At 67.4% G+C, this 114430-nt stretch carries 103 protein-coding genes and 1 riboswitch (2 of these 104 cut by a window edge); of the genes, 58 read left to right on the forward strand and 45 right to left on the reverse strand.

Going from position 1 to position 114430, the window contains the following annotated elements:
- Window positions 1-267: the 3' portion of a 4-hydroxythreonine-4-phosphate dehydrogenase PdxA gene (pdxA, locus tag JHL17_RS29280; RefSeq protein ID WP_200198151.1), read on the forward strand. 759 nt of this gene lie to the left of the window's left edge; only the last 267 of its 1026 coding nucleotides appear in the window; its start codon lies beyond the left edge, outside the window; it ends in the stop codon at window positions 265-267.
- A 69-nt stretch (window positions 268-336) separates the two neighbouring features.
- Here pdxA and JHL17_RS29285 read toward each other — a convergent pair whose 3' ends face one another.
- Window positions 337-939: a LabA-like NYN domain-containing protein gene (locus JHL17_RS29285; RefSeq protein WP_200198152.1), complete on the reverse strand. Its 603-nt coding sequence runs from the start codon at window positions 937-939 to the stop codon at window positions 337-339.
- A 304-nt stretch (window positions 940-1243) separates the two neighbouring features.
- Here JHL17_RS29285 and rpoZ point away from each other — a divergent pair, with 304 nt between their 5' ends.
- The 8 genes from rpoZ to era all read left to right on the forward strand — a co-directional run bounded on the left by rpoZ (window position 1244) and on the right by era (window position 8747).
- Window positions 1244-1678, forward strand: coding sequence for a DNA-directed RNA polymerase subunit omega (gene rpoZ, locus JHL17_RS29290; RefSeq protein ID WP_085089611.1), 435 nt, complete (start codon window positions 1244-1246; stop codon window positions 1676-1678).
- A gap of 142 nt (window positions 1679-1820) precedes the next feature.
- Window positions 1821-3980: a RelA/SpoT family protein gene (locus JHL17_RS29295; protein WP_200198153.1), complete on the forward strand. Its 2160-nt coding sequence runs from the start codon at window positions 1821-1823 to the stop codon at window positions 3978-3980.
- A 142-nt stretch (window positions 3981-4122) separates the two neighbouring features.
- Complete coding sequence (locus JHL17_RS29300; RefSeq protein ID WP_200198154.1) at window positions 4123-4503, forward strand: c-type cytochrome; 381 nt, start codon at window positions 4123-4125, stop codon at window positions 4501-4503.
- 243 nt (window positions 4504-4746) lie between these two features.
- Window positions 4747-5535 (forward strand): pyridoxine 5'-phosphate synthase, encoded by a 789-nt coding sequence (locus tag JHL17_RS29305; protein ID WP_200198155.1) that lies wholly within the window; start codon window positions 4747-4749, stop codon window positions 5533-5535.
- Window positions 5532-6032, forward strand: a complete 501-nt coding sequence (gene acpS / locus JHL17_RS29310) for a holo-ACP synthase (protein WP_200198156.1) — start codon at window positions 5532-5534, stop codon at window positions 6030-6032. The genes JHL17_RS29305 and acpS overlap by 4 nt, the downstream gene beginning before the upstream one ends.
- Window positions 6029-6796: a signal peptidase I gene (lepB, locus tag JHL17_RS29315; protein ID WP_200198157.1), complete on the forward strand. Its 768-nt coding sequence runs from the start codon at window positions 6029-6031 to the stop codon at window positions 6794-6796. Before acpS ends, lepB begins: the two co-directional genes overlap by 4 nt.
- Window positions 6797-7582, forward strand: coding sequence for a ribonuclease III (gene rnc / locus JHL17_RS29320; protein ID WP_200198158.1), 786 nt, complete (start codon window positions 6797-6799; stop codon window positions 7580-7582). It begins immediately after the preceding gene.
- A 259-nt stretch (window positions 7583-7841) separates the two neighbouring features.
- Complete coding sequence (era, locus tag JHL17_RS29325) at window positions 7842-8747, forward strand: GTPase Era (RefSeq protein ID WP_200198504.1); 906 nt, start codon at window positions 7842-7844, stop codon at window positions 8745-8747.
- A gap of 202 nt (window positions 8748-8949) precedes the next feature.
- Here the strand turns inward: era and JHL17_RS29330 are convergent, their stop codons facing one another.
- Together JHL17_RS29330 and JHL17_RS29335 are read right to left on the reverse strand one after the other, a co-directional pair.
- Window positions 8950-9255 carry a hypothetical protein gene (locus JHL17_RS29330; protein ID WP_200198159.1) on the reverse strand — a complete coding sequence of 102 codons (306 nt, stop codon included), beginning with the start codon at window positions 9253-9255 and terminating at the stop codon, window positions 8950-8952.
- Between the two features lie 472 nt (window positions 9256-9727).
- Window positions 9728-10030, reverse strand: coding sequence for a (2Fe-2S)-binding protein (locus tag JHL17_RS29335; RefSeq protein WP_200198160.1), 303 nt, complete (start codon window positions 10028-10030; stop codon window positions 9728-9730).
- Between the two features lie 208 nt (window positions 10031-10238).
- Here JHL17_RS29335 and JHL17_RS29340 point away from each other — a divergent pair, with 208 nt between their 5' ends.
- On the forward strand, window positions 10239-11222 hold the full coding sequence (locus JHL17_RS29340; protein WP_247893881.1) for an SAM-dependent methyltransferase: 984 nt from the start codon (window positions 10239-10241) through the stop codon (window positions 11220-11222).
- 22 nt (window positions 11223-11244) lie between these two features.
- On the opposite strand, the gene JHL17_RS29345 is transcribed toward JHL17_RS29340, so the two are convergent.
- Window positions 11245-12825: a matrixin family metalloprotease gene (locus tag JHL17_RS29345; protein ID WP_200198161.1), complete on the reverse strand. Its 1581-nt coding sequence runs from the start codon at window positions 12823-12825 to the stop codon at window positions 11245-11247.
- Window positions 12826-12916: 91 nt separating this feature from the next.
- Window positions 12917-13918 (reverse strand): patatin-like phospholipase family protein, encoded by a 1002-nt coding sequence (locus JHL17_RS37765; protein ID WP_200198162.1) that lies wholly within the window; start codon window positions 13916-13918, stop codon window positions 12917-12919.
- A gap of 315 nt (window positions 13919-14233) precedes the next feature.
- Here JHL17_RS37765 and JHL17_RS37770 point away from each other — a divergent pair, with 315 nt between their 5' ends.
- The 5 genes from JHL17_RS37770 (at window position 14234) to JHL17_RS29370 (ending at window position 20609) form a co-directional block, all read left to right on the forward strand.
- Window positions 14234-14362, forward strand: coding sequence for a hypothetical protein (locus JHL17_RS37770; protein ID WP_282189375.1), 129 nt, complete (start codon window positions 14234-14236; stop codon window positions 14360-14362).
- 291 nt (window positions 14363-14653) lie between these two features.
- Window positions 14654-15361: a protein phosphatase CheZ gene (locus JHL17_RS29355; RefSeq protein WP_200198163.1), complete on the forward strand. Its 708-nt coding sequence runs from the start codon at window positions 14654-14656 to the stop codon at window positions 15359-15361.
- A gap of 4 nt (window positions 15362-15365) precedes the next feature.
- Window positions 15366-16196 (forward strand): hypothetical protein, encoded by an 831-nt coding sequence (locus JHL17_RS29360; RefSeq protein WP_200198164.1) that lies wholly within the window; start codon window positions 15366-15368, stop codon window positions 16194-16196.
- Window positions 16193-16930 (forward strand): OmpA/MotB family protein, encoded by a 738-nt coding sequence (locus JHL17_RS29365; protein WP_200198165.1) that lies wholly within the window; start codon window positions 16193-16195, stop codon window positions 16928-16930. Before JHL17_RS29360 ends, JHL17_RS29365 begins: the two co-directional genes overlap by 4 nt.
- A gap of 1 nt (window position 16931) precedes the next feature.
- A complete protein-coding gene (locus JHL17_RS29370) occupies window positions 16932-20609 on the forward strand; it encodes a tetratricopeptide repeat protein (protein WP_200198166.1) in 3678 nt (1225 codons plus the stop codon).
- Between the two features lie 72 nt (window positions 20610-20681).
- Here JHL17_RS29370 and JHL17_RS29375 read toward each other — a convergent pair whose 3' ends face one another.
- From JHL17_RS29375 to JHL17_RS29400, 6 genes are all read right to left on the reverse strand, one after another.
- Window positions 20682-21227: a fasciclin domain-containing protein gene (locus JHL17_RS29375; RefSeq protein ID WP_200198167.1), complete on the reverse strand. Its 546-nt coding sequence runs from the start codon at window positions 21225-21227 to the stop codon at window positions 20682-20684.
- Window positions 21228-21385: 158 nt separating this feature from the next.
- Window positions 21386-23284 carry a potassium transporter Kup gene (locus tag JHL17_RS29380; protein ID WP_200198168.1) on the reverse strand — a complete coding sequence of 633 codons (1899 nt, stop codon included), beginning with the start codon at window positions 23282-23284 and terminating at the stop codon, window positions 21386-21388.
- Between the two features lie 258 nt (window positions 23285-23542).
- A complete protein-coding gene (fliP, locus tag JHL17_RS29385; RefSeq protein WP_247893882.1) occupies window positions 23543-24343 on the reverse strand; it encodes a flagellar type III secretion system pore protein FliP in 801 nt (266 codons plus the stop codon).
- On the reverse strand, window positions 24343-24690 hold the full coding sequence (locus JHL17_RS29390; RefSeq protein WP_200198169.1) for a FliO/MopB family protein: 348 nt from the start codon (window positions 24688-24690) through the stop codon (window positions 24343-24345). The genes fliP and JHL17_RS29390 overlap by 1 nt, the downstream gene beginning before the upstream one ends.
- 21 nt (window positions 24691-24711) lie before the next feature.
- Entirely contained in the window at window positions 24712-25137 is a 426-nt protein-coding gene (locus JHL17_RS29395; RefSeq protein ID WP_200198170.1) for a hypothetical protein, read from the reverse strand.
- Window positions 25134-25505: an EscU/YscU/HrcU family type III secretion system export apparatus switch protein gene (locus JHL17_RS29400; RefSeq protein ID WP_200198171.1), complete on the reverse strand. Its 372-nt coding sequence runs from the start codon at window positions 25503-25505 to the stop codon at window positions 25134-25136. Before JHL17_RS29400 ends, JHL17_RS29395 begins: the two co-directional genes overlap by 4 nt.
- Before the next feature lie 221 nt (window positions 25506-25726).
- Between JHL17_RS29400 and flgB the strand changes: the two genes are divergently transcribed.
- The 8 genes from flgB (at window position 25727) to recA (ending at window position 33135) form a co-directional block, all read left to right on the forward strand.
- Window positions 25727-26131 carry a flagellar basal body rod protein FlgB gene (gene flgB, locus JHL17_RS29405; RefSeq protein WP_200198172.1) on the forward strand — a complete coding sequence of 135 codons (405 nt, stop codon included), beginning with the start codon at window positions 25727-25729 and terminating at the stop codon, window positions 26129-26131.
- Between the two features lie 54 nt (window positions 26132-26185).
- The gene (gene flgC / locus JHL17_RS29410) at window positions 26186-26596 is read left to right on the forward strand and encodes a flagellar basal body rod protein FlgC (RefSeq protein WP_200198173.1); all 411 of its coding nucleotides are present in this window, start codon (window positions 26186-26188) and stop codon (window positions 26594-26596) included.
- 59 nt (window positions 26597-26655) lie between these two features.
- Window positions 26656-26955 (forward strand): flagellar hook-basal body complex protein FliE, encoded by a 300-nt coding sequence (gene fliE, locus JHL17_RS29415; RefSeq protein ID WP_200198174.1) that lies wholly within the window; start codon window positions 26656-26658, stop codon window positions 26953-26955.
- Between the two features lie 42 nt (window positions 26956-26997).
- A complete protein-coding gene (locus JHL17_RS29420; protein ID WP_200198175.1) occupies window positions 26998-27357 on the forward strand; it encodes a flagellar biosynthetic protein FliQ in 360 nt (119 codons plus the stop codon).
- Window positions 27354-28124, forward strand: a complete 771-nt coding sequence (gene fliR, locus JHL17_RS29425) for a flagellar biosynthetic protein FliR (protein WP_200198176.1) — start codon at window positions 27354-27356, stop codon at window positions 28122-28124. The genes JHL17_RS29420 and fliR overlap by 4 nt, the downstream gene beginning before the upstream one ends.
- Window positions 28125-28137: 13 nt before the next feature.
- Window positions 28138-29214: a flagellar biosynthesis protein FlhB gene (gene flhB, locus JHL17_RS29430; protein ID WP_200198177.1), complete on the forward strand. Its 1077-nt coding sequence runs from the start codon at window positions 28138-28140 to the stop codon at window positions 29212-29214.
- A 131-nt stretch (window positions 29215-29345) separates the two neighbouring features.
- Complete coding sequence (locus JHL17_RS29435) at window positions 29346-31892, forward strand: ATP-binding protein (RefSeq protein WP_200198178.1); 2547 nt, start codon at window positions 29346-29348, stop codon at window positions 31890-31892.
- A 163-nt stretch (window positions 31893-32055) separates the two neighbouring features.
- Window positions 32056-33135 (forward strand): recombinase RecA, encoded by a 1080-nt coding sequence (recA, locus tag JHL17_RS29440; RefSeq protein ID WP_194914146.1) that lies wholly within the window; start codon window positions 32056-32058, stop codon window positions 33133-33135.
- Window positions 33136-33359: 224 nt separating this feature from the next.
- Here recA and JHL17_RS29445 read toward each other — a convergent pair whose 3' ends face one another.
- Entirely contained in the window at window positions 33360-33926 is a 567-nt protein-coding gene (locus JHL17_RS29445; protein ID WP_200198179.1) for a hypothetical protein, read from the reverse strand.
- 103 nt (window positions 33927-34029) lie between these two features.
- Complete coding sequence (locus JHL17_RS29450) at window positions 34030-36639, reverse strand: glycosyltransferase family 2 protein (RefSeq protein ID WP_200198180.1); 2610 nt, start codon at window positions 36637-36639, stop codon at window positions 34030-34032.
- Between the two features lie 256 nt (window positions 36640-36895).
- Between JHL17_RS29450 and JHL17_RS29455 the strand changes: the two genes are divergently transcribed.
- Both JHL17_RS29455 and JHL17_RS29460 read left to right on the forward strand, forming a co-directional pair.
- Complete coding sequence (locus JHL17_RS29455; RefSeq protein WP_200198181.1) at window positions 36896-37306, forward strand: HIT domain-containing protein; 411 nt, start codon at window positions 36896-36898, stop codon at window positions 37304-37306.
- 57 nt (window positions 37307-37363) lie between these two features.
- Entirely contained in the window at window positions 37364-37561 is a 198-nt protein-coding gene (locus JHL17_RS29460; protein ID WP_200198182.1) for a hypothetical protein, read from the forward strand.
- Between the two features lie 91 nt (window positions 37562-37652).
- Here the strand turns inward: JHL17_RS29460 and JHL17_RS29465 are convergent, their stop codons facing one another.
- The 3 genes from JHL17_RS29465 to JHL17_RS29475 all read right to left on the reverse strand — a co-directional run bounded on the left by JHL17_RS29465 (window position 37653) and on the right by JHL17_RS29475 (window position 42670).
- Window positions 37653-38606 (reverse strand): ACT domain-containing protein, encoded by a 954-nt coding sequence (locus JHL17_RS29465; RefSeq protein WP_200198183.1) that lies wholly within the window; start codon window positions 38604-38606, stop codon window positions 37653-37655.
- Window position 38607: 1 nt separating this feature from the next.
- Entirely contained in the window at window positions 38608-42249 is a 3642-nt protein-coding gene (gene mfd, locus JHL17_RS29470; protein WP_200198184.1) for a transcription-repair coupling factor, read from the reverse strand.
- Between the two features lie 97 nt (window positions 42250-42346).
- Entirely contained in the window at window positions 42347-42670 is a 324-nt protein-coding gene (locus JHL17_RS29475; RefSeq protein WP_200198185.1) for an FAD assembly factor SdhE, read from the reverse strand.
- A 224-nt stretch (window positions 42671-42894) separates the two neighbouring features.
- Between JHL17_RS29475 and sugE the strand changes: the two genes are divergently transcribed.
- Entirely contained in the window at window positions 42895-43212 is a 318-nt protein-coding gene (gene sugE, locus JHL17_RS29480) for a quaternary ammonium compound efflux SMR transporter SugE (protein WP_200198186.1), read from the forward strand.
- A gap of 19 nt (window positions 43213-43231) precedes the next feature.
- On the opposite strand, the gene JHL17_RS29485 is transcribed toward sugE, so the two are convergent.
- Window positions 43232-43786 carry a glycine cleavage system transcriptional repressor gene (locus JHL17_RS29485; protein ID WP_200198187.1) on the reverse strand — a complete coding sequence of 185 codons (555 nt, stop codon included), beginning with the start codon at window positions 43784-43786 and terminating at the stop codon, window positions 43232-43234.
- A 205-nt stretch (window positions 43787-43991) separates the two neighbouring features.
- The gene (gene tldD, locus JHL17_RS29490) at window positions 43992-45425 is read right to left on the reverse strand and encodes a metalloprotease TldD (protein WP_200198188.1); all 1434 of its coding nucleotides are present in this window, start codon (window positions 45423-45425) and stop codon (window positions 43992-43994) included.
- Between the two features lie 261 nt (window positions 45426-45686).
- Between tldD and JHL17_RS29495 the strand changes: the two genes are divergently transcribed.
- From JHL17_RS29495 to JHL17_RS29540, 10 genes are all read left to right on the forward strand, one after another.
- Window positions 45687-47045: a DUF3422 family protein gene (locus JHL17_RS29495; RefSeq protein ID WP_247893884.1), complete on the forward strand. Its 1359-nt coding sequence runs from the start codon at window positions 45687-45689 to the stop codon at window positions 47043-47045.
- Window positions 47046-47568: 523 nt separating this feature from the next.
- Window positions 47569-48432, forward strand: coding sequence for a cytochrome c oxidase subunit II (coxB, locus tag JHL17_RS29500; protein WP_200198189.1), 864 nt, complete (start codon window positions 47569-47571; stop codon window positions 48430-48432).
- A 120-nt stretch (window positions 48433-48552) separates the two neighbouring features.
- On the forward strand, window positions 48553-50172 hold the full coding sequence (gene ctaD, locus JHL17_RS29505; protein WP_200198190.1) for a cytochrome c oxidase subunit I: 1620 nt from the start codon (window positions 48553-48555) through the stop codon (window positions 50170-50172).
- 143 nt (window positions 50173-50315) lie between these two features.
- On the forward strand, window positions 50316-51227 hold the full coding sequence (cyoE, locus tag JHL17_RS29510; protein ID WP_200198191.1) for a heme o synthase: 912 nt from the start codon (window positions 50316-50318) through the stop codon (window positions 51225-51227).
- On the forward strand, window positions 51224-51409 hold the full coding sequence (locus JHL17_RS29515; protein ID WP_200198537.1) for a hypothetical protein: 186 nt from the start codon (window positions 51224-51226) through the stop codon (window positions 51407-51409). The genes cyoE and JHL17_RS29515 overlap by 4 nt, the downstream gene beginning before the upstream one ends.
- Entirely contained in the window at window positions 51409-52053 is a 645-nt protein-coding gene (locus JHL17_RS29520) for a cytochrome c oxidase assembly protein (protein ID WP_200198192.1), read from the forward strand. Before JHL17_RS29515 ends, JHL17_RS29520 begins: the two co-directional genes overlap by 1 nt.
- 21 nt (window positions 52054-52074) lie before the next feature.
- Window positions 52075-52950, forward strand: coding sequence for a cytochrome c oxidase subunit 3 (locus tag JHL17_RS29525; RefSeq protein ID WP_200198193.1), 876 nt, complete (start codon window positions 52075-52077; stop codon window positions 52948-52950).
- 71 nt (window positions 52951-53021) lie between these two features.
- The gene (locus tag JHL17_RS29530) at window positions 53022-53393 is read left to right on the forward strand and encodes a DUF983 domain-containing protein (RefSeq protein ID WP_200198194.1); all 372 of its coding nucleotides are present in this window, start codon (window positions 53022-53024) and stop codon (window positions 53391-53393) included.
- Window positions 53390-54187, forward strand: a complete 798-nt coding sequence (locus JHL17_RS29535; protein WP_345773902.1) for an SURF1 family protein — start codon at window positions 53390-53392, stop codon at window positions 54185-54187. Before JHL17_RS29530 ends, JHL17_RS29535 begins: the two co-directional genes overlap by 4 nt.
- Entirely contained in the window at window positions 54165-55652 is a 1488-nt protein-coding gene (locus tag JHL17_RS29540) for a carboxypeptidase M32 (RefSeq protein WP_200198195.1), read from the forward strand. Before JHL17_RS29535 ends, JHL17_RS29540 begins: the two co-directional genes overlap by 23 nt.
- Before the next feature lie 411 nt (window positions 55653-56063).
- On the opposite strand, the gene trpE is transcribed toward JHL17_RS29540, so the two are convergent.
- The 4 genes from trpE to JHL17_RS29560 all read right to left on the reverse strand — a co-directional run bounded on the left by trpE (window position 56064) and on the right by JHL17_RS29560 (window position 60343).
- Window positions 56064-57575 carry an anthranilate synthase component I gene (trpE, locus tag JHL17_RS29545; RefSeq protein WP_200198196.1) on the reverse strand — a complete coding sequence of 504 codons (1512 nt, stop codon included), beginning with the start codon at window positions 57573-57575 and terminating at the stop codon, window positions 56064-56066.
- 41 nt (window positions 57576-57616) lie between these two features.
- A complete protein-coding gene (locus JHL17_RS29550; RefSeq protein WP_200198197.1) occupies window positions 57617-59497 on the reverse strand; it encodes a SurA N-terminal domain-containing protein in 1881 nt (626 codons plus the stop codon).
- A 258-nt stretch (window positions 59498-59755) separates the two neighbouring features.
- Window positions 59756-59935: a CsbD family protein gene (locus tag JHL17_RS29555; protein ID WP_200198198.1), complete on the reverse strand. Its 180-nt coding sequence runs from the start codon at window positions 59933-59935 to the stop codon at window positions 59756-59758.
- Between the two features lie 192 nt (window positions 59936-60127).
- Entirely contained in the window at window positions 60128-60343 is a 216-nt protein-coding gene (locus tag JHL17_RS29560; protein WP_200198199.1) for a hypothetical protein, read from the reverse strand.
- 186 nt (window positions 60344-60529) lie between these two features.
- On the opposite strand from JHL17_RS29560, the gene JHL17_RS29565 reads away from it, so the two are divergent.
- Complete coding sequence (locus JHL17_RS29565) at window positions 60530-60871, forward strand: YnfA family protein (RefSeq protein WP_200198200.1); 342 nt, start codon at window positions 60530-60532, stop codon at window positions 60869-60871.
- Here the strand turns inward: JHL17_RS29565 and JHL17_RS29570 are convergent.
- Entirely contained in the window at window positions 60843-61091 is a 249-nt protein-coding gene (locus tag JHL17_RS29570; protein ID WP_200198201.1) for a hypothetical protein, read from the reverse strand. The two genes, JHL17_RS29565 and JHL17_RS29570, sit on opposite strands and share 29 nt — an antisense overlap.
- A gap of 552 nt (window positions 61092-61643) precedes the next feature.
- On the opposite strand from JHL17_RS29570, the gene JHL17_RS29575 reads away from it, so the two are divergent.
- The 3 genes from JHL17_RS29575 to JHL17_RS29585 all read left to right on the forward strand — a co-directional run bounded on the left by JHL17_RS29575 (window position 61644) and on the right by JHL17_RS29585 (window position 66040).
- Complete coding sequence (locus JHL17_RS29575) at window positions 61644-63833, forward strand: putative bifunctional diguanylate cyclase/phosphodiesterase (RefSeq protein WP_247893885.1); 2190 nt, start codon at window positions 61644-61646, stop codon at window positions 63831-63833.
- 106 nt (window positions 63834-63939) lie between these two features.
- Complete coding sequence (locus JHL17_RS29580) at window positions 63940-64962, forward strand: Fe(3+) ABC transporter substrate-binding protein (protein WP_200198202.1); 1023 nt, start codon at window positions 63940-63942, stop codon at window positions 64960-64962.
- Window position 64963: 1 nt separating this feature from the next.
- Window positions 64964-66040 (forward strand): ABC transporter ATP-binding protein, encoded by a 1077-nt coding sequence (locus tag JHL17_RS29585; protein WP_200198203.1) that lies wholly within the window; start codon window positions 64964-64966, stop codon window positions 66038-66040.
- Between the two features lie 208 nt (window positions 66041-66248).
- On the opposite strand, the gene JHL17_RS29590 is transcribed toward JHL17_RS29585, so the two are convergent.
- Window positions 66249-68036 (reverse strand): ABC transporter transmembrane domain-containing protein, encoded by a 1788-nt coding sequence (locus JHL17_RS29590; RefSeq protein WP_200198204.1) that lies wholly within the window; start codon window positions 68034-68036, stop codon window positions 66249-66251.
- A gap of 175 nt (window positions 68037-68211) precedes the next feature.
- Here JHL17_RS29590 and JHL17_RS29595 point away from each other — a divergent pair, with 175 nt between their 5' ends.
- Window positions 68212-69246 carry a patatin-like phospholipase family protein gene (locus JHL17_RS29595; protein ID WP_200198205.1) on the forward strand — a complete coding sequence of 345 codons (1035 nt, stop codon included), beginning with the start codon at window positions 68212-68214 and terminating at the stop codon, window positions 69244-69246.
- Window positions 69247-69374: 128 nt separating this feature from the next.
- On the opposite strand, the gene JHL17_RS29600 is transcribed toward JHL17_RS29595, so the two are convergent.
- Window positions 69375-69557 carry a hypothetical protein gene (locus tag JHL17_RS29600; RefSeq protein ID WP_200198206.1) on the reverse strand — a complete coding sequence of 61 codons (183 nt, stop codon included), beginning with the start codon at window positions 69555-69557 and terminating at the stop codon, window positions 69375-69377.
- A 160-nt stretch (window positions 69558-69717) separates the two neighbouring features.
- On the opposite strand from JHL17_RS29600, the gene JHL17_RS29605 reads away from it, so the two are divergent.
- Entirely contained in the window at window positions 69718-70218 is a 501-nt protein-coding gene (locus JHL17_RS29605) for an RT0821/Lpp0805 family surface protein (RefSeq protein WP_200198207.1), read from the forward strand.
- Window positions 70219-70337: 119 nt separating this feature from the next.
- Window positions 70338-72236: a potassium/proton antiporter gene (locus tag JHL17_RS29610; protein WP_200198208.1), complete on the forward strand. Its 1899-nt coding sequence runs from the start codon at window positions 70338-70340 to the stop codon at window positions 72234-72236.
- Window positions 72237-72243: 7 nt separating this feature from the next.
- Here JHL17_RS29610 and JHL17_RS29615 read toward each other — a convergent pair whose 3' ends face one another.
- Window positions 72244-73917, reverse strand: a complete 1674-nt coding sequence (locus JHL17_RS29615) for an ABC transporter permease (RefSeq protein ID WP_200198209.1) — start codon at window positions 73915-73917, stop codon at window positions 72244-72246.
- A gap of 115 nt (window positions 73918-74032) precedes the next feature.
- On the reverse strand, window positions 74033-75859 hold the full coding sequence (gene typA / locus JHL17_RS29620; protein ID WP_200198210.1) for a translational GTPase TypA: 1827 nt from the start codon (window positions 75857-75859) through the stop codon (window positions 74033-74035).
- Between the two features lie 193 nt (window positions 75860-76052).
- Between typA and JHL17_RS29625 the strand changes: the two genes are divergently transcribed.
- Window positions 76053-78089 (forward strand): autotransporter assembly complex protein TamA, encoded by a 2037-nt coding sequence (locus JHL17_RS29625; RefSeq protein ID WP_247893886.1) that lies wholly within the window; start codon window positions 76053-76055, stop codon window positions 78087-78089.
- Between the two features lie 166 nt (window positions 78090-78255).
- Window positions 78256-82500: a translocation/assembly module TamB domain-containing protein gene (locus tag JHL17_RS29630; protein WP_247893887.1), complete on the forward strand. Its 4245-nt coding sequence runs from the start codon at window positions 78256-78258 to the stop codon at window positions 82498-82500.
- Between the two features lie 67 nt (window positions 82501-82567).
- Here the strand turns inward: JHL17_RS29630 and JHL17_RS29635 are convergent, their stop codons facing one another.
- From JHL17_RS29635 to JHL17_RS29650, 4 genes are all read right to left on the reverse strand, one after another.
- Complete coding sequence (locus JHL17_RS29635) at window positions 82568-83413, reverse strand: class I SAM-dependent methyltransferase (RefSeq protein ID WP_247893888.1); 846 nt, start codon at window positions 83411-83413, stop codon at window positions 82568-82570.
- The gene (locus tag JHL17_RS29640; RefSeq protein WP_200198211.1) at window positions 83410-83721 is read right to left on the reverse strand and encodes a hypothetical protein; all 312 of its coding nucleotides are present in this window, start codon (window positions 83719-83721) and stop codon (window positions 83410-83412) included. The genes JHL17_RS29635 and JHL17_RS29640 overlap by 4 nt, the downstream gene beginning before the upstream one ends.
- A 136-nt stretch (window positions 83722-83857) precedes the next feature.
- The gene (locus tag JHL17_RS29645) at window positions 83858-84193 is read right to left on the reverse strand and encodes a hypothetical protein (RefSeq protein ID WP_200198212.1); all 336 of its coding nucleotides are present in this window, start codon (window positions 84191-84193) and stop codon (window positions 83858-83860) included.
- Between the two features lie 201 nt (window positions 84194-84394).
- Entirely contained in the window at window positions 84395-85321 is a 927-nt protein-coding gene (locus JHL17_RS29650) for a lytic transglycosylase domain-containing protein (RefSeq protein WP_211113583.1), read from the reverse strand.
- Window positions 85322-85990: 669 nt separating this feature from the next.
- Between JHL17_RS29650 and JHL17_RS36825 the strand changes: the two genes are divergently transcribed.
- Window positions 85991-86779, forward strand: a complete 789-nt coding sequence (locus tag JHL17_RS36825) for an RNA polymerase sigma factor (protein WP_211113584.1) — start codon at window positions 85991-85993, stop codon at window positions 86777-86779.
- A 314-nt stretch (window positions 86780-87093) separates the two neighbouring features.
- Here JHL17_RS36825 and JHL17_RS29660 read toward each other — a convergent pair whose 3' ends face one another.
- Window positions 87094-87258, reverse strand: coding sequence for a DUF1328 domain-containing protein (locus JHL17_RS29660; protein ID WP_042689062.1), 165 nt, complete (start codon window positions 87256-87258; stop codon window positions 87094-87096).
- Window positions 87259-87599: 341 nt separating this feature from the next.
- Here JHL17_RS29660 and JHL17_RS29665 point away from each other — a divergent pair, with 341 nt between their 5' ends.
- Window positions 87600-88016, forward strand: a complete 417-nt coding sequence (locus JHL17_RS29665) for a hypothetical protein (RefSeq protein ID WP_200198213.1) — start codon at window positions 87600-87602, stop codon at window positions 88014-88016.
- 2 nt (window positions 88017-88018) lie between these two features.
- Here the strand turns inward: JHL17_RS29665 and JHL17_RS29670 are convergent, their stop codons facing one another.
- Both JHL17_RS29670 and JHL17_RS29675 read right to left on the reverse strand, forming a co-directional pair.
- Window positions 88019-90091, reverse strand: a complete 2073-nt coding sequence (locus JHL17_RS29670) for a YjbH domain-containing protein (protein ID WP_200198214.1) — start codon at window positions 90089-90091, stop codon at window positions 88019-88021.
- An 89-nt stretch (window positions 90092-90180) separates the two neighbouring features.
- On the reverse strand, window positions 90181-90600 hold the full coding sequence (locus tag JHL17_RS29675; protein WP_200198215.1) for an OsmC family protein: 420 nt from the start codon (window positions 90598-90600) through the stop codon (window positions 90181-90183).
- A 151-nt stretch (window positions 90601-90751) separates the two neighbouring features.
- Between JHL17_RS29675 and JHL17_RS29680 the strand changes: the two genes are divergently transcribed.
- Window positions 90752-91720: a cation diffusion facilitator family transporter gene (locus JHL17_RS29680; RefSeq protein ID WP_200198216.1), complete on the forward strand. Its 969-nt coding sequence runs from the start codon at window positions 90752-90754 to the stop codon at window positions 91718-91720.
- Between the two features lie 21 nt (window positions 91721-91741).
- Here JHL17_RS29680 and JHL17_RS29685 read toward each other — a convergent pair whose 3' ends face one another.
- A complete protein-coding gene (locus tag JHL17_RS29685; RefSeq protein WP_200198217.1) occupies window positions 91742-92257 on the reverse strand; it encodes a phasin family protein in 516 nt (171 codons plus the stop codon).
- Between the two features lie 85 nt (window positions 92258-92342).
- Window positions 92343-93551: an O-succinylhomoserine sulfhydrylase gene (gene metZ, locus JHL17_RS29690; RefSeq protein ID WP_200198218.1), complete on the reverse strand. Its 1209-nt coding sequence runs from the start codon at window positions 93549-93551 to the stop codon at window positions 92343-92345.
- Between the two features lie 79 nt (window positions 93552-93630).
- Window positions 93631-93710: riboswitch (SAM riboswitch) on the reverse strand.
- Window positions 93711-93724: 14 nt separating this feature from the next.
- Between metZ and JHL17_RS29695 the strand changes: the two genes are divergently transcribed.
- Window positions 93725-94741 (forward strand): AraC family transcriptional regulator, encoded by a 1017-nt coding sequence (locus JHL17_RS29695; RefSeq protein WP_247893889.1) that lies wholly within the window; start codon window positions 93725-93727, stop codon window positions 94739-94741.
- 63 nt (window positions 94742-94804) lie between these two features.
- On the opposite strand, the gene murJ is transcribed toward JHL17_RS29695, so the two are convergent.
- Window positions 94805-96379 carry a murein biosynthesis integral membrane protein MurJ gene (gene murJ / locus JHL17_RS29700; protein ID WP_200198219.1) on the reverse strand — a complete coding sequence of 525 codons (1575 nt, stop codon included), beginning with the start codon at window positions 96377-96379 and terminating at the stop codon, window positions 94805-94807.
- 261 nt (window positions 96380-96640) lie between these two features.
- On the opposite strand from murJ, the gene JHL17_RS29705 reads away from it, so the two are divergent.
- Complete coding sequence (locus tag JHL17_RS29705) at window positions 96641-99148, forward strand: hybrid sensor histidine kinase/response regulator (RefSeq protein ID WP_345773903.1); 2508 nt, start codon at window positions 96641-96643, stop codon at window positions 99146-99148.
- Window positions 99149-99169: 21 nt separating this feature from the next.
- Here JHL17_RS29705 and JHL17_RS29710 read toward each other — a convergent pair whose 3' ends face one another.
- From JHL17_RS29710 to JHL17_RS29740, 7 genes are all read right to left on the reverse strand, one after another.
- The gene (locus tag JHL17_RS29710; RefSeq protein ID WP_282189376.1) at window positions 99170-101113 is read right to left on the reverse strand and encodes a PAS domain-containing sensor histidine kinase; all 1944 of its coding nucleotides are present in this window, start codon (window positions 101111-101113) and stop codon (window positions 99170-99172) included.
- 152 nt (window positions 101114-101265) lie between these two features.
- Window positions 101266-102153 carry a VOC family protein gene (locus JHL17_RS29715; RefSeq protein ID WP_200198220.1) on the reverse strand — a complete coding sequence of 296 codons (888 nt, stop codon included), beginning with the start codon at window positions 102151-102153 and terminating at the stop codon, window positions 101266-101268.
- Between the two features lie 107 nt (window positions 102154-102260).
- Entirely contained in the window at window positions 102261-103211 is a 951-nt protein-coding gene (locus tag JHL17_RS29720) for an electron transfer flavoprotein subunit alpha/FixB family protein (RefSeq protein ID WP_200198221.1), read from the reverse strand.
- Between the two features lie 15 nt (window positions 103212-103226).
- On the reverse strand, window positions 103227-103976 hold the full coding sequence (locus JHL17_RS29725; protein WP_200198222.1) for an electron transfer flavoprotein subunit beta/FixA family protein: 750 nt from the start codon (window positions 103974-103976) through the stop codon (window positions 103227-103229).
- A gap of 37 nt (window positions 103977-104013) precedes the next feature.
- Window positions 104014-104544 carry a thioesterase family protein gene (locus JHL17_RS29730; protein ID WP_200198223.1) on the reverse strand — a complete coding sequence of 177 codons (531 nt, stop codon included), beginning with the start codon at window positions 104542-104544 and terminating at the stop codon, window positions 104014-104016.
- 118 nt (window positions 104545-104662) lie between these two features.
- On the reverse strand, window positions 104663-105055 hold the full coding sequence (locus JHL17_RS29735) for a MerR family transcriptional regulator (protein ID WP_200198224.1): 393 nt from the start codon (window positions 105053-105055) through the stop codon (window positions 104663-104665).
- Between the two features lie 114 nt (window positions 105056-105169).
- Entirely contained in the window at window positions 105170-106912 is a 1743-nt protein-coding gene (locus JHL17_RS29740; RefSeq protein WP_200198225.1) for a long-chain-fatty-acid--CoA ligase, read from the reverse strand.
- Window positions 106913-107068: 156 nt separating this feature from the next.
- On the opposite strand from JHL17_RS29740, the gene JHL17_RS29745 reads away from it, so the two are divergent.
- From JHL17_RS29745 to JHL17_RS29755, 3 genes are read left to right on the forward strand one after another with little or no spacing between them, the layout of a single operon-like run.
- A complete protein-coding gene (locus JHL17_RS29745) occupies window positions 107069-107371 on the forward strand; it encodes an SCP2 sterol-binding domain-containing protein (protein WP_200198226.1) in 303 nt (100 codons plus the stop codon).
- A 46-nt stretch (window positions 107372-107417) separates the two neighbouring features.
- Window positions 107418-108101 carry a DUF6134 family protein gene (locus tag JHL17_RS29750; protein ID WP_200198227.1) on the forward strand — a complete coding sequence of 228 codons (684 nt, stop codon included), beginning with the start codon at window positions 107418-107420 and terminating at the stop codon, window positions 108099-108101.
- A 19-nt stretch (window positions 108102-108120) separates the two neighbouring features.
- The gene (locus JHL17_RS29755) at window positions 108121-108405 is read left to right on the forward strand and encodes a DUF1488 family protein (RefSeq protein WP_042702619.1); all 285 of its coding nucleotides are present in this window, start codon (window positions 108121-108123) and stop codon (window positions 108403-108405) included.
- Between the two features lie 31 nt (window positions 108406-108436).
- Here JHL17_RS29755 and JHL17_RS29760 read toward each other — a convergent pair whose 3' ends face one another.
- Window positions 108437-108928 carry a flavin reductase family protein gene (locus tag JHL17_RS29760; RefSeq protein WP_200198228.1) on the reverse strand — a complete coding sequence of 164 codons (492 nt, stop codon included), beginning with the start codon at window positions 108926-108928 and terminating at the stop codon, window positions 108437-108439.
- 298 nt (window positions 108929-109226) lie between these two features.
- Here JHL17_RS29760 and JHL17_RS29765 point away from each other — a divergent pair, with 298 nt between their 5' ends.
- The 5 genes from JHL17_RS29765 to JHL17_RS29785 all read left to right on the forward strand — a co-directional run.
- On the forward strand, window positions 109227-110390 hold the full coding sequence (locus JHL17_RS29765; protein WP_200198229.1) for a flagellar motor protein MotB: 1164 nt from the start codon (window positions 109227-109229) through the stop codon (window positions 110388-110390).
- A 288-nt stretch (window positions 110391-110678) separates the two neighbouring features.
- Window positions 110679-112067 carry a circularly permuted type 2 ATP-grasp protein gene (locus JHL17_RS29770; protein WP_247893890.1) on the forward strand — a complete coding sequence of 463 codons (1389 nt, stop codon included), beginning with the start codon at window positions 110679-110681 and terminating at the stop codon, window positions 112065-112067.
- Complete coding sequence (locus tag JHL17_RS29775) at window positions 112064-113041, forward strand: alpha-E domain-containing protein (protein WP_200198231.1); 978 nt, start codon at window positions 112064-112066, stop codon at window positions 113039-113041. Before JHL17_RS29770 ends, JHL17_RS29775 begins: the two co-directional genes overlap by 4 nt.
- Before the next feature lie 71 nt (window positions 113042-113112).
- Window positions 113113-113862 (forward strand): arginyltransferase, encoded by a 750-nt coding sequence (locus tag JHL17_RS29780; RefSeq protein ID WP_200198232.1) that lies wholly within the window; start codon window positions 113113-113115, stop codon window positions 113860-113862.
- Window positions 113863-114264: 402 nt separating this feature from the next.
- Window positions 114265-114430 carry the 5' portion of a TRAP transporter small permease subunit gene (locus tag JHL17_RS29785; protein ID WP_200198233.1) on the forward strand. The gene runs 374 nt beyond the window's last position, so only the first 166 of its 540 coding nucleotides appear in the window; its start codon is at window positions 114265-114267; its stop codon lies beyond the right edge, outside the window.

Consider the following 114430-nt stretch of genomic DNA (forward strand, 5'->3'; position numbering starts at 1 on the left):
GACACCATGTTCCATGCCGCCGCCCGCCGCGGCTACGACGTTGCGCTGTGCATGTACCACGATCAGGCGTTGATCCCGGTGAAGACGGTGGATTTTGACGGCGGCGTGAACATCACCCTGGGGCTGCCCTTTGTCCGCACGTCTCCCGATCACGGGACCGCGCTGGACATCGCCGGCACGGGCAAGGCCAATGCGACGAGCCTGATCGCGGCGCTGAAGACGGCCGACCTGATGGCGCGGAACCGGCTGCGATCGCCCGCACCCTGAGGGGTTCGTCTCCCGAAACGAAAAAGGAGCGCCGATGCGCTCCTTTTTTCATGCCGGTTTCCGCTGCGGTCAGCCGCGGTCGTCGGGGTCGTACATGGTCGGGCCGCTTTGGTGGTCGTGGTGGGTGGAGCCCTGTTCGCGGTGGTGATGGGCGCGGGCGATGAAGGGCGCCAGTTCCTGGAGTTCGATGAAGTTGTCGGCCTGCCGGCGCAATTCGTCGGCGACCATCGGCGGCTGCGAGCGGACGGTGCTGACGACGCTGCAGCGCACGCCCTTGCGCTGGACCGCTTCCACCAGCCGGCGGAAGTCGCCGTCGCCGGAGAAGAGCAGGATGTGGTCGACATGGTCGGCCATCTCCATCACGTCGATGGCCAGCTCGATGTCCATGTTGCCCTTGATCTTGCGCCGGCCCGAAGCGTCGGTGAACTCCTTGGTCGGCTTGGTCACCATCGTGTAGCCGTTGTAGTCGAGCCAGTCGACCAGAGGACGAATTGGCGAGTATTCCTGATCCTCGACAAGCGCGGTATAGTAGAAAGCGCGCATCAGTCGACCTTCTCCGGCAAAGCCGTCACGCAACCTCTTATAATCGATATCGAAGCCCAATGAACGCGCCGCGGCGTAGAGGTTGGCGCCGTCGATGAAAAGGGCGAGGCGTTCCTCTTTGTAAAACAACTTGCTGACATCGCGCGGCAAAGTAGAATTGCGGTCCAATGCAGGATCCTTTCGTCGTTGCTTGTGAAAATTGACGGAACATGCGCAATAAGCCCGCGTTCCAAATTTGAAATCTAGTGTATCATGCATAAACATTCAAGGGGGATACGGGCGTCGACTATTTCCGAACTCCGCTCGCGCCGGAGGAGGACATCCTTTAGGACGCTCATCTGACGCAATGCAGCAACGCTGTCGTTCGCGCTTGCACCTATCGGGCCACATCCATATAGTCTAGAGCCTCCTTTGAATCCGGAGTTCGTCTGGCATGGCCCGCGTTACCGTTGAAGATTGCGTCCTGAAGGTTCCCAACCGTTTCGAGCTGGTCATGATGGCCGCCCAGCGCGCCCGTGAGGTGGCGAGCGGCGCTCCGCTGTCGATCGACCGCGACAACGACAAGAACCCGGTCGTGGCGCTCCGCGAGATCGCGGACGAGACGGTGTCGCTGGACTATCTGAAGAACGCCCTGATCAAGGGCCACCAGAAGCATGTCGAGCCGGACGAGCCGGAAGAAGAGATCGTCGAGCTGATGGCCGGCGAGAATGATTGGGCCGCCCGTGGCAACACCTCGCTCGGTGACGAAGACGGCATGAGCGAGAGCGACGGCGAGGAGTTGGGCGAGGAAGACGACATCGCCGCCGACATGGATGCGGAGCCGGGTGCCGGTTTCGCCATGACCGAGGATCCCGACGGAGACCTCTGATTCTGGACAACGACCGCAGGACCCGGAGGGGGCGCAGCGCCCCCTCGCCGCATACAAGGGTGGGGGGCATCCGGCTCCCCTTCGGTCCGCTCGGGACCGCCACGCAGATTTTTGAGGCGCCGCGCGCGCCGGGTCGGGCCACATGATCCGGCAGTATGAGCTTGTCGAGCGCGTCAAGGCGTATGATCCCACCGCCGACGAGGATCTGCTCAACCGCGCCTATGTCTTCTCGATGAAGGCGCACGGATCGCAGACGCGCGCGTCCGGCGATCCCTATTTCCTGCATCCGCTGGAAGTCGCCGGCATCCTGACGCAGATGAAGCTGGACGCCGGCACCATCGCCACGGCGCTGCTTCACGACACGGTCGAAGACACCGTCGCCACGCTCGAGGACATCGAGCGGGTGTTCGGCAAGGAGATCGCCCGGCTGGTCGACGGCGTCACCAAGCTGTCGCGGCTGGAGCTGAACAGCGAACAGGCCAAGCAGGCGGAGAATTTCCGCAAGCTGGTGATCGCGATGTCGGAGGACATCCGCGTGTTGCTGGTGAAGCTGGCCGACCGGCTTCACAACATGCGCACGCTGTTCCACCTGAAGAAGCCGGAAAAGCGCCGCCGCATCGCTCGCGAAACCATCGAGATCTATTCGCCCTTGGCCGAACGCATCGGCATGCACAAGATCAAGGACGAGCTGGACGATCTCGCCTTCGCCGAGCTGAACCCCGACGCGCGCGACAGCATCCTGGCCCAGCTGGCCCGCCTGCGCAGCGAGGGTGAGAACCGCGTCCAGACCATCATCACCGAACTGCGCGAACTGCTGGCCGTCGAAGGGCTGCCGGAAGCGACGGTGTCGGGGCGCGAGAAGTCGGCCTATTCGATCTGGCGCAAGCTGCAGCGCAAGAACGTCAGCTTCGAGCAGCTGTCCGACATCATGGCTTTCCGCATCACGGTCGGCTCGGTCGGCGAGTGCTATCAGGCGCTGGGCGTCGTCCACGCCCATTATCCGGTCGTGCCGGGGCGCTTCAAGGACTATATCTCCACGCCCAAGCCCAACGGCTACCGCAGCCTGCATACCGGGGTGATCGGTCCCGGCCGCAACCGGATCGAAATCCAGATCCGCACGGCGGACATGCACGAGATCGCCGAGCTGGGCGTCGCTGCCCACTGGGCCTACAAGTCGGACCATCAGCCGCGGCCCAACGGTGGCGAGTACCGCTGGCTGCGCGAACTGCTCGACATCCTGGAGCATGCCCAGAAGCCGGAAGAGTTCCTGGAGCACACCAAGCTGGAGCTGTTCCAGGATCAGGTGTTCTGCTTCACGCCCAAGGGCGACCTGATCGCCCTGCCGCGCGGCGCCACCCCGGTCGACTTCGCCTATGCCGTCCATTCCCAGGTCGGCGACCATTGCGTCGGCGCCAAGATCAACGGCCGCATGCTGCCGCTGCGCACCCAGCTGCAGAACGGCGACCAGGTCGACATCGTCACCTCCAAGGCGCAGACGCCGGTTCCGGGCTGGGAACGCTTCGTCGTCACCGGCAAGGCGCGCGCCCGTATCCGCAAGTTCCTGCGCACCCAGCAGCGCGCCCAGTACATGGAACTGGGCCGCGGCATGCTGATGCGGCAGTTCAAGTCCGAAGGATACGAGTTCACCGAAAAGGCGCTGGAAAACGCCGCCAAGATTTTCCAGCAGCCGTCGGTGGACGACCTGATGGCCGGTGTCGGCTCCGGTCTGCATTCTGTGCGCGAGGTCTTCCACGCGGTCTTCCCCGGCCACAAGGCCCAGGCCGCTCCCGCCGTCCGCGAGACGGAGGAAAGCGCGCCCAAGCCGAAGGCCAAGGCGCGCAAGGAATCGGCCCTGCCGATCCGCGGCCTGATCCCGGGCATGGCCGTGCATTATGCCCGCTGCTGCCACCCGCTGCCCGGCGACCGCATCGTCGGCATCGTCACCACCGGCAAGGGCGTGACGATCCACACCATCGACTGCGAAACGCTGGAAAGCTTCCATGAATCGCCGGAGCGCTGGATCGACGTCTCGTGGGAGACCGGGCCGGATTCGCCGGAGGAGCATGTCGGCCGCGTCAGCGTCGTCATCGCCAACGAGCAGGGCTCGCTCGGCACGCTGTTCACGGTGATCGGCAAGAACCAGGGCAACGTCATCCACCAGAAGATCACGAACCGCAGCACCGATTATTTCGAACTGCTGATCGACATCGACGTGAAGGATGCCAAGCACCTGACCAACATCATGGCCGCGTTGCGGGCGACCCCGGCCATCCATTCGGTGGAGCGGGCGCGGGGACGGTGATGCGCCCGCTGTCACCCGGTACAGCGGGCGATGCTCGCTGCACCGCCGCTCCGTTGCTGCGACGGTTCTCTGGTAAATGCACACGGAATGGGTTCGCAGCGCGAAGACGCACCAGTGACGCCGTGCGACAAGAGTAGGGAACATGCGGCTCGATAAGCTTATTCTGCCGTTTTCGGTTGCTGCAGTGTGCTTAACGCCAATTTATGGCGCCTATGCCGGCAACGGGAAGACGTTGTTCGTGGAGAGATGCGCGATGTGTCATGGGCCGGATGCGAAAGGCTCCGGTCCGTTGGCGGGCAAAAGCGACCCTCCGACCCCTGATTTGACGACCCCGGCCTTCAAGAAGCGTCTGGCGGACTATCCCGGCGTCATCGTGTCGTCGATCATACTCCGCCCAAACGGGGATTTGATCCCTAGAACATTGAAGGACAATGGCTATCGGCTTCCTCCGCATGCATGGACCGTCAAGGATTTTCGCGATCTGAACGAGTATCTGGGCGGCGTGATCCACAGGTCGAAATAAGGAAAATCCGCTGGGATCGGCGATGCGGCGAACAGGTTGCGGAAGACACCGTAGAGGCTTTTCAGCCGCCGCCTTGGCCATTCTCCCTGTCCGGCCATCGGCCGGATGGTCGTGGAGACGGTAAATTCCCTGTCATCCGTGATCGCATCGGTCGGTTCGGCGTGACGGAAGGCCGAAGCACCGCTATATAGACGGAATCGTCCCCGCCCGTTCTGGCGGGTGGCGACGCATTGGAGTCCGTGCATGTCCCGTTTCCTGCGCCTCGGCGTGAACATCGACCATGTGGCGACCGTCCGCAACGCGCGCGGCGGGACGCATCCCGATCCCGTGCGCGCCGCGAAGCTTGCCATCGAGGCCGGGGCCGACGGGATCACCGCCCATCTGCGCGAGGACCGCCGCCACATCGTCGATCGCGACATCGAACGGCTGATGGCCGAAATCGACCGTCCGCTGAATTTCGAGATGGCGGCGACCGACGAGATGCTGGACATCGCCCTGCGCCACAAGCCGCATGCCGCCTGCCTCGTCCCCGAAAAGCGCACCGAGGTGACGACCGAGGGTGGGCTGGACGTGATCGGCCAGTACGACCATCTGATCCGTCCGGTCGGCGACCTGGGCGCCGCCGGCATCCGTGTCTCGCTGTTCATCGATCCGGAGCCGGCGCAGCTCGACGCCGCCAAGCGCCTCGGCGCTCCCGTGGTGGAACTGCACACCGGCGCCTATTGCGATGCCCACAGCCCGGCGGAGCGTGAGGCGGAACTGGCCCGCATCGTCCGCGCCGCCGCCCATGCCGAGGCGATCGGGCTGGAATGCCATGCCGGCCACGGCCTGAGCTATGACACCGTCGGTCCCGTAGCGGCCATTCCGACCATCGTCGAACTGAACATCGGCCATTTTCTGATCGGCGAGGCGATCTTCGTCGGTCTGACCAACTCCATCGCCCGCATGCGCAAGGCGATGGACACGGCGCGGGCCGCCGCATCCCAGGCCGGAACGGGCTCCGTATCCCAGGCCGGAACGGCCTCCGCATGATGATGTCCGGCACCATCCTCGGCATCGGCAACGACCTGATCGATATCCGGCGGGTCGAGAAATCGCTGGAGCGCTTCGGGCAGCGTTTCATCGACCGCATCTTCACCGATGTCGAACAGGCCAAGTCCGAACGCCGCGCCAGCTCGGCCGCGAAGAACGATGCGCGCGCCTCGACCTATGCCAAGCGTTTCGCCGCCAAGGAGGCCTGCTCCAAGGCGCTCGGCACCGGTTTTCGCGACGGAGTGTTCTGGCGCGACATGGGTGTGGTGAACCTGCCGTCCGGTCAGCCCACCATGCGCCTGACCGGCGGGGCGCTGGCCCGGCTGGAGGCGATCACGCCGGCCGGCATGCGTGCCCGCATCCATGTGACGCTGACCGACGAATACCCGATGGCCGAGGCCTTCGTCGTCATCAGCGCCGAACCGATCGAGTCCGCCCCCGCCCAGCCCGGCTTTACCGAGCCCGCAATGCCCACCAAGACGGCGAACCCAGAATGACCTTTCAGAAAGAAACGGCGTCCAACGCCAAGACCAAGGAATCCGGGTTCGTGGAAACCATCAAGACGGTGATCTTCGCCGTACTGATCGCCTTCGGCGTGCGGACCTTCGCCTTCGAGCCGTTCAACATCCCGTCGGGCTCGATGATCCCGACGCTGTTGATCGGCGACTATCTGTTCGTGTCGAAATTCAGCTACGGCTACAGCAAATACACGGTCGGCTTCGGCCTGCCGCTGTTTGAAGGCCGCATCCTCGGCTCCATGCCGGAGCGGGGCGACGTGGCGGTGTTCAAGCTGCCGCGCGACAACAAGACCGACTACATCAAGCGGGTGATCGGCCTGCCGGGCGATACCGTCCAGATGATCGGCGGCATCCTGCACATCAACGGCCAGCCGGTGAAGCGGGAGCGGATCGAGGACTACGTGACGACCGACTCGCTGGGGCGGAGCATCCGCACCGCGCAGTTCATCGAAACGCTGCCCAACGGCCGCACCCACCGCATCATCGAGGAGTCGGACAACGGCCCGCTCGACAACACGCCGGTGTTCAAGGTCCCCGAGGGCCATCTGTTCATGATGGGCGACAACCGCGACAACTCGCTGGACAGCCGCGTGCCGTCGCAGGTCGGGTTCGTTCCCATCGAGAACATGGTCGGCCGTGCCGAATTCCTGTTCTTCTCGCTCGACGAGGGCACGCGCTTCTACGAGATCTGGCGCTGGCCGGTCGATCTGCGCTTCAGCCGCCTGTTCAACGGAGTCCGGTAAGTGTCCACCGTCACCATGGCGCCCGCCGATGCGGGTGCCGGCTCGGAAGCCGAGGCCGACGGCGCCCTCCGGTCGGCGGACGTTGCGGGTCTCGCGCGTGCGCTGGGCTACGAGTTTTCCAACCCGTCGCTCCTGCAAGACGCCGTCACCCATCCCAGCCTGATGGGGCTGGAGCGCGCCGGCCGCAAGTCGCACAACGGGCCGGGCATCGCCTATGAGCGGCTCGAGTTCCTGGGCGACCGCGTCGTCGGGCTGGTGGTCGCGCAATGGCTGCTGGAACGCTATCCCAACGAGCGCGAGGGCGCGCTCGCCAAGCGGCATGCCGCCCTGGTGCGCCGGGAATCGCTGGGCCGCGTCGCCGATACCGTCGGGCTGGGCGCCTATCTGCGTCTGTCGCCGGCGGAGGCGCTGAGCGGCGGTCGCGAGAACCGGACCATCCTGGGCGACGCCTGCGAGGCGGTACTGGGGGCGATGTATCTTGACGGCGGGCTGGAGCCGGTCACGCGCTTCGTCCGGCAGGCGCTGGCGGGCGAGATCGACAAGGCGACCCCGCCGCCGCTGGACAGCAAGACGACGCTGCAGGAATGGGCGCAGGGGCGCGGCAAGCCGCTGCCCCGCTATGAACTGATCGAACGCAGCGGCCCGGCGCACGAGTCGCTGTTCGTGGTTGCGGTGCATGTCGCGGGCATGGATCCGGTCTCCGGCTCCGGCTCGTCGAAGCGCATCGCGGAAAAGAAGGCGGCGAGCGCGTTGCTGCGCCAGGTAGGAGTGCAAGTCGATGACTGACGGTCGCGACGACATCGACAAGAACAAGATCCAGCCCGGTTCCGAAGCTGCGGAACCTTCACCGGAATCCGTAAAGGATGACGAGGCGCTCGACCATGAGGACGGCGACTTCGAGGGTGAGGACGCCGGAGAGGGCGCCGTCGACGACGAAGACGGCGAATACGAGGACGGCGATTACGAGGACGAGGAGTTCGACGGCGAGGATGCCCCGCGCGGGCAGCCGCTGCCGCTTCTGCCGCCCTTGCCGCCGCTGTCGGCGATGCCCGAGCACCCGCGCTGCGGCTTCATCGCCCTGGTCGGGGCGCCGAATGCCGGCAAGTCGACGCTGCTGAACGCGATGATCGGCAGCAAGGTGTCGATCGTCAGCCCGAAGGTCCAGACCACCCGCACCCGCGTGCTGGGGATCACCATCCAGGGCGACGCCCAGATGATCTTCGTCGACACCCCCGGCATCTTCAAGCCGAAGCGTCGGCTGGACCGCGCCATGGTCGCGGCGGCCTGGCAGGGGGCGGAGGACGCCGACGTCATCGGCGTGCTGTACGACGTGTCGCGCCGCTCCATCGACGAGGACACCCGCAGCATCGTCGCCCGGCTGAAGGAGCAGGGGCGCGAGGCGATCCTGATCCTGAACAAGATCGATCTGGTGAAGCGCGACGTCCTGCTGGGCATCGCCGACGCCTTCCGGCAGGAAGGGATCTTCTCCGACATCTTCATGGTGTCGGCCTTCACCGAGGACGGCGTCGCCGATCTGAAGCAGTTCCTGGCCGACCGGCTGCCGGACGGGCCGTGGCATTTCCCGGAGGACCAGATCTCCGACATGCCGATGCGCCTGCTGGCGGCGGAGATCACCCGCGAGAAGCTGTTCCTCCAGCTTCACCAGGAGCTTCCCTATTCCGCCACGGTCGAGACCGAGGTGTGGGAGGAGTTCGAGGACGGGTCGGTCAAGATCTCGCAGGTCATCTTCGTGCAGCGCGAAAGCCAGAAGGCCATCGTGCTGGGCAAGGGTGGCCAGCGGATCAAGGCGCTGGGCTCCGCCGCGCGTTCCGAACTGCAGGGCATGCTCGAACGCCGCGTCCACCTGATCCTGTTCGTGAAGGTGCGCGAAGGCTGGGTCGACGATCCCGAACGCTACTCGGCCTGGGGTCTGGATTTCGGGGCGTCCTAAAGATTCAGGGCGCTGGTACGGCCGCGACTGCGGCCGCGCGGGCACATGCCCGCGGAAGCGGGCCGCCCGGCGTCTGAGGGGCCGGAAAGTGCCGACCAAAGGTCGGAACTTTCCGGCATTGGTATTAAAGACAAAGGCCCTCTCCGGTGGAGAGGGCCTTTTGTTTGGTGTGTTTGGTGTGTTTGGTGTGGTCCCTACGGCCTCAGGCTGCCAGCAGGCGCAGATGGCCGTCGAAATCGTCGAGTGCGCGCATCAGGTCCATCATTGCCTGGTCGGCCTGGGCGCGGGCGAAGGGCCACGCGTCGTCGTCGGCCAGATGCGCGGCCTCGATGCGGGCGATGGCACGGTTGTTCAGGCCGCGGAGACGGTCGAGCGTGCGTTCCCACGTCTCTCGCCGGTTGCTGTCCGCGCGCTCCACCATGGACCGCAGGGTTTCCATGCGATCGGTCGCGCGCAGCACGAGGTCGCGGCTCAGCGTGTCGAAGGCTTGCCGATTGCGGCGGCTCATGAAGTGTCCTCCTGTGATCCTCAACCTTTTTAGACCTCTCGGCCGGTCGGCAGGATAGCGCCGCGCCGATACTGCGAAAACGCACCGGAAGCGCAGGCGGCACAGCCCGTTTGGGAGATGCCGTCATGTCTTTGCGGTGCGACAGAGCAGTTGCGGGATATCCGTCCGAATCCAAATTCCGCCGGGTTGGCCCGATCCAAAAGGACAAGGCAAACCCGGTGGCCGAGGAAGTCTTCCCGGTTGGATTGCGTTTCCTCCAGGGCCGGTTTCATCCGGCCCGTTGACGTTTTTATACGCCGTCTTTTTGACGGCGTTCTTTTGTTTTGGTGACGCTTTTGTGCCGGATCGGCCGGTCCCGGTCAATCCGCCCAAAAATCATAGACGGCGCGCAATCTGTCGCAGCCGAAAGGTGGGGGTGCAGAGCCGGTATCGAAGCGGAAAGTCGGAAGTGGTAGACCTTTGTATAAAGTCCTCACTCTGCCGCGATTGCATAGGCGGGGACGGCCTCGGCATTCGCCGGTTCCGGCATAGCCGTGCCACAGCAGGGGACTGCTGCCGGCGCCACCGCGATGGCGGCGATCGTGGTGTTCGCGGCTGCCTGCTGGGCCAGGACGGCCCGATGCTCGCTGGCCATGCTGCGCATGGTCGGGACGCATTTGCCGCATTGAACCTGACAATTGTGATGGCGGAACACCGAGGCCGGGGTCGTGGCGCCTTGGTCCAGCGCGGCCTTGACCTTCTTGTCATTCAACGCGTGGCAGATGCAGACGAACATAAGCCCTCGGCGACGGTCGGTTGCGGAATGATGTCCCGGGTCCAGCAATAGCTGAGAGTGAGAATCGTTGTCAACGTCCCTATTGCGAACGGATCGCATATGGGGGGTGCCGGGACGCTTTGTCACATCCTCCTTCGCGCAGCGCCGAAAGCGTCGTGCCGCATCCTTGCGCTTGCAATCGCCGGCCGGTGGCGGTAGCCCCTGGGGCATGGACGACAGCACCCCCAAAAACGCTCCCGAAGACGCCCCCGAAGCCACCGGCCAGACCGCTCCCGGCGCGGTGGTCACCCCGCTCGGCCAGACGGTGTATCTGGCGGCCGACGGCTTCCTCGACGATCTGGTGGCGGAGCTGGGGGAGGTCGCCTCGGTCGACGGCCGGCTGGTCTTCGTCGATGGACCGGCGCGGCCTGCCGCCTGGGCGCAGAACATCTGGTACGACCCGGTGCGTATCGAGTTCGCCTCGATCAAGAGCGGTGCGAAGGCCTTGCGCGGGATCCAGCGCAATTGGGCGCTGTGGTCGCAGCGGCATCACCGCCGCGCCGCCCTGATCCAGGAAAACCTGCCGCATGTCTCGGCCAAGCCGGTGATCTTCCCGTCGCCGCTGCCGACGGCGCCGCTGGGCTCGTGGACGCTGGCGGACGAGTCCACCATCATCGCCGCCGCGCGCTGTTCCAGCCCTTTCCGCAACGGCGAGGTGACCTTCGTCGAGAACCGCACGGCCCCGCCCAACCGCGCCTATCTGAAGCTGTGGGAAGCGCTGACCCTGTTCGGCGAGCAGCCGGGGCCGGGCGACCGTTGCCTCGACCTCGGTGCCTGTCCGGGCGGCTGGACCTGGGTGCTGCATGAGTTGGGGGCGTCGGTGGTCAGCGTCGACAAGGCGCCGCTCGACCCCGCGATCGCCGCGTTGCCACGGGTGGAAATCCGCCAGGAAAGCGCTTTCGGCCTGAAGCCGGCGACGGTCGGTCCGGTCGACTGGCTGTGTTGCGACGTGATCTGCTATCCGACCCGGCTCCTGCGGCTGGTGAAGGAGTGGATGGACAGCGGGCTGGCCAAGCGCTTCGTCTGCACGCTGAAATTCCAGGCCGAGACCGACCATGAGACCGCCCGCGCCTTCGCCGAGATCCCCGGCGGCCGGGTGCTCCACCTGCACCACAACAAGCACGAGCTGACCTGGATCTGGCCGGCAAGGTGAGCACCGGAACGGGCGTAGGCGCTCAGGCCAGAGCCCGCCCCTCGGCATAGCCGTAGCTGACGTAATGCTGCTTTGCCCCGGCCAGGCTGCCGCCGACGGCGGCGTTGACGTCGGGATTGGCGGCCAGATAGGCGGCGGCGTTGAAGGTGGTGAAGGAACGCCCTTCGAAGCGGCCGTGGACGATGTAGTGAAGCTCCACCGCCTCGCGGTCGCTGCCGAAGGCGGCGATCAGGTCGCGGTTGCTGGCCTCGTAGGACAGCGTGTCGAACAGGGTCGAGTTGCGGCCCTCGCGATAGCCGTTGGTGATGAAATGGCCGGTCGCGGCGCCGACGTCGCTGCCGAAGGCGTTCAGCAAATCGCCGTAGCCGGCCAGATAGTTGTAGGGATCGAAGCCGGTCAGGCTGCGGCCCTCGTAGATGCCGAAGCCGACGAGATGCTGAGTGGCCGCGGTCTTGTCGGTGCCGAAGGCGGCGATCAGGTCCGCGTTCGACGCCGTGTAGCGCAGCGCGTCGAAGCTGCCGGACACCATGGCCGGCAGGGCGGTGCCGCCGTCGGAAAACCGCAGGTACTCGATGTTGGTCAGCAGGTCGTTGCCGTCGGCGCCGCTGACGACATAGCGGCCGGCGTCCATCTGCTGGACGCGGTATTGTGCCCGGCGGCCGCTGAACACCGCGGTGTCGGTGCCGGCACCGCCATCCAGGACATTGCCCAAGCCGTTGACCGCGAAGCTGTCGTCGCCGTTGCCGCCCGTCGCCAGTTGCATCGTCGTGCCGTAGGCCAGCGCCAGGAAGACGGTGCCGCCGGCGCTGCTGAACTGGCCATCGCGGAGGTCGAGCGACAGGGATGCGGTCTGGGCCCCGCCATTGAGGCTGTTGTGCCCGTTGGGGTCCCACAGCGTGGTGAACCTGCCGGTGTCGAGCGTGTAGCCGGTGTCGCCGGGGGCCGCGGACATGTTGGCGCCGTAGAGATACTGGATCGCCGCGATGTCGTAGAGGCTGGGGCCGGTCAGGTAGCTGCCCGACGGCAGCGCGTCGTTCGCGTTGTAGGACATGATGCTGTAGGCGTAATTGTCCGTCGTCGCGGGCAGATAGGGGCCCTCCGTCCCCTCGCCGGACCCGGCATTGTAGTTGCCGGGATGCTTGAGGCCCAAGGCATGGCCGATCTCGTGGATGACCGTCATGTAGCTGTAGCCGCCCGCCGTCGGGTTGGCGTTGGCGGCGCTGTCGTTGGCCAGGAACACCTGGCCGCCCTGGATTGCGGTGGATGGATAATAGGCATAGGCCGCCGACTGGCCGTTCTGCCGGTTGGTTCCGAAGGCGACCGCAGCTCCTGCGGCGTCGGAGGTTTCGACGAAGGTGACGTTGGCGACGGCGCTCCAGGCCGCCAGCGCCCGCCGGACGGCGGCGCGCTGCTCGGTGTTCATCGCCGCGAAGCCGGATGCGTCGGCGGCGGAGACCTGCCGGGCGGTGGTCAGGAAGCCGTAGCTGACGGTCGCGGAGCCGCCGACGGAGCCGCCGTCCAGCACCGTGCCGGCGTTGCCCCAATGCGGCGTCCCGCTGGCGAGCAGGGCGGAGACGGTGTCGGGCGGCGCGGACTGGCTCATCGGAACGGGACTCTCGGAGGCGGTTGGGGCGGCACCCGGACGGAGGCCGGGCCGAAGGCTGGCGAAGGGCGGGCGAACCAGGCTTTGCCGGTCAGGCACGGCGCAGGGCCAGCTCGATCGACGGCCGTAGCATCGAGGCGGCGGCATGGCCGATCTCCACCGCTTCCGCGGCGCGATCGAATTCCAGGATGCCGATATGGGCCAGCCGCGGTGCGATCAGGACGTCCGGCGGTTCGCCTGCGAGGCGGGAGCGGGTGATGCGGTCCTGCATGATGTCGATCGAGCCCGCCATAACCTCCAGCGCGTTGGGGACATGCTTGTGGGCGTGGGCGTCTTCGATCTGGTCGGCCAGGAAGCGGGTGCGCCGGCTGGGCTTGCGGCCGAGCCAGGTGGAGATTTGGCTGGTCAGGTGCGACAGGGCGGGGGAGCCGGCGTCGCCGCCGGCGACCACCGGTTCCGGCACCGGCTGTGCCACCCTGGCCGCCACCGCCACCTTGCCGTTGGCACGGCCGTTCGGACGGCCGAGCGGCGACAGTTCGCTGTTCAGGTTGACCGCCACCACCACGTCGGCTCCCAGCGCCCGGCAAAGCGAGACCGGCACCGGGTTGACCAGCGCGCCGTCGACCAGCAAGTGATGTTCGCGCCGGACCGCGGGGAACAGGCCGGGCATGGCGGCCGACGCCAGCACCGCCGACATCAGCGGCCCGTCGCGCAGCCACATCTCGCGCCCGGTCGACAGGTCGGTGGCCACCGTGGCGAAGGGCAGGGGCAAATCCTCGATCAGGACATTGCTGCGCTCGTTGTCGAAGCGCCCGAACGCCTTCTCCGCGGCGACCAGGCCGCCGCGGCGGAAGGTGAGGTCGATGATGCCCAGCATGCCGAGCCAGCCCATCTTCTGCGCCCAGGACTGAAGCTCGTCCATCTGGTCGGTCAGATAAGCGGCACCCACGGCGGCACCGATCGACGTGCCGCAGATGACGTCGGGCTTGATCCCGATCTCTTCCAGCGCGCGCAGGACGCCGATATGCGCCCAGCCCCTCGCCGCTCCGCTGCCCAGCGCCAGACCGATCTTCAGGTCGGTTGCCTTCGCCATCCGCTACCCCCGTCAGCGCCCCCGTCCCGGCGGCTTGATCTAGAGCTTATCATCTAGGCATCGACGGTCGGTATCGGAAGCTGCCGGAAGAGGCACGCCGCCGGAGCATGGTCCATCGCCGCCCGCGAAATGGGAAATGCCGACAATTCGACCGATCTTTGACATGGATCAGAGTTCGCCGGGCCGCGACTGTGGCATTTCTGTGCCAGTGCGCCGGTAAGAACGTCACGCCGGTGGATTTTAACCATGCGTCAACTGGACCCGGTACAATTTCGTTGCGTTGCAGTGTAGCTCTCGAACACCGGAAGGTTTGTCATGGCCGACGAACTGAAAAGCTTCAGAAGGGATTGGAAACGCTGGTCGCAGACGGAACGGCTGATTGCCGTCACCGTGCTGGCCCTGATCGCGCTTCTGGGTGCGCCGGCCGCCGCCGGGCTGTTCTGATCACCGACCCGCTCTCCTCGGTCGTGTGGGCCACAGTGTGGCGTGCCGGCAACTTCGGCGCCTCGATCGGCGTCAAGCCAGGCTTCGGAGCGGGGCGTCTTTACGGGCTCTTAACCCTCGCGCCATAGGCTTGCATGGCTCGGACAGTTCCTGGGACGGTTGGGCGCCACGAGCGGCCGGAGCGTTGAACCTCCGCCGCAGCGGCACCGACGGGCGCTCGCTGGAGAGCGCGGACCGGGGAGGTTCCGGCTCATTCCGCCAAGGCCTTGCCCCTCTCGCTGGACACGCCCGATGACCTTCTCCGCCCAATCCGCCGTGACGGAACAGAAGTTCCTGAGACAGCGCCTCGACACCGCCTTCGCGGAAGCCGCACAGCCGCTGTCGCGCGACGAAGTGACGGACATCGTCCGCAACATCCTGGGCAGCATGGACGGCGACATCTCCGCCACCGACCTGCGCCTGTACAAGGAGGTCGTGGACCTCGCCAAATACATCGAGACGGCCAAGCAGGAGATCGCGGCGCTCCAGCCGGCCGAAATCCGCGACGAACATATCCGCACCGCCACCGACGAGCTGGATGCGGTGATCGGCGCGACGGAGAAGGCGACCTTCGCCATCTTCGACGCCTGCGACGCCATCGGCGCCATCGCCGGCCAGACGGATGCGGATGCTTCGGCGAAGCTGAACGACCAGATCACCAAGATCTACGAGGCCTGTAACTTCCAGGACATCACCGGCCAGCGCATCGGCAAGGTCGTGCGGACGCTGAAGCACATCGAATCGAAGGTCGACATGATCGTCGCCGCCTTCGGCAGCGAGGTGCGGCAGAACCACGCCCCGCGCCTCGCCAAGCTGGCGGCCGAGGATGCGGAGGCGGCCGTCCATTTCGAACCGATGAGCGCGGAGGAGGCGGACCAGCAGCTTCTGCACGGGCCGCAACTGCCGGGCAACGCCATGGACCAGGACGAGATCGACCGTCTGTTGGCCAGCTTCGACTGACGCCATGCTGCCCGGCACCCCCATCGGCCGGCCGACCGGCGGCCAGTCGGCCCAAGGCGGCGGATATGCCGGTGCGGCAGGCGCCGGGCTCCCGCCGCTGCGGATCGGGCGCGCCGGCGGTGCGGTCGAGCATGCGAATCCGAACAACGGCAGCATCCTGCTTCTGCTGTCGCTGTTCCTGCTGCTCCTGGTCTTCTTCATCGTGCTGAACGCCAATTCGGTGCAGACGGTGCAGAAGGTGAAGGCGGTTTCCGCCTCGTTGGAGCGGACCTTTCCCAGCTTCATCATCGACCCGCGCCTGCGCGACGGGTCCGAACCGGTGGCCTCGCGCGCCGGGACCGTCTTCGCCGTGCAGCGGCTGCAGGACGTCGGCACGCTGTTCGCCACCGCGGTCGCGGTTTCCAAGGTGGAGGTGGTCGCCCCCGGTCAGCTGCTGGAGGTGCGGCTGCCGGCCGACGACCTGTTCGTTCCCGGCACCATGACCCTGCGGCCGGACCGCCAGGGGCTGATCGACCGCATCGCCGATGCCCTGCGCCAGTCGCGCCAGGGCGAGCGGGTGGAACTGGACGCGCTTCTCGGCATCGGACCGACGGGAACGCCCAGCCAGCCGCCTGGGCCGGTCGCCCGGGCCGGCGTGCTGGCCCGCGCGCTGGTTGCGGACGGTGCGCCGGGCGGCAACGTCACCGTCGGGATCGAGCGCGGCGAACCCGGCGGGGTGCGCCTGCTGTTCTCCCTGCGCTGGGACGACGAGGGGGCGGCACGTCCGGTCGCGAAGCCGCCGGTGCCGGCACCGGTTCCCGCACCGGGGCCGACCAGGACCGAGGTGCGGAAATGATCCGCATTCCCGGCATCGCCGCGAGGGCAGGGGGGCTGGCAGGGGCCGCGGGGGCGGATGATCGCGCCGGCCATCGCAAGACGCTGTGGCTGATCAGCTTCACCGACCTGATCTCCTTGATGCTCGCCTTCTTCGTGCTGATGTATTCGATGAGCGAGCCGGAGGCGGAGCGCTGGACCCGGCTGGCGAAAGGCGTGGCCGAGACGATCCCCGCCGCACGCTCGACGGCCGTCACTCCCTCCGACCGGCCGGCCGACCCCGGTGCCGCGTTCAACGCCATGGCGGTGGAGGCCCGGGCGGCGATCGACCTGCATTATCTGGCCGCCTTGCTGGGAAGCCAGCTGCGCTCGAATGCGGAGCTGGCGGTGGTCGATGTCCGGCGCGAGGATGACCGTGTCGTCATCCGCCTGCCCGGTGAGCGGATGTTCGATCCGAGCGGCGCCGCCTTTACCGACGAGGGGCGGCGGGTGTTGTTCCTGTTGGGGGCCGTCATCGGCCGCATCGGCAACCGGATCGAGCTGGTCGGCCATGCCGAGCATGAGGACTCGGCCGGCGGCGTTGCCTGGGAACGGGCGCTGACCCGGGCAGTCGCCGTCTCGGCCGCCCTGCGCGAGACCGGCTATCGCCGTGATCTGGTGGCGCGGGCGGTGATGCTGCCGGTGGACGGGGCCGGGATGGCCGGCGGCGGGCGTCTGCCGGTGGACATCGTGGTGCGAGAGGAAGGAGCGGATTGAGGTGACGGACCGGTCGGCTTACCGAAGGAAGCGCTGGCTGCGCGGCTGTGCCGCCGCGGTGGCGCTGCTCGCCGTGCCGACCCTGCTGTCTCCCGGTCTCCTCGTCGCTGCGGCCGAGGCGGCCAGCGTGCCGGTGCGCGGCGGCACCCACAAGGATTTCGGCCGGCTGGTCTTCGATTGGCCGGGCAAGGTCGATTACACCGCGTCGGTCGACGGCGACCGGCTGGTCGTCGCCTTCACCGAACCCATCGACGCTCCGCTGGACCGGCTGGTGCGGGCGCTGCCCGACTATCTGGCCGACGGCCGGGTGGAGGCGGACGGCAAGACCGTCTCGTTCGACCTGAAGCGCCCCGTCTCGCTCAAGAGCTTCCGCAACGGCAACGCCGTCGCCATCGACCTATCGCCCGCGGCGAAGGCGGAGAACGTCAAGCCGGAGGCCGCCAAAGCCGAAGCGGCGAAACCCGACATGGTGAAGGCCGAAGCGGCGAGGCCGGTGCCCTCCTCCGGTCGGCTGCGGGTGCAGGGTGCCGACCAGCCTGACCAGAGCCGCCTGACCTTCGATTGGGCGTCGCCGGTCGGCTACAAGGTCACGCGCGACGGTGCCGCGGTGACGGTCGCCTTCGATAAGGGCGGCACCGCCGATCTTGTGCCTCTCGCCAAGACGCCGTTGCGCAACATCCGGAACATCGAGTCCTACCGCCAGCCCGACGGCTCGCTGGCCGTCACCCTCGCCGTTCCACAGGATGCGGAGGTGACCGACAGCGCGTCGGGCAAGTCGATGGTGCTCGCCGTCGGCAATCCCGGATCCCGCGCCGGCCTGCCCCGAGACGAGGCGGCTCCGCCTGCCGCGGGCCAGCCCGTGTCCGGGTCCCAGGGAACCGATGCGGGGCAGGGCGGCCAGGGAACCAGCCGGCCGGCACCGGCGAAGGAAGCCGTCAGGGACGGTGGCAAGGATGCCCCGACGATGGCGTCCGCGACCTCCGGCCGTTCGGCCATCGCGGCGAATGCCGCAGCACCGACGACGGCGAATGCCGCAGCACCGACGACGGCGAATGCCGCAGCACCGACGACGGCGAATGCCGCAGCACCGGCGGCGGCGAATGCCGCCCCCCCGAAAATGGCCGGAACCGCGGCCTCTTCCCCTGCCGAGGCCAAGGCGGCCTCCGTGCCGCCGGCCGATGCGAAGGCCCAGCCGGCGGCTGGTCCGAAGGGGCCGGTGCTGACCTTCGATACCGGCGGTCCGGCTTCCATCGCCGTCTATCCGCGGGCAGGCCAGCTCTATGTCGTGTTCGACCGGCCGATGCCCATCGGCGCCGGCAAGCTCAGCGGTCCCGGTGCCGAGCTGATGGGCGCGGTGGAGCCGGTGCCGGCGACCGGCGGCAGCGTGTTCCGCACCAAGATCGGCCCGATGGTGTGGCCGACGGTGGAGCGGCAGGGCACCACATGGCGCATCCTGTCTTCCGCCCGTCCCGCTAACATGGCCAGCGCCGGCGACCTCCGGGTCGAGCCGGACCCCGACTTCCTGCTCGGCGCCCGGCTGCTGGTGCGCGCCCCCGATGCGGCCAACATCGTTCAATTCGCCGATCCCGACGTCGGCGATCGCATCCAGGTTGTTCCGCTGCCCAGCCCGGGGCAGGGCATACCCGAACCCCACCGCTATCCGGATCTGGAGGTCATGCCGTCCTACCAGGGGGTGGTGGTGAGGCCGATCTCCGACAATGTGACGGTGCGGGCGATCAAGGAGGGGGTGGAGCTGACCACTGCCGGCGGCCTGCACATCTCGCCGGCCGCCGATGCCGGCAATCCGGTGGCGGTGCCGCCTCCTGCTTCCATGCCCGCCCCGCAGCCGGTTCCGCCGCAACTGGCCGCCGCGCCCGTTTCGGCCCAGCCCCCGGCCGGCGGCGCGTCCGCCGCCATGGAGCCGCCGAAGGCCCCGGCAGCCTCCCAACCCCCTGCGGCGCAGGGTCGCCGCCTGTTCAACCTGCCGGCCTGGAAGCACGGTGACCTCGACCATTTCACCGAAGCCCGTCAGGACCTTCAACTCGCCGTCGTCAATGCGCCGGAATCCGAGCGGCCCAAGGCCCAGCTCGACCTCGCGCGCTTCTATTTCGCCAACGGGTTCGGACAGGAGACGCTCGGCCTGCTGGACGTGCTGCAGCAGAACCAGCCCGACCTGGAGGGCTGGCCGGAATTCCGCGCGCTGCGCGGCGCCGCCCGCGTCCTGACCGGCGATCAGGACGGTGCGGAGGCCGACCTGTCGGTGCCTACCCTGGCCGGCAATCCGGAAGCCAATTTGTGGCGCGCCGCGATCGCCGCCGACCGCCGCGACTGGCCCAAGGCGATGGCCGGCTTCAAGGCGTCGGGATCGATCCTGAACAGCTATCCGGACCCGATGCTCGGGAAGCTCGGCCTGCGGGCGGCGGAGGCGGCGCTGGAGACGCGCGACACCGCCACCGCCAAGCGGCTGTTCGACCGGGTGATCGAACATGGCAGCCCGGATCAGGAGGAAAATCCGCAGACGCAATATCTGCGCGGCCTGCTCTATGCCCAGACCGGCGAGATCGACCAGGCGCGGGAGCAGTTGACCGCCGCCTACAACAGCTACGACCGGCTCTACCGGGCCAAGGCCGGGCTGGCCCTGACCAATCTGGAGCTGTCGGAAGGCAAGATGTCGCCGACCGCCGCGGCGGAGCAGCTGGCCGGCCTGACCTTCACCTGGCGCGGCGATGACCTGGAGATGCAGATCCGCTCGCGCATGGGCGAAGTGCTGATCGCCGGCGGCGAATATGCCAAGGGCTTCAACACGATGAAGGAAACGGCGGCACTGGTCGCCGACACGCCGCGGGCCGAGGCGATCACCAAGGAGATGTCGCGCATCTTCGCCGACCTGTTCAAGGACGGGGCGCAGCGCCTGCCGACGCTCGATGCCATGCAGCTCTACGACCAGTTCCGCGAGCTGACTCCGGTGGGCGAGGCCGGCGACGAGATCATCCGGCAGCTGGCGGAACGGTTGATCTCCATCGACCTGCTGAACCGCGCCGCCGACCTGCTGCAGCATCAGGTGGAATACCGCCTGTCCGGGCTGGACAAGGCGCGGGTCGGCACGCGGCTGGCGTCGGTGCGCCTGCTCGACAACAAGCCGGAAGACGCGTTGAAGGCGCTGGAGCTGTCCAACGTCGCCGGGCTGCCAGCCGATCTGGCGGCGGAGCGGCGGCTGATGCAGGCCAAGGCGCTGGCGGAGCTGAACCGCGGCGACGAGGCGATGCAGCTCCTGGCCCAGGACGACAGCAGCAACGCCAACCTGCTGCGCGTCGACATCGCGTGGAAGGGGCAGAAATGGGATGCCGCGGCGCTGGCGCTGAACAAGGTGATCGGGCCGGCGCCGGCGCCGGGCAAGCCGCTCGACCCCAACATGTCGCAGCTGGTGCTCAACCGGGCCGTCGCGCTGGCGCTGGCCGGCGATGGCAACGGGCTGAACCTGCTGAAGAAGGACTTCGAAGGGCCGATGAAGGGCGGGCCGAACGAGGACGCCTTCCGCATCCTCACCCGCCCGGAACAGGCCATGGGCCTGATCGACGTCGGCACCATCCGCTCCCGCGTCGCGGAAGTGGATATGTTCAAGAAGTTTCTGAAGGAATATCGCGGCGGCAAGCAGCCGGCGGAAAAGCCGACCTCCTGACGCGATCCTCCTGAAGGCGGCGGGACGCCTTGCGGGGGCCCATCGCGGTGCCCCGCCGCCCGCTCCGCGCCGTCACTTCGGCAGCAGAACCTTGTCGATGACGTGGACGACGCCGTTGGACTGCTCGACGTCGGCGATGGTGACGCGGGCCGTGGTGCCGGAGGCATCGGCGACCATGACGGCGTCGCCGGACTGGGTGAAGGTCAGCGGCATCCCCTCCACCGTCTTCAGCATCGCCTTGCCGTTGCCCTTCTTGATGTCCGCGACGATGTCCTTGGCGGTCAGCTTTCCGGGAACGACGTGATAGGTCAGCACCTTGGTCAGCTGGCCCTTGTTCTCCGGCTTCAGCAGGGTATCGACGGTGCCGGCGGGCAATGCTGCAAAGGCCTCGTTGGTCGGGGCGAAGACGGTGAAGGGGCCCTTGCCGTTCAGCGTGTCGACCAGCCCGGCAGCCTTCACGGCGGCGACCAGCGTGGTGTGGTCCTTGGACTGGGACGCGTTTTCCACGATGGTCTTGCTGGAGTACATCGGCGCGCCGCCGACCATCTTTTCCATGGTCGCATTGGCGCAACCGGCAAAAAGAAGGGTGGCGATCGCCACGGTGGCAACCTTCTTCATAGCATTCCCTCTTGTCGGTGAAGGTCCGCTTTCTCGCGGACACATCACCGTTACGGGGGCGTCTTTTGATCAGATCACCGAGATTTCCACGCGCGATGCCGATTTCTTCGATCGCGGAAGAGGTAGTCCTTCGAGGATTTCGATCCCCTTCCTGCCGGCTAAAGCTGAACCTGGGTTCCCAATTCCACCACGCGGTTCGGCGGCAGCTTGAAGAAGTCGGTAGCGCTGACCGAGGTGCGGGACATCACGACGAACAGCTTCTCCCGCCACAGCGCCATCTGCGAGTTCATCTGCGGGATCAGCGTCTCGCGGCCCAGGAAGAAGGAGGTCGCCATCACGTCGAACTCCAGCCCGAAGGCCTTGCACAGCCGCAGGGCCTTGGGAATGTTCGGTTCCTGCGAGAAGCCATAGCGCACGGTGATGCGGTAGAAGCCCTCGGCCAGGCCCTCCACCACCACGCGGTCCTTGGCGGGGACGCGCGGCACATCCTCCACCACCACGGTGACGAAGACGACGCGCTCGTGCAGAACCTGATTGTGCTTCAGGTTGTGCAGCAGCGCGATCGGCACGGTGTTGGAACTGGAGGTCATGAAGACCGCGGTGCCCTTCACCCGATGGATGTCGGCGGATTTCGCCTGGCGCTTGATGAAGGCGTCGAGCGGCAGCGACTCCTCGGCCAGCCGCTTGGTCAGCACGGCGCGGCCGCGGCGCCAGGTCGCCATCAGGCTGAGCGTGATGACGGCGATCACCAGCGGCACCCAGCCGCCATGGGGGATCTTCACCGCGTTGGCGGCGAAGAAGGAAATCTCCACGGTCAGGAAGACCGCCCCGACGGCGAGGCAGAGCGGCAGGCTCCAGTTCCAGCGCCGCCGCGCCACCACCAGGAACAGGGTGGTGGTGATGATCATGTCGCCGGTCACCGCGATGCCGTAGGCCGCCGCCAGCCGGGTGGAGGATTGGAAGACCAGCACCAGCCCCAGCACCGCGGCCAGCAGGCCCCAGTTGGCGCGGGGGATGTAGATCTGCCCCTCCTCTTCGTTGGAGGTGTGGCGGATGTCGAGGCGCGGGCAAAGGCCCAGCTGCACCGCCTGCCGGGTCAGGGAGAAGACACCGGAGATCACCGCCTGGCTGGCGATGACGGTGGCGGCCGTCGACAGGCCGATCAGCGGATAGAGGCCCCAGTCCGGTGCCAGCAGGTAGAAGGGGCTGCGCACCGCCGTCGGATCGTTCAGCAGAAGCGCGCATTGGCCCAGATAGTTCAGCAGGAGCGCCGGCAGCACCACGGCCAGCCATGCGACCTGGATCGGGCGGCGGCCGAAATGGCCCATGTCGGCATAGAGCGCCTCGCCGCCGGTCACCGCCAGCACGACCGCGCCCAGCACGAGGAAACCGGCGATGCCATGCTCGATGAAGAAGGATAGGGCGTAGAGCGGGTTGAAGGCGACCAGCACGCCCGGCTGCTGGACCACCTCGACCAGTCCGAGGATGCCGAGCGTGGAGAACCAGGCCAGCATGATCGGCCCGAACAAGGCGCCGACGCGCGAGGTGCCGTGGCTCTGGATCGCGAACAGGGCGATCAGGATGGCGACGGTCAGCGGCACCACCGCCGATTCGAGCGCCGGCTCCGCCACCTCCAGCCCCTCGACCGCCGACAGGACGGACATCGCCGGGGTGATCATGCCGTCGCCGTAGAACAGCGAGGCGCCGAACAGCCCGAGCGCCGTCAGCACCGTCAGCCGGCCCGACGCGTCCGGCCGCGTCTTCGACGCCAGCGCCAGGAGGGAGAGGATGCCGCCCTCGCCCTTGTTGTCGGCCCGCATCACGAAGCCCACGTATTTCACGGTGACGACCATCACCAGGGCCCAGAACACCAGGGACATGATGCCCAGGACGTTCTCAGGCGTCAGTGCCAGCCCATGCTCGCCGCCGAAGCATTCGCGCAGCGTGTAGAGCGGGCTGGTGCCGATGTCGCCGAAAACGACGCCGAGCGCGCCCAGGGTCAGCGTCGCGAGCTTGCCGGTATCGGGCGGCGCAGCCTTCAAAGCGGTGTCAGTCATGAAGTGGTTGCGGTCCGAAGTTGGTCCGTCGTTCGATGGCGCCCGTTGCTGCGGCTTCGTTCCGGCCCGCCGCCCCCTTCGGTGGTCGTGACCGGTCGGAACGATCCGGCGGGCCGGCAGTCCTGCCGGTCGTCCCGCCGACGCGCATCGTCCTTCCTCATACGCGTTTACGGCGTCCGACGCCAGAGCGGGCTTGCGCCGGCAATCCCGGGCCTGAACGATGCGACGAAGTGCGCAGGGCGCCGCCCCGCGGCGGCCTCAGAGCGTTCCGAAGCTGCGGGCCAGGGACCCGGCGATCAGGTACCACCCGTCGACCAGCACGAAGAAGATGATCTTGAACGGGATGGCGACCATGGTCGGCGGCAGCATCATCATGCCCATCGACATCAGGATCGACGACACCACCATGTCGATGATGAGGAAGGGCAGGAACAGCAGGAACCCGATCTCGAACCCGCGCTTGATCTCCGAGATCATGAAGGCCGGCACCAGGACGTGCAGCGGCATGTCGTTCCCCTCCGGCACGGAGGGGAGGCGGGCCATGTCCATGAACAGCCGGAGGTCCTTCTCGCTGGTGTGGTGCAGCATGAAATCGCGCAAGGGTGCCACCGTGCGGCGGAACGCCTCCATCTCGTCGATTTCCTGGTTCATCAGCGGCTGGATGCCCTGGGTGTAGCTGCGCTCGAACACCGGCGCCATCACGAAGAAGGTCAGGAACAGGGCCAGCGACATCATCACCGTGGTCGGCGGCACCTGCTGCACGCCCAGCGCGTTGCGCAGGAAGGACAGTACGATGACGATGCGGGTGAAGGCCGTCATCATGATCAGGATCGACGGCGCCAGCGACAGCACCGTGATCAGGCCGATGGTCTGGACGATGCGGCCGGTGGCGGTGCCGCCGGCGTCGCCGAGGTCGAAGGTCAGGCTCTGCGCCAGTGCCGGCCCGGCGCTCAGCCCCAGCGCCACGCCGACGGCGAGCGCCAGCGCCAGCCCGGCGGCGGCCGGCTTCCAGCAGGACGGTCGGCCGGATCGCAGACGGCGGAGCATGGCCGCCGTCATCACTGCGGGCTCCCGGCCGGCGCGGCATCGGCCGGCCTTGCGGCGAACGTATCCGCGTTCCTGGCGAGAGCCGTGTCGAAGCCCGCGGCCGGGGCGCTGTCCACCAGCAGGTCGCCGTTGGCGCTCAGCAGGATCAGATGCTCGCGGTCGTCGCGGCGGACCAGGATCAGCCGCCGCTTGGCGTCGATCGGCAGCGCCTCCACCACGCTCAGCCGGCGCTGGCGGGCGCGTCCGCGCACCGTGCCCCCGGCCATGCCGACGCGGCGCATCACCCAGGCGACGACCATGATCAGCGCCACCACGAAGACGAGCGCCATCAGGAATCGGATATACTGGTCGAGATCCATGGAAAAGGCGGGCTTTCTGTGTCAGGGCGTATCGTCGGGAAGACCCGGACCGCCCGGCGTACCGGCGCGCCCATAGGCGGCGGCGGCGCGCTGGCGGGCGGTGTGCGGGTCGTCGCGGCCGGCCAATGCGGCGGCGATGGTTTCCTCCCGCCGGACCTGGTGTTCGGTCAAGGCTGCCGCCAGCGGGCCGAGCGCGGCGACGAGGTCGCCGAGCGGGCCGAGCAGGGTCCGCGCCTCTCCCCGCGGCAAGGTTTCCGCCGCGAGGCAGAGACGGGCGACGCGATCCTCCAGCCCGGCGAGGTCGATCAGGACGCCGGCTTCCGCCTGTGCGCGCGCATCGTCGAGCGTCGCGCCCAGCGCAACCGCCCGTTCCGCGAGGCGGGCGGCCGAGTCGGTCCCTTCTTGGGAAAGGACGGGAGAAAGAGGAGCGGATGGCGGACGGGTCATGGCATGTCCTCCATGGAATCTTCGGCGTGCGGGTCCGGCGGCAGCGTGCCGTTGGCACGGTAGACGTGGGCCAGGACTTCGGCGACCGCGGCGATGGCCTCGACGGGAATGTCGCTGTCGATCTCGATGGCGGACAGGATCTCGACGAGATCGGCATCCTCGCGCACCTTCACGCCGTTGGCGAAGGCCAATTCCAGGATCTGCTCCGCCACCGTGCCCTTGCCGGTGGCGACGATCCTCGGCAGCGTCTGCGTGCCCAATTCGTACTTCAGCGCGACCGCGACCGGGCGGCGGGCGGCGGGGCGACCGGCAGGGGTCTTCGTCTTGCCGTCGGGCGGCGAGGCGGGGGAACGGGGCTGGGCGGGCAACAGGCGGCCTTATCGAAGGGTCCTTCCTGGGCCGCATCCTGGACCGGTAGCCTTAACGAATTGTAAAGGCGGGGGTCCCGGCCGAGTCGCGTCCGGGATGATTCATCCTTCGTTAACGCAAACGGGCGACCATCGGAGGCTGTGGCGATGCCCGGTTCGGCCGGTCTCGCCTCGGCGGCCTCGCTTGGGCGGCGTTCGGCGGAATCGGCGGGATCAGGGCCATGGACCTCGGAAATCTCGGCATCTTCAAACTGATGTCGCGCAAGATGGACTGGCTGACCCAGCGCCAGGAAGTCATTTCGCAGAACATCGCCAACGCCGACACGCCGGAATACAAGGGCCGCGACCTGAAGGCCTTCAGCTTCCGCGACGCCTTGGGCGACAGCCGGCGGCTGACCCCGGTGGCGACCAGCCCGTCCCATCTGGCCGGCACCCGCGGTCCGGGCGGCATGGCCCAGGAGCAGAAGGTGCGCGATCCGTACGAGACGGCGCCGGACGGCAACAACGTCGTCCTGGAAGACCAGATGATGCGGATGAGCCAGAATTCGATGGATTACCAGACCATCACCAACCTGTACAAAAAGCAGGTGGCGATGATCAAGTCGGCGATCCGTTCGGGCAGTTGAGTGCGGCAAACCGGCGGTCTTCAGCCGCCGGCGGGTTTTTGAGGAGGCGGTGCGATGGATCTCTACAAGTCGATGGCGGTTTCCGCTTCCGGCATGAAGGCGCAGGGCACGCGCCTGAAGGTGATTTCGGAGAATCTGGCGAACGCCAACACCACCGCGGAAACGCCGGGCGATCTGCCCTATCGCCGCAAGACGGTCATCTTCAAGAACGAGCTGGACCGGGCGATGGACGTCGACAAGGTCCGCGTCGGCAAGGTCGATGTGGACAAGAGCGACTTCCAGCGCCGCTTCGATCCCTCCCACCCGTCGGCCGATGCCGACGGCTATGTCCTGCTGCCCAACGTCAACACGGTGGTCGAGGCGATGGACATGCGCGAAGCCCAGCGCAGCTATGAAGCCAACCTGTCGGCCATCGACACCGCCCGCCAGATGCTGACCCGCACCATCGACATCCTGCGCGCCTGATTTCTGCCTGCTTGCGCCCGTCCCGCCGCAATCCATCCTGACCGACCGGAACCACCGCCATGATCAATCCTTTGAACGCCGCCTCGGCCTACGCCGCCACCGCCGCCAAGACGACCGGCCCCGGCATGGCCGCGCGCGACGGTGTCTCCTTTGGCGACGTGCTGGAACAGGCGGCCAAGGAGAGCATCGGCACCCTGAAGAAGAGCGAGGACATGTCGGCCCTGGCCACCGTCGGCAAGGCGGACCTGAACGACGTGGTCCAGGCCGTGACCAACGCCGAGGTGACGCTGCAGACGGTCACCGCCGTGCGCGACAAGGTGCTGAACGCCTACCAGGAAATCCTGCGCATGCCGATGTGATGGCATCCACGTCGAAGCATCGATTTTCCTGACAACGTCGCCATGAACGAGACCGAAGTCATCGCGCTGTGCCGCACCTCCATCGTCACGCTGGTGATGGTCTGCGGTCCCATTCTGGTCATCATGATGGCGGTCGGCACCGTCATCTCGATCTTCCAGGCGGTCACCCAGATCAGCGAGCAGACCCTCGCCATGGTGCCGAAGGTTCTGCTGGTCTTCGGCCTCAGCATCCTGCTGATGCCCTTCATGCTGGGCAAGCTGACCGAGTTCTTCGAACATGAGGTCGCCGACCGCATCGTCGCCATCGGCGTCGGCGCCTCCGACAATGGCGGCGCACCCTTCACCCCCGGCAGCGGCGTGACGCCGCCCTCGGCGCCGACCGCCGCCGCGGCTGGCCAATGAGCGTGCTGCAGCAGCTTCTTGGCGAGCAGATCTTCGTCTGGATGTTGGTCTTCCTGCGGGTCGGTACCGCCTTCAGCGTGATGCCGACCATCGGCGACGCCTTCGTTCCCACGCGCGCACGGCTGCTGTTCGCGCTGGCCGTCAGCGTGCTGGTGGCGCCGACGGTCCGGACGATGCTGCCGCCGATGCCCGGCAACCCGTTCCAGCTGATGGTGCTGGCCGCCGGCGAGATGACGGTCGGCATCTTCATGGGCACCATCGCCCGGCTGCTGATGGGCGCGCTGGAGGTGGCCGGCACCATCATCAGCCTGCAGAGCGGTCTGGCCAACGCGCAGATCTTCAACCCGGCGCTGGCGACCTCGGGATCGCTGCCCGGTTCGCTGATGGGCTGGCTGGGGCTGCTTCTGCTGTTCGTCACCGACCTGCATCATCTGCTGATCATGGCGGTGGTCGACAGCTACGCCACCTTCGTGCCGGGGGCGGCGATCCCGGTCGACGACATGGCGAACGTCGTCGGGCAGCTGGTGTCGAGGAGCTTCATGATGGGGGTGCAGATGTCGGCCCCCTTCCTGATCACCGGCATCCTGTTCGCGCTGGCGCTGGGTCTGTTGAACAAGCTGGCGCCGCAGGTGCAGGTGTTCCAGCTGTTCACCTCGGTGCAGGTCCTGCTGGGCCTGTTCATGTTCGCGCTGACGCTGGGGGCGATGATGCTGTTCTGGCTGTCGCGCTTCGAATCGACCTTCATCGAATTCCTGAAGCCGCTGTAGAAGGGGAACGCTGGTGTCGGAAGACGCGGACGAGTCCTCCAAAACAGAGGACCCGACATCCAAGAAGCTCGACGAGGCCCACAAGCAGGGCCAGTTCGCGATGACCCGCGAGGCCGCGAACTGGTTGATGGTCGCGGCGATGCTGGTGGTGCTGGTCTCGATCCTGCCCGGAACGATGAAAGGCCTGGTCTTCCGCCTGAACTATTATTTCGAGAATCTGGACAGCTTCACCTTCGACCGTGCCGGGGTCGGCGCGCTGCTGTTCCGGGTGATGGGCGACGTCATGTGGGCGCTGTGGCTGCCCATCCTGCTGTTCGTGGTGGCCGGCGTGCTGTCGACCATCGGACAGACGGGGTTCCACGTTTCCTGGGAGCTGATCTCGCCCAAGTTCGGCAAGCTGAACCCGCTGCCCGGCCTGATGAACATGTTCAAGGCCAACCAGGGGGTGGAGCTGCTGAAGAGCATCGCCAAGCTGGCGGTGGTCGGCGGCGTCGCCTACATGGCGCTGACGCCGATGTTCGGCGGCATCGAGGCTTATATCGGCATCGACATCGTCTCCATGCTCCAGCAGGTGGACGGGCTGGCCCACCGCCTGCTGATCTGGGTCCTGGTGGTCCTCACCTTCATCGCAGCCGGCGACTTCCTGTGGCAGAAGCAGCAGTTCGACAAGAAGATGAAGATGACCAAGCAGGAGGTGAAGGACGAGCACAAGCAGCAGGAAGGCGATCCCGTCGTCAAGGGCCGCATCCGGCAGATCCGCTTCGAGCGGGCGCGCAAGCGCATGATGGCCGCGGTGCCGAACGCCGACGTGGTGGTCACCAACCCGACCCACTTCGCCGTCGCGCTGAAATACGACCCGAACCAGATGGGCGCGCCGATGGTTCTGGCCAAGGGCGTCGACCAGGTCGCCTTCAAGATCCGCGAGATCGCCGAATCGAACAATGTACCGGTCATAGAAAACCCGCCACTTGCCCGTGCGCTCTATGCCGCTTGCGATATCGACGAGGAAGTTCCTTCCGAGCATTATCGGGCGGTCGCCGAAGTCATCACCTATGTCTTCAAGCTCAAAGGGCGGTCGTTGCGCAACTGATCCGGCCTCGTGACGGTTGAGCCCGTGACGGCTGATGGGGCGGGTGGGACGGCCGACGATCGCAGGCGGCGCGACGGATATGTCCGGTCCAGGGCATTTCCCGGGAAGACCGTGTGGGGTTTGGAGTATTGGTGGACGAGACAACTTCCCTTTCCGACACCGCACGCAATGCAGTGAACCGCCGGGCATCGTCCGGCGGGGTCTTGATGCTGGCGCAATATGCGCTGGCGCCGGCCGGGCTGCTGGTGCTGGCCGCCGGCCTGCTGCTGGACCGCGAAGGACTTGTCTGGCTGGGGGCGGTGCTGGCCGCCGCCGGCGTGGCGCTGCTGATCGGCCGCAGCATTCTGGTGGTGAGGCGGTCGGCGCATATCGGCGCACTGCTCGGCGGCGCGCTGGAAGGGATGCCGGCCGGACAGCTGGTGTGCGACGGGACGGAGGAGGTGGTGTTCGTCAACGCCGCCTTCCGCGAACTGGCGGGCTGGCGCCGCGGCGAGCGGCCGCTGGACGCCCTGGCGCGCCAGTTCTCCGGCGATCCCGACAGCGCGCGCGAGTTCCGCCGCCTGCGCGAACGGGTGAGGGCGGGGGCCGCCGCCTCGGCCGAGCTGGCGATCCCGGCACTGGACGGCCAACCGCCGGAATGGCGCAAGGTGCAGGGCCAGCCGGTGGCCGGTTTCCCCGGCTCCGTCCATTGGCGGATCGAGGACATCACCGCCCGGCGGGAGCTTGAGCACGTCATGCTGCGCGAGCAGGCCAAGCTCGCCGACTTCATGGAGCATGCGCCCGTCGGCTTCTTCTCGGTCGACCAGACCGGCCAATTCCTGTTCGTCAACGCCATGCTGGCCCAATGGCTGGAGGCCTCGCCCGGCGACCTGACCGACGGCGAAGCGCGTCTGCACGGCATCCTGGCCACGCCGCCGGCTCTGGCCGCCCCCTACGACCTGTTCGACCATGGCGGCGGCGACCAGCGCGGCGAGCTGACCATGGTGGGGCTGCGCGGGCGCCGCTTCCAGGTGGCGGTGGCGCAGAGCGTGGTGCATGCCGACGACGGCGCCATCCACACCCGGTCGGTGGTGCGCGACCTGTCGCCGGAGCGGGAGTGGCAGGAGGCGCTGCGCCAGTCCGAGCAGCGCTTCCAGCGCTTCTTCGAGGATGCGCCGATCGGCATCGCCCTGGTCGACGAGACCGGCCAGTTGACGGAATGCAACGAGGCCTTCCTGGCGCTGATCGGCAGCGAGGCGGGCAGCGTCATCAACCGCCCGATGGCCGACCTGATCGTCCCGGCGGAGCGCGAGGCGGTGACCGCCCGGCTGAAGTCGGTGCAGGGCGGTGCCGACCCGGCCCATCCGCTGGAGGTGCGGCTGTCCGGCGGGCGGGAGTTGACCGCCCAGCTCTATGCCCGGCGCCTCGCCAACCCGGTGCGTACCGACGGCAGGGGAGATGGGGGCAGGGGGGATGGGAGCCGTGCGGACGGCGTCGGCCTGATCCTGCACTTCATCGACATGACCGAACGCAAGAGCCTGGAGGCCCAGTTCGCCCAGTCGCAGAAGATGCAGGCGGTCGGCCAGCTCGCCGGCGGCGTGGCGCACGACTTCAACAACCTGCTGACGGCGATGATCGGCTTCTGCGACCTGCTGCTGCTGCGGCACAAGCCGGGCGACCAGTCCTTCAGCGACATCATGCAGATCAAGCAGAACGCCAACCGCGCCGCCAATCTGGTGCGGCAGCTGCTGGCCTTCTCGCGCCAGCAGACGCTGCAGCCGCGCGTCATCAACGTGACGGACGTGCTGGCGGAGTTGGCCAACCTGCTGCGCCGGCTGATCGGCGAGAACATCGAACTGAAGATGATCCACGGCCGCGACCTGGGGCTGGTCAAGGTCGACCAGAACCAGCTGGAACAGGTGATCATCAACCTAGTGGTCAACGCCCGCGATGCCATGGCCGGCGGCGGCAAACTGACCATCAACACCACCAACCACGTCGTCACCCAGCCGGAGCGGCGGGAGCATGAGACGGTACCGCCCGGCAGCTACGTCTCCGTCGACGTGATCGACACCGGCTGCGGTATCGCGCGCGAAAACCTGCAACGCATCTTCGAGCCCTTCTATACCACCAAGGAGGTCGGGTCGGGCACCGGGCTCGGCCTGTCGACGGTCTACGGCATCGTGCGGCAGACCGGCGGTTTCGTTCTGGTCGATTCGGCGGTGGGGGAGGGAACGACCTTCACCATCCTGCTGCCGCACCACCAGGGCGAACTGCGCCCGGTCGACACCGCCGAACCGCGGGAACGGCGCGGCAGCGACCTGACCGGCACCGGCACCATCCTGCTGGTGGAGGATGAGGACGCCGTGCGCGTCTTCTCCGCCCGCGCGCTCCGCAACAAGGGCTACCATGTGCTGGAGGCGAAGAACGGCGAGGCGGCCCTGCAGCAGATCGAGACCAACGGCGCCTCCATCGACCTGCTGATCACCGACGTGGTGATGCCGCAGATGGACGGCCCGACCCTGGCCCGCCATGTCCGCAGGCTGCGTCCGGAGATGCGGGTGATCTTCATCTCCGGCTATGCCGAGGATCGCCTGGGCGAGATCGACGGCGTCGAGGTGTCCCATTTCCTGCCCAAGCCCTTCTCGTTGAAGCAGCTCGCATCCAAGGTGAAGGAGGTCATCCGCGACACCAAGTGAAGCGCGAATTCGTCCGCGAAAACGCCCTCGGAACACCGGTCGGAACAGGCCGGAAAATAGGAACGCACAGGCAACATCAACGCTTGCAAACGAGAACGAAAAGAGTACATTCAGTCTCGTTGCAAGAGCGCCGACCGTGTGTTCTAAGAGAGGGGTACCGGGCATGTCGTCCGCACAGCTTCGTTTGGTCGAGAAGGATTCCATGGACAAGCAGAAGGCGCTCGATGCCGCCCTGAGCCAGATCGAACGCGCGTTCGGCAAGGGCTCGATCATGAAGCTCGGTGCCCGTGAGAACCTGGTCGAGACGGAGGTGATTTCCACCGGCTCCCTGGGGCTCGACATCGCGCTGGGCATCGGCGGCCTGCCGAAGGGCCGCATCATCGAAATCTACGGGCCGGAAAGCTCGGGCAAGACCACGCTGGCGCTGCACGCCATCGCCCAGGCCCAGAAGGCCGGCGGCACCTGCGCCTTCGTCGACGCCGAGCATGCGCTCGACCCGTCCTATGCCCGCAAGCTCGGCGTCAACATCGACGAACTGCTGATCTCCCAGCCGGACGCCGGCGAGCAGGCGCTGGAGATCGCCGACACGCTGGTGCGCTCCGGCGCCATCGACGTGCTGGTGGTCGATTCGGTGGCGGCCCTGGTGCCGCGCGCCGAACTGGAAGGCGAGATGGGCGACAGCCATGTCGGCCTGCATGCCCGCTTGATGAGCCAGGCGCTGCGCAAGCTGACCGGCTCCATCTCCAAGTCGAACTGCCTGGTGATCTTCATCAACCAGATCCGCCTGAAGATCGGCGTGATGTTCGGCAACCCGGAAACGACGACCGGCGGCAACGCGCTGAAGTTCTACGCTTCGGTGCGCCTCGACATCCGCCGCATCGGCGCGATCAAGGACCGCGACACCGTCGTCGGCAACCAGACCCGCGTCAAGGTGGTGAAGAACAAGATGGCCCCGCCGTTCCGCGTGGTCGAGTTCGACATCATGTATGGCGAGGGCGTGTCGAAGGTGGGCGAACTGCTCGATCTCGGCATCCAGGCCGGCGTCGTCGACAAATCGGGTGCGTGGTTCAGCTATGACGGTACCCGCATCGGCCAGGGCCGCGAGAACGCCAAGACCTATCTGCGCAACAACCCCGAGATGGCCGACGCGATCGAGGCCAAGATCCGGGGCAACGCCGGTCTGGTCGCCGACGCGATGATGGGCACCCCGGAAGCCGACGGCGAAGCCTCCACGCCGGAGTGACGCCGGACGGGTATGGCATGAGAAAGCCCCGCTTCCCCTGAGGGAAGCGGGGCTTTCTTGCATTTGGAGAGGTTTCCGCTCCGATGCCCCCACCCTGACCCTCCCCCGCTGGGCGGGAGAGGGAATGGAGCGTGTTTGGAAGAGCGGCGGCAGCCCCTCCCCCGCCCAGCGGGGGAGGCTAGGTGGGGGCACGCGTCGGCGGACACCAAGGCGAGGCGACACCCTCACACATCCATCACCATATGCGGCCGGAACGCTCCCTCCAGCGTCAGCAGCAGGTGCAGGTAGACCGCCACCTTGCGAGCCCGGTCGGTGTTGCGGGAGAGGCAGTCGCGCAGCTGCTCGGCCAGTTTTGCGGTTTCCGGATCCAGCTCCGGCGCGGCTGCGGTCGCGGCCTGGACGATATATTCGGGATCGACGGGGAGCGGGGCCGCCGGGTCCTTCAGCAAGGCTTCGGCCAGGGCCTCTTCGTCATGAGGGGCCGTGACGGGCGTGGCTACGGATGCCGGGGTACGGCGGGACAGGTGGCTGCGCAGATTGTCCTTCAGCCGTGCCCGCTGTCCTTCGTCCATCCCGTCGAGTTGGTCGACCTCGTCGAACAGAAGGTCGTAGAGGCGGCGGCGTTGCGGATTCGGCAAGGCGTGGTCACGCCGTTCCTGCTCGCGCTCCCGCTGTTCCTGACGTGGATTGCGCTTCTGATTGCGGTCGGTGGCGCTGCCGCTCCGCTCGACGCCGGCGGTGGTGCGGACGCTGAACTCCGGTGGGCCGACACCGTGGACATTGCCGGACATGGACAGTCTCCCAGATGGCCGCCTCCCGGGGAACCGCCCCGTCAGCGATCAAGTCTGGCAGAGCCGGCGCTTCCTTCCAAGCCGAAGCGCCGGCCTATGACCATCAGTCGCCGGCGCCGGCCACCGCGCCGTCGGCCGGTTCCGGCTTGTTCCTGCCGAAACCCAGAGTCGGGAAGACGTTGATCAGCGCGGTGATGAAGGCAGCCAGATAGGGCAGCGACTGCACCACCAGCAGGCCCGACCACATGAAGGCGTCACGGTTCTCATGGCCGAAGACCATGACGATCGCCAGCGCCGCACCCCACAGCGACACCAGCAGCACCAACTCCTCCCGCGCCATCAGGAAGGCCTGCATCAGCGCCGGCTGGTTCTCGCATTTCGGCGTGCGGACGAAGGGGCGGCCGGAGGTGAACATGCCCAGCCACATGGCGCGGCCGACCGTGTGGGTCAGCGCCATGCCGGCCACCGCTGCGCCGACCTTGTCCCAGAAGCCGCACTTCACCCGCGCCTCGTAGAGCCAGAGCGAGGCGCCGACCTTGAAGGCGAAGACGCTGAGCGTCGGGATCATGAAGACGTTGGGCGGGAACTCGAAATATTTGGGGAAGGCCATCAGGCCGATCGACCACAGGATGCCGGCGATGCCGAACACCATATGGGCGGCGTCGGCGAACCAGGGCAGCCAACCGGTGATGAAATGGTACTTCTGACCGGCTGTCAGCTCCTTGGCCCCCGGCGACAGCTGCCGCCAATGGTGCTTCAGGATCTGCACGGCGCCATAGGCCCAGCGGAAACGCTGCGTCTTGTAGGCGGAGAAGCTGTCGGGAACCAGGCCCTTGCCGTAGCTTTCCGGCATGTAGACCGCCTCATAGCCATGCTCGAACAGGCGCAGGCCGAGGTCGGCATCCTCGGTGATGCACCACTCGCCCCAGCGGCCGACCTTTTCCAGCGCCGACTTGCGGATGATGGTCATCGTGCCGTGCTGGATGATCGCGTTGCGCTCGTTGCGCTGGATCATGCCGATGTGGAAGAAGCCGGCATATTCCCAGTTGGTCATGCGCTGGAACAGATCGTGTTCCCACTCGCGATAGTCCTGCGGCGACTGGACGAAGCCGACCTCCGGCCGGCTGAAATGCGGGATGGTCGCCTTCAGCCAGTCGGGATGGACCTGATAGTCGCTGTCGATGACGGCGATGTGCTCGGCATCGGGGGCGGTCTGCGCCAAGCCGAAATTCAAGGCACCGGCCTTGAAGCCCGGCCAGTTGTCGAGGTGGAAGAAGCGGAACTTCGGCCCCAGTTTCCGGCAATACTCCTCGATCGGACGCCAGACCGCCGGATCCTTGGTGTTGTTGTCGAGCAGCAGGACTTCGTAGTTCGGGTAGTCGAGGGCGGCCAGCGCGTCCAGCGTCTGCATGACCATGTGCGGCGGCTCGTTGTAGCACGGCACATGGATCGACACCTTCGCCGCGTTCGGCAGCGGGGCGGCGGAACAGGGAACGAACTTGCGCTTGAACTTGTGCTGCCAGACCACCTCGGTCAGCTCCATGCCGTCGATCAGCATGACCGCGAACAGCACGAGCTGGCAGAAGATCAGCAGGCCCCAGGCGATCTCGGTGGTGAGCGCGAGCCCGGCGGCCGATGCCGCGCTGACGGTGAAGACCAGGACGGAGGCGACGGCCTGGATCAACGCGCCGTAGAAGATCTGGCCGCCGATCTTCAGGTCGCCGCGGCGCCACAGGAAAAACACCAGCGGCAGGAAGCCCAGCGCCACCGCGGTGGCGCACTTGATCTCCCAGTTGCGGATCTCGTTCACGCCGCCGATCATCGGGAATTTCGGGTTGCGTTGGTAATCCCACAGGCCCCAGCTGGTGCCGGCGGTGCCCTCGATCTCCCGCTTCCAGGGCTGGTCGAAGGCCTCCATGATGAAGTAGTCGAGCTTGTTCTGAGCGGCGACGTTCAGGAAGTTGCGAATGAACTTGGCTTGGTTGACCTGGCTGGCCTCGGCGCCGCGGCGCCACGGGCCATCGGCCGGCCAGCCGATCTCGCCGATCAGGATGTGCTTGTTGGGGAACTTCGCCTTCAGCTCGTTGTAGCGGAACATGGCGTAATCGACCGACTGGTCGACCGGCACGCCTTCCCAATAGGGCAGCAGGTGGACGGCGAGGAAGTCGACCGCATCGGCCAGCTCGGGGTTCTTCAGCCAGACGTGCCACGGCTCGGCGATGGAGACCGGGACGTTGACCTTCTTCTTCACCCGCTTGACGTATTCGATGGCCTGCGGGACCGTCAGGTCGGCGCGCAGGATCGCCTCGTTGCCGACCAGCACGCGGCGGACGTTGCTGTTGGAACGGGCCAGCTTGATCAGGCCGGCGAGTTCCGGCTCGTCGATCTCCGGCTTGCCGGTGGTCCAGGCGCCGGCGGTGACCGGCAGTCCGTGCTTGGCGGCGATCCCCGCCACCATTTCCGAACCGTCGGTGGTCGAATAGGTCCGGACGGCCTTCACTGCGCCTTCCAGCGCATCCATGTCCTTCTCGATGTCGTCGGCGGATGCCTTGTCGCCCTTCGACGGGCTCTTGTCGGAGTGGAAGGGGGTATAGGCGACGCCGGTGATGGCGCCGGCCCAGGACCGTTCGTCCACCGGGCGGTTCCACAGCGCCCAGAAGACGATGTTGCCGAGGATCACCAGGATCAGAACCGCGAAGGCCGATTTCCGCATGTGAGTCGTTCTCGCTCGCCGCACCAGAAAACATGGATACGGCCCGTGGAAATGGCGCAAGGGGATCGTTGCCGCCCCGACCATTGCCTCGGACCGAACTTAAGAATCGTCCAACGAATGCCGCTGCGCCGTAGGACCGGCGCGTACGGCCTTATATACAAGCTTCGCGGTTGCCCCGCCACTGCCGGCTATAACAGGGCGGCGTCCGGTTTATTCCCGGCCGATCCCCCGGCGCAGGCCATGAATGGAGTGAAGCATGTTTTCCCTTAACGAACGGCTGCGGGCCGACACCCGTCCTGTGACCGATCTGGGGCTTTGCCGGGTGCTGCTGATGAACAACCGGCTGTGGCCCTGGCTGATCCTGGTGCCGATGCGCGACGGTGCGGTCGAGATCCACCGGCTGGAAGAGGACGATCAGGCGGCGCTGATGCGGGAAATCGCACAAGCCTCGCGCGTGTTGGAGCGTCTGTTCGCGCCGGACAAGATGAATGTCGGGGCGCTGGGCAACATGGTGCCGCAGCTGCACGTCCATGTGATCGGGCGGACGCGCGGCGATCCGGCATGGCCCGGTCCGGTCTGGGGCTCCGGCCATGCCGAGCCCTATGAGGAGGCCGAGGCGGCGACGCTGGCGGAGCGGCTGGCGGAAGCGCTTCATTCGGTCGGGTGAACTTTGTCGGTTCACGAGTGTTTGAGTGGTCAGCCATCTTTTCGGGAGACCGCCACCATGGCCGACCAGGACCGCTCCAAATCCGTGACTTCCGACGCCCCGTCCGAGGCTGCCCAGCGAATCGAGGACAAGCTGGTCGACGAGACCGGCAAGGCGTCGGGCGATCCCGACAAGCCCGTCCAGAAGAAGTGGGAGGAGATGGGCGAGCGCGAGGAGATCGTCGAGCGAAGCCAACGCGAGGGGGGAGGGGTTTGAAAGGAGAAGCTTTGCCCCCTCCCTAACCCTCCCCCTCTTCGAGGGAGAGGGGACCCACGCGCCAGCGTGGGAGGGTGGGGGCAATCCGCCCCTACCGCTTCACCGTGCAGCTCAGCGCCAGCACGTCGGCCGCCTTGTCAAGATCGTCGGCACGGACCAGCACATAGTCGGTGTTGTAGGTGGAGATCGCGAAGATCGGCAGATGGGCCTGGGCCAGCGGCACGGCGATGCGGGCCAGGATGCCGAACAGCGAGAAATCCACCACCCCCTCGACCCGGAAGGCGCGCCAGCCGCGTTCGGCCTTGACCCCGTCGGGCACGCACTCCTCGCGGCAGAGGATCGACAGCTCGTCGCCCGTCCGGGTGGCGCCGACCAGCGGGTCGGTCCAGTCGAGCCAGTCCGGCAGGCCGCTGCCCGGTGGCAGCTGCGCCACCGCCAGCCGGTCGGGCAGGATCGTCAGGGTCAGGCCGCTCTGCTCGCGCACCAAGGCCGCGCTCAGCGTCGCCTCGTCCACCTCGAAGGGCTTCAGGATGCGCCGGGCGCGGGCGGCCAGCGACGGTACGCCCGAGCGCATGGCACGGCCCAGCATCTCCGCCGAGGTGGCGCGCAGGCCGGCGTCCGACTCGGCGAGATCGACCACCGCCTGCAAGGCGCTGGTCTGGACGATCCGGCTCGGGCTGTTCTCGAACCAGTCGGCCAGCAGGACGGCGGCGCGGTGGCGCTGCTCTTCGGTCATGGTCAGGCGCGGCACGATCTGGGCGATGTGCCAGCGGACCTCCGCCTGCTCGATGGCGACGGCGTCGGTCAGCAGATGCTCGACATAGGGGTCCAGCCAACCCGGATTGCCGCGCGATACGCGCTCCAGCGCGTCGGCGGCGCGCATGCGCACGCTGGCGTTGCGGTCGAACAGGCAGCCGACCAGCTCCTCCAGCTTGCCGCGGTCGGCCGACACCTCGTCCGCGACCGACGGGGCATCGCCCACCGCCCGCCGGTCGCCGATCGCCAGCCGACGGGCCAGCGACGCGTTGCGGATCAACTCATCCATCTCAGCGCCGCCCGGTCGGACGGCCGAACCGCGACGGCGTGCCGAAGCGCGAGGCGACCTTGGCGCCGGTCGGCTTCGGCGGCGGCGGGGGAGGGGGCGGCGGCGGAGTCTCGCCGCGCGGCACGCCGCCACCGGACGCCATTTCCGCCAGATCCTTCACCAGCTTCTGCACGCTGCGCACGCGGGCCTGCGGATCGGGCCATTCGCGGCTGTAGACCAGCTTGTGGTCGGGCCGCAGCTTCATCAGCGTCAGGTGCTGGGCGATGTAGGTCAGCAGCTTGGCCGGCTCGGCATAGAAATTGTCGTGGAAGGCCAGCACCAGCCCCTTCGGGCCGGCATCGACCCGGTCGATGTTGGCCTGTTTGCACCAGCGCTTGACGGTGACGACGTCCAGCAGGTTCTCGACCTCCTCCGGCAGCTTGCCGAAACGGTCGATCAGTTCGGCGGCGAAGCCGTCGACCTCGGCGCGGTCGACCAGATCGGCGATGCGGCGGTAGAGCGACAGGCGCACCGTCAGGTCGGGAACATAGCTTTCCGGGATCAGCACCGGCGTGCCCAGGTTGATCTGCGGCACCCATTCCTGCGCCGCCGCGGCGGCGACGGCCCCCTCCTGCATCGCGGAGCGGGCGCTGGCGACGGCCTCTTCCAGCATCTGCTGGTAAAGTTCGACACCGACTTCGCGCACCTGACCCGACTGCTCCTCGCCCAGCAGGTTGCCGGCGCCGCGGATGTCCATGTCGTGGCTGGCGAGCTGGAAGCCGGCCCCAAGGCTGTCCAGCGTCTCGATGACGTGCAGGCGCTGCTGGGCGGTGCCGCTCAGCGGCTTGTTCGGCGCATAGGTCAGGTAGGCGTAGCCGCGCTTCTTCGACCGGCCGACGCGGCCGCGGATCTGGTAGAGCTGGGCCAGACCGAACAGGTCGGCGCGGTGGACGATCAGCGTGTTGGCGTTGGGGATGTCCAGGCCGCTCTCGATGATGTTGGTGGCGAGCAGGACCTCGAACTTGCCCTCGTCGAAGGCGGTCATCACGTCTTCCAACTCGCTGGCCGCCATCTGGCCATGGGCGGTGACGATCTTCACCTCCGGCACCAGGTCTCGCACCCGCTCGGCGACCTTCGCCAGATCCTCGACGCGCGGGCAGACATAGAAGGACTGGCCGCCGCGGTAATGCTCGCGCAGGATCGCCTCGCGGATCACCACCGGATCGTAGGGCAGGACGAAGGTGCGCACCGCCAGACGGTCGACCGGCGGGGTGGCGATCAGCGACAGCTCGCGCACGCCGGACAGAGCCATCTGCAGCGTGCGCGGGATCGGCGTGGCGGTCAGCGTCAGCACATGGATGTCGGCGCGCAGTTCCTTCAGACGCTCCTTCTGCTTCACGCCGAAATGCTGCTCCTCGTCGACGATCACCATGCCGAGGCGCTTGAAGTCGAGGCCTTTGGCGAGCAGGGCGTGGGTGCCGACGACGATGTCGGCGGTGCCCTCCGCCAGTTCCTTCTTCACCAGCGTCTGTTCGCGGGCGGTGACCATCCGCGACAACTGGACGACACGCACCGGCAGCCCGTTGAAGCGGGTGGAGAAGGTGCGGAAATGCTGGCGGGCGAGCAGGGTGGTCGGCACGACGACGGCGACCTGCTTGCCGCTCATCGCCACCATGAAGGCGGCGCGCAGAGCCACCTCGGTCTTGCCGAAGCCGACGTCGCCGCAGACCAGCCGGTCCATCGGCCGGCCGCTGCCGAGGTCGGTGAAGATGTCCTCGATCGCCTTCAGCTGGTCGTCGGTCTCCGGATAGGGGAAACGGGCGGCGAATTCCTGATAGACGCCTTCCGGCGTCAGCACCGGATCTGCCTTCTTCAGCATGCGCTCGGCGGCGATCTTCAGCAGGGCTTCCGCCATGTCCTTCAGGCGCTTCTTGACCCTGGCCTTGCGGCCCTGCCAGCCGGCGCCGCCCAGCTTGTCGAGCTGGACATTGGCGTCTTCCGAGCCGTAGCGGGACAGCACCTCGATGTTCTCGACCGGGACGTAGAGCTTGTCGCCGCCCTCGTAGACCAGGCGCAGGCAGTCGTGCGGGGCGCCGGTGACCTCCAGCGTCTCCAGCCCGTCGTAGCGGCCGATGCCGTGGTCCATGTGGACGACGATGTCGCCCTCGTGCAGGGCCGAATGCTCGGCGATGAAGTTGGCGGCCTTGCGCTTCCTCTTGTGCGGACGGACCAGCCGGTCGCCGAGGATGTCCTGTTCGGTGATGACGGCGAGGTCGGCGGAGGTGAAGCCATGCTCCATTCCCAGCACGATGGTGCCGATGATGCCGCGGTCGAAGCGGCGGACGTCCTCCATGCTCTCCGCCGGCTCCAGGCCGGGGATGCCGTGGTCGGCCAGAACGTTGGACAGGCGGTCGCGCGACCCGGCGGAATATCCCGCGATCAGCACGCGGCGGCCGTCGGCACGCAGTGCCCGGATATGGTCCTTCACCGCGTCGAAGACGTTGACGTCGGGACGGTTGCGCTCCTCGGCGAAGTCGTGGCCACGCTTGCCGCCGGCGTCGACCGTCCCCTTGATGCCGGGGGGCGTGGAGAAGATCTGGAGCTGCGCCACCGCACGCTCCGCCATCAACGCGTCCCAGCCGAGGGTATCGAGGAACATCGAGGCGACCGGCACCGGCTTGTAGACCGGCGACCCGGCGCGCTTCTCGATGGTCATCATCGTGTCGCGCGAGGCATGGAAATCGACCACCTGGGCGATGCGGGCGTCGCGCGCCTCGCTGGCCTGATGGTCCAGGCTGACGATGCCGCGCGGCAGATAGTCCGGCAGCGTGTCCATGCTCTCGTGGAACAGCGGCAGCCAATGTTCCATACCGCCATAGGAGCGGCCGGCGGAGATCGCCTCGTAGAGCGGGTCGTCGTCGGTCACCGCACCGAACAGCTCGCGGTAGCCGGAGCGGAAGCGGGCGATCCCGGCATCGTCGAGGAAGACCTCCGACATCGGCTTCAGCTCGACGTGATCGCGCTTGTCGGTGGTGCGCTGGGTCATCGGATCGAAGGCGCGCACCCCCTCCAGCTCGTCGCCGAACAGGTCGAGGCGCAGCGGCTCCTCGGTGCCGGGCGGGAACAGGTCGACGATGCCGCCGCGCACCGCGAACTCGCCCGGTTCCCGCACCGTCTGGGCACGGGTGTAGCCGTTGCCGGCGAGGTAGCGCTGCAGCTTCTCCAGGTCGATCCGGTCGCGCAGCTTGGCGGTGAAGACCGCGTTCTTGAAGGCGCTGCGCGGCGGCACCTTCTGCACCACGGCGTTGACGGTGGTCAGCACGACCAGCGGCGCCAGCCCGTCGCGGTTGGCCGCCGCCTCGCGCCTTGCGAGCAGCCGGGTCAGCGTGTCGATGCGCCGGGCGACGATGCCGCCGTTCGGCGACACCCGGTCATAGGGCAGGCAGTCCCAGGCCGGGAAGGTCAGCACCTCCAGCTTCGGCGCGAAGAAGGCCAGCGCCTCCGCCAGCAGGGCGCAGCGCGTGTCGTCCAGCGCCACATGCAGCAGGCCGTAGCCGCCGGCCTTCTGCGCAAGCTCCGCCAGAATGCGGGCGTCGTGGCCCTCGGGCGCGCCGCCGATCAGGAGACGGCCGGCACGGCCGGGCTGGAGATCGTAACTGACCAAAGGGGGATGCCTCGGGAATACGGGAAGAGAGTCAGGAGCCTTGACCGGCTCCGTCGGGAGCCTTGACCGGCTCCGTCGGGAGCCTTGACCGGCTCCGTCAGGAGCCTTGACGTGGTGTGTATCGGAACGCCGTCAACAGGCGCATCACGTCGGTGTCATGCTCGGACGGCACCGGCTCCCGTCCCGACATCCAATCGTAGAGGTCGGGATCGCCAAGCTCCAGCAGCGCCTCGAAGCGGTCGAGCATCGCATGGTCGAAATCGCCGACATGGGCGTCGGCGAAGCTGCCCATCAGCAGGTCCATCTCGCGCGTGCCGCGGTGCCAGGAGCGGAAGCGCAGCCGCTTGCGCCGGTTCTCGAGCGATTCGGCCTTCTCGGAAGCCGGCGTCTCGGAAGCCGGGGGGGTGCCGTTTTCAGTCATTGCAGTCCAACGTCGAAAGCCCCCAGCGCCACCAGCGGCGAAGGGGGGAACCATTCAGGAACCCCATCCTGCACGGGCCGGGGCGGCGATGCAAGATTGGCAGGCCGGCTTGACCATGGGGTGGGGATGTCCTATGTGCCGGTTGGCCTGCGGGGACGACCCCGTCGATGGAAGTGGGTAACCGGGTGGGGACGACCCCGCCATTCCAAGACGGAGTCGCCGTCATGGCGTGGGTCACGCTGTTCTTCGCCGGCCTGTTCGAAATCGGCTGGGCCGTCGGCTTGAAATACACCGAAGGATTCACCCGCCTCGTCCCGAGCATCCTGACCGCCGCCGCGATGTTGGTGAGCCTGTTGCTGCTCGGGACGGCGCTGAAGAGCCTGCCGCTCGGCACCGCCTATGCGGTGTGGACCGGAATCGGCACGGTGGGCACCGCCCTGCTGGGCATGATGCTGTTCGGCGAGCCCGCCGGGGCGCTGCGGCTGCTGTGCATCGCGGCGATCATCGGCGGGATCCTGGGGCTGAAAGTCCTGCATGGGTGAGGGGGCGCCGAATGTCCCCTCACAGCACCTCCGTCCGGCAGGTCAGCGCCAAGGTCTCCGCGGTGTTCGCCACCGCCGACAGGCAGACCTCCGCCCGTTCCGGCGGGATCGACACCGAGAAGCGCAGGACGTAACGCTCGCCGACGCGGTCCGGCAGGGTCTGCGCGTCCAGCCGGACGATGTTGGCGTCGAACTGGGTGAAGATCTCCGACAGGCGGGCGACGAGGCCGGGTTGGTCGCCGCCCGACACCTCGACACGGTGGGTGACCAGCGCCTGCGGGCCGGGCTGGGGATCGAAGGCGAAGGGGGTGACCTTCACCTCGGCGCCGGCCAGGACGGGCAGGGACGACAGGCTGGCCTGCAAGTCGGCCACCGTCAGCCCGCCGGGCAGTTCGCAGACGGCGGAGAACTCGGCCCCGGTGCCGAGCGAGGCGAAGCTGGCGTCGCGCAGGTTGATGCCCTGCTCGAACAGGTGGCTGGTGATGCCGGAGACCAGCCCGACCCGGTCGGGGCAGAAGGTGGAAACCAGGGCGAGCCCGCCAGCCGGGTCCAGCTTGGTCGAATCCGTCGCCATCGCACATCTCCCGTATCGTTTTTCTTCGAGGGGCACGGGGTTGGCCGTGCCGTCCGCATGCGCGATCATCGAAGCGGGTTGGCGGGAACGCCAGTGGAAAATCGCGGAGTGGGAGTGGTGTCGCAGCTTCGAACGCGAAAGGGGCCGGACCGCGGAAACGGCCCGGCCCCTCGTCGAGGCGTGGAAATCGACGCGATCTAAGGGGTCAGGCGGCGGTGCCGCCGACCGTCAGGCCTTCCAGTTTCAGGGTCGGCTGGCCGACGCCGACCGGCACGCCCTGGCCGTCCTTGCCGCAGGTGCCGACGCCGGGGTCGAGGCGGCTGTCGTTGCCGATCATCGACACGCGGGTCAGGCTGTCCGGGCCGTTGCCGATCAGGGTGGCGCCCTTCACGGCGGGCCCCAGCTTGCCGTCCTCGATCAGGTAGGCCTCACTGGCGGAGAAGACGAACTTGCCGTTGGTGATGTCGACCTGGCCGCCGCCGAAGTTCTTGGCGTAGATGCCCTTCTTGACCGAGGCGATGATCTCGTCCGGCGTGTGGTTGCCGTTGCGCATCACCGTGTTGGTCATGCGCGGCATCGGGTTGTAGGCGAAGCTCTGGCGCCGGCCGTTGCCGGTCGGGCGCATGCCCATCAGGCGGGCGTTCATGCGGTCCTGCATGAAGCCGACCAGGATGCCGTCCTCGATCAGCGTGGTGCACTGGCCGGGCGTGCCCTCGTCGTCGACGCTGATCGAGCCGCGCGAGTTCTCGATGGTGCCGTCGTCGACGATGGTGACGCCGGGGGCGGCGATGCGCTGGCCCAGCAGGCCGGAGAAGGCGGAGGTCTTCTTGCGGTTGAAGTCGCCCTCCAGCCCGTGGCCGATGGCCTCGTGCAGCAGGATGCCGGGCCAGCCGCTGCCCAGGACCACCGTCATCTCGCCGGCAGGGGCGGGCACGGAACCGAGGTTGACCAGCGCCTGCCGCAGAGCCTCGTCGACGAAGCCGCGCCAGGTTTCCGGCTGGATGTAGTGTTCGTAGGTCACCCGGCCGCCGCCGCCGTAGCCGCCGGTCTCCATCCGGTCGCCCTCGGCCACCACGACGGAGACGTTCAGCCGCACCAGCGGCCGCAGGTCGGCGACGCGCACGCCGTCGGCGCGCATGATCTGCACCGCCTGCCATTCGCCGCTGATCGAGCAGCTGACCTGCCGCACCCGCTCGTCCTTGCCGCGGGCATAGGCGTCGATGTCGGCCAGCAGCTTCACCTTCTCTTCGAAGGGGACGAGGTGCAGGGGATTGTCGGGGATGTAGAGCGCGCGGTTGGTGCCGGCCGGCGGTTCGGCCAGCGTGCCGGTGTGGCCGGCCTGCACGGCGCGCACGGTGGCGGCGGCGCGGCGGATCGCCTCTTCCGACAGGTTGCTGGCATGGGCGTAGCCGGTCGCCTCGCCGGCGATGGCGCGCAGGCCGAAGCCCTGGGTGGTGTCGAAGCTGGCGGATTTCAGCTTTCCGTCGTCCCAGCCCAGCGACTCGCTCTGGGCATATTCGAGGTAAAGCTCCCCATCGTCGGCACTGTGCAGGGCGTCCTGCACGACGCCTTCCACGCGGGCGCGGTCCATGCCGGCGCGGTTGAAGAAGAGATCGTCGGTGACGGCAAGCGCGCTCATGAAAACTCCGAACCTGTGATGGGGCGGAACCCGGCCCGACCCCAAGGGCCGGGCTGATTCCATCGCCTTGTTCCATGGTAGGACACAGTGTCATAGCGGGCGACCTCGCGCCCGGCCGTACGATGTGTTCTAACCGGCTGGATATAGTGTGGCGACGCTGGCGCGATCCGGCAAGTTCGCCGATGCCGGATTGTGTAACCTGATGGCTGGCGGGGCGGTGCCGAGATGGCGGAGGGGATCATGACCGACGGAGCGGCGCGTATGACCACGGACACCCTGGCGCGCGCGGGAACGCCCGGAACCGGCGGCGCCATGATCGGCCCGCGCCCGTTGCGCGACCATCCGCTGCGCCAGAGCCTGACCAACGAGGTCCATGCCCGCCCCCCCGAATCGCTGACCGCCCCGATGCGCGCTACCATGCTGGCGATGCTTTCGGGAGAGGCGGCGGCGGAGGCCGACCGGCGGCATCTGGAGGCGCTGTGCGACTGGGCCGGCGTGGTCCGGCCGCCGCAGGACGCGACCCATCACAGCGCCTCCTTCGGCAGCTTCCACCTGAAATGGGAACGCCATACCGAATTCTCGACCTGGACCGTGTTCCGCCCCAGCGCCATGCCGTCAGGATCCCTGGTCGATCCCTTCGTGGAGCCGGCGCTGCAGGCCCTGCCGCGCGACTGGCTGGCCGGCCTGCCGGGCGAACTGCTGGTCGGCATCCATGTCGCCGTGCTCGCTCCCGACATGCCGGAGCCGTCGCCGACCATGATGGCGGCGATGTTCGGGTCGGAGAGCTATGTCGGGTCGCGGATCGCCGGGCGATCGGCCACCGCCTGGACCGATTTCCGCATCCATGGCGACGGCTTCTCCCGCATGCTGGTCATCGACCATTCGATGACGCCGCGCCAGACCGGCCGCGTCGTCCAGCGGCTGCTGGAGATCGAGACCTATCGCGTGCTGGCCCTGCTGGCGCTGCCGATGGCGCGCGGCGTGCTGCCGCGAATCGGCCCGATCGAGGCCGGGCTGTCCGACGTCACCACCCGGATCGCCAGCCTGCGCGGCCTGCAGGACGAACGCGACCTGCTCGACCGCCTGACCCTGCTGGCCGCCCAGACCGAGCAGATCGCCGCCGAGACCGCCTATCGATTCGGTGCCGCCCGCGCCTATCACGAGTTGGTGGAGCGGCGAATCGAGGAACTGCGGGAGATCCGGATCGAGGGGTTGCAGACGGTCCGGGAGTTCATGGACCGCCGCCTGACCCCGGCGATCCGCACCTGCGAGGCGGTGGAGGAGCGGCTCGATTCGCTGTCCCAGCGCGTCGCGCGGGCCAGCACCCTGCTGCGCACCCGGGTCGAGATCGCGGTGGAAGGGCAGAACGCCGAACTGCTCCAGTCGATGGACCGCCGCGCCCAGTTGCAGCTTCGCCTGCAGGAGACCGTCGAGGGGCTGTCGGTGGTGGCGATCAGCTATTATCTCGTCGGCATCGTCGGCTATGCGGCGAAGGGGCTGAAGGGCTTCGGGCTGAAGGTCGATCCCGACATGCTGGTCGGGGTGATGATTCCCGTCGTCATCGCCTTCGTCTGGTCGGGGGTGAGGCGGATTCGCAAGGTGCTCGTCGGGGAGCATTGAGGCCGACATCCTGGCCGGATTTCCGCGGCTGTGCCCGCCTGCCGTCCATTCCCGTCGCGCATCCGGCCTGAAGTCCTGCTCATCCCCGGCCTGAAGTCCTGAGTCGCCCCCGGCTGCCGCAACAATCCTGTGGTTACGGGCGTGTTCGCATCTCCGTTCTTGCTCGGCCCGCCGCCGAGAAAACTCCGCTTGTCCAACGGACTGCGGCGGAATGCCGCATGGCATGGCCTCGATCCACGCTCAACCTTTGTTCCCATCGCACATCCGGATGTGAGGAAAAGTCTATGCGGACGGTGGGAGAGAGGAAAGGCTTGTAACCCAGCGGGGGGCGGGGATAAGCTCCGACTGCGGGTATATGTCGCGCTAAGATGGCGTGATCCCTGCATAAACTGGCGTTCGCTGACAAGCCCAACCATGGACCGTGCGAACAGATGCCGGTCCGGACGAAGAGGGCGGAGGGAGCGTCGGCGGGAAGAGACGACCGCGGGCCATGACGAGCGTCGCGGCTAAGAAGGGGTTGGGGATGAGAAGGCAAAGCCTGTACGCCGCCGGCCTGTCGGCGGTCCTGTCGATGGTTGGAGGCCTGGGGGTTGGTGGCTGGGCGACGGCGGCCCTGGCGAACGAGCCGCGGCCGTGGGAGATGGGCATGCAGCCCTCCGCCTCGCCGGTCAAACACCTGATGACCTCGTTCAACGACCTGCTGACCGTCATCATCACGTTGATCGTCATCCTCGTCGCGGGCCTGCTGGCCTATTGTGCCGTCCGCTTCAACGCGAAGAGGAACCCGGTCCCGTCCAGGACCTCGCACCACACGCTGCTCGAGGTCGCCTGGACCGTCGTGCCGGTGATCATCCTGATCGTGGTCGCGGTGCCGTCCTTCAAGCTGCTCTACGCCGCGGAACGCATCCCGCAGGCCGACATGACCATCAAGGTCACCGGTCACCAGTGGTACTGGGACTACGAATACCCCGACCACGGCAACATCACCTTCTCCAGCTACATGATCGCCGACGCCGATCTGAAGCCCGGCCAGCGTCGCCTGCTGGAGGTCGACAACCGCGTGGTCGTGCCGGTCAACACCACCGTGCGCGTGCTGGTGACGGCCGGCGACGTGATCCATTCCTGGGCGGTGCCCGCCTTCGGCCTGAAGAAGGACGGCGTTCCCGGCCGTATCAACGAGACCTGGTTCAAGGCCGAGCGCGAAGGCGTCTATTACGGCCAGTGCTCCGAGATCTGCGGCACCAACCACGGCTTCATGCCGATCGCGGTCGAAGCCGTGTCGAAGGAGGCCTTCGACGCCTGGGTCGCCAAGGCCAAGACGGCCTTCGCGCCGAAGGACGGCGACCGCGACGTGGCGCAGCGCCCGACCGGCACGCTGGTCGAGTAAGCGGACTTCGCACACCCCGCCTCAGGGACGACGCGATAAGAAGAACCTAACCCAGCTGCCGCCGGTGCTTGAAAAAGACGGCATGGACGGCGCCCAGGGACAGCGACAAAGGGTAGAGACATGGCAAACGCCACACCGGGACATGGGGACCATGCGGGAGACCATGCGCACGGGCATGACGATCATCACGTCCCCGGCTTCGTGCAGCGCTGGTTCTATTCGACCAACCACAAGGACATCGGCACGCTCTATCTGATCTTCTCGGTCATCGCCGGGCTGATCGGCGGCCTGTTCTCCGTCATCATGCGGGCGGAACTCCAGTCGCCCGGGCTGCAGTTCGTTTCCGATGGCCAGATGTGGAACGTGCTGATCACGGCGCACGGCCTGATCATGGTGTTCTTCGTGGTGATGCCGGCGCTGATCGGCGGCTTCGGCAACTGGTTCGTGCCGCTCATGATCGGCGCGCCCGACATGGCCTTCCCGCGCATGAACAACATCAGCTTCTGGCTGATCGTGCCGGCCTTCCTGCTGCTGCTGGGCTCCGCCTTCGTCGGCACCGGCGCCGGCACCGGCTGGACGATCTACCCGCCGCTGTCCTCGCCGCTGGGGCATAGCGGACCGTCGGTCGACATGGCGATCTTCGCCCTGCATCTGGCCGGTGCCAGCTCGATCCTGGGCGCGGTGAACTTCATCACCACCATCTTCAACATGCGCGCGCCGGGCATGACGCTGCACAAGATGCCGCTGTTCGTCTGGGCGATGCTGGTGACCGCCTTCCTGCTGCTGCTGGCGGTGCCGGTGCTGGGCGGCGCCATCACCATGCTGCTGACCGACCGCAATTTCGGCACCACCTTCTTCAATCCCGAAGGCGGCGGCGACCCGATCCTGTTCCAGCACCTGTTCTGGTTCTTCGGCCACCCCGAAGTCTACATCATGATCCTGCCGGCCTTCGGCATCATCAGCCACATCATCTCGACCTTCTCCAAGAAGCCGGTGTTCGGCTATCTCGGCATGGCCTATGCGATGGTCGCCATCGGCGTGGTGGGCTTCGTCGTGTGGGCGCACCACATGTACACGGTCGGGCTGGACGTCAACACCAAGGCCTACTTCACCGCCGCCACGATGATCATCGCGGTGCCGACCGGCGTGAAGATCTTCTCGTGGATCGCCACCATGTGGGGCGGCTCCATCGACTTCAAGGTGCCGATGCTGTGGGCGATCGGCTTCATCTTCCTGTTCACCGTCGGCGGCGTCACCGGCGTGGTGCTGGCGAACGGCGGCCTCGACAACTACATGCACGACACCTACTACGTCGTGGCGCACTTCCACTACGTGCTGTCGCTGGGCGCGGTGTTCTCGATCTTCGCCGGCTGGTACTACTGGATCGGCAAGATGTCGGGCCGCCAGTATCCGGAGTTCTGGGGCAAGGTCCATTTCTACACCACCTTCCTCGGCGTCAACCTGGTGTTCTTCCCGCAGCACTTCCTGGGCCTGTCGGGCATGCCGCGCCGCATCCCGGACTACCCGGACGCCTTCTGGGGCTGGAACATGATCTCGTCGCTCGGCGCCTACATCTCCTTCGCCTCGACGCTGCTGTTCGTGTGGATCGCCTGGAAGACCCTGCGCAGCGGCGAGCGGGTGCCGGGCGCCTATTGGGGGCCGCAGGCCGGCACGCTGGAATGGTCGGTCAGCTCGCCGCCTCCGTTCCACGCATTCGAGACGTTGCCGCAGGTCAAGTAAGCATGCTAACGGGCGGGCGTCGCCGCGAGGAGGCGCCCGCCCGATGGCCCGATGACAAGGGATCGAACCGAGCAGCCCGAACAGGGGCGCCGGCAGGAGGAGCGCCGGGGTGACGACCCGGGGTTAGAGGACAAGGACAAGATATGACGGACGTGACGAACGAACTGACGCTCAACCAGACCGGAGGGGCGTCGGCCGGTGACTTCATCGAGTTGCTCAAGCCGCGGGTCATGTCGCTTGTGGTCTTCACCGGGCTGGCCGGCATCGTGCTGGCGCCCGGTCACATCCATCCCTTCCTGGCGCTGGTCGCCGTGCTTTGCATCGCCGTCGGGGCCGGGGCGTCGGGCGCCATCAACATGTGGTACGACCGCGACATCGACGCGGTGATGACCCGCACGGTGAAGCGCCCGATCCCGTCGGGCCGGGTCGAACCGGCGGAGGCGCTGGGTTTCGGCGTCACCCTGTCGGTGCTGTCGGTGGTGGTGATGGGGCTGGCGGTGAACTGGACGGCGTCGGCGCTGCTGGCGCTGACCATCGGTTTCTACGTCTTCGTCTACACCATGTGGTTGAAACGCCGGACTCCGCAGAACATCGTGATCGGCGGGGCCGCCGGCGCCTTTCCGCCGATGATCGGCTGGGCCGCCGTGACCGGCAGCGTCGATCTGCCGTCCGTCCTGCTGTTCCTGCTGATCTTCCTGTGGACGCCGCCGCATTTCTGGGCGCTCGCCCTGTTCCGCAACGCCGACTACACCCGTGCCGGCGTGCCGATGATGCCGGTCGTGGCCGGGGAGGTGGCGACCAAGCGGCAGATGCTGCTCTACACGCTGATCCTGCTGCCGGTGGCCGCTGCGCCGTTCTTCGTCGGCATCGCCGGTCCGGTCTATCTGGCGGCCTCGGCCGTTCTCGGCCTGATGTTCGTCGGCTGCGCCGTCCGCGTCCTGCGCGCGTCCGACGACAAGCCGGCCAAAAAGATGTTCGGCTTCTCGATCCTGTACCTGTTCCTGCTGTTCGCCGTGATGATGGGCGAACGGCTGATCCTCGGAGGGTGGGCATGACGGTGATGGAACGCGATACACCGACCGACATCCGCAGCTCGGTGGACGAGCAGAAGCGGCAGGAGGCGGCGCTGCGGGCGAAGAAGCTGCGCGGCCGCAACCTCGCCGTCCTGGCGGCCCTGCTGGCCCTGGTCGTCCTGTTCTACGCCATCACCGTCGTCCGGATGGGCGGGACGCACTGATGGCCGGGCGCGACGACAGGCTGCGCCGACGCAACCGCCTCCTCCTCGGCTCCCTGTTCGGGCTGGTGATGGGAATGATCGGGCTGACCTATGCGTCGGTCCCGCTCTACAACCTGTTCTGTTCCGTCACCGGGTTCGGTGGCACGACCCAGCGGGCGGAACAGGCCGCGGCGCGCGTCGTCGACCGCAAGGTGACCGTCCGCTTCAACGCCGACACCAATACCGCCTTACCCTGGTCCTTCAAGCCGGAGCAGAAGGAGCTGGCGCTGAAGCTCGGTGAAACCGGCTTCGCCGCCTACCGGGCGGAAAGCCGTGGGAAAGCGCCCACCGTCGGGACGGCGGTCTACAACGTCACGCCGGAAAAAGTGGGCGCCTATTTCAACAAGTTGCAGTGCTTCTGCTTCGCCGAGCAGATCCTGGAGCCGGGCCAGGCCGTGGACATGCCGGTGGTCTTCTTCGTCGACCCGTCGATGGCCGACGACCCGAACATGGACGACGTGACCACGATCACGCTGTCCTACACCTTCTTCCGCGCCAAGGACAGCGAAGCCAGGCTCGCGCAGCACACGGCTTCCGCATCGGCTCCCGCGGTGCCGGAGGCAAGCAAACAAAAGGCGGAGCCGGGGGCGACCGCCACAAACTGAACCAAATGGGGTAGTGAGACGATGGCCGACATCACCCACGGGCAAATGCCGCACGCCGAACCATCAGCCCATCAACCGGGCGCCGGCATCCCGCATCCGTATCATCTACTGAAGCCCAGCCCTTGGCCGCTGATCGGCGCCTTTTCCGGCGGGCTTCTGGCGACCGGGCTGGTCGTCTACATGCATGGTGGCGGAAAATTCCTGATGGTCCTGGGCGTGCTGGCCATCCTGGTCACCATGTTCGGCTGGTGGCGGTCCGTCATCCGGGAATCGGTGGTCGAGCGCGCCCACACCCCGGTGGTGAAGATCGGCCTGCGCTATGGCATGGCGCTGTTCATCGCATCGGAAGTGATGTTCTTCGCCGCCTTCTTCTGGGCCTTCTTCCACGCGGCGCTCGAGCCGAGGGTGTCGCCGCTCAATCCCGATGCCATCTGGCCGCCGCCGAACGTGCATGTGATCGACGCCTTCGACATGCCGCTGATGATGACGCTGACCCTGCTGCTGTCGGGCGTGACCGTGACCTGGGCGCATCATGCCATCCTCGAAGGCAAGAACCGCGTTGCGGCCAAGGCGTTGGGCCTGACCGTGCTGCTGGGCGTTCTGTTCAGCTTCTTCCAGGTTTACGAATACGTCCACGCCTCCTTCAAGTTCACCGACGGCATCTTCCCCTCGACCTTCTACATGGCGACCGGCTTCCACGGCTTCCATGTGCTGGTCGGCACCATCTTCCTGGCGGTTTGCTGGGGGCGCACGGTGAAGGGGCATTTCACTCCCGAGAGCCATTTCGGTTTCGAGGCGGCTGCCTGGTACTGGCATTTCGTCGACGTCGTCTGGCTGTTCCTGTTCGTATCGGTCTACTGGTGGGGCGGCCATGGCGGCGTGATCGCCAGCCACTGACGCCACCGGTTCCGGGCCGTTCCCGCGGCTTTCATGGCTGCCGGAGCGGCCCGAACGGAAGGTTCAGCCTGATGAGCGCCTACCAACCCACTGTTTCTCCCCTTTCGGCAGGCCTGCGCTGCGTCTGCCCGCGCTGCGGCAAGGGGCGGCTGTTCGCCGGCTACCTGACCGTGGCGGAGCGCTGCAATGTCTGCGAGCTCGATCTTTCCCAAGTCGACAGCGGCGACGGGCCGGCGGTCTTCCTGATCTTCATCCTCGGCTTTCTGGTCGTGCCCATCGCGCTGTGGGTGTCGATGACGGTGGAGTGGCCGCTGTGGCTCCATGCCATCGTCTGGAGCATCGTCGTGCTGGGCCTGACCCTGGGCATGCTGCGGCCGGCCAAGGCCTATGTCATCGCCTTGCAGTACCGCTACCGCCGCAGCGAGGTGGAGAAGGGATCGTGAGTTCCGCCGCCGAAGCGGGGGAGCGGCGCCGCTTCCGGCCGTCGCTCGGGGCAACGCTGGTCACGATCGCCGGATTGGCGGTGACCGTCGGGCTCGGCACCTGGCAGCTGGAACGGCTGCAGTGGAAACAGGAGCTGGTCGCCCGCATCGACCGGCAGATGGCCGAACCCCCGGCGCCGCTGCCTGCCCGTATCGGCGATCCGGCGGCATGGGAATTCCGTCCGGTGACGCTCGCCGGCCGGTTCCTGAACGACAAGGACATGCTGCTGATCGCCCGCCCGCACCAGGGGCAGGTCGGCTATGAGGTGCTGACGCCGTTCTCCCGCGCCGACGGATCCGGGATCGTCCTGGTCAACCGGGGCTTCGTCCCGATGGACCGCCGTGATCCGGCGTCCCGTTCCGCGGCACGGGTGGACGGGGAGACCAGCGTCACCGGCATCGTCCGCGTGCCGCAGCCGCCCGGCTTCTTCCAGCCCGGGAACGGCACGCCGGCACCCGGTTCGGCCTGGATGCGCGCCGATCCGCCGGCAATGGCGGCAGCGCTGTCGCTGGAAGGGGTTGCGCCGGTGGTTGTGGAGATGCTGCCGGGGCAGGGGGCCGGCTTGCCAGGAGCGCCCCGTGGTTCCCTGTCCGGAATCGAGCCGCGGGTGGAGCTGCCGAACAACCACCTGCAGTATGCCTTGACCTGGTACGGGCTTGCGGCGACGCTCGCCGGGATCTACGTGCTGTCGCAGCGCAGGCGCGCCGACACCGGAACCGACGGACGACCCGATGACCGCATATCAGGAGCTTGAACGCCGCCACGCCCGCATCGCCGCCATCGGCGACGCGCTGGGCATTCTCGGCTGGGACACCCAGACGATCATGCCGGAGGGGGCCAACGACGCCCGGGCGGAGCAGACCGCGACCCTGTCGGTGATCGCCCACGAACTGGCGACCGATCCGCGCATGGCCGATCTTTTGGCGGAGGCGGAGGGCGACGACAGGCTCGATGCCTGGCAGCGGGCCAACCTGCGCGAGATGCGCCGTCACCACGTCCAGGCCACTGCCGTCCCGGCCGATCTTGTCGAGGCGACCAGCAAGGCGGTGTCGGTCTGCGAGATGACCTGGCGTGCGGCGCGGGCGGAAAGCGATTTCGCCAAGCTGCTGCCGTCCCTGACCGAGGTTCTGGCCCGCGTCCGCGAAGGGGCGGAAGCGCTCGGCTCCGTGATGGGGATCAGCGCCTATGATGCGCTGCTCGACAGCCACGATCCCGGCGCGCGGGCGGAGCGCATTGACCTGCTGTTCGCCGACCTCTCCGGCTTCCTGCCGGACCTGATCGGACGGGTGCTCGATAAGCAGGCGGCGGCGCCGACGGTGACCGAGCCGCAGGGCCCGTTCGCGGTCGAGACGCAGCGCGAGCTCGGCGTCCGCATGATGGAGCGGCTGGGTTTCGACTTCCGTCGCGGTCGGCTCGACGTGTCACTGCATCCCTTCTGCGGTGGGGCGACCGGCGATGTGCGCATCACCACCCGTTATGACGAGGGGAACTTCACCGACGCGCTGATGGGCATCCTGCACGAGACCGGCCATGCGCTGTATGAGCAGAATCGCCCGCGCCCATGGCTGAGCCAGCCGGTCGGCCAGTCGCGCGGCATGGCGGTGCATGAGAGCCAGTCGCTGCTGATGGAGATGCAGGCCTGCCGCTCGCCCGAGTTCATCACCTGGCTGGCGCCGGTGGTGCGCGAGGCCTTCGGCGGCGAGGGTGCGGCCTGGGAGGCCGACAATCTGCGCCGCCTCTACAGCCGGGTGGAGCGCGGCTTCATCCGCGTCAACGCCGACGAAGTCACCTATCCCGCCCACATCATCCTGCGCTACCGCCTGGAAAAGGCGCTGATCGCCGGCGACCTGACCTTGCCGGACCTGCCGGGCGCCTGGAACGACGGCATGGCGGAACTGGTCGGCGTCGTGCCGCCGGACGACCGGCTGGGCTGTTTGCAGGACATCCACTGGCCCGGCGGCGGCTGGGGCTATTTCCCCAGCTACACGCTGGGCGCGATGACTGCGGCCCAGCTGTTCGACGCCGCCCGCACCGCCGATCCGGAGATCGTCCCGGCGCTGTCGCGCGGCGAGTTCGCGCCACTGGTCAACTGGCTGCGGGTGAATGTGCATCAGACCGGCTGCTTCCACGCGTCCGGCGACGAACTGCTGACCGCGGCGACCGGCCGGCCGCTCGACGCGTCGGTGTTCAAGCGGCATCTGGAGCGGCGGTATCTCTGATCGCCAACTCGCGGAAGGCGTGCGGAAGCCTCTTGGCAAGCGCGGGAAATGGCTTATCTTTAGGGACAGGTGCGCCGGGGTGTGATCGACCCCGACGCACCCATCCGATCAGCGGTTCAGAAGATCAAGGCATGCCTTGACGATCTGCAACAGCAGGATCAGGAGTGTGAGGATTTTCTCCATCCTCTTCTCTCCCTTGTTCGTGTGCGGCGGTGGCGGCCTATCCGCCACCCCGTTCACACACTCCCACTATAGATGTCTGGTTGCAGATGTGTGTGTCGCCACCATCCGGCGGCGTGCATTTTCCTGTGGATAATCCGGATTGGCGGAGGTGCCCCGATGGTTTGCAACCGCTTCCGCATGAAAAAGGCCGCCCATGAGGCAGCCTTTTCGTAGACCTGGCGGTGACGATCACCCGCGCGCGGTGCTGCGCAGGGTCTCCTCGGCGGCGCGGATCAGGGCCATCGACTTGTTGACGGTCTCCTGATATTCGGCTTCCGGGTCGCTGTCGGCGACGACGCCGCCACCAGCCTGGACATACATCATGCCGTCCTTCAGCACGGCGGTGCGCAAGGCGATGCAGGTGTCCATGGCGCCCGACGCGCCGAAATAGCCGACGCAGCCGGCATAGACGCCGCGGCGGGCCTTCTCCAACTCGTCGATGATCTCCATGGCGCGGACCTTCGGTGCGCCGGACACCGTGCCGGCGGGGAAGCCGGCGACTAGGGCGTCAAGCGCGTCGAACTTCGGATCGAGGTCGCCCTCGACGTTGGAGACGATGTGCATGACGTGGCTGTAGAGTTCCACGATCATCTTGGACGTCACCTTGACCGTGCCGACCTTCGCCACCCGCCCGACGTCGTTGCGGCCGAGGTCGAGCAGCATCAGATGCTCGGCCAATTCCTTCGGATCGCTCAGCAGGTCGTCGGCCAGCGCTTCGTCCTCCGCCGTGGTGGCGCCGCGCTTGCGGGTACCGGCGATCGGGCGGACGGTCACCTTGCCGTCGCGCACCCGCACCAGGATCTCCGGGCTGGAGCCGACGACGGTCAAGTCGCCGAAGTCGCAGTGGAACAGGAAAGGCGACGGGTTCAGGCGACGCAGCGTGCGATAGAGTGCCAGCGGCGACGGCTTGAAGGGGAAGCGGATGCGCTGGGACGGCACGACCTGGAAGATGTCGCCAGCGCGGATGTACTCCTTCGCCTTCTCCACGATCGCGTGATATTCCTCGCGCGTCGTGTTGGAGGTCCAGGCCAGCGGCAGGCCGTTCTCCGCCCGCGGCTCCCGCCGGTAGGGCAGTGGGCGTTCCAGGTCGGCGAGCGCGTCGGTGAGCCGTTCCCGCGCGTCGGCATAGGCGGTGGCGGCATCCTTGCCGGCCTTCGGCCAGACCGGGGTCACCAATGTGATCGAATCGGTGTGGCTGTCGAAGATGGCGACGATGCTGGGCCGGGTCAGGATGGCGTCCGGGATGTTCAGCTCGTCCGGATTGCCGTCCGGCAGCCGCTCCATCAGGCGGACCATGTCGTAGGTCATGTAGCCGAACAGGCCGGCAGCCATCGGCGGCAGCGCTTCCGGCAGATCGATCCGGCTCTCGTTGATCAGCGCGCGCAGCTCGTCCAGCGGTGCGTTGTCGAGCGGCTTGAAGGCGTCGCGGTCGTGCAGCGCGTCGCGGTTGATCTCCGCCCCGTTGCCGCGCGACCGCCAGACCACGTCGGGCTTGAAGCCGATCACCGAATAACGGTCGCGCCGCGACCCGGCACCGCGTTCCGCCGACTCCAGCAGGAAGCCGAAGGGCCGGCCGTCCGCCAGCTTCATGTAGGCGGAGACCGGCGTCTCCAGGTCGCTGACCAGCGTGGTCCACACCACCTGCGGCCGGCCGGCGGCGTAAGCGGCATCGAAGCTGGCGTTGTCGGGCTGGACCTTCACGGCACGAGACCTCTCGAATTGCTCACGGCTGAGCCGGAGCCTCAGTTGCTGGCGAAGAACTGGTCGATGCGCTGGCGATGGATGACGACCGGGTATTTGTCGCGCAGGGCGCTGGTGAATTCGGCCACCAGATCATTCTCCATTCCCTGCTCCACCGAGGCGCGGACCGGTGCCAGATCGGCATCGGCAGCCTTCGGATCGGCCGGGATCACCTCCTTCAGCCGGGCGACCACCTGGGCGTCGGCGGTGTTGCCGGTGACGACCTCGTTGGGCTTGGCGGCGAACAGCTTGGCGACCATGTCGGCCGGCAGGCCCTGGACCGACTGGGCGTCGCGGGTGAAGGGGCTGGTCATGGCGAAGGTGGCGCCGGCCTGGGTGGCGACGTCCTGGGCGGCGGCCTCCGCGCCCTGCTTCAGGCGGGTGGCGATCTCCTCCGCCTTCTTGGCGGCGCGTTCGGCGCGTTGCTCCTGTTGCCAGTCGGCGATGACCTGATCGCGCACGTCGGCCAGCGGACGGACGGCGGCGGGGATCACGCTGTCGACGCGGATGGCGATGAAATTGCTGCCCTCGCCTTCGGTCAGGTTGGAGGTGGCGCCGGTCTTCAACTGGAAGGCGTTGGACAACTGCGCCTTCAGGCCGGGCAGGTCGGGAGCGGCATCCTTGCCGTCCGGCGCCTTGCCCGTGCTGTCGATGGCGGCGACTTTGGTCAGGCTCAGCCCCTGGGCCTGCGCGACCTCGTCCAGCGACGCGCCGCTGGCGAGCTGGTCTTCGACCCGGTTGGCGATGGAGAAGACGGAGTCGAGCGCCTGTTCCTTCTTCATCTCGGTCGCCAGCTGGTCCCGCACATCCTCGAAGCTCTTGGTCGAGGACGGGGTGATGCCGGTGACGGCCATGACGTGCCAGCCGAGGGCGCTCCTGATCGGATCGGACGGCTTGCCCGGCTCCAGCGCGAAGGCGGCGTCGCCGATCTCCGGCAGGTCGGTCTTGGCGATGTTGTCCAGGGTCACCGGTTCCACACCGGCATCCTTGGCGGCTTCGGCCAGGCCCTTGGCCTTCGCGGCCTCGGCGATCTGCTTGGCCTTCGCCTCGTCGTCGATCACCACCATCTGGACGGTGCGCTTTTCCGGAGCGCCGAACTCGTTCGCACGCTCGTCATACGCCTTGCGCAGCTGGGCGTCGTCGATCTTGATGTCCTTGGCCAGCGCGTCGGGCGACAGGCGGGCCACGGTCAGGGCGCGGTATTCCGGCGCGGTGAAGCGGACCTGATGGTCGTCGTAGGACTGCTTGATCGTCGCGTCGTCGGGCACACCGACATCGCCGATGGCGGCGTTGGGCAGGGTCACCACCTCCGCCACGCGCTTTTCGCCGCGATAGCGGTAGAGATCCTGCACCAGCGGCTGCGGCGGGGCCAGGCCGGCCGACACCGCGCCGGCGACGAGCTGGCGCGCCGTCTCGCGCTGGACCATCGCGACATAGGCGTCTTCGGTCAGCTGGTTGTTGCGCAGCACCGACCGGAAGATGTTGGGATCGAACTGGCCCTGCTGGTTGCGGAAGGCCGGTTCTTCGGCGATGCGCATGCGAACCACCTCCGGGCCGACGGCGATGCCCATGTCGGAAGCCGCGAGGTCGAAGAGCGTGCGCTGGATCAGCGATTGCAGCGACTGCTCCAGAAGGCCGAAGCGCTTGGCCTGCTCGGCGGTCAGGTTGCCGCCCAGCATCGGGCGCAGCCGTTCCATCTGCCGGCGGAACTCCTGGTCCAGCGCCTGCTGCCCGATCTCCACCTTGCCGACTTCGGCGACGGTGGTGGGCGTGGTCGAGCGGAACACGTCGCCGATGCCCCAGATGCCGAAGCTGAGGATCAACAGCACGAACAGGATCTTGACGACCCAGGAGCCGGCGAAATTGCGGATGAACTGGAGCATGGGACCCGAATCTAAGCGCGTCGTTCGGCCATCCGGCCGGGGCGGCGCATCATAGATAGGGGAGGGTGGGGCGGCAACAGCCCATTTCCACGCCGGCATCCCCTCCGTGGCGTTCCGGGGCGGGCGATCCGCCCGGAATCCGCCCGGGCAAGCCAATTTCAAAACGAACGCCCCGGCCCTGCAGCGATGCGGGGCCGGGGCGTCCGGCGGTCATGCCATTCCAGGGACCCTCACGGGCACCCGGATCATTTCAAAGCGTCACTTCAGGGCATCGCGCACGGCATCCTTGGCGCCGCCGACGGTGTTCTGCACCTTGCCGGCGGCCTTTTCGCCGCGGCCTTCGGCTTCGGTCTTGGTGTCGCCGGTCAGCTTGCCGGCAACTTCCTTGATGGCGCCCTTGATGGAGCGGGCAGCGCCCTCGATGCGATCCTTGTCCATGGTGGCAACCTCCTGTGTGTTGGTTATGCCTCGACAACACGTCGGAAGAGGAAAGGGTCCATTAAAAATATTACACGAAAGACATGCTGTGCCGTCCGGTTCCCGTACCCTGCATGGAAGCATCGTGTTCGGACGGAACTGGACTCCTGAAGGCGCGCGCAGGATTTGGCCGGCATCCGCCGTGCCGATGATTCAGGAACCGAGCAGATCGACGACCGCCGTCAGGCAGCGGCGATGGGACAGGCAATCCTCGCAGGTGTCGGTCGGCCGCTGCGTTTCCGGGCAGTGCTGGCGGCGCAACATTTCCAAACCCCGGTACAGGACATGCTTTTTGGCGTCCGAAATCACATCGGTCGCCCGGATCGTTTCGAACGCGTCTCGTATGGGGTCGGTCGTGTCTATGAGCATCGCTGCATATCTCCCGTCCTCTGCGAATCTATGCCGCAGCGATGATCAAGTCCATGAACGTACTGAAATATCGGCGCAGCAAATTGAAACGACCTGTGCCGCTTTCCATCGGCGCCCTGCATTGACGCGGGGATGCATGATCGTCAGCATCCGCAGCGTCGATGACGGATTGGCAACGGAGACTGCATGGACCGGACGCTGGGCTTGACGCTCGCGGTGTACGTGGCTGCGGCACTGGCGGAGATCGCCGGCTGTTTCGCCTTCTGGGCTTGGATAAGGCTGGACCGGACCGCATGGTGGACGCTTCCGGGAGTGGCGAGCCTGTGTCTGTTCGCCTGGCTGCTGACTCGGGCCGACGCCGATCTCGCCGGACGGGCTTACGCGGCCTATGGCGGCGTCTATATCGCGGCATCTCTGTTGTGGCTGTGGCTGGTCGAGGGCGCGCGGCCTGACCGCTGGGACATGGCCGGCGCCCTGATCTGTCTGGCTGGGACGGCGCTTATTCTTGCCGGGCCCCGCGGCAGTTGAGCGCCGACGAGACCGGCCGGTTGACCGACCTCCGCAATGCCGGACCGTTCACCAGCACCAGCCGGCCGGTCTCGTCGATCCTCAGATAGGCGCCGACACGCACCGCACGGCGGAGAATATCGTCGTTGAGCATGATCTGCGCATCGGCCAGGGACAACGGGATGCCCTGGTAGTACGCACGGCCGTCGGCGTGTCGGATCTGGCTGAATGCGTTGGTCATGTCGGATGCTCCCTATCGTTTTTTCGAACCGCGGACCGGTGGCGAACCCGACGCGGCGGCGATTGCTGCGGCCGTTATCGGGAAAACGCCTAGGACCTGCGGTTTATTCCTCCATCGGATACAAAGAGGCGGAACTTTTCTCGCCCGGTGACTGTACGGGCGAATATCTGGTGAATATCTTGCGGCGATTACCGCCGAAGGTCCAGGGCGCCGCACCCGATGCCCCCGAATTGTCGCAGGTGACACGCGCGAAAGATGTAGTGGTCCGGCCAACGCCGGTCGTTTATTCCCGGAACGGGGCTGCGAATTGAACCATGTCAATCGCGTGTCGGATACGAACCGTTAGACTGACGAAGCATCACGTTCCGGCGGCTGCAAGACGCTTGGCATCCACGCCATCCCATGGCGTTGGAAAACGGACCCGACGGGGACATCTCGCCTCCCTCGGTTGGCCGTTCAGGCGCCGGGCAGCCCTGGGTGCATCATCGGGCCGGCCCGTCGGGCAGGACAGAAAAAATGGATCGTTTCGTGGACCTACAACCGGCGGATCAGATGAATGGTTCCGAAAGCGACGGCTCCCTCGGGCTCGGCTCCGCCGCCATGCCGCGTGATCCGGCCTTTCTGGCCTCCCTGGCCGCCAGCCTGCTGGAAGGCGGGGAGGGAGGGCACGAGATCGCCCACGGAATGGCTCTGGTCTATCTGGACCGCGACGGGCTGTGCCGCCACGCCGACCGGCATTTCGCCGCAGCGCTTGCCCGCTCGCCGGAGGACCTGATCGGCCGGCCGCTGACCGGCATCGATCACCCCGTCGCGGCGGCGCTCGGCTTGGCCGTGGCAACGCTGGGCATGTCGCCGGTCCAATCCTCCGTCCCTGTCGATTGCATGATGGCAACCGGCGACGGCGGCTTGGCCGTCTTCAGCGGCTGCGTCATCGCCCATCGCGATTCGGGCGGGGCGACGCTCGGCCATCTCGGCCTCCTTCACCGGACCGGCGACCCCGACCGCATCGCCGAGTTCGTAACCTGCCGCGATTCCTTCATCACCACCCTGCTCGACGCGGCGGTGGACGGCATCATCGTCTCGGACCGCAGCGGCATCATCCGTTCGATCAATCGTGCCTGTTGCCGCCTGTTCGGCTACGAGGACGGCGAGTTGGTCGGGCAGGCCATGACCGTCCTGATGCCGCCGCCCTTCGCGCGCGATCACGACCGCTACATCGACAGCTATGTCAGGACCGATCGGCCCAAGATCATCGGGATCGGCCGCGACACGCTGGGCCAGCGCAAGGACGGTACCGTCTTCCCCATCCATCTCAGCGTCGGCGAAGCGCGGCTGGGGGAACGAACCACCTATGTCGGCATTATCCGCGACATTTCCGACCGGCTGGCGGCCGAACAGCGCGCCACCTACCTTGCGCGGCACGATCCGCTGACCGGGGTTCTCACCCGCACCGCCTTCCTGGAGGAATGCGAGGCGCTGTTCGCCGCCCATCGCGCCGAAACCGCGAAAGAAGCCCCGCGGGACGCTGCGGGACGTGGGAGCCTGTTCGCGCTCTTCTCGCTCGACGTCGACCAGTTCAGCGACGTGAACGAAGCCTTCGGCTTCCATGTCGGCGACGCCGCCCTGAAGGCGATGGTCAGCCGCGTGACGGAGGTATTGCCGGCCGGCACCATCCTCTGCCGTGTCGCCGCCGACGAATTCGCCGCCCTGTCGCGGGTGACCGACGCCGACCATGCGCGCCGCTTGGCCGGCGTGGTGCACGACCGGCTGACCGCGTCGATCTACGCCGACCGGCATTGGGTGCGGCTGCGCCTGTCGGTCGGCGCCGCGGTGCAGGACGAGACGGTCACCACGCTGGAGGACCTGAACGCCAAGGCAAAGCTGGCCCTGCAGGCGGTGCAGCACAATGGCGGCAACGCCGTCTGCTTCTACACGCCGGAAATGGCGGCGGCGGCGACGCGGCGGATGATGCTGACCATGCATCTGAACCATGCCATCGACCGGAACGAGCTGCGCCTCGTCTACCAGCCGATCGTCGACAGCCAGGGCCGGGTGCGGTCGGCGGAAGCCCTGCTGCGCTGGGACCATCATGCGCTGGGGCCGGTTTCTCCCGGCGAATTCATTCCGGTCGCCGAGGAAAGCGGCCTGATCGTGCCGATCACCGACTGGGTGCTGTCGACCGCCATCGCCCAGATGGCGCGGTGGGAGAAGGAGGGGACGCTGCCCGACCGCGTCTTCCTCAACATCTCCGGCCAGCAGTTCCTGCGCGGCAACCTGACCGGTCGGCTCGCGGAATTGCTGGATGGGCATCCGTCGCTTCGCGGACATCTCGGGCTCGAGATCACCGAGCAGGCGGCGGTGCGCGACCTGACGGTCGCGGTGCGGACGCTGGGCGAACTGGCCGAGCTCGGCATCCAGGCGGCGATCGACGATTTCGGTTCCGGCTATTCCTCGCTCAGCTATGTGCAGCAATTGCCGGTGGCGAAGCTGAAGATCGACCGGGCCTTCGTCATCGACGTGCCGGAGAACCCCAAGAACAACGCGCTGGTCCGCGCCGCGGTCGGCATGGCGCACGGTCTGGGCCTCACCACGGTCGCGGAGGGGGTGGAGACGGCGGAGCAGCGCGATTTCCTGGTGTCGGTCGGCTGCGACATGATGCAGGGCTATCTGTTCGGCCGGCCGATGATGCCCGACGCGCTGGCCGACATGCTGCGTGCGCAGGCCGCACCGACCGTCGCCTGATCCCCTCTCCCTCCTGTCCCGCAACAAATCCCGTCTCGACAGATCCGGCTGCAACTGATATCCATTCTCATGAAATTGAGAGCCATTCGCAGTCCGGGAGTGATTGATGTTCGTCGACAAGATCGCAGGAGTCGCCTTTGCCGTCGGTGCCTTGACCGCCTTTTCGGTCCAGGCGCAGGAAGTCAATGTCTACAACTCGCGGCATTACAACACCGACCGCGCGATCTATGAAACCTTCACCAAATCGACCGGTATCAAGGTCAACATCATCGAAGGCAATCACGACGAACTGATCCAGCGCCTGAAGTCGGAGGGGGCCGGCAGCCCGGCCGACCTGTTCATCACCGTCGATGCCGGCCGTCTGGCCGCCGCGGCCAAGGAAGGGCTTCTCGCCCCGCTCTCGTCGCCAGTCCTGGAGGCGATCAAGGTTCCGGCCAACCTGCGCGACCCGAACGGTGCCTGGTGGGGCCTGTCCAGCCGCGCCCGCGTCGTCGTCTATGCCCGCGACCGGGTGAAGCCGGAGCAGATCAAGGACTACGAGGATCTCGCCAAGCCGGAATGGAAGCACCGTGTCCTGACCCGCAGCGGCACCCACCCCTACAGCCTCGCCCTGACCGCGTCGATGATCGAAGCGTCGGGCGAAGAGAAGACGGAAGACTGGGTGAAGGGCCTCGTCGCCAACCTCGCGCGCCCGCCGCAGGGCGGCGATACCGACCAGATCAAGGCGGTCGCGGTCGGCGAGGGCGACGTCGCCATCGCCAACACCTATTATGTCGGCAAGATGATCACCTCGGCCAAGCAGGAGGACCGCGAGGTCGCGGCCAAGGTCGGCGTCATCTTCCCCAACCAGGGCAACCGCGGCACCCATGTGAATCTCAGCGGCGCCGGCGTGGTGAAGACCTCCAAGAACCAGGAGAACGCCCGCAAGCTGCTGGAGTACCTGCTGAGCCCCGAAGCGCAGCGCCAGTTCGCCGACGGCAACATGGAATATCCGGTCAACCCGGCGGTCCAGCCCCATCCGGAACTGGTGAAGCTCGGCAGCTTCAAGGCAGCCGAGGTGAATGCCGCCTCCTTCGCCGCCCACACGCCGCAGGCGCTGCGCATCATGGACCGTGCCGGCTGGAAGTGAGATGAGCGACGCCCTTCCTTCTTCCGCCCGTCCCGCGTCGGTCGTCCTGTCCGGCATCACCCACCGTTATGCAAGGCTGACCGCGGTCGACGACGTTTCGCTGTCGGTCGCTCCAAAGGAGGTGGTGTGCATCGTCGGCCCGTCCGGCTGCGGCAAGTCGACCCTGCTCCGCCTGATCAGCGGGCTGGAGACGGTCCAGAAGGGCGAGATCGCGGTGGACGGGCTCACGCTCGCCACCGCGGGACGGTCGCTGCCGCCGGAAAGGCGGCCGGTCGGCATGATGTTCCAGGACTTCGCGCTGTTCCCGCATCTGACGGTCGCGGGCAACGTCGCCTTCGGCCAGTCCGACCGTCCGCGCGCCGAACGCCGGCGTCGGGTGGACGAGCTGCTGGAGACGATGGCGCTGACCCGCTATGCCGACGCCTACCCGCACACGCTGTCGGGCGGCCAGCAGCAGCGGGTGGCGCTGGCCCGCGCCATGGCGCGCGACCCGAAGGTCCTGCTGCTGGACGAGCCGTTTTCCGCGCTCGACGAGCAGCTCCGCCGCTCGGTGCGGGAGGAGGTGGTGCGGATCATCCGCGCCAGCGGCATCGCCACCATCGTCGTCACCCACGACCCGGAAGAGGCGATGGAGATGGGCAACCGCGTGGTGGTGATGGAGGCCGGCCGCATCGTCCAGGCCGACACGCCGGTCACCCTCTACCGGCGTCCGGCCAACAGCTTCGTCGCCCGCCTGTTCGGGGAAGTGAACCGCTTCGAGGCGACCGTGCGCGACGGCCAGATCGTCACCCCGCTCGGCCGGATCATGGCGCCCGGCTTCCCCGGCGGGACGAAGGTGGAGGTCGCCTGCCGGGTTGAGGATCTGGAGCTGGTGCCGCCCGGCGCCCGTCCCGACGCCGTTCCGGTGCGGGTGCGGCATTCCAGCTTCCTGGGGCCGGCGACACGGGTGTGCCTGGACCTGCCGGGCGGCGGGTCGGAGATCCACGCGCGGCTGCCCGGACATGTCGATGTGCGTCCCGGGGAGGAACTGTCCGCCGCGATGGCGGCCGAGCGGATGATGGTGTTTCCGGTCGAATGAGACCAGAACCGAAAAGTTTCGACTTTTCGGCTCTGGTACGGCCGCGACGGCGGCCGCGCGGGCACATGCCCGCGAAGCCAAGGCCCGCGGAAGCGGGCCGCCCGGCGTCTGAGGGGACGGAAAGTGCCGACCAAAGGTCGGAACTTTCCGGTATTGGTATGAAAGGGCGGGGGCCGACTCCGCCCCTTTCGGCTCCTCTCGGGACTCCTCAGGCTCCCGCCCGCACCTCGTCCTCGCCGAATTGCAGGCGGCACAGCCGCGCATAGGCACCGTCGGCCGCCAGCAGCGCCTCGTGCGGGCCCTGCTCGATGATGCGGCCGCCTTCCATCACCACGATGCGGTCGGCGTTGCGTACGGTCGCCAGACGATGGGCGATCACCAGCGTGGTGCGGCCTTCCGTCAGCCGTTCCAGCGCCGCCTGCACCAGGCGTTCGGATTCGCTGTCCAACGCGCTGGTCGCCTCGTCGAGCAGCAGGATCGGCGCGTCCTTCAGGAAGGCGCGGGCCAGCGCCAGACGCTGGCGTTCGCCGCCCGACAGCTTCACGCCGCGGTCGCCGATCACCGTGTCGTAGCCCTCCGGCAGCCTCGAGACGAAATCATGCGCGGCAGCGGCTTTGGCGGCGGCGATCACGTCGTCCATGCCGGCGTCCAGCCGGCCGAAGCAGATGTTCGCCCTCACCGTGTCGTTGAACAGCACGGTGTCCTGGCTGACGATCGACACCGCACCGCGCAGGCTGCGCAGCGTCGCGCCGCGGACGTCCTGGCCATCGATCAGCACCTCGCCCCCCGTCACGTCGTAGAGGCGGGGGATCAGGTTGAAGACGGTCGATTTGCCGGCGCCGCTGCGTCCCACCAGCGCGACCGTGCTGCCGGCCGGCACGTCGAGGTCGATGCCCTTCAGCGTGTCCGCTCCCGCCTCGTAGGAGAAACGGACGTCGCGCAGGGCCACTTCGCCCTTGGAAACGGCGAGCGGCTCGGCGCCGGGCCGTTCCTTGATGGTGGGCTGCTGGTCCAGAAGTTCGAAGATGCGCTGGGCGGCGGCCATCCCTTCCTGCAAGGCGGCGTTCAGCGTGCCGATGGCGCGCACCGGCTGGGCCGCCATCAGCAGCGCGCCGACGAAGCCGGAAAAGGCGCCGACCGACCCCTCGCCCACTGTCATGCGATAGCCGGCGAAGGCGATCACCCCCGCCACCGCGACGCCGCCCAGCACCTCCATCATCGGATCGATGCGCGAGCGGGCGCGCACCGCCTTCATGGTCAGCAGGTAGTTGTCATGGAAGGCGCGGCCGGCACGGGCGCGCTCATAGTCTTCCAGGTTATAGGTCTTGACCATGCGCGCGCCCGACAGGCTTTCGGTCAGCAGCGAGGTCATGTCGCCCATCTGCGCCTGGGTGTCGCGGGAGACGCGGCGCAGGCGCTTGCCGATGCGGATGATCGGCACGGCGGCGATGGGATAGATGATGAAGACGATCAGCGACAGCAGCCAGTCCAGGTAGAACATCGACCCGACCAGCGCGACGACCGTCAGGATGTCGCGCACAAGGCCGGTCAGCGTGCGGCTCAAAGCGTTGCGGATCAGGTCGACGTCGTTGATGAAGCGGGAGGTCAGCGATCCGGTCGGGGTGGCGTGCAACTGCGCCATGTCGGCGGTCTGCAGATGCGCGAACATCGCCAGCCGGATGTCGGCGATGATGCGCTGGACGATGTCGCTGGTCACCACGGTCTGGGAGTAGAGCGACACGCCCTTGATGATCGTCACCGCGACGATCGCCAGCGGGATCGCCACCAGCATGCCGTGATCCTGGGCGGAGAACATGGCATAGGACTGGTCGATCAGCAGCGGATAGGCACCGGTGGTCGCGGCCACCACCGCCATCAGCACGAAGGACAGCAACAGCTTGCCGCGATAGGGCCGCACCCATTCGCGCCACATCCGGGCCGCCAGCCGTTCGGTGGCCGCATCCAGGCGCAGGGGCTTGCCGCTTTTGTTCGTCACGGTCGCATCCGATCTCTTGTCCGATAGATGGCTTAGCCCATGGGCTTCGGCTTTGTCCACCAGTCGGCGCGGCGGCGGCCGTGACGGTTACAGGCTTCCTTTACCGGTTTCATGCGATGTTGCGGATGATCGGGGCGGCGAACATCGATGCCGCCGGGGGAAGGGGAGAGTGCCCATGCCAAATGGAAACGGCCTCAACGGCGGGAACGGTGGCAGTGGCGGGGGCGGTCTTAACGGCAACGGCACGCGGCGTCCACGCATCGGCCTGGCGTTGGGCGGCGGGGTGGCGCGCGGTTGGGCGCATATCGGGGTGCTGCGGGCGCTGAAGCGGTATGGCATCGAAGCCGACATCGTCTGCGGGTCGTCGGTGGGGGCGCTGGTCGGCGGCGTCCATCTGGCGGGAAAGCTCGACACGCTCGAAGAGTGGGTGCGAACGCTGACCCGGATGAAGATCGTCGGCTATCTGGATCTGCGGCTGCGGCAGGGCGGTGGGCTGATCAGTGGCGACCGGTTGCTGGCGGAACTGCGCCTGCATCTCGGCGACGTGCGGATCGAGGAACTGCCATCCCCTTATGCGGCCGTCACCACCGATCTGGTGACCGGCCACGAGGTGTGGCTGCAGCGGGGCGAACTCGTCGATGCCATGCGGGCGTCCTTCTCGCTGCCGGGCGTCTTCCCGCCGGCATCGATCGACGGGCGTTGGTTGATCGACGGCGCATTGGTCAACCCGGTGCCGGTCTCGGCCTGCCGGGCGCTGGGCGCACAGATGGTGATCGCCGTGAACTTGTCCGGCGACATCCTCGGCAAGGCGCGCAAGCCCGGGGCCAGCGTGCCGACCGCCGCCGGATTCGACCTGCTGCGGCTGGTGGAGGAAGAGGCGCCGGGCCGGCGCTCGCCGAGCGGGATCGGCGCGCTGGCGCGCCGCATCTTCCGCCGCGACTATGACGGGCCGAGCCTATTCGGCGTGATGGTGTCGTCGCTCGGCATCGTCACCGATCGCATCACCCGGTCGCGGCTTGCCGGCGATCCGCCGGACGTTCACATCGTGCCGCGTCTGGGCCATATCGGCCTGACCGAGTTCGACCGTGCCGACGACTGCATCCGCGAGGGCGAGGCGGCGGTGGAACGCGTCCTGCCCGATCTGCACGACGCGCTGGCCGTCTTCGCGACCGGCCCGCGCGAACCGAACCGCACGCCGGCGCGTGACTGAGTGCCGCCGGTTGGACGGTAAATCCGATCGTCGGACAAAGGATTGCAGCTTCATGCGTTCGTGATCAAGCGCATGAAGCTGCAATCGATCAGACGATATCGATCGCGGTGCCGCTCAATGGGTGCCGATCAATGATCGATCGCGGTGCCCAGTGCCGCGCCGCCCAGGCCGCCGATCACGGCGCCGCGGGTGCCGTCCACGGCGTAACCACCGGCGGCACCGGCGGCACCGCCAACCACGCCGCCAGTCGAGCAGGCACTGATGGAAAGAAGCGCGAACACCGCACCGATCAGACGCAAACGGGACATCATGCAACCCTCCTTGTGTTGACTGTTCGGTCTCTAAACACGCGGGATCGCATTTTGCTTCCATCATTCCCTGATCTTTTGAACCTAATTCGTTCGGGAACCTCTTCCCCTTTCAAGCGTTGACCCGGCTTTGACTGTAGAACGTTGATACGGGGGAACTGCCATGCTGACCTTTACCAAGCGTCTGCGCGCCACCACCATCGCGGTCGCCGCGGCACTGTCCCTCGCCGCATGCCAGACCGGCAACGGTGGCGGCATCGGCGGCATGAACACCACGGAGACCGTCGGCACCTTGGGCGGCGCCGTTGCCGGCGGCCTGCTCGGCTCCCGCTTCGGCGGCGGGGCGGGCAAGCTGGCGACCACCGCGATCGGGACGCTGCTGGGCGCCTATGCCGGACAGCAGCTGGCCCGTCAGTTCGGCCCCGCCGACCAGAGCCGTGCGTCGGATGCGGAAGAGCGGGCGGTCGCCAACAACCAGACCATCACCTGGAACAATCCGCAGTCCGGCAACAGCGGCACGATCCAGCCGGTGCGGACCTATCAGGGCAATGATGGCCAGACCTGCCGCGACTACAACCATACGGTCGTGATCGACGGCAGGACGGAGGTCGCGCGCGGCACCGCGTGCCGCCAGCCCGACGGAAGCTGGAGGCTGGTGTCGTAGGCACACAGCCTGTCCGAATGACCGCCTCCGGGTCCTACGCCTTGCGGATGTGGGAGGTTGCCGTCAAAATCAAGGAGTTCCGCCGGATGGCGGCCTGATGTGAACGGCGTGCGGGGCTTATGGAGGCGGTCAGCTACATCATCCTCATCGGATCGACCCTGCTGATCGTCAGCGTGCTGACCAGCTATCTCGCCCTGCGGATCGGTGCGCCGCTGCTGCTGATCTTCCTCGGAATCGGCCTGCTGGCGGGCGAGGACGGGATCGGCCACATCTCGTTCAACGATGCCGGATCCGCCTTCCTGATCGGGTCGATGGCGCTGGCGGTGATCCTGTTCGAGAGCGGGTTCGATACCAAGCTCGCCAGCTACAAGGCCGCCGCCTGGCCGGCGATGACGCTGGCGACGGTCGGGGTGGCCGTCACCACCGGCGTGGTGGGGATCGCCGCCCATTACCTGATGGGGTTGGGCTGGGGAGAGGCGTTGCTGGTCGGGGCTGCATGCAGCTCCACCGATGCGGCGGCGGTCTTCTTCCTGCTGCGCGTCGGCGGCATCACCCTGCGCGACCGCGTCCGCTCCACGCTGGAGATCGAATCCGGCAGCAACGACCCGGTCGCCATCATGCTGACCATCCTGCTGGTCGAGGCGGCGACCCATGGCCTGGCCTCTCCCGTCGCCATCGTCGGCGAGCTGGTGCTGGCCTTCGCGCTGGGCGGGGTGATGGGGCTGGCCGGCGGCTGGCTGCTGGTGGCCTTCATCAACAAGGCGAATTTCGAGACCGGGCTCAATCCGGTGGTGACGCTGACCTTCGCCCTGTTCATCTTCGCCGCCACCAACGTCCTGGGCGGCAGCGGCTATCTCGCCGTCTATGCCGCCGGGCTCTATGCCGGCAATGTCAAGCTGCGCGGGGCGCTTGAGTTGCGGCGCTTCCATTCGGGTCTGACCTGGCTCAGCCAGATCGTCATGTTCGTGATGCTGGGCCTGCTCGCCACGCCGCGGGAGTTCGCCGGCATGATCCTGCCGGCGCTGGGCGTGGCGGTCGTGCTGATCGTTGTCGCCCGCCCCGCCGCGGTGTGGATGTGCCTGCTGCCCTATCGTTTTTCGGTGCGGGAGACCAGCTTCATCGCCTGGGTCGGGCTGCGCGGCGCGGTGTCGCTTCTTCTGGCGCTGGTGCCGGTGCTGGGCGGCCTGGAGAACGGGCAGCTGATCTTCAACACTGCCTTCATCGTCGTGGTCGTCTCGCTGCTGGTGCAGGGATGGACCATCGGCACCATGGCGCGCGCGCTGGAGTTGATCGTTCCGCCGCGTCGCGGCCCGGTGGAGCGCGTGGAACTCGAGCTTCCCGGCAACGCCGACCAGGAACTGGTGGCCTATACCGTCCATGCCAAGAGCCCGGCGGCACGCGGCCAGCGCATGCCGCGCTGGGCCAAGCCGTCGCTGATCATCCGGGCGGGCGCCGTGGTCCCGCTGCACAAGGCCAAGCCCTTGCAGCCCGGCGACCATGTCTATCTGTTCACGCCGCAGCACCGGCTGCCGCTGATCGACAAGCTCTATGGCGGCAGCCGGGCGCTCGACCAGAATGACCGGGAGTTCTACGGCGATCTGGTCCTGAGCCCAGACGCCACGGTGGAGCAGATCGCCGAGATGTACGGACTGCCGCTGTCGCTGCCCAACGCCCGGCTGACCTTGAGCGACCTGCTGCGCAACGAGTTCGGCGGCTCCTGCGAGTTGGGGGACCGGGTGCGCATGGGCGGGGTCGAACTGATCGTGCGCGACATGGACGAGAGCACCATCACTTCCGTCGGATTGGCGCTGGAACCCGCCCGGGTGACCAGCCGGCGGCGTCCGCTCTATCAGCGGATCGCCGATATCGGTGGGCGGCTGCACGGCTGGTGGAACGTGCAATCCTTCCGGCGCTGGAAACAGCGCGAGAAGCTGCGCGCATGCCGGCCGGCCACGCCGTCGCTGCCGGTGACGGAACCCGTGCACGACGAACGGATGGAAGGCCGGACCGAGATCTGAGGGCGGTCTATCGGTTATGCCCGGGCCGGGATGCGGCGATGGTGCGGCTGAGATAGATGACCGGTGCCAGCCCGACCAGCACGATCACCAGGGCGGGGAGGGCGGCGTCATCCAGCCGCTCGGTGGAGGCCATGCGGAAGGCCTCGATCGCCAGCGTGTCGAAGTTGAAGGGCCGCAGGATCATCGTCGCCGGCAGTTCCTTGGTGATGTCGACGAAGACCAGCATGGCGGCGCTGAGCAGGCTGGGGCGCAGCAGCGGCAGATGGACCCGGCGCAGCACCTGCAAGGGCGTGTGGCCGAGCGAGCGCGCTGCGCCCTCTAGGTTCGGGCCGATCTTGGCGAAACCGGATTCCAGCGGCCCGTAGGCAACGACGAAGAAACGGATCAGGTAGCCGTAGAGGATGCCGGCGATGGTGGTGCCGAGGATGGCGCCCATCGGCCAGCCGGTCCAGTCGCGCGTCAGGCCGACCGTGATCAGGATGCCGACGGCGATCACGGTGCCCGGCGTGGCATAGCCGAGCGAGGCGAGCCGTGCCGCTCCGGCGGCGAAGCCGCTGCGGTCGTGGCGCACCCCATGGATCACCATCAGCGCCACCACGACGACCAGCAGGGCTCCGCTGGCACCGAGGATGAAGGTGTTCACCGTCAGGTCGGTGAAGCGGGCGAGCGTCAGCTCCGTCCCGCCGCGCGGGATCATCCGGACCAGCACGGCTCCCGGCAGCAGGAAGCCGAACAGCACCGGCGTCAGGCAGACGATCCAGGCCAGCACCGTGCCGCGCGCCGACAGGCGCGGAGCGGGCAGGGCGCGGTAGCGGCCGGTGGTCTGGTGGAAGCGCATCCTGCCGCGCGACAGCCGCTCCAGCCCGACCAGCGCCAGCACCACCAGCAGCAGAACGGCGGCCAGCTGCGCCGCCGCTGCCGGATCGCCCAGTGCGAACCACGTGCGGTATATGCCGACGGTGAAGGTGTCGATGCCGAAGTAGCGGACCGCGCCGAAGTCGGCCAAGGTCTCCATCAGCGCATAGCCGACGCCGGTGACCAGCGCCGGGCGGGCCAGCGGCAGGGCGACGCGGCGGAAGGCTCCGAAGGCGGAACAGCCCAGCGTGCGGCTGGCTTCCAGCACGCAGACCGACTGTTCGAGGAAAGCGGCGCGGGTCAGCACATAGACGTAGGGGTACAGCACCGACGACAGCACCAGCCCGGCGCCCCAGGCGGTGTGGATCTCCGGGAACCAGTAATCGCCGCGCCGCCAGCCGAAGGTGGCGCGCAGGAAGGATTGCAGCGGTCCGGCGAATTGCAGGAAATCGGTGTAGGTATAGGCCAGCACATAGGCCGGCATGGCCAGCGGCAGCAGCAGCACCCATTGCAGGATCCCGCGGCCGCGGAAGTCGTGCATGGTGACGGTCCAGGCGCAGGCGACTCCGGTGACCAGCGTGACGGCGCCGACGATGCCCAGCAGGATCAGGGTGTTGAGGACGTATCCGGGGAGAACCGTCCGCGCCATGTGCCCCCACAGTTCGGTGGAGACGCCGGCCGACTGGACGAAGACGGCGAGGATCGGCAGGGCGATCAGCAGCGCGAGGACCAGGGCGGACAGGCCCGTCAGGCCGATGCGCGGCCACAGGCGGCGGAGAGAGAAGGACGGGGAGCCGGGGGACTTCGCGTCGGTCGCCATCGCCATGCGGAAACATCCTCGCATCGGTTCAAAAAAAGGGCGGTTCAAAAAAGAAGGCGGCGCCTGCTCCCTGTCAGGGGGGCAAGCGCCGCCGGTACTCTAACCTACATGCGAACCGTTATCAGCTGGCTTCGGCAGCGCGGGAGTGGCGCTTGCGCTCGTTCGGGTCGAGGTAGCGCTTGCGCAGGCGGATGGACTTCGGCGTCACCTCCACCAACTCGTCGTCGGAGATGTAGGACAGCGCCTTTTCCAGCGTCATCTGGATCGGCGGGGTCAGACGGACCGCCTCGTCCTTGCTGGTGGTGCGGATGTTCGTCAGCTGCTTGCCCTTGATGACATTGACCTCGAGGTCGTTGCCGCGGGTGTGCTCGCCGATGATCATACCCTGGTACACCGGCACGCCCGGATCGATCAGCATCGGACCGCGGTCTTCCAGATTCCACAGCGCATAGGCCACAGCGGTGCCGTCGGCGTTGGAGATCAGCACGCCGGTGCGCCGGGCGGCGATGGCGCCCTTGAACGGGGCATAGCCGTGGAACAGGCGGTTCATGATGCCGGTGCCGCGGGTGTCGGTCAGGAACTCGCCCTGATAGCCGATCAGGCCGCGCGACGGCGCATGGAAGACGATGCGGGTCTTGTTGCCGCCCGAGGGACGCATCTCGATGAGGTCGGCCTTGCGCTCCGCCATCTTCTGCACGACGGTGCCCGAGAACTCCTCGTCGACGTCGACGACGACTTCCTCGATCGGCTCCAGGCGCTGGCCGTTCAGCGGATCGGTCTTGAACAGCACGCGCGGACGGCTGATCGCCAGCTCGTAGCCCTCGCGACGCATCGTCTCGATCAGGATGCCGAGCTGCAGTTCGCCGCGGCCGGCCACCTCGAAGGCGTCGCCGCCCTCGGTGTCGGAGATGCGCAGCGCCACGTTGCCTTCCGCTTCGCGGAACAGGCGGTCGCGGATCATGCGGCTGGTGACCTTGTCGCCCTCACGGCCGGCCAGCGGGCTGTCGTTGACCGAGAAGGTCATCGCCAGGGTCGGCGGGTCGATCGGCTGGGCCGACAGCGGCTCGGAGACTTCCGGCGCGCAGATGGTGTCGGCCACCGTGGTGTTGGTCATGCCGGCCAGCGCGACGATGTCGCCGGCATGCGCCTCGTCGACCGGAACGCGCTCCAGCCCGCGGAAGGCCAGCACCTTGCTGATGCGGGCGTTCTCGATCAGCTTGCCGTCGCGGCTCAGCGACTTGACGGCCATGTTGACCTTGACCGAACCGGACAGGATGCGGCCGGTCAGGATGCGGCCCAGATACGGGTTCGCTTCCAGCGTGGTCGCCAGCATGCTGAAGGGCAGGTCTTCCACGACCTTCGGGGCCGGGACATGGTCGCGGATCAGCTCGAACAGCGGGGTCAGCGTCTCGCGGGCGCCGTTCTCCAGGTCCGTGGTCGCCCAGCCGTTGCGGCCCGAGGCGAACAGGGTCGGGAAGTCCAGCTGCTCGTTCGAGGCGTCGAGCGAGGCGAACAGGTCGAACACCTCGTCATGCACCTCGTGCGGACGGCCGTCGGGACGGTCCACCTTGTTGATGACGACGATCGGGCGCAGGCCGAGCTTCAGGGCCTTGCCCAGCACGAACTTGGTCTGCGGCAGCGGGCCTTCGGCCGCGTCGCAGAGCAGGACGACGCCGTCGACCATGGAGAGGATGCGCTCCACCTCGCCGCCGAAATCGGCGTGGCCGGGGGTGTCGACGATGTTGATGCGCAGGTCGTTCCACAGAACGGACGTGCACTTGGCCAGGATGGTGATGCCGCGCTCGCGCTCCAGATCGTTGGAGTCCATGGCGCGCTCGGCGACCTGCTGGTTCTCGCGGAACGAGCCGGCCTGCTTGAGGAGTTGGTCGACCAGCGTGGTCTTGCCGTGGTCGACGTGGGCGATGATGGCGACGTTACGGAGATTCATGGAGCCTTCGGTCTCGCAAGGGCACCCCCGACACGCAGCAGCGTCATGCCACAAACAACAAAAAGGCCCGCCGAAAGAAATCGGTGGGCGCTGTCGGGGAAACTGTTGCGGCGCAATATATGGATCCTCGGCAAAAACGCAAGCGCCGTGCCCTTTGGTCTAGGGCGAATTTCCGGGATGGAGCCATGCGTCAATGGGCCCTACATTGGGGGCGATGATCCGCTTCGCTTCCGCTTCCCGCCGCCGCGCCGCCGTTGCAACGAGGATTGCAGCCGCTCCGCTCAAGGCCCCCATCGCCGCTCCGCTGGTCGCCGCCCTGCTGTTTCTGGGGCCGGCGGGTGTCGGGCATGCCCAAGACTCGCCTCCCGACAGCATACCGGGTGCGGTGCCAGCGGTGGCGCCGGAGGCGGCTCCGCCGGACGAGGAGGTGCGGCCGACCGGCATCACCTATGAGGTGGACATCACCGGTGTCGAGGACGACGGCTTGCGCGGAACGCTGCGCGACGCCTCCACGCTGGTGGAGTTGAAGAACGACCATCCGCCCTCGCTGATCGGGCTGGAGCGGCGGGCCGACAGCGACCGCGACCGTCTGCAGACGGCCCTGCGCTCCGCCGGCTATTACGACGCCAAGCTGGACATCCGCATCGAGGATCCCGCCGCCGCCGGCACCCTGCCCGCGGGAGGAGAGCCGCCGCCGGTCAAGGTGACCGTGGTCGTGACGCCGGGGCCGCTCTATCACATCAAGACCGTGACCGTGCGCGGCACCAATGGATCCACGGGCGGCTCCACTTTGCCGAAGGAGGTCGCGACCGACGATCTCGGCCTCGCCGCCGGGGCGCCCGCGCTGGCGCAGAAGGTGCTGGATGCCGAATCGGAACTGGTCGGCCGGTTGAGCAAGCGCGGCTACGCCTTCGCCAAGGCCTCCGACCGCGAGGTGGTGGTCGACCATTCCGACCACACGATGGACGTCGCCTACACCGTCGATCCCGGCCCGCTCACCCGCTATGGGGCCACCCGGATCGAAGGGCTGGAGAAGGTCGACGAGGAGTTGGTGCGCGGGCGTCTCGCCTGGACGGAAGGGCAGGTCTTCGATCCCGCCGCCACCGACCGGGCGCGCCAGGACATCGCCGCCCTCCAGGTCTTCGACACCGTCCGCGTGCGGATGGCGGAGGAGCCGGGGCCCGACGGCGTGACGCCGGTCATCGTCACGGTCAGCGAGCGCAAGCGTCGCTTCATCGGCGGCGGCGTCAGCTACTCGACCGAGGACGGGGTCGGCGCCAATACCTATTGGGGCCACCGCAACCTGTTCGGCGGAGCGGAACAGCTGCGCGTCGGCGTCGATGTCGGGCGAGTCGCCGGCTCCTCCGGCGGCAGTTCCAGCAAGGGCAACGACCTGCCCGACCTGCGCTTCAGCGTCAATTTCCGCAAGCCCGACTTCCTGGCGGTGAAGCAGTCGCTGGTGGTCAATTTCGCGGTGGTGAACGACCAGCCGCCGGCCTACAGCCGCGTCGCGTCGGAACTGACGGTCAAGCTGGAGCGGCCGCTGACCGACCAGCTGACCGTCAGCTACGGGGTGACCGGCGAACGGGGGCGGGTGAGGACGGAGGACACCACCTACCAGACCTCCTTCATCGGCGTGCCGCTGGGGGCGGCCTGGAACGGCACCGACAACCTGCTGAACCCGACCTCCGGCCAGCGGGCGTCGCTGCAGGTGACGCCGTGGTTCCCGGTGGGCGGCGATACCAAGTCGCCCTTCACCTCGGTGCTGTTCAACGGCTCCACCTATTACGACCTCGGCAATGACGGGCGCTATGTCGCCGCGGGCCGGATCGGCTTGGGCAGCATCCTCGGCACCTCGCTGACCGACATCCCGCCCGATCACCGCTTCTATGCCGGCGGCGGCGGATCGGTGCGCGGCTACGGCTTCCAGAAGGCCGGGCCGCGCGACCGCTACGACGATCCCGTCGGCGGCCGGTCGTTGTTCGAGATCGGGGCGGAACTGCGCATCAAGGTGACGGAGAGCATCGGCATCGTCCCCTTCGTCGATGCCGGCACGGTCTATGATTCGGCCTATCCCGACTTCAGCGAACCGCTGCGCGTCGGCGGCGGGCTGGGCCTGCGCTATTACACCGACTTCGGCCCCCTGCGCGTGGATGTCGGCGTCCCCTTCAACCCCGCCAGCGGCGATTCGCGCTGGCAGCTGTATCTCAGCCTGGGGCAGGCGTTCTGATGACGCAATTTCGTCCCAATCCCGCGGGACGATGACCGTTTATTGCGGTTAGGACATGGGGTGACTGGTGAGAGGGCATGGTGTGAGGGCGGTTCGTTTCCTTCTGGTCGGTCTGACGATCCTTGCCGGTCTCCTTGCCGGTCCGCAGCCCGCAAGGGCCTTTTCGTTGTTCGCCGGCGATTCCGCGCGCGACTGGCTGACCGGGAAGATCGAGGGGGCCGTCGAATCGCCGGACATGCACCTGAAGCTGGGCGCCATCGAAGGCAGCATCCCCACCGATTTCACCATCGCCACCGTCACGCTGGCCGACAGCCAGGGCGTCTGGCTGACCATCGACCGGCTGCATGTGGTGATGTCGCCATCCGCCCTGTTCATGCGCAGCGCCAAGATCGATTCGCTGGAGGCGGCATCCGTCGTGGTGACCCGTGCCCCGGTCAGCACCCAGCCGGCATCGCCGTCCGATCCCAACGCGCCGCTGCTGCCAAGCCTGCCGGTCGACATCGACCTGAAGAAGCTGCTGGTGGAGCGGCTGGAGCTGGCTCCGGCTCTGCTGGGTGAACAGGCGGTGCTGCGCATCGCCGGCGCCCTGGCGCTGGAGCATAGCGGCGGGGCGCTGAACGCCAACCTGTCGGTGGCGCGGATCGACGACAAGCCCGGCAAGGCCGATCTGGTCGCTGCCTTCGATCCCGGCAAGAACACGCTCAACCTCTCGGTCGATGCCTCGGAACCGGCAGGCGGCGTCATGGCCCGCGCGCTGTCGATGCCCGGCCTGCCGCCGGTCGCACTAACGCTCAAGGGCGACGGCACCCTCGACGACTGGACCGGCAAGCTGACCGCCATGGCCGGCGAAGCTGCGGCGCCCACCGGCGCCCTGAACGCCGACGCCACCATCAAGAAGGTGCCGGAGGGGCATGCCCTGACGCTGGCGGCGGGCGGCAACTTCGCGCCGCTGATCGCCGGTCTCGCCGGCGATGCGGTGACGCCGCTGATCGGTCCCAGCCCCGTTCTGAACGCGACCGTTCTGCGGGCGCAGTCCGGCGCCATCAGCCTGCGTCCGCTGGCACTGACCGTCGCCGCAGCGAACGCGACGGTGAACGGCGATGTCGCCGCCGACTACAAGAGCCTGAACCTGCGCTGGACCTTGCAGGCCGGCCCCGACTCCACCCTGCACCCGCTGGTGCCGTTGTCCTGGCGTGAAGGCGTGGTCGAGGGCTCCGCCGAAGGGACCTTGAACGCGCTGAACCTCGCGGTGAACGCCACCCTGCGCGACCTTGCCGCCGACGATACTGCGTTGTCCGGCCTCACCGGGCCGGAAACGACCCTGGCCGCCCGGGCGCAGATTGATGCCGGCAGCGGCCAGATCGGTTTGGAGACGCTGGCGCTGACCGCTGCCGCCGCGCGGGCCGAGGCGAAGGGAAGCATCGACGGCTGGGGCCGGACGGTGGACCTCACCCTCGACGCGAGCGCCGCCGACCTCGCCCCGTTGTCCGGTCTTGCCGGGAGGCCGCTGGCAGGGGCGGTGGCGTTGAGTGGGCCGGTGAAGCGCGGTGCCGACGGCACCTTGGCCGCCGATCTGACCGGAAGTCTCGACCGGCTTTCCACCGGCACCCCGGCCGACGCCGTTCTGGGCGACAAGGCGACGCTGGCGCTCGGTGCCCGGATGGAGCCGGACGGCGCCATGCGGCTGACCGACCTGACGATCGACGGCCGCAACGGCAAGCTGACCGGCAATGCCGCGCTGGCGCAGAACCGGGTCGATGCCCGGACCCTTCTGACGGTGGCGAAGCTGGAGCCGCTGGGCGGTGCGCTCGGCACGCCGCTGGAGGGGGCTGCGACGCTGGAGGCGACCGTCCGCGGTCCGCTCGACGCCATCGAGGCGCAGGCGACGCTGAATGCGCGCGACCTCGTGGTGCAGGGCCGCCGACTGGGCGCCACGGAAGTGAAGGCGACCGCTGCCGGCCTGCCTGCCACCCCGAACGGCACGGTGTCGGCACGCACCACCCTGGACAAGACGCCGCTGTCGGTGGACGGGCGCTATGCGCTGCGCGACCAGACGCTGCGGCTCGATGGGCTGACCGTCGCCAACGGGCCCAACCGCATCACCGGTCAGGCACAGGTGGCGCTCGACACGCTGCTCGCCACCGGGCGGCTGGACGGCAAACTGCCCAACCTGAACGGCCTGTCGGAACTGGCGGGGATGCCGCTTCGCGGCGGCGCGAGCTTTACCCTGGCGCTCGACGGCAAGGGTGGTAAGCAGGCGGCCAACCTGACGGCCGAGGCTGGCGACCTGCGGGTCGAGGGAGACGGCGGACCGTTGCTGACCGCCCGCCGCCTGACCGCGAAGGCCGATGTCGCCGACGCGCTCGGCACCCCCAGCGGCAAGGCACGGGTGGAGATGACCGACGGCAATGCCGCCGGCAACGATCTGCGCAGCGTCGTCGCCTCCGTCGACGGGTCGCCGGCGAAAGCCGGCTTCCAGGTCAATGCCTCGGGTACCGGCGCGCAGCCGATCGCCCTCGATCTGGCCGGCGCGCTGGCGCGGGAGGGCGAGGTGATGCGCATCCGCCTCGACCGGTTGCAGGCGCGCTATGCCGGGGAAGAGTTGCGGACGACCGCCCCGGCGACCATCCTGCTGGCCGAGCGCCGCTATGAAGTGAAGGAATTGCGGCTGGCGTCGGGCAACGCCCGGATTGCCGCCGATCTCGGGCTGAACGGCGAGCGGCTGAGCGGGGAACTGACCGTCGATCGCCTGCCTCTGGCCCTGGCGAAGCTGGCCAGCCCGACGCTGCTGCTCGACGGCGTCGCCAACGCGAAGGCATCGCTGGCCGGCACGCTGCGCAGCCCGCGTGCCGACGCCACCCTGCGGATCAGCGGGCTGAAGGCGCAGCAGACCACCCAGGCCGGGCTGCCCGGCATCGACGCCACGCTGGATGCCCAGTGGCGTGACCGCCGCCTGTCGCTGACCAGCCGGATCGCCATGCCGAAGAATGCCGGCACGCTGACCGCCAACGCCGCCTTGCCGCTGGTGATGGACCCCAACAGCTACGCCGTCGGCGTTCCGCCCAACGGGGCTCTGGAGGCGGCGGTCGACGGCACGATCGACCTGTCGCTGGCGAACGACCTGCTCGCCGCATCCGGCGACCGGGCCCGCGGAGCGCTGCGGCTGGACGTGCGGGCCGGCGGGACGGTGGCCAAGCCGTCGCTCGGCGGGTCGGTGGTGCTGGCGAACGGACGCTACGAGAATCGGGCGTCCGGGGCCGTCATCACCAACATCGAGGCACGGCTGGCCGGCGACGGCGACGTCTTCACCATCCAGAGCTTCCGCGGCCGGACCCGCAACGGCGGTGCCATCAGCGCCAGCGGCGTCATCCGTCCGGCCGCTCCCGCCGACCGTCAGCTCGACATCGCGCTGCAGGCCGACAATGCCCGTTTGCTGGAGATCGATCTGGTGACGGCGGAGATCGGGGCCAACCTGACCCTGACGGGCGGCTTCGCCAACGCCCGGCTGGCCGGTCCGGTGGACATCCGCCGCGCCGAACTCCAGGTGCCCGACCGCATGCCCGCCAATGTCGTCGACCTGAAGGTGACGGAGGTCGGCAAGGGCCGCCGCGCCCGTGGGACGACGCAGGTGTCGACCGCCGGCGGCACCCGCCGCGTGCCGCAGCCGCAGGATGCGCCGCCCGCCGCGACGCCCTTCGTGCTGGCACTGGACATGACGGTGAATGCGCCGAACCAGATCTTCGTGCGCGGCCGCGGGCTGAACGCGGAACTCGGCGGCAACCTGCGCGTGCGCGGCACCGCCGCGGCGCCGGAAGTGACGGGCCGCTTCACCATCCTGAAGGGCAGCCTGAACCTGTTGGCGAAGAATTTCGAGTTCAAGCGCGGCATCTTCGACTTCGACGGAACCCAGCCCATCGATCCACGGCTCGACCTGCTGGCGGAGGCGACGGCCAACGGCATCACCGCCGACGTCGTGGTCAGCGGCACGGCGCGCCAGCCGAAGATCGAACTGACCTCTCCGCAAGGACTGCCGCAGGATGAGGTTCTGGCCGGCGTCCTGTTCGGCAAGTCGGTGGGCGACCTCAGCGCGGCTGAGGCGGTTCAGCTGGCGCAGTCGGCGGCGGCTCTGGCGGGGGTCGGCGGCGGTGGCGGCGGCATCCTCGACAAGGTGCGCCAGGGCCTCGGCGTCGACCGGTTGGACTTCACCCAGGGCGAGAACGGCAAGGGCGGAGCCGTTCAGGCCGGCCGTTATGTCAGCGACCGCGTCTATGTCGGCGTCGAGCAGGGCATCGGCGCCAATCAGAGCCGGGCGAAGGTCGAGATCGACATCACCAAGAACCTGAAAGGGACCGCGTCGGTCGGTGCCAACTCCGAGACCAAGTTCGGGGTGGTGTACGAAAAGGATTATTGAGGAACGACGCATGACGGGGGGCGGCCCTGCCGCCTTCCTGCCGCCGGTCCCTCTGCTTCCCGCCTCTCTATCTCCCTACGGCGATCCGCGCATGCGACGGCACCGGTACGATACCGTCGACCGCCTGCGCCGCGAACCGCCGGGCGATGTCCGCCTCAAGCCTTTCGCGTCGTCCGGCAGTCAAGTCCGCCAGGCGATGGCCGAAGCTCATGTCCAGGGCGGCGCGCCAGAATGGCTGGCCGGCCGGCGCCTTGCGCACCGGGGTCAAGTCGGTTTCCGATGTTTCGGCAAAGCCGGCGCGGCGCATCACCCCGGCAAGCAGGCCGGGCTCCGCGAAGCGGAACAGCGGGTCGAGACTGCCGTCCTCGCCCAGATGTTCGGCCACCGCGTCGCCGATCTCCGCGAACAGACCGTTGCCGGCACGCGGTCCCCACACCATGAAGGCGGCCCTGCCGCCGGGGCGCAGGACGCGCCGCACCTCACGCAGCGCGGCCTCGACCGCCGGTACGAACATGATGCCGAAGCGGCAGGTCACGCCGTCGAACGCAGCGTCGGCGAAGGGCAGGGCGGTCATGTCGGCGGCGGTGAAGGCGGGCGCCGGCCCCTCCACGCCACGGGCACGGCGGACGGCACCGGCCATCATGCCGGGGACGAGGTCGCTGCCGACCACCAGCCCGCCGGGGCCGACCCGGCGGGCGGCGCTCAGCGCCGGCTCGCCCGCGCCCGACGCAAGGTCGAGCAGCCGGTGGCCTTCCGCCAGTCCGGCGGCGTCGAGAAGGGGGCGGTTCAGCTTGTCGGCCAGATCGGCCATCGGATCGGCCCAGCGGTCCCAGGCGTCGGCGCTGGCGGCCCAGCGCTCGCGTTCACGGGCGGCGTCCGGATGCGCGATGTCGTGATCCGTGTTCCCGGTCAATGGAGAAGCCTTATCGTGCCGGCCATGCGCTTGACCGTGTCGGCATCGGTCAGCCTTTCGCCCAGCGCCGACAGGTCGTCGGTCAGCTTGCGGTTGGCTTCGGTCAATTGCTGGATGCGGGTCTGCGCCGCCTGCTGCTGCTGGGAAATGGTCGCCACCGTCTCCGTCAGCTTGCGGATCTGCTGGGACTGGCGGGCCGCCGCCTCGTTCAGGCCGCGTCGGATCGACCCGACGGCCACCAGCACGACGAGGCTGATGGTCACGCCGGCCGCGATGGCGACGATGCTGATCCCGGTGAACCAGTCCATGGGCGGAAAGCTTCCGCCCATTTCACCAAGCGGTCAAGCAGCCTTGCAATCCGGGAATGCAACCGACCCGACGCCAGGGTCGGCGTCGGGTCCGCATCGTCGCAACGGTGTCAGGGACAGGGGAAAGGTCCGGCGGTCAGCCCACCGAGCCGCTCACCGGACGCTCCGCCTTCATGCGCAGGTCCTTCAGGTGGTCGCCGAAGGCGCGCAGGACCGGCATGATGCGCTGGGTCTGGTCGGAGGTGACGTGGGCATCCGTCTTCAGCACGATGGTCGGCGCCTCTGCCATCAGGCGCTTGGCGCGCATCGGGCCGACCTTGTCGTCGAGGAACATGGCCATGCCCATCAGAATGCCCAGCGTGACGTCGTCCGGAGCCTTGGGCAGGGCCAGGACTTCATGAAGCTCGTTCAGCAGCGTGTAGGCGACGATGGAGGTGCGTTCGATGGTGTCGACGTCGGCGGCCATGGGCATCGGGCAGGTCCTCGGGAAACGTTCGGATGAAACGTTGCAGGTGAGACGCTGGCGGGTGACGCGGGAAGGCGTCCTAAAGGTCGCCAGCACTTGCGAAATCCGTCGTTCCCCAAGGGTAATCGTCACTTTATAACCAAAGTGTTAACCAAGCGCCCGTCGAGTCGCCCGAGTCGCATTTTTCCGAGTCGCAATCTCCCGTTCTCAGCGTTTTCCGCTGCTGCGCGTCCTGGTCGAAAGCGACAGCTCGGCAACCTCCTCTCGCGCGGTGCTGACGAGCCCGGCCGATTGGACGATGCCGCGGTTGAAGGGATGATAGGTCTGCGCGTAGACGCTGCGGATCTTGGTCACGTAGTCCTGGGTTTCGCGGTAGGGCGGGATGCCCTTGTATTGAAGAACCGCTCCTTCGCCGGCGTTGTAGCCGGCCAGGGCATAGGCGATGTTGCCGTCGAAATAGGCCAGCAGCCAGCGCAGGTACTTCATGCCGCCGCGCAGGTTCTGTTCGGCGTTGAAGGGATCGGTGACACCGAAGCGTTCGGCCGTCTCCGGGATCAGCTGCATCAGTCCCTGGGCGTTCTTGTTCGAGACGACGTCGACGCGATAGCCGGACTCCACTGCGATCACCGCCAGCACCAACTCGGGATCGAGGCCGTAGGTGGGCGCCATCTTCTGCACCATGGCGCGGATCTCGGCGGGCGGCTTGCGGATGATGCCCCAGCGCAGGTTGGGCGGTTCGCAGCGGTCGGGCATCTTCACCTTGGTCTCGCCGCCGCCGACCAGCCGTTCCGCCTGCTCGTTGCCGAGTGACGCGGCCTTGCGCAGCCAAGCACGGCCAAGGTCGGCATCCTTGGACACACCGCCCAACCCGGCCATATGCATGCGCCCGGCCATCAATGCCGCGTCGGCGTAGTCCTGGCGCGCCGCACGGCAGTAGAGCGATAAGGCCAACCGGGGATCGGCTTTCACCCCGTCGGCCCGCTCGTAATGCTGCGCCAGTTCATACTGGGCACGGGCACTGCCCTTGTTGGCCAGAGTTTCCAGAATGGCGACCGTCTTTTCAGCGATGCCGGCATTCGCAGGCGCCGTCGCCAGCAGGCCGGGCAGGAGCAGCGCCGCGGTCAGTGCGGCCATTCGCGCAAAGCGGGTTCCCTGTCCACCTTTGCGCCGGAAAATTGCCGGAGCGCGCGGCGCGGACGGTGTACCGCAAAGGTTTGTGTGGCCTTGCACGGGACCCCCCTGTATGATTTTCTTCGAGATTTCGGAGATCGACAAAAGGTCGGAGACAGAACCCTCAAGGAGGGCGTCACCATATCCCTCCGGTCTGCTCTCCAGCGTGGCGGCATAAGCCGAAATGGAAGGGCGCCTGACGGGTAATACGTCGTCGTAAGTACTTGATGTGGCGCCGCCAGTAAAAAATATATAGACCGATCGACAAATGCCGGTCGGTCTTTTTCTTTTCACGTTGGTCATGCGTCCTCCAATCGAGATGGAGAGATAGCGAAAGACCAAATTTTACGCCAATGCCCGAACGGTGATCATGCTGGAATACACGGGGTACTCTGGGGGTTAACCGCACCCATTGTATGAGCCATTAGCCTTTTTCCCAGCTGGCAGCTCCTTTGTACGCTCATTACGTACGGATCGGGCCAGACAATCGGCCGCAAATTCGACGGCCCCGGACGCAGGGATATTTCCGACGTCCGGGGCCTTCGCGCCGGAGGCCCCGGCCTCGCCGGCCGCAACCAAGATGCGGATGGCGAGACTGCGGCGAACGGCATTGAAGGAGGCATCGTTTCACCGATGGCGAACCACGTCGCGACCACCGTGAGCCACCGAATGCACCACCCGGCCTTGGCCGAGCCGGTGACGTTCGGCGCCGAGGCCGTTGGCCGGACCCGCTCGGGCGGCCTGCCGACGTATACTGACCAGGAAACCGCCGACGCCGGGATGGAGACCCATTTGACTGTCCATGCGGAGGCCAAGCGGGCCGAAGCCAGCACCGAGACCGATGACGCCGATGCCAGCACCGAGACCGTGCTGGCCGATGCCGAAGACGAGTTCCGGCCCGATCCCAACGCTCCGCCCGATCCCGCGGTGATCCGCCAGATCGAGGAGGAAATCCCACGCCTGCGCCGTTTCGCCCGCGCCATGGTGCGCGATGCCACGCTGGCCGACGATCTGGTGCAGGAGTGTCTGGAGCGCGCGCTGTCCCGCCTGCATCTGTGGAGGCCCGGTACCAACCTCCGCGCCTGGCTGTTCACCATCCTGCGCAACCTGCACATCAACGGCGTGCGGCGGCGCCAGCCGGTGGTCGACATCGATGCGGAGGCTCAAGCCGCCATCGGCGCCGCTCCTGGTTCCCAGTTCGTCCGGATGGAGCTGCGCGACCTGCGCCGCGCGCTGGCCCTGTTGCCGAACGAGCAGCGCGAGGTCGTTCTGCTGATCGGCTTGGAGGGCATCTCCTACAACGAAGCGGCCGACATCCTGGGCATCTCCATCGGAACGGTGAAGTCACGCCTGTCACGTGGCCGCCGCGCCTTGAGGCTGCTGATGGAAGGTCAGGATCCGTCGGACGACGCCGACGCCTGAACGTTCGTCCTGGGAAACATAAAAATTTGCGGGGTGCCCGGTCGCCGGGCGCCCCGCTTTCGTTCCGGCACGCCGCGATCGGAGGACGGCTTCGGGCAAAAAGAATGGCGGCGCCCGGGTGGGACGCCGCCGGAGGCGGGGACGGTCGAAGCGCGTACCGAGCCCGCCGGCCCGGACGGCGCCTCTGGAGGAGAGAGTGCCGCAGCGTCAGGAGACGCCTCGATCAACCGGTCGATCCGCCCATGGTTCCTCCCCGTGAAAGAACATCCTGAACGAGGGAGGGCCTGGACGGAACGTCCGGCCGGGTTGCCGTGCTACCGTCGCCGGACCAGCCCCATGATCAGGCTGATGGCGAACAGGACCAGGAACAGGAAGAACAGGATCTGCGCGATGCCGGAGCTGGCCGACGCGATCCCACCGAATCCGAGCGCGCCGGCGATCAGCGCGATGACGAAGAAAACGAGAGCCCAATAGAGCATCATACCCTCCCTCGCTGAGCCGAATGGTCGTCAAGGACTGCCGGCGTCGCGCATGAGACAAGTCGTGGCCGCACCCGCCGTTCCATCGTCTCCGCACCCGGAACCCTGCCTGATCGGCAAGTCGCCCCAAGGTGACGGTAAGCACAGCCGGTACGGCGGCATTCGAAGACCAGAACGCTGCCGTCGGCGTGATGTTCCCGGTTCCCGATGGGCCGGAGTATCGGGCGGCCAGTCTACTGGTGCCGACTGGCATTTATGCAACAACCACGCGGCCAAGGTGTTTCCCTGATCTCGAGGCCCCGCATTCCACGGGGAGAGCGCCGACAGCAGGAGAGGACCCAATGAAGACCCGATTGATCCTGGCGGCCGTGGCCGCTTCGTTCGCGGCGGCACCGGCCGCGATGGCGCAGCAGAGCTATTCCCAAAGCTACGCCGGTTCCCAAAGCCATTCGGGCGCCTATTCCGGCAGCACGGGTGGCGACATGTCCGGATCGACGGCCATGGGGTCGGCCGGTTCCGCGGGCCGGACGGCTTCGGTCACCGCCGCACGCCGTGGCTCGGGACAAAAGCCGATCGAGTTGCAGCAGACGACGTTGCTGAACCAGCTCAGCGCGGCCGGCTATGTATCGGTGCGCGACTTCCGCAAGGACGGGCAGCGGTACGTCGCCAGCGCGTTGACCCGCCAGGGCGAATGGACGACCGTGGTCCTCGACCCGCGCAATCCCACCACGAACCCGACCGCCGCTCCGGTCCGTTGAGTTCAATTCAGCAGGTGAGACCATGTGCCGGTGAGGCGACCGACGCCTCCCGGCACGCGAAGGTCGTAGAGCGGCAGGGGCTGCCGCAATCGCTGCCCCGCATCACGCCCCAGGGTGCGGACCGCCGTCTCCACCGTGCCGCCGACCGGCATCCATCCCGACGTGGCGAGCGGCACCACCAATGACAGCCCCCAATCCATTCGCCCGCCGAACCGGCTCTGGGCGCCGTCCGGCCCCTCGGTCCAGGTCGCATGGGCGGTGAGGCCGATGCCTCCATCGAAGCGGCGCATCACCTCCACCGTTCCACCCCAGTCGCCGCCGAGATAGCGGCCCAGCCGCAGCGCGGTGGTGGTGGCGGCACCGGGGGCCTCCCAATAGAGGCTGGCCTGACCGGTGCCGCGCGCATCGCCGCGGTCGACGGCGAACAGGCTTTCCGGCCGCCGCTTCCAGACCTGATTGAGGTCGAGGCCGAGGGCCCAGCGGGCGGTGAGCGGCTGGAACAGAGCCTCCGCGCCGATGCCTCCATACATTTCCTCCATGTGTCCGGCGGACAGCCGCGTGGTCAGCCCATCCATCGGCCGGGCGAGCCAAGCCGCATAGGCATGGTCGAGGGACAGCGGGCGGTCGGCATAGCGGGGCAGGTCGCTGCGCACCGGCTGTGCCGCCGGCAAGGCGTTGGTGTCCAGGAATTGCAGATCGCTGGCTGCGTTGACGCGCAGGCCGCCGCCCAGCACCAGCCCCCGCAGCGGTTCCGCCCGCAGCATCACGTCGGTGTGGGTGCGCTGGGCCAGCGCCGTTCCCAGTTCCGCCAGATCGAAGCTGGCGACCAGCCGGGTGGACAGATCCAGTCTTGGGCGCCAATGCGGCGGCGGCTCGTCCGCCGGGTCGACCCGGGTGGTGCGCCAGATCTCTTCCGCACTGCCGCGCTGGCCGGCGGCGCGCTCCAGGTCGCGGCGCAGCAGGGTGGCGGCGGCCGTGTCGAGCCCGGCGGTGGCGGTGACGACGCGCAGCCGCTCGACCTGCGGCGGGGCGAGGTCGGCCAGAAGGCGGGCGGCGTCGCCGACCTCGCGCGCCAGCGGCATCCGCCCGCCGCCGGCCGGATCGAGCCAGAGGGTCGCGGTTTCCCCGTCGATCCGGACGGCGCGAACGGGCAAGCCCCGGCTGCGGGCCACCAGGGCGATGGCGTCGGCCGACAGGGAAGCGCCATCCGATGGGCGCGGCCCGACCACGGGAGGAGGTTGGTCGGGGCGGTCGGCATCCACCGCCGGATCGAAGCGGACCGACAGCCGCAGCATCAGCCGCCTTCCCTGCTCGTAAGCAGCCCCCAGGTCGGCCCAGGATGCCGGACGCCAGGACAGGCCGAGGCTGTAGCGGCTGCCCGGAGCGAATCCCGGCTCGTCCTGCCGCTGGGCGCGGAAACGGTCGCCGGACGACTCCAACTTCAGGCTCAGCCCGTCGACGGGGGTGTGCCATTCGACGCCGCCGAACAGCGCGATCCGTTCGCCGCCGAACCACGCCTTCGGACCGCGGGTGGTCGGCCAGGAGGACGGATCGCGATCGCGATGGAAACGGCCACCCAGGAAGCGCAGCGGGTTGCGCAGATGCCCGGCTTCCCCCAGCGTGCCCCATCCCATGCCGAGCGTCAGGTCGAGATCCCGCCAGCGTCGTGTCAGGGCGATGTATTCACCGGCGAAACGCCCTTTTCCCGGCAGGTCCAGCCCCGATCCGGTGACGTCGCGTCCGCCGACCACCAAGGCCGGTCCACGCTCGTCCTCGCGCCGCAGGCGGACCTTGAGGTCGAGGCCGGGCTCGGTGAGGCCGTAATAGCCGGGATAGGCGCTGTTGCGTGCGGTGACTTCCAGCCAGGGCAACGGCTGGGCGGAGATCGTATAATGGCGGTGCAGGTCGCCGAGCGCCGTCAGTCCGCCGCTCATCGAGCCGTCGGGTGCCATCCGTGCGTTCGGCATCTGCAGCAGCCCTACGGCGCCCCAGTCGGACAGGCTGTAACGCGCCTCGTCTGCGAAGACGGAGGACGGGAAAGCCGCGAGAAGGACGAGAAAGGCGTATCTGCGCACGCATCGATCGCGAAGAGTCGGATTGATGGTCCGATCCTTCGCGCATCATTCGTATGAATGCAACCGGAAAGACGTGCCGCTTTCCGTCGTTACGGTGCTTCGATCACTTCGAAATCGTGGGTGATGGCCGCGGTCTGGCCCAGCATGATGGAGGCGGAGCAGTATTTCTCCGCCGACAGGGCAATGGCCCGCTCTACCTTGGCCGGGTCCAGCTTGCGGCCGGTGACGGTGAAGTGGACGTGGATCTTGGTGAAGACCTTCGGGTCGGTGTCGGCCCGCTCGGCCTCGATGGCGGCGACGCAGTCGGTGATCTGCTGGCGGCCCTTTTCCAGGATCATCACCACGTCGAAGCAGGTGCAGCCGCCCATGCCGATCAGCAGCATCTCCATCGGGCGGACGCCGGCGTTGCGGCCGCCCGATTCCGGAGCGCCGTCCATCACCACGGCATGGCCGCTTCCGGATTCGCCGACGAACATCTTGCCGTCCACCCAGGTGACGCGCGCCTTCATGACCATTTCCTCCGTTCACGGTTGATGTCGGTGACCGCGCGAAGCTAGGCGCCGCGGGGGATCGGTGCAAGAGGGGGGCTTGCCGGGGCAGGGCGGTGCGCCCAGAGTTGTTGCACCGCGACGAATTCCAGACGACGAAGGCCTTCCAACCATGCCGCACGGACATTCCCATGGCGGTTCCTCCCATGCGCCCGACGCCCACTCCTCTCATGCCGGGCACGATCACGGCGCCCATCACCACCACGGTCCGGCACGCTACGACCGCTCCTTCGCGCTCGGGGCGCTGCTGAACATCGGCTTCGTGGTGGTGGAGGCCGTCTATGGACTGCTCGCCAACTCAACCGCGCTGCTGGCCGATGCCGGGCACAATCTCAGCGACGTGATGGGGCTTCTGCTGGCCTGGGGGGCCGCAGGGCTGGGGCGCCGGATCCCGAAGGGGCGCTACACCTACGGCTTTGGCAACGCGTCGATCCTGGCCTCGCTGGCGAATGCGATGATCCTGCTGATCGCCGTCGGCGCCATCCTGCTGGAGGCGGCCAACCGCTTGGCCGCGCCGGAGCCGGTGGGGGAGACGACGGTCATGGCGGTGGCGGTGGTCGGCATCGTCATCAATGCCTGGACCGCTTGGCTGTTCATGGGGGGCCAGAAGCAGGACATCAACCTGCGCGGAGCCTATCTGCACATGGCGGCGGACGCGGCCGTATCGCTGGGCGTCGTGGTGGCGGCCCTGGCGATCCGCTTCACCGGCTGGCTGTGGCTCGACCCGGCGACCAGCATCGTCATCGCGCTGGTCATCATCGCCGGCACCTGGGGTCTGCTGCGCGATTCGGTACGGCTGGCGATGAGTGCGGTGCCCGACGGCATCGATCTGCCGGGGGTGGAAGGCTATCTGGCCGGCTTGCCCGGTGTCGCCGCCGTGCATGACCTGCACATCTGGCCGATCAGCACGACGGAAACCGCCCTGACCGCCCATCTGGTCCGCCCCGGAATGGTCCAGGACGACGCCCTGCTGCTGGAAATCTCATCGGTGCTGAAGGATCGCTTCGGCATCGGCCACGCCACCATCCAGGTGGAGCATGACGGCAGTTGCTGCCGCCTTGCCCCGGCGGACGTGGTCTGATCCAGGAGGCCTAGCGGTTTTCTAGGCTTGCTCGCGGGCGAGGCGGCGGGCGTTGGCACGCACCTTGCGGTAGGCCGGGTTCATGCTGGCTGCGGCAAGTGCGGCCGTCGCCTCGATCAGGCGCAGGTTGGCGTGGATGCCGGCATCGACGGCCTCGGTCAGGAGGCGCTGCTGGACGTCGACGATCTCGATCGGATTCTTGCAGGTGGCGAGGCCGCCGATGGTCGCCGCTGCGGCCTGGGTCTGCTTGGTGAGCATGGTGACCCAGGCCTGCCCGAATTCGCCGATGCCGGTGGCGACGGCATGGAAGGCCTCAACCGCCGCCTCGACCTTCTCCGAGCCCATCCGGATGAATTCCGGATTGGCGAAGTCGATGGGATTGGACAGCGCCGCCGTCATCATCGCGGTGCGATAGCCGATGGTCTGTGCCGCCGCGACGCCCATTTCGCTGCCGCGAAGGCCGGTCTTGGTGAACTGGCCCGCCACCGCGAGAAGCCTGTCGGTGGGATGGCCATTGCCGGCATTCTGCTTTGTCATGGGCGTCGCCCCTCTCTCGGAAATCGTTGCCGGAACCCGGCCGCAGCATCAACGCTGCACTGCAGCATAAGTTCCGGGACGATCTTTACGCCTCGGCGAGGGCGCGGTCGAGATCTTCGATGATGTCCTGGGGGTCCTCGAGACCAACGGACAGGCGCAGCAGGCCGGGTTCGATCCTGGCGGCGATCTTTTCCTCGTCCGTCAGCTTGGAATGGGTGGTGGTGGCGGGATGGGTGATCAGGCTTTTCGAATCGCCCAGATTGTTGGAGATCATCACCATACGCAGGCCGTTCAGCGCGTTGAACGCCTCGGTCTTGCCGCCCTTCAGGAAGACCGACAGCATGTTGCCGCCGCCGGTCATCTGCTTGCGCACCAGGTCATATTGCGGATGGCTGGGCAGCAGCGGGTAGAGCACCTGGGCGACCTTGGGATGGCTTTCCAGGAACTCCGCGACCTGGAGCCCGGCCGCCGATTGGGCATGGACGCGCAGTTCCAGCGTCTCCATGCCCTTCAGCAGCAGCCAGGCATTGAAGGGGGAGATGGTCGGGCCGGTGTTGCGCAGGAAGGGGTGGATGACTTCCGCCGCGTATTTCCTGTCCTTGGCCAGGATGACGCCGCCCAGGCACCGGCCCTGGCCGTCGATGTGCTTGGTCGCCGAATAGATGACGACGTCGGCACCGAACTCGAACGGGCGCTGCAGCACCGGGGTGGCGAAGGCATTGTCGGCGACGACCACCGCGCCCGCCTTGTGGGCGAGATCGCAGACCGCTTGCAGGTCGACGACTTCGAGCCCGGGGTTCGACGGGGTTTCCAGGAAGACCGCCTTGGTCGGCTTGGACAGCGCCTCTTCCCATTCCGTCAGGTTGGTGCCGTCGACGAACACCGCTTCGATGCCGAAGCGGCCGCACAGCTCCTTGAGGATCCAGTAGCAGGAGATGAAGAGCGCCCGGGGCGCCACCACGCGGTCGCCGGTGCGCAGGCCGCTCATCAGCGCGCCATGCACGGCAGCCATGCCGCTCGAGGTGGCATAGGCCCATTCGGCGCCTTCATACTCGGCCAGCCGGTCCTCGAACATCGCCGAGGTCGGGTTGCGGAAGCGCGAATAGACGTGGCGCGAGCCGTCGTTGGCGAAGGCGTTCTCCGCCTCCTCGGCCGAGCCGTAGACGAAGCCGGAGGTCTGGTAAAGCGCCTCGCAGGTTTCGTCGAACTGCGAGCGGCGGATGCCGCCATGGACCAGCTTGGAGCGGGGGCGCAGCCCCGCGACATTCGGATTGCGATGATCGGTGCGCGACATTCCGCGACTCTCCCCTGATGATCGCCGGTGGGGCAAGGCCGGCCGCAAAAAAAAACGCCCCGACCGATCGGGTCGAGGCGCGGACGCGGCTCGGACCTTTTTAGCGGGTTGTTTTACGTGGCCCGCAAGCCGGTCGACCAAATCACCACGTTGGGTCGCTTGTACGACTGCCTATGACCGCCGTCAAGAGGGCGAGCACCGCATTCTGTTCTTCCAAATCCATCCGTTCTTCCGAGCCGAAATATCGACCGCTAGTCAGCAAGATGGGTCAGGACGACAGCCAGACCCCCGGCTTATGGTTCCCTCCATCAACCGTGCAGGCCGGACAGACGATGAGCAGGCAAGAGTATGACGGGAGGTTTTCCCGGCTGTTCGACTACATCGACCAGAATCTGGAGGGCGACCTGTCGCTCGACAGGTTGAGCGATGTCGCCTGTCTTTCGAAATTCCATTTCCATCGTCTTTTCTCGGCTCATTTCGAGGTCAGCGTCGGAAAATACATCCAGCTTGCCCGGTTGAAGCGGGCGTCGTTCCGGCTGGCCTTCTATCCGGCCGACAAGGTCATCGACATCGCTCTCGATGCCGGCTTCGAGACGCCGGAATCCTTCTCCCGTGCCTTCAGGAAGGCGTTCGGCCAAGCCCCGTCCGAATTCCGGAAGACTCCGGAATGGCGGCAGTGGCACGACCGCTATCGTCATATCAAAACAAAAAGGATCAGGACCATGGATGTTTCGATCGTCGAATTCTCACCGGTCCAGGTGGCCGTCTATGCGCATCGCGGGCCGATCGAAGGCGTGAATGATTCGGTTCGCATCTTCATCGACTGGCGCAAGACCAGCGGGCTGTCGCCGCGCGAGCGGTGCCGGACCTTCGGCATTGCCTTCGACAATCCGGAAACCACCGAACCGGCCGACTTCCGGTTCGACATCTGCGGGGAGGTCGATGGCGAGGTGCCCGAAAATCCGCAAGGGGTGGTGAAGAAGCTCATCCCCGGCGGACGCTGCGCACTGGCCAGGCACCGGGGAGCGCACGAGCAGATCGGCGAGGTCGTGAGGTATCTGTACGGCCGATGGCTGCCGGAAAGCGGTGAGGAGCTTCGTGATTTCCCGGTCTATTTCCACTATCTGAACTTCATCGGAGAAACGCCCGACCATGATCTGCTGACCGACGTCTACTTGCCGCTGAAATAAGCGGAAAAAATCTTCGGCAATCAGCAAGGCTCGGAAGTGGCGCCGCTTCCGATGTCCAAGCGTTCAGCCGGCCGACCCTTCGCCGGGTTGCGCCGTTTTCGACAGCATTCCTTTCACATCCCCCAGTTTCGCCCCACCCAGCGCCGCCGCCAGCGCACCGAAGGCCGCGGCACCGCCGGCCACCAGCATCGCCAGTGCGGCGAACCGTATCGCGGTGGAGGGGGCGTTCAGCCAGGGTGCCAGCACACGCTCGCCCGCCAGGAGCGCCGCTCCCATGCCCATCGCTGCCACCGCGATGCGGGGCGCGCGGTGCTTCACCCGGTCGTCGAGGTCGAACAGGCGGCGTCTGCGCATCGCCGCGATCAGCAGTCCGACGTCAAGCCAGGCTGTCAGGCCGGTTGCGAGCGCGATGCCGACATGGCCCAGCCAGGGCATCAGCAGCAGTGCCAGCAGGGCGGTCGCCACCGTCACGACGACGGCGACGCGCACCGGCGTCACCGTGTCATGGCGGGCGAAGAAGGCGGCGTTCAGCGATTTCACGATCACATAGGCCGGGATGCCGACGGCATAGGCGGCGAGAGCCATCGCGGTGGCGTGCGCCTGCTCCGGGCCGAAGGCGCCGCGCTGGAACAGGACGGCGACGATGGGCCCTCCCGCCATGCCGAGCGCGACCGCCGCCGGCAATCCCAGCAGAAGGCTGAACTCCAGGGCGCGGCTCAGGTAATGGCGGACCATCCGCTCGTCCCCGGCGGCGACGTGGCGGGCCAGCACCGGCAGCAGCGCCGTGCCGATGGCGATGCCGATGATGCCCAGCGGCATCTGGTTCAGCCGGTCGGCATAATAGAGGAAGGACACGGCACCCGACGGCAGCAGCGAGGCCAGCACGATGTTCAGGAACAGGTTGATCTGCATGACCCCGGCCCCGATCGCCCCGGGCCCGACCAGCCGAAAAAGCCGCCTCATCCCCTCTGTCATCCGCGGCGGACGCAGCCGGAGCACCACCCCGGCCCTGCGGCAGGCCCAGGCCATCCAGACGACCTGCACGACGCCCGACAACGTGACCGCCGCCGCCATGGCGGTACCGGGTTCCAAGCCCAGCCGCGGGGCGATCAGCAGGGCGGCGACCAGCGTCAGGTTGAAGGCGATGGGGGCGGCGGCGAAGGGGCCGAAACGGTCGAGCGCGTTCAGCACTCCGCCCAGCAGCGCGACCAGCGAGATCAGCGCCAGATAGGGAAAGGTCAGCCGGGCCATATCCACCGCCAGGGCGAACTTCGCCGGTTCGTCGGAGAAGCCGGGGGCGAGACCGTGCATCAGCCAGGGCATCGCGACGACGGCAGCCAGCGTGAAAGGCAGCAGCATCGCCAGCAGCATCGCCAACGCCTCTTCCGCGAAGCGGATCGCCGCGGCCCGTCCGCGGGTCTGCAGTTCGGCGGCGAAGAGCGGGACGAAGGCGACGCCGAAGGCGCCTTCCGCGAACAGCCGGCGGAACAGGTTCGGCAGCTTCAGCGCGACGAAAAAGGCGTCGGCGACCGGGCCGGCGCCCAGTACCGCCGCGGTCAGGATGTCGCGTGCGAAGCCGGCCAGCCGGCTCAGCAGGGTCAGGCCGCCGACGGTGGCGATGGCGCGTGCGAAGTTCATCGCCGCGATATAGCCGGCTTGTGCAGGCGCGGCAAAGCTGGCTTTTCGGCACGGTCGATACGGCCTGGGGCGGAACGCATTGGATGCGGTGCGGTTGCCGGCGGTCTGCATGGGTGGAGCAAATATCCGGCGTTGCCACCTTGCCGGTAACGGCGTTGCTTCGGCATCGGCGTTGCGGCATGCTTGCGTCCGCCGGCCGCCTCCATCCGTCCTTTGCCGGTGGCCGCGGCCGGCGGACGATTTACAGCGTTCGGGGTATACGTGAAGCGGGCGCTCTGGCTTTTTTCCGGTTTCGGCGGACGGCTGGCCCTGCCCGCTCTGGCGGTTGCCCTCGCCATCGCCGCCCTGTGGTGGATCCTGCTCGACCGCCTGCATCGGGAAGAGCGGCTGCTCGATCTGACGGCGCATGAGAAGACGGCCGTCGTCGCCCGTCTGGTGGAGGAGCATGCGGTCTCCACCTTCCGGCGGGTCGACGACCTGCTGCTGGACCTGATCGCCAACACCGAGCGCAACCGCAGCATGCGCCTTGAATCCCGCCGTGCCTTCGAGGAAGGGCTGGTCGTGGGCGTCCGCGTCTACGACCCGTCCGGTCTGCTGATCATGGGCGGGGGCCGCGTCACCTTCCAAGGGTCCATCACCGACCGCGACGAGTTCCGCGTCGCCCGCGATACCGCGCCGCGCGGGCTGGTCGTCGGCGTCCCCTATGCCTCGTCGGAGACGCAGGATCTGCTGATCCCGGCCTCGCGCCGGCTGGAGAATGCCGACGGCACCTTCGCCGGGATCGCCATCGCCGACATCCCGGTCGAATCCTTCGCCCGCTATTACCGTGTGCTCGGCCTGCCGCCGGACGGTGCCGCCGCCCTGCTGCGTTCCGACGGCGTCATCATCGCCCGCAGCGGAGGGATGAGTTCGGGATCGGGCCGCAGCCCCGCCGATACCGAGCTTTGGCAGGCGATCAAGCGGCATCCCATCGGCCATATCCGCATGATCAGCCCGGTCGACGGGGTGGAGCGGATCACCGCCTTCCGGTCGGCGCCCGACTATCCGGCGATCGCCGTCGTCGGCGAATCGGTGGAGACGGTGTTCGGCCCCTGGCGTGACAATGCCCGCCTCTACATCGGCTGGGCGGTCGCCACCACGGTGGTGATCCTGCTGTTCGTCATCGCCTTCATCGTCGAGCTGCAATGGCGCCGCCACACCGACCGGGCGCTGCGGGTGCGCAACAGGGCGCTGGCCTGGAGCAACGACGGCATCATGATCGCCGATGCGACCCAGCCGGGCATGCCCATCGTTTACGTCAATCCTGCGCTGGAGCGGCTGCTGGGCGCGCCGATGTCCGCCCTGATGGGCGCCGGCGCATTGACCGCGCTGGAGCGGGCGACGAACGACCGCGCAGCCCTGCAGCCATTGCGCGACGCCATCGTCGTCGGTCGGGATGCACGGGTGGAACTGACCCGCCCCGGCCCGGTGGCGCATGAATTGGCGGAAGGCGGGCCGGATGGCCCGAAGGGCGCCCGCTGCCTGGAGTTGAGCGCCTCGCCGGTGCGCGACCACGACAACCGTCTGGTGAGCCTGATCGCCACCGTCCGCGACATTTCGGAGCACAAGCGCGTCCAGGGAGAGCTGGCCGAAGCCCGGCGAGAGGCCGATCGCGCCAATGTCGCCAAGTCGAAATTCCTGGCCGCGGCCAGCCACGACCTGCGCCAGCCGGTACAGTCGCTGATGCTGCTCATGGAGGTGCTGACCAACCGGGTCGGCGACGGCATGACCCGCAATGTCCTGGGCACCATGGAACGGGCGCTCGGCGCCTTGAAGATGCTGCTGGATGGGCTGCTCGACGTCTCCCGGCTGGAAGCGGGCGCGGTGGTGCCGGAGGTGGAGGTGTTCCCGCTGTCCGAGGTGATGGACCGCGTCGCCGCCAACAGCCGTTCCGTCGCCGTCCAGAAGGGTCTGATCCTGCACATCGTGCCGTGCAGCGCCCATGTGCGCAGCGATCCGATGCTGCTGGGCCGCATCCTGCAGAATCTGGTGGAGAATGCGCTGCGCTACACCGACAAGGGGCGCATCCTCATCGGCTGCCGCCGACGCGGCGGGACGCTGCGGATCGAGGTATGGGATACCGGCATCGGCATTCCGGCCGACCAGCAGGAGGACATCTTCGAGGAGTTCGTGCAGGTCGGCAACGCCAACCGCAACCGCGACCAGGGCCTTGGGCTCGGTCTGGCGGTGGTGCGGCGGCTGTCGGCCATGCTGGACCATCGGGTGACCGTGCGGTCGATCCCCGCCGAAGGCTCGGTCTTCACGGTGGAACTGCCGGTCGCCGACCCGCCGGCGGCCAAGCCGCTTCCCGTGCCGCTCGCGTTCCGTCCGGCCTTCGCCACCACGGTGCTGGTGATCGAGGACGACATGATCGTGCGCGAGGGGCTGCGCGTTATGCTGGCGGAGTGGGGCTATACCGTATTGTCGGCCGAATCCTGTGCCGAGGCGCTCGACCTCGCCAATCGCGGGCCAGTTCCAGACCTGATCGTCGCCGATTACCGTCTGCGCGACGGTCGCACCGGGACGGAGGCGATCCGCGAGGTCCGCTTGGCGCTGGGCCGCATCCTGCCCGGTATCCTGGTTACCGGCGACACGGCCCCGGCCCGCGCGCAGGAGGCGGAAGCCGGCAATTTCCGCGTCATGCATAAGCCGGTCGTTGCCGCCGACCTGCGCCGTGCGGTGGCCGAATCGTTGGAGCCGTTGCTGCGCGATCGTCAGACGGTCGCATGAGCGTGGCCCGCCGGGCCGGAGTCAGCCGAGATCCGGCGCCTGCCGTGGCAGGCGCAGGGTGAATATGGCACCCCGGCCGGGGCTGTTGCGAACGCCCAGCTGGCCGCCAAGCGTCTGGGTCGCCAGATTGTAGGCGATGTGCAGCCCCAGCCCGACGCAGCCGGCATGGCGCGCGGTGGTGAAGAAGGGATCGAAGATGCGCGGCAGGTCGGCTTCCAGGACACCCTGGCCGTCGTCGCCATGCACCACCTCGATCCAGTCGTCGCCGTCGGCGTGGATGTCGATGGTGATGCGGCCGTTCTGTTCGGGCCGGAAGGCATGAGTCAGCGAATTGCGCACCAGATGGGTCAGGATGCGGGCGAAAGCGCCGGGGAAGCTTTCCAGTTGCAGCGCCTCCAGGCAGGCCAGTTCCACCCGATGGCCGGACGAGCCGATCTGCGTATGCAGGCTCAGCAGCACATCCTCGGTATACTCGCGGAGGTAGAAGGTGCGGCGTTCGTCGCCGGTCTGGTCGGCCGCCACCTGCTTGAACATGTGGACCAGGGCGGCGATGCGCTCGGTGTTGCCGACCAGCAGTTGCCCCGCCTCCTGCGCCACCTCCAGGAATCCCGCCAGGGCGGAGCGGGTCAACGCATTGGCGGCGAACTGGCGCTTCACGTCCTCGGCGCGGCTCAGCAGATGGGAGGCGGTGGTCAGAGCCACGCCGACCGGCCCGTTCACCTCATGCGCCACGCCGGCGACGAGCTGGCCGAGCGAGGCCATCTTCTCCGTCTGGACCAGGCTCTCCTGGGCCGACTGCAGCTCCCGATAGGCTTGCTCCACACGGTCCTTGGCGGTGCGCAGGGCGTCGGCGGCGCGCGCCCGCTCTGTGGTGTCGAGCATGACGCCGAACAAGTGGGTCAGCCGCCCCTCCAGATCGAAACGCGGCGCACAGGAAGAGGAAACGTAGCGGATCTCCCCCGCCGGATCGATCACCCGGTATTCGACATAGACGCGCCGGGAATTGCCGATCACGCTTTCCAGCATGTTGCCGAAGGACAGGCGATCGTCGGGATGCAGGATGTCCAGCAGATTGTCGAAGGTTGGCTGGAACCCTTCCGGATCCCGGCCGTAGATGCCGAAGGCTTCGCGGTTCCAGATCAGGGAGCCGCTGTGGATGCCGTATTCCCAGTACCCGAGATGACCGGTGCGGTATGCCTCCTCCAAGCGTTGCTTGGCAGCCTCCAACTGGGCCGCAGCCTCCGCCCGTTCGGTGCTGTCCATCATCACGCCGAACAGATGGGTCAGCCGCCCCTGCGCATCCATCCGTGGCGCGCAGGAGGAGGAAACGTAACGGATGTGCCCGCCTTCGTCGTGGACGCGGTATTCGACATAGATGCGCTGAGGGTTGTCGACCACGCTCTCCAGCATGGTGCCGAAACGCGACCGGTCGTCCGGATGCAGGATCCCCAGCAGGTCGTCGAAGCCGTTGGCCAAGCGGTCGCGGTGGTGGCCGATCACGGCCAGTCCGGCGTCGTTCAGCACCAGCTCGCCGGACCGGATGCCGTATTCCCAATAACCGAGCCTGGCGGTGCGATAGGCCTCCTCCATCTTCTCGGTCGCCAGTTCAAGCCCGCGGGCGGTGCGTCGCTGGTCGGTCAGATCCTCCACCGTCGCGATCCAGGGCGGACCGCCGACACGGACCAGCAGGTCGCGGGGCTCGCCCAACGCGGATGGCACCGAGATCTCCCGCTCGGCCCCGGGGGAGCTGTCGGCGAGGTCGGCCGGAAAGGCTTCGGCGCCGCCGTAGCGGTCGAGCAGGCAGCGATTGCCGTGCAGCCTCCCCTCCGCGTCGCACATCAGGGCAGGGACGGGCAGGGCGTCGAACAGCGAAGGCAACGTGAGCGGGGTGGAAGAAGCGGGTTCGGGACCGCGCTCCCGCTCCGGAGTTCCCGCCACTCCTCGCGTCTCCCCCGCCGTCGTCATGTGCGTCTCCACAGCCGGCACCCGTTCGCGGGCGCAACTGTCGGCGGACACTACACAAGCAATTCAGCGGCAACTATGCCCAATTCGGCGCAAATCGTCGCGAATTGATGGAAGTTCATCCTATCCGGTCTCGCGGCTTCGGGCAGCCGGAGTCAAGGGATCAGATCATTGAGGTCGAACTCCTGCGCGAAGGCGATCATGGCGCCGCCGGCGCTGGCCGATCCGACCCGCATCACGCCGCCGCCGACAACGGTCGGGAACTTGCTTTTCTGGAGCGCCTGCTGGGTCTTCACCGGGTCGGCGACGCGCACCACGAAGCCGGCGAAGAAGGGCAGGGCGGTGGTGAAGGCCGGGTCGTCGGTCCAGGCCCATTGCAGCCGGTCCGGCGTGGCGACCAGAACCGGGACCTGTCCGTCGCCGGTCCGTCCCGGCTCCACCATGCGGGCGGCGCCGCGGTCGATGACGGTGCCGCCGAGCAGCTTGGCATAGGTCGCGGCGACCGCATCGGGATCGGCGGCGGCGATCACCAGCGCCTCCAGCCCGATGGCACCGTTGGCATGTTCCATTTGGTCCGGGCGCCAGACCAGATCGGGCGTATGGTGCTGGCACAGGAAGACGCGGCCGGCCGGGATGGCTGCCGGGTCGATCTGGGTGATGGTGAAGCTGGCGTCGCGGGTCCCCTCCGGCAACGCCACCGGGCGGCCGAAATCGACGGACTCCGACACCGGAAAGCCGGCGGCGGCCAGCGTCCCGGCGGCAGCGCGGGCGTCCGGGGTCTTCAGCGCGATGGCGGCGATGCCCTCGCGCTGGCGCAGGAAGTCAGCGTAATGGGCGTTGGCCGGTCGCTGTTCCTCGATGCCCAGCAGCTCCAGATAGGTGCCGGTCGGGAAGAGGATCGTGTGGTTGGCCGACTTCAACTGGGTGTGGTGGCCGCGCGGCGTCACGGTGAAGCCGAGCCGGGCGTAGGAGTCTCGCGCCGCGTCCAGATCGCGGGTCGCGATGACCAGATGGTCCAGTCCGGTGATGCCGTCGATGCTCATGACGTCCTGCCGCTGTCGGGTTGCCGTGCCGCCAGCGATAGAGCAGCCGGCCGGCCGCGGCAAGGGTGAAGCGGCCGGGCTCCGTTGTGGAGAGCCCGGCCTTGTGGTCACAGCGCCTGCTGCAGTTCCGGCACGGCCTTGAACAGGTCGGCGACGAGGCCGTAATCGGCGACCTGGAAGATGGGCGCTTCCTCGTCCTTGTTGATCGCGACGATGACCTTGCTGTCCTTCATGCCGGCGAGGTGCTGGATCGCGCCTGAGATGCCGACGGCGATGTACAGCTCCGGCGCCACGATCTTGCCGGTCTGTCCGACCTGGTAATCGTTCGGCACGAACCCCGCGTCCACGGCGGCGCGGCTGGCGCCCACCGCGGCGCCCAGCTTGTCGGCCAGCGCCTCCAGCAGCGGGAAGTTCTCGCCCGACTGCATGCCGCGCCCGCCCGACACCACCACGCGGGCGGCGGTCAGTTCCGGACGCTCCGACTTGGTCAGCTCGGCCGAGACGAAGCTCGACAGCCCGGCGGCACCGGCGCCCGCGACCTGCTCGACTGATGCCGAACCACCTTCGGCGGCGGCGGTCTCGAAGGCGGTGGTGCGGACGGTGACGACCTTCACCGCGTCGGACGACTGCACGGTGGCGATGGCGTTGCCGGCGTAGATCGGCCGCTCGAAGGTGTCGGCCGACTGCACCGCGGTGATGTCGGAGATGGCGGCGACGTCCAGCAGCGCCGCGACGCGCGGCAGGAGGTTCTTGCCGACCGAGGTGGCGCCGGCCAGGACATGGCCGTAGCCACCGCCCTTGACGGTCGATACCACCAGCGGGGCGACGTCCTCCGGCAACTGGTGCTCGTAAGCGGCATCGTCGGCCAGCAGCACCTTGGCGACGCCCGCCACCTTGGAGGCGGCCTCGGCGGCGGCTTGCGCGCCCTTGCCAGCGACCAGGATGTGAACATCGCCCCCAATTCCGCTGGCGATCTTGGAAGCGGCGGTGACGGCGTTCAGGGTGGCGGGCTTCAGCGAGGTGCCGTCGTGGTCGGCGATGACGAGAATGTTGGCCATGGTCAGATCATCCCCTCAGATCACGCGCGCTTCGGTCTTGAGCTTGTCCACCAGCGTGGCGACGTCCGGCACCTTGATGCCGGCCTGACGCTGCGGCGGCTCCGTCACCTTCAGCGTCTTCAGCCGCGGCGTCACGTCGACGCCGAGCGCATCGGGCGTGACGGTCTCCAGCGGCTTCTTCTTCGCCTTCATGATGTTGGGCAGCGAGGCATAGCGCGGCTCGTTGAGGCGCAGGTCGGCGGTGACCACCGCCGGCAGCGTCAGCTCCACCGTCTCCAGCCCGCCGTCGATCTCGCGGGTGACGGCGGCCTTGCCGTCGCCGGCGACGAGTTTCGAGGCGAAGGTGCCCTGGCCCCAGCCGAGCAGGGCCGCCAGCATCTGGCCGGTCTGGTTGCAGTCGTCGTCGATCGCCTGCTTGCCGAGAATGACGAGGCCGGGGGCCTCTTTCTCGACCAGCGCCTTGAGAACCTTGGCGACGGCGAGCGGCTCGGTCGTCCCCTCGGCCTGCACCAGGATGGCGCGGTCGGCCCCCATGGCGAGCGCGGTGCGCAGGGTCTCCTGGGCTTGGGCCGGGCCGACGGAGACCACGACGATCTCGGTCGCCTTGCCGGCTTCCTTGAGGCGCACGGCTTCTTCGACGGCGATCTCGTCGAAGGGATTCATGCTCATCTTCACGTTGGCGGTCTCGACGCCGCTGCCATCCGCCTTGACGCGGATCTTCACGTTGTAGTCGACCACTCGCTTGACGGGGACCAGCACCTTCATGGCGGCGTTTCTCCTCTCGGATGGTGTTCTTATGGGTTCAGGCAAGGGCGGACAGGGTTTGTCCACGCAAGGCGGCGACCGCATCGGGGATCGGCGGGGAAGCGGCGGTGGAGCCGAGTGCCGCCAGCACGTCGGCTGGGGCGACGACGCCCTTGGCGCCGACGAAGGCGCCCTGGACGACGGCCAGCGCCGCCAGCCCGCCCCGCGTTTCCATGCGGTGTTCGATGAAGATGTATTTGTCGTCCCAGCACAGCACGCGGCTGACCAAGGTGAAGCGCTGGAACGGCCGCAGCGAGCGGCGGTAGCGGATGGTCGCCCCACCCAGCACCGGCTGCCAGCGGTTGCGCAGGATCGCCGGTCCCAGCCCGACGCGGATCGTCAGGTCGGTGCGGCCGAGATCCATCACGCTGAAATAGCGTGCGTTCGTCATGTGGAAGTTGATGTCCAGGTCGGTCGGCCAGACCCGGAAACGCAGCGCCGACGGCTCCAGCAAGCCGGCCCGGCGGCCGCGCAGCGCGGCGAGAATGGCGGCGGCGACGACCGCCAGCAGGCGGAAGATCAGGTTCATGCCCGCTCCCCCATTCCGCTATCCGTCCTGACGACATTGCGGGTCGCTTGTGGCCGTCCCGGTCCCATCATGCTCCGATCTCCCGTGGGGCCGACCGGCGCCGAGGGTGCTCGACCGGTCAGCCGTCCTTCGCGGCGGTCTTCAACTCCATCAGGGTGTTGTTGACCTGCTCTTCGATCTCGCGCAGCTCCTGCACGGTCGCCTCCAGGTCCTCGCGCTGCTGGGCGAGGTCCTTCAGCCGCTTCTGCACCCGCTTCAGCAGGTTCCTTTGCTGCTCGACCCCGCCGTTGATGTTGTAGAGGTCGAGATATTCACGGATTTCCGCCAGCGAGAAGCCCAGCCGCTTGCCGCGCAGGATCAGCTTCAGCCGGGCGCGGTCGCGCTTGGTGTAGACCCGGTTGTTGCCGACACGGTTGGGCGCCAGCAGCCCCTTGACCTCGTAGAAACGCAGAGCCCGCGGCGTGATGCCCAGTTCCTCCGCAAGCTGGTTGACCGTGTAGAGCTGTTCCATCCCCGGGAAGACCTTTTGTTTGCGTTCGGCACAATGCGCCTGCCGTTTGGTAGCACAGCTGCCGTGGCGTGATAAGGCTTCCCTTTACGTCTGGGTCAATGCGGTGACTGCGGGTCATCCTTCCTTGGTTAGAGCTTGCTGCGCCTCGGCCATCAGCTCCTTCTTCGACAATTTTCCGACCGCGGTCTTCGGCAGTTCCTCGCGGAATTCGATGGCCGTCGGCATCTCGATGCGGGAGATCTTGTCGCTCAGGAAGTCGCGCAGCGCCTCGGCCGTCAGGTCGGCGCCCGGCTTCAGTTGCACGAAAGCCTTCGGCGTCTGGCCGCGGTAATCGTCGGGCAGTCCGATGACGCAGGCGGCGACCACGTCGGGATGCTGGTAGATCGCCTCCTCGATCATGCGCGGATAGACGTTGTAGCCGCTGCAGATGATGAGATCCTTCAGCCGGTCGAGCAGGAAGACGTAGCCGTCCTCGTCCATCGTCCCGACATCGCCGGTCAACAGGAAGCCGTCGACCACGGTGCGGTCGCTTTCCTCCGCCCGGCCCCAATAGCCAGCCATGATGTTGGGGCCGGCAATCGCCACCTGCCCCTTCTCGCCGATGCCGAGCCTGCGGGTCGGATCCTCCAGGTCGCGGATCTCGATGGCGATTCCGGGCAGCGGCAGGCCGATGGAGCCCTCCTTGTTGATGCCCTTCAAAGGGTTGGCGGCACAGACGGGGGAGGCTTCCGACAGGCCGTAGCCTTCGATCAGGACGCAGCCGGTCGCCGTCTCGAACCGGCGCTTCAATTCCGTCGGCAGCGGCGCGCCGCCGGAGATGCAGTAGCGGATCGAGGTCATCGCGTAGCGGGCGACCTGCGGGTGGCCCAGCAGCGCCTTGTACATGGTGGGCACGCCGGGGACCAGGGTCGGCTTGCGTCTGGCGATGGTCTTCAGCACCTGCTCCGTCTCGAAACGCGGCAGCATGACCAGCTCCGCCCCGCAGGCCAGCCCCATGTTCAGCACCACGGTCATGGCGAAGACATGGAAGAAGGGCAGCACGGCGAGCATGCGCTCCCGGCCCAGCGCCACCTCGGGGAACCAGGCCTGCACCTGCCGGGCGTTGGACAGCAGGTTGTGGTGGGTCAGCATGGCGCCTTTCGGCACCCCGGTGGTGCCGCCGGTGTATTGCAGGACGGCGATGTCGCGCAGCCCGTCGATGCGCACCGGGCGCAGCGTCCCGTCATTGGACAGCAGGCTGGAGAAGTCGACATGGCGGTCGTCGCGCGGTACCGCGGCAAGCTCGCCGCGCTTCAGCACGCTGAACAGCGCCTTCTTCATTGCCGGCAGGATGGTCGCCATGCGGCAGACGACGATCCGCTTCATCGGCGTGCGCGCCAGCATCGCCGCGACGCGCGGGTAGATCTGCTTGAGATCCAGCGTCACCATGATCTCGGTCTGCGAGTCGGTGATCTGGTGTTCCAATTCGCGCTCGACATAGAGCGGGTTGTAGTTGACGACGGTGCCGCCGGCCTTCAGCACCGCGAAATAGGAGATGACGTAGGTCGGACAGTTGGGCAGGCACAGCCCCACCCGCACCCCCGGCCCGACCCCCATGTCCTGGAAGCCGCGGGCGGCGCGGTTCACCAGGTCGAGAACCTCGGCATAGCTGTAGCGGCGGCCCAGGAAATCCAGGCAGGGACGGTCGGCGTAGCGGCCCGCCGCATCTTCGAACAGCATGTGCAGCGGCATCGGCGCGAAATGCTGGTCCCAGGCGATCCCCTCGGGATAATGCACGAGCCAGGGATGATCGGTCCCGGCATCGGCGCCGTTCACGGCTAAGGGCGGATTGGCGCTCTGCGCAAGCGGCTCGGGCATGGTTCGCTCCCCTTGGCGGTGGCGTGTTCCGGATCGCCCGGCAGCCGGCATCGGAAACGGCGGGCGCCTAAAACGCTTTCGTTATGACGTTGACGTAAACGTAATGCACGCCTACTGTCAAGCCGGTCCTACGAACAATCCTGAGGGCATGCTTTCATGGTCGACGACATTTTGCAGGAACTGCGCAGCCGCAGCGGCGACCTGCGTTCGCTCAACGCCTCCGTCCGCTTCCTGCTGGGCAAGGAGGGCGAGGTGATCCGGGTCGACGGCCGTGCCAACCCCATCAGCATCAGCCGCGAGGATGCGGAGGCCGACTGCACCATCCGCATCACGCCGGAAAACCTGCAGAAGCTGATCAACGGCAAGTTGAACCCGATGCTGGCCTTCACCATGGGCAAGCTGAAGGTCGAAGGCTCCATGGGGGTCGCGATGAAGCTGGCGCAGCTGCTGGACGATTGAGCGGCCGGAAGAGCCGCCGACGATCGCCAACCGGGAGGAAACCCACATGACCGAGATGCGCACCAACTGCGCCACCCTGTCCGTTGCCCTGACGAAGCCCCTGATGGCAGCCCTGGTGACGGGCGCGCTGCTGACCGGCCTGCCGGGCGCCGCCGCCGCGCAGGGCGCTGGTGGCCGGACGCTGTCCTACCGGATCCTGATGGGAGAGGATCCCATCGGCAGCGAGCAGGTGAAGATCGAGCCGCAGGGCGACCGCACCAAGGTCACCGTCACCGCCACCACGCGGGTGAAGGTGCTGTTCATCAACTTCCGCTACGACCATAAGCGGGAGGAGCTGTGGACGGGCGGCGTGCTCGATTCGATGACCGCCACCACCGATGACGACGGCACCCCGCACAAGATCGAGATGATGCGTGACGACGGCGGATACCGCCTGACGGTGGATGGCAAGGCCCAGAAGGCGCCGGCCGGCGCACTGCCGCTGACCCTGTGGACGCCGGACGTGCTGAAGCACCGCGAACTGCTGTCGGTGATCGACGCCGCCCCCTACAAGGTGGCGGCGCGGAAGGTCGGAACGGAGACGGTCGAGGCCGGCGGCAAGGCGCAGGAGGCGGCCCACCACCGCATCGAGGGCGATGTGGAGCGCGACCTTTGGTATGCGGCGGACGGCACGCTGCTGAAGACGCGCTTCAAACGCAGCGGCTATGATATCACCTATGTCCTGAAGTGATTGTTCCGACGAGGACCCGATGCCCATCTTCCTGTTTCCCGACGACCCCTTCTGGAACGAGGAGGCCGACGCCGTGGAATTCGCGGTGCAGGTCGGGGAGTATCAGGGCCGTGTCTTCGTCACCCGCCGCACCCTGCAGGGCATCGTCGGCCACACGCCGAAGCCGGACGAGGCGGTTCAGCAGGTCTGCATGAACCGCCCCCTGTTCGAACGGGCGACCGAGCAACGCATCATGGCCCGGGCGCTCGACCCCGACGCCAACATCCACCTGACCGGCCGCGACCTTCACCGGGCGGCGGGGTGAACTCCCCCTTGCGCTCGGGTCTTCGCCGCGCTCAGCCCAGACGGGCGTAGCGGCCGCGGAAATACAGCAGCGGATCGCCGCCGTCGCGGGACGTCAGCTTGCGGACTCGCCCGAGCACGATGACGTGGTCGCCGCCGTCCAACAGATGCTGGCGGTCGCATTCCAGCGTGGCGAGGCAGCCGTTCAGCAGGCGGACGCCGCCGCGGCCGACTGTGGTCTCCAGCCCGGTCCAGCGTTCCTGCAGGTCGCGGCGGGAGAAGCGGTTGGACAAATCCTCCTGGTCGGCGGCCAGGATGTTCACCGCGAAATGCGGCGCGAGGTTGAACGCCTCATACGACATCGCGGCACGGCCCAGGCAGAACTGCACCAGAGGCGGATCGAGCGACACCGAAGAGAAGGAATTCACCGTGACGCCCAGCGGCAGCCCGTCGGGCGCGATGGTCGTGATGACGGCGATCCCGGTCGCGAAGCAGCCGAGGGCGGAGCGGAATGCAAGCGGATCGATCGGCTGGTCGGTGATCATGACGTCCTGTGGGGTGGGCCGGGGGGAGGAGCAGGGCAGGGAACCGGGGAAGAGGTGCTGGACAGGGGGGCGATCAGCCTCCGGTGGCGGTGAAGGTGACACAGAAGGTAGGAAATACCGGGAATTAATCCAGCATGCCAGCCGGTGCAAGCCGCATCTCCGTCCCGGACAACGTCGTTAAACGGATCTTAATCAAAGCCGGTCAGGGTTTTGGCGCGGCAGACGGCCGCCGCTTTCACCGCGGCGCCGCGCGCGAAAATCGGCCTTCGGGCCGCGAACCATTCGCCACGGCCAGGGCATGAGCGGGAATTCCGGCGGCAACGAGCGGCCGATCATCATCAAGAAGAAGAAGGGCGGGCACGGCGGCCACCATGGTGGCGCGTGGAAGGTGGCCTATGCCGACTTCGTGACCGCGATGATGGCCTTCTTCCTCCTGCTGTGGCTGCTGAACGTCACCACATCGGACCAGCGCAAGGGCATCGCCGACTATTTCTCGCCCGTCTCGGTCAGCCGCGAGCAATCGGGCTCCGGCGGCATGCTGGGCGGCAAGACCATCACGGTGCCGGGCGCACAGGTCTCCCCCAGCTCTCCGATGTCGGCCGACGTGCCGGTGTCGGGTCCGCCCGGCTACTCGTCCCAGCAGAGCGAAGATGCCGACGATCCGACCGAGGCCACCACCGGCCCCGGCCAGGGAACCGGTCCCGGAAAGTCGGGCAGCAACGCCGCGGCCAACGGCTCCGCACCCGACGTCGCCGACCAGAAGCCGAGCGAGACCCGCGCCGAGTTCCAGAAGCGGATGGAGGAACTCGCCAAGCAGCTGGGGATTCCCGGCCAGAAGCCCGGAGAGAAGCTGTCCGATTTCGGCGATCGGGTGAAGGAGGCGACGGAGAGCCTGCAGGGCGCCGCCAAGGAGGCGCGCCAGTTCCAGCAGGCCGCCACCGAGATCCGCCAGGCCATCCAGTCGGTGCCGGAGCTGGAGCCGCTGGCCCAGAACCTGATGATCGACCAGACGCCGGAGGGGCTGCGCATCCAGATCGTCGACCAGGACCGCGTGTCGATGTTCCCCGGCGGCTCCGGCCAGATGTATCCGCAGACCCGCCAGCTGGTGCAGCAGGTGGCGAAGGCGCTGTCCAAGCTGCCCAACAAGCTGTCGATCAGCGGACATACCGACTCCTCGCCCTTCCCCGCGGGGTCCGGGCGCGACAACTGGGATCTGTCGACCGAGCGGGCCAACGCCACGCGCCGCGCCCTGCTGGCCGGCGGCATCGACCCGGCGCGAATCCAGGATGTCGTCGGCAAGGCCGACCGCGACCCCCTGGTCGCCGACCAGCCCAACAGCCCGCGCAACCGGCGCATCACCATGCTCCTGCTGCGGGAAACCCAGGCGGCTCCCGCGGCGGGCGGTCAATCCAGCGGCGGCGGCGCTCCCGGCACGGCACCTGCCACGACCAAAGCACGATAATTCGTCTTCGCCATCGATACTTTGGCACTAATTTCCGAAAGCAACGGCGTCCGAATTCTTGCTTTGTCATCGCATCGCACAAAGGTGCACGCGTTTGCCCTGTTCAAAGCGCGCAGCGATGCGTCATACTTCCCGCACAATGCGACATGGCCGGGGCGATGCCGCCCGGCCCGCGATGATCGGTCAGATACAAGCGCGGGGGAGTCTGTGAGCGTACCCGAGGGCAAACCGTCCGACCTTTTGTCATCCTATAATCCCGGCCTCTACTTCGACGAGTTGTTCGGGGCCATGGATTTGCCGGCCGAACACACGGCGCTCATTCGCCAAAGGCTGGCCGCACTCGATTTCGACGAGCTGCGCCGCCGGGCGCAGGACGCGGAGCGGGAGCTCTACAATCTCGGCATCACCTTCATCGTCTATTCCGACAAGGACGCCGTCGACCGCATCCTGCCGTTCGACGTCATCCCGCGGGTGATCTCCGCGCCGGAATGGGCGCATCTGGAGAGGGGGGTCAAGCAGCGGGTCGCCGCGCTGAACCTGTTCCTGCACGACATCTATCACGACCAGAAGATCCTGAAGGACGGGGTGATCCCGCGGGATCTGGTGGAGGGGAACCATAACTTCCGCCCGCAGATGATCGGGCTGGACGTTCCCTTCAACACCTACATCCACATCATGGGCACCGATCTGGTGCGGGACCGCCATGGCACCTTCCGGGTGCTGGAGGACAACGGCCGCGTCCCGTCCGGCGTTTCCTACGTCGTGGAAAACCGCCACATGATGCAGCGGGTCTTCCCCGACCTGATGCAGGACATCGGCATCCGGCCGGTGGACAATTACGGCCACAAGCTGCTGGACGCCATGGTGGAGATCGCGCCCGCCGGGGTCGACGACCCGCAGGTGGTTCTGCTGTCGCCGGGCACCTACAACTCCGCCTATTTCGAGCATATCTTCCTGGCACGCGAGATGGGCGTGCCGCTGGTGGAGGGGCGCGACCTCGTCGTCGACAACGACCGCGTCTATATGAAGACGACCAACGGCCTGGCCCCGGTCCACTCGATCTACCGCCGCCTGGACGACGCTTTCCTCGATCCCAAGGCCTTCAACCCCGACAGCCTGCTGGGCGTGCCCGGCATCCTGGAGGCCTACCGCAAGGGCAATGTCGCGCTGGCCAATGCCATCGGCACCGGCGTGGCCGACGACAAGGCGGTCTACTGCTATGTCCCGCGGATGATCAAATACTACATGGACCAGGATCCGATCATCCCCAACGTCGATACCCGCATCTGCCGCGAGCCGGACGCCCTGCAATACACGCTGGACAATCTGGCCGACCTGGTGGTGAAGCCGGTCGGCGAAGCCGGCGGCTACGGCATCACCATCGGCCCGCGTGCCAGCAAGGCCGAGCTGGAGGATTGCCGGGCCAAGCTGCTGGCCGATCCGTCCAACTACATCAGCCAGCCGGTGGTCGACCTGTCGGTCTGCCCGACCGTCTGCGACGAGGCCATCGAGCCGCGCCACGTCGATCTGCGACCCTTCGCCATCACCGGCAAGAGCAGCTGGGTCCTACCCGGCGGTCTGTCGCGCGTGGCGCTGAAGAAAGGCACGCTGATCGTCAATTCGTCCCAGGGCGGCGGCTCCAAGGACACCTGGGTTCTGGAAGGTGGTGCGGCATGAACCTGCTGTCCCGTTATGCCGAGTGCATTTTCTGGATGGCCCGCTACATGGAGCGGGCCGAGAATCTGGCCCGTATCCTGGACGTGCACGAGACCTTCGCGCGCGACACCCGTGGGGCCACCAACTGGTTTTCCGTCGTCCAGCTGAACGCGGACGAGAAGGACTTCTTCAGCCGCCATGACCGCCCGACGGCCGAGGCGGTGATCCACTATTACATGTTCGATCCGCAGAACCGCAATTCGCTGCTGTCGATGCTGCGGATGGCGCGGGAGAACGCGCGGACGCTGCGCCCCTGGATCTCGACGGAGATGTGGACGCAGATCAACGTGTTCCACAACAAGCTGCTGGAGATGTCGGTCAAGGACGTGGCGACGCAGAACCTGTCCAAGGTCTGCACCTGGATCAAGGAGGAGTGCCAGTCCCACACCGGCATCACCGAGGGCACCTTCTACCGCGACCAGGGCTGGTATTTCTACCAGATGGGCAAGTATATCGAACGGGCGGACCAGACCACGCGCCTGCTCGACATCAAGTACCACACGCTGCTGCCGTCGCCGGTGGAAGTCGGCTCCACCCTGGACGTCAGCCAGTGGACGACGGTCCTGCGCTCTACCGCCGGCTATCATGCCTTCCGCCGCGTCTATCCCCGCGGCATGTCGCCGACCACCGTCGCCGGCTTCATGCTGTTCAACGAAGGATTCCCGCGCTCGGTGGTGATGTGCGTGCGGCAGATCGACGGGGTGCTGACCCGGATGCGCTCGCGTTACGACCTGCGCGGCGGGGCGGCGGCGATGGAGCGGGTTGACGAATTGCTGGCCGCCCTGCTGTCCCGTCCGATCGACGCGGTGCTGCGCGACGGCCTGCACGAGTACCTCGACTGGATCCAGCTGCAATTGAACGTCATCACCACGGAGATCGCCCAAGCCTTCTTCGGAGTCCAGCCGCCTCTGGCGGTTCAGAGCCAGTCGCAGTAAGCTCGGGTCCGGCGGAGGGGTCCCGGTGCTCCTCCGTCTCCTCCTCACCGTCGTGGTGGTTGTCGGTCAGAATGTCGGTCATCCAGCCGCCGCAGCGTCCATTGCAGCAATTCTTCCGGTCGGGGCCGATGCCATGCCCCTATCTGCCGGGACGGGTGGAACGCAAGCTGTTCACCCGCTTGATCGGTCCCTACGCGACCGAGGTGAACTCCACCCTGTCGCGCGCCGGCTTCCGCCGCAGCCACGACATCGTCTATCGCCCGGTCTGTCCCAATTGCCAAGCCTGCGTGCCCGTGCGCGTTCCGGTCGCAGACTTCATCCCCACCCGGTCGCAGCGCCGGGTCTTGAAGCTGAACGCCGGCCTGACCCTGGCGGAACGGCCGGCCTATGCCACCTCGGAGCAGTACCGTCTGTTCTCGCTCTACCAGAACTCCCGCCACGGCGACTCCGACATGGCCCGCATGGCGATGGGCGATTTCGCCGCCATGGTGGACGAGGGCAGGGCGGACACCAATCTGCTGGAGGCGCGCGACGAGCGTGGCCAGCTGGTCGGCTGCATGCTGACCGACCGGCTGTCGGACGGCTATTCGGCGGTCTACAGCTTCTATGATGCCGCCCAGGACCGCCACAGCCTTGGCACCTTCATGATACTGGGCCTGATCGAACGGGCCCGGCTGGCCGGCATGCCCTATGTCTATCTCGGTTACTGGATCGCCCACAGCCGCAAGATGGCCTACAAGGCGAAATTCCACCCGCTGGAATGCCTGGGCGAGGACGGCTGGCATCCTGCGGAGATCCCGCCCGGCGGCGACGAGGAATAGAGGCGTCGCGGCAGGCGCATCCTGCCGGCGCCTCTCCGGTGACTCCGCCATATCCCCCTGCACTCGCCCGACCTCGTCCCGCACGCGCATGTTCCGGCACCCCGGAGCATCGGCGCTGCCCGGCCATGGACGTCGTGAGCACCGCCGATCCCCGGCATACCGGCCGCTGCCTCCCGGCCGGCGCTCGCAGGTCGCGATCGGCGCCAAGCGTCTACGGGATTCTACGTAGCTCCAACGTAGCCCTTGCCGCGCTTGGGCGGGAAAGGAATAGTCCCGTCGAATCCAATCTTTTGGTATACCCTCCGACCGAGAGAGGGTTGCGACCTGCCGCGTCCTTGCGGCTGCAACAAAAGCAAAAGGGGACGGCTTAAGCCGCGCCCCCGCAACAGGGAGGTTTCTCCTTTGAGAGGTCTGCTCAGACTAAGCGGGCTCATCGATGCCGTGAACGAAGGCATCGGCAAGCTCGCCTACTGGCTCGTGCTGGTCGCCGTGATCGTCAGCTCGGCCAATGCGGTCATCCGCTATGCATTCAACATCAGTTCGAATGCCTGGCTGGAACTGCAATGGT

Origin of the sequence: Azospirillum endophyticum (assembly GCF_016595245.1) — a bacterium.
Lineage (GTDB): Bacteria > Pseudomonadota > Alphaproteobacteria > Azospirillales > Azospirillaceae > Azospirillum > Azospirillum endophyticum.

Bases quoted from the DNA above. Each gene is read 5' to 3' on its own strand.
- JHL17_RS29550 (WP_200198197.1), bottom strand. From the start codon at position 59,497: ATGCTCCAGTTCATCCGCAATTTCGCCGGCTCCTGGGTCGTCAAGATC.
- murJ (WP_200198219.1), bottom strand. From the start codon at position 96,379: ATGAACTTCGCACGCGCCATCGCCACCGTCGGCGGCCTGACCCTGCTG.
- JHL17_RS37765 (WP_200198162.1), bottom strand. From the start codon at position 13,918: ATGGCGAAGGCAACCGACCTGAAGATCGGTCTGGCGCTGGGCAGCGGA.
- JHL17_RS29780 (WP_200198232.1), top strand. From the start codon at position 113,113: ATGTCGGTCATCCAGCCGCCGCAGCGTCCATTGCAGCAATTCTTCCGG.
- JHL17_RS29770 (WP_247893890.1), top strand. From the start codon at position 110,679: ATGGATTTGCCGGCCGAACACACGGCGCTCATTCGCCAAAGGCTGGCC.
- recA (WP_194914146.1), top strand. From the start codon at position 32,056: ATGTCGTCCGCACAGCTTCGTTTGGTCGAGAAGGATTCCATGGACAAG.
- JHL17_RS29365 (WP_200198165.1), top strand. From the start codon at position 16,193: ATGATCCGCATTCCCGGCATCGCCGCGAGGGCAGGGGGGCTGGCAGGG.
- JHL17_RS29580 (WP_200198202.1), top strand. From the start codon at position 63,940: ATGTTCGTCGACAAGATCGCAGGAGTCGCCTTTGCCGTCGGTGCCTTG.
- JHL17_RS29600 (WP_200198206.1), bottom strand. From the start codon at position 69,557: ATGATGTCCCGTTTGCGTCTGATCGGTGCGGTGTTCGCGCTTCTTTCC.
- JHL17_RS29420 (WP_200198175.1), top strand. From the start codon at position 26,998: ATGAACGAGACCGAAGTCATCGCGCTGTGCCGCACCTCCATCGTCACG.
- JHL17_RS29650 (WP_211113583.1), bottom strand. From the start codon at position 85,321: ATGGCCGCACTGACCGCGGCGCTGCTCCTGCCCGGCCTGCTGGCGACG.
- JHL17_RS29725 (WP_200198222.1), bottom strand. From the start codon at position 103,976: ATGAAGGTGCTGGTCCCCGTCAAGCGAGTGGTCGACTACAACGTGAAG.
- JHL17_RS29395 (WP_200198170.1), bottom strand. From the start codon at position 25,137: ATGACCCGTCCGCCATCCGCTCCTCTTTCTCCCGTCCTTTCCCAAGAA.
- fliP (WP_247893882.1), bottom strand. From the start codon at position 24,343: ATGACGGCGGCCATGCTCCGCCGTCTGCGATCCGGCCGACCGTCCTGC.
- JHL17_RS29750 (WP_200198227.1), top strand. From the start codon at position 107,418: ATGACCGAGATGCGCACCAACTGCGCCACCCTGTCCGTTGCCCTGACG.
- rpoZ (WP_085089611.1), top strand. From the start codon at position 1,244: ATGGCCCGCGTTACCGTTGAAGATTGCGTCCTGAAGGTTCCCAACCGT.
- JHL17_RS29575 (WP_247893885.1), top strand. From the start codon at position 61,644: ATGAATGGTTCCGAAAGCGACGGCTCCCTCGGGCTCGGCTCCGCCGCC.
- JHL17_RS29685 (WP_200198217.1), bottom strand. From the start codon at position 92,257: ATGACAAAGCAGAATGCCGGCAATGGCCATCCCACCGACAGGCTTCTC.
- JHL17_RS29695 (WP_247893889.1), top strand. From the start codon at position 93,725: ATGACCGCCGTCAAGAGGGCGAGCACCGCATTCTGTTCTTCCAAATCC.
- typA (WP_200198210.1), bottom strand. From the start codon at position 75,859: ATGAATCTCCGTAACGTCGCCATCATCGCCCACGTCGACCACGGCAAG.
- acpS (WP_200198156.1), top strand. From the start codon at position 5,532: ATGATGATGTCCGGCACCATCCTCGGCATCGGCAACGACCTGATCGAT.
- JHL17_RS29560 (WP_200198199.1), bottom strand. From the start codon at position 60,343: ATGCTCATAGACACGACCGACCCCATACGAGACGCGTTCGAAACGATC.
- JHL17_RS29450 (WP_200198180.1), bottom strand. From the start codon at position 36,639: ATGCGGAAATCGGCCTTCGCGGTTCTGATCCTGGTGATCCTCGGCAAC.
- JHL17_RS29645 (WP_200198212.1), bottom strand. From the start codon at position 84,193: ATGCCCATGGCCGCCGACGTCGACACCATCGAACGCACCTCCATCGTC.
- JHL17_RS29295 (WP_200198153.1), top strand. From the start codon at position 1,821: ATGATCCGGCAGTATGAGCTTGTCGAGCGCGTCAAGGCGTATGATCCC.
- JHL17_RS29665 (WP_200198213.1), top strand. From the start codon at position 87,600: ATGAAGACCCGATTGATCCTGGCGGCCGTGGCCGCTTCGTTCGCGGCG.
- coxB (WP_200198189.1), top strand. From the start codon at position 47,569: ATGAGAAGGCAAAGCCTGTACGCCGCCGGCCTGTCGGCGGTCCTGTCG.
- JHL17_RS29765 (WP_200198229.1), top strand. From the start codon at position 109,227: ATGAGCGGGAATTCCGGCGGCAACGAGCGGCCGATCATCATCAAGAAG.
- JHL17_RS29760 (WP_200198228.1), bottom strand. From the start codon at position 108,928: ATGATCACCGACCAGCCGATCGATCCGCTTGCATTCCGCTCCGCCCTC.
- JHL17_RS29465 (WP_200198183.1), bottom strand. From the start codon at position 38,606: ATGGATGAGTTGATCCGCAACGCGTCGCTGGCCCGTCGGCTGGCGATC.
- JHL17_RS29710 (WP_282189376.1), bottom strand. From the start codon at position 101,113: ATGACGACGGCGGGGGAGACGCGAGGAGTGGCGGGAACTCCGGAGCGG.
- JHL17_RS29345 (WP_200198161.1), bottom strand. From the start codon at position 12,825: ATGAGCCAGTCCGCGCCGCCCGACACCGTCTCCGCCCTGCTCGCCAGC.
- lepB (WP_200198157.1), top strand. From the start codon at position 6,029: ATGACCTTTCAGAAAGAAACGGCGTCCAACGCCAAGACCAAGGAATCC.
- JHL17_RS29495 (WP_247893884.1), top strand. From the start codon at position 45,687: ATGACCACGGACACCCTGGCGCGCGCGGGAACGCCCGGAACCGGCGGC.
- JHL17_RS29715 (WP_200198220.1), bottom strand. From the start codon at position 102,153: ATGAGCATCGACGGCATCACCGGACTGGACCATCTGGTCATCGCGACC.
- JHL17_RS29355 (WP_200198163.1), top strand. From the start codon at position 14,654: ATGACCTTCTCCGCCCAATCCGCCGTGACGGAACAGAAGTTCCTGAGA.
- JHL17_RS29615 (WP_200198209.1), bottom strand. From the start codon at position 73,917: ATGGCGATGGCGACCGACGCGAAGTCCCCCGGCTCCCCGTCCTTCTCT.
- JHL17_RS29730 (WP_200198223.1), bottom strand. From the start codon at position 104,544: ATGAACCTGATCTTCCGCCTGCTGGCGGTCGTCGCCGCCGCCATTCTC.
- JHL17_RS29300 (WP_200198154.1), top strand. From the start codon at position 4,123: ATGCGGCTCGATAAGCTTATTCTGCCGTTTTCGGTTGCTGCAGTGTGC.
- era (WP_200198504.1), top strand. From the start codon at position 7,842: ATGCCCGAGCACCCGCGCTGCGGCTTCATCGCCCTGGTCGGGGCGCCG.
- JHL17_RS29680 (WP_200198216.1), top strand. From the start codon at position 90,752: ATGCCGCACGGACATTCCCATGGCGGTTCCTCCCATGCGCCCGACGCC.
- fliR (WP_200198176.1), top strand. From the start codon at position 27,354: ATGAGCGTGCTGCAGCAGCTTCTTGGCGAGCAGATCTTCGTCTGGATG.
- JHL17_RS29360 (WP_200198164.1), top strand. From the start codon at position 15,366: ATGCTGCCCGGCACCCCCATCGGCCGGCCGACCGGCGGCCAGTCGGCC.
- metZ (WP_200198218.1), bottom strand. From the start codon at position 93,551: ATGTCGCGCACCGATCATCGCAATCCGAATGTCGCGGGGCTGCGCCCC.
- tldD (WP_200198188.1), bottom strand. From the start codon at position 45,425: ATGAGCGCGCTTGCCGTCACCGACGATCTCTTCTTCAACCGCGCCGGC.
- JHL17_RS29380 (WP_200198168.1), bottom strand. From the start codon at position 23,284: ATGACTGACACCGCTTTGAAGGCTGCGCCGCCCGATACCGGCAAGCTC.
- JHL17_RS29540 (WP_200198195.1), top strand. From the start codon at position 54,165: ATGACCGCATATCAGGAGCTTGAACGCCGCCACGCCCGCATCGCCGCC.
- JHL17_RS29570 (WP_200198201.1), bottom strand. From the start codon at position 61,091: ATGACCAACGCATTCAGCCAGATCCGACACGCCGACGGCCGTGCGTAC.
- JHL17_RS29745 (WP_200198226.1), top strand. From the start codon at position 107,069: ATGGTCGACGACATTTTGCAGGAACTGCGCAGCCGCAGCGGCGACCTG.
- JHL17_RS29455 (WP_200198181.1), top strand. From the start codon at position 36,896: ATGTTTTCCCTTAACGAACGGCTGCGGGCCGACACCCGTCCTGTGACC.
- JHL17_RS29530 (WP_200198194.1), top strand. From the start codon at position 53,022: ATGAGCGCCTACCAACCCACTGTTTCTCCCCTTTCGGCAGGCCTGCGC.
- JHL17_RS29390 (WP_200198169.1), bottom strand. From the start codon at position 24,690: ATGGATCTCGACCAGTATATCCGATTCCTGATGGCGCTCGTCTTCGTG.
- JHL17_RS29775 (WP_200198231.1), top strand. From the start codon at position 112,064: ATGAACCTGCTGTCCCGTTATGCCGAGTGCATTTTCTGGATGGCCCGC.
- JHL17_RS29460 (WP_200198182.1), top strand. From the start codon at position 37,364: ATGGCCGACCAGGACCGCTCCAAATCCGTGACTTCCGACGCCCCGTCC.
- flgC (WP_200198173.1), top strand. From the start codon at position 26,186: ATGGATCTCTACAAGTCGATGGCGGTTTCCGCTTCCGGCATGAAGGCG.
- JHL17_RS29625 (WP_247893886.1), top strand. From the start codon at position 76,053: ATGGGCCCTACATTGGGGGCGATGATCCGCTTCGCTTCCGCTTCCCGC.
- JHL17_RS29485 (WP_200198187.1), bottom strand. From the start codon at position 43,786: ATGGCGACGGATTCGACCAAGCTGGACCCGGCTGGCGGGCTCGCCCTG.
- JHL17_RS29640 (WP_200198211.1), bottom strand. From the start codon at position 83,721: ATGGACTGGTTCACCGGGATCAGCATCGTCGCCATCGCGGCCGGCGTG.
- JHL17_RS29335 (WP_200198160.1), bottom strand. From the start codon at position 10,030: ATGTTCGTCTGCATCTGCCACGCGTTGAATGACAAGAAGGTCAAGGCC.
- JHL17_RS29660 (WP_042689062.1), bottom strand. From the start codon at position 87,258: ATGCTCTATTGGGCTCTCGTTTTCTTCGTCATCGCGCTGATCGCCGGC.
- JHL17_RS29585 (WP_200198203.1), top strand. From the start codon at position 64,964: ATGAGCGACGCCCTTCCTTCTTCCGCCCGTCCCGCGTCGGTCGTCCTG.
- cyoE (WP_200198191.1), top strand. From the start codon at position 50,316: ATGACGGACGTGACGAACGAACTGACGCTCAACCAGACCGGAGGGGCG.
- JHL17_RS37770 (WP_282189375.1), top strand. From the start codon at position 14,234: ATGGCCGACGAACTGAAAAGCTTCAGAAGGGATTGGAAACGCTGGTCG.
- JHL17_RS36825 (WP_211113584.1), top strand. From the start codon at position 85,991: ATGGCGAACCACGTCGCGACCACCGTGAGCCACCGAATGCACCACCCG.
- JHL17_RS29475 (WP_200198185.1), bottom strand. From the start codon at position 42,670: ATGACTGAAAACGGCACCCCCCCGGCTTCCGAGACGCCGGCTTCCGAG.
- JHL17_RS29305 (WP_200198155.1), top strand. From the start codon at position 4,747: ATGTCCCGTTTCCTGCGCCTCGGCGTGAACATCGACCATGTGGCGACC.
- JHL17_RS29375 (WP_200198167.1), bottom strand. From the start codon at position 21,227: ATGAAGAAGGTTGCCACCGTGGCGATCGCCACCCTTCTTTTTGCCGGT.
- JHL17_RS29565 (WP_200198200.1), top strand. From the start codon at position 60,530: ATGGACCGGACGCTGGGCTTGACGCTCGCGGTGTACGTGGCTGCGGCA.
- JHL17_RS29340 (WP_247893881.1), top strand. From the start codon at position 10,239: ATGGACGACAGCACCCCCAAAAACGCTCCCGAAGACGCCCCCGAAGCC.
- JHL17_RS29735 (WP_200198224.1), bottom strand. From the start codon at position 105,055: ATGGAACAGCTCTACACGGTCAACCAGCTTGCGGAGGAACTGGGCATC.
- JHL17_RS29610 (WP_200198208.1), top strand. From the start codon at position 70,338: ATGGAGGCGGTCAGCTACATCATCCTCATCGGATCGACCCTGCTGATC.
- fliE (WP_200198174.1), top strand. From the start codon at position 26,656: ATGATCAATCCTTTGAACGCCGCCTCGGCCTACGCCGCCACCGCCGCC.
- JHL17_RS29445 (WP_200198179.1), bottom strand. From the start codon at position 33,926: ATGTCCGGCAATGTCCACGGTGTCGGCCCACCGGAGTTCAGCGTCCGC.
- ctaD (WP_200198190.1), top strand. From the start codon at position 48,553: ATGGCAAACGCCACACCGGGACATGGGGACCATGCGGGAGACCATGCG.
- JHL17_RS29605 (WP_200198207.1), top strand. From the start codon at position 69,718: ATGCTGACCTTTACCAAGCGTCTGCGCGCCACCACCATCGCGGTCGCC.
- flgB (WP_200198172.1), top strand. From the start codon at position 25,727: ATGGACCTCGGAAATCTCGGCATCTTCAAACTGATGTCGCGCAAGATG.
- JHL17_RS29675 (WP_200198215.1), bottom strand. From the start codon at position 90,600: ATGAAGGCGCGCGTCACCTGGGTGGACGGCAAGATGTTCGTCGGCGAA.
- JHL17_RS29555 (WP_200198198.1), bottom strand. From the start codon at position 59,935: ATGGACAAGGATCGCATCGAGGGCGCTGCCCGCTCCATCAAGGGCGCC.
- JHL17_RS29515 (WP_200198537.1), top strand. From the start codon at position 51,224: ATGACGGTGATGGAACGCGATACACCGACCGACATCCGCAGCTCGGTG.
- JHL17_RS29720 (WP_200198221.1), bottom strand. From the start codon at position 103,211: ATGGCCAACATTCTCGTCATCGCCGACCACGACGGCACCTCGCTGAAG.
- JHL17_RS29520 (WP_200198192.1), top strand. From the start codon at position 51,409: ATGGCCGGGCGCGACGACAGGCTGCGCCGACGCAACCGCCTCCTCCTC.
- sugE (WP_200198186.1), top strand. From the start codon at position 42,895: ATGGCGTGGGTCACGCTGTTCTTCGCCGGCCTGTTCGAAATCGGCTGG.
- JHL17_RS29755 (WP_042702619.1), top strand. From the start codon at position 108,121: ATGCCCATCTTCCTGTTTCCCGACGACCCCTTCTGGAACGAGGAGGCC.
- JHL17_RS29330 (WP_200198159.1), bottom strand. From the start codon at position 9,255: ATGAGCCGCCGCAATCGGCAAGCCTTCGACACGCTGAGCCGCGACCTC.
- JHL17_RS29740 (WP_200198225.1), bottom strand. From the start codon at position 106,912: ATGCCCGAGCCGCTTGCGCAGAGCGCCAATCCGCCCTTAGCCGTGAAC.
- JHL17_RS29595 (WP_200198205.1), top strand. From the start codon at position 68,212: ATGCCAAATGGAAACGGCCTCAACGGCGGGAACGGTGGCAGTGGCGGG.
- JHL17_RS29525 (WP_200198193.1), top strand. From the start codon at position 52,075: ATGGCCGACATCACCCACGGGCAAATGCCGCACGCCGAACCATCAGCC.